Origin of the sequence: Nocardioides sp. (genome assembly GCF_047602075.1) — a bacterium.
Lineage (GTDB): Bacteria > Actinomycetota > Actinomycetes > Propionibacteriales > Nocardioidaceae > Nocardioides.
In genome coordinates this window covers 453,625-567,217 of record NZ_JASGIF010000002.1, presented here as the reverse complement: position 1 = coordinate 567,217, position 113,593 = coordinate 453,625, and the positions used below count along the sequence as shown (strand labels likewise).

Below are 113,593 nucleotides of genomic sequence, written 5' to 3'. Positions count from 1 at the left end.
GGCAGCGACCGGAGAGGGGAGCCGGCGGCTGGCGTCGCTGTCCGGGTTGCTGGTCGCTGGTGGTCACTCCTGTCACCGCTTTCACAAGGTATGTCGGTAGGCCTGCACTTACCTCGGTGAACGACGCACGGTAAGTGCAGGGATCTCTAGTTACCTTGTGAAAGCGGCAACCCGTGTGACTGCTGGGAACCAGGGCGGACTCTGACGGGGGATGGGTGCATCGATTGGGCCGAAACTGCAGTCCCTCGTGGGGCTACTGGTGTGTACGGACGGCATATGTGACCTACGCACCAGTAGCCGTACTCCCGGCGCTGTCGGGTGCACCGATTGGGCCGAAACTGCATCCCGTCCCGTCTGCCGCGGTGCTGTGGTGGCCCGGACCCAACTCCCGCGGTCTTATGGTGGCTGAGGACCCCGTATACGAGGCATCCACCCCCCACAAGACCGCGGCAGACGCAAGAACACCGCGGCAGACGGGCACCCGGGCGATGCTCACCCGGCGGGAGGCTACTCTGCCAAGCATGTCTCGCTGGGAGTGGCTGATTGCGGCGGCGGCGGCCATGGAGGCGCTGCTTGTCGGCTACCTCGCGGTGGATGCATTCACCAGACCGGCAGGACCTCATCTGCATGACACCTGGCCAGCACTCCAGCTGCTGGTCGTCGTGGGCCCCCTCGTCTGGCATCTCGTGAGCGTCATGAACGGCAAGGGCCACGAGGGGTGGTGGCGTCTGGCGCTAGCCAACGTCGTCCTGCTGTGGCTGGCGATGACCGGCGTCCTGCCGGCCGACCCGACGGCAAGCGGCCTCCGGGCCGGGCTGGTCGCAGTTCTCGCGGTCGCGTTCCTGTCCGGCGCAGTCGCGCTGGATGCTCGCCGGTCCCGCGTCCCTCAGGCGACCGGGTAGCGGCCGCTGCCGGCCGATAGTCGGCACCCTGTGACGAGCCTGGCCTGCCCAGACGTTGCCAACGGAGCGCGCCACACGCAAGGGTGGTGCCCCTATCCATAGCAGCACCCACTCAGGAGGATCTGTGACCGACCACCGCTCGCCCGTCACCGCACCGCGCTCGCCGCGATCGCTGGCCTCGCATTGCTCAACCCTTTGCTGATCGGCGGATCGGCAGACGCCAAGCCACCCAAGAAGGTGGATAGCAAGGTGGCCTTCACCGGGGTGGACGCGAGCAACGTCGACCACGTCAAGATCAGCGGCAAGGTGAAGTCCGCCAACAAGGCGTGCAAGAAGGGTCGGACTGTCAAGCTCCGTCAGCTCGACCAGAGTCGCTCCGCGGGCAAGGACAAGACCGACGCCAAGGGCAAGTGGACGGTTGTCTTCGACGGCAACAAGATCAACCCCGGCAAGTTCAAAGCCACGGTGACCCAGAAGACGATCCGCAAGAACGGCAAGCGCATCATCTGCAAGAGCGCCACGGTCACCAAGAGCATCACCGGCTGACCCGCTGCGGCCAACCGGACAGGCAAACAGACCCGCGCGGGCTTCCGGCCACGCGGAGCGGAGGCGTCACGGACCGCGTTTGTCTGTCTGGCGGGCCACTTTCTAAGTACGACGACCGCTCGCCGACTGCTATCGGCGGTGGAGCACGCCGTCGGACGTGGCGCGGACTGGGCCGAACGGTGCGGCCCCCGGGTCGTGGGCGGAGAAGACGGCGACCTCGGGGTGCTCGGCGATGAAGGCGCGTAAGCGGTCCTGGTTGTGGAAGCGCAGCGCCTTGTCAGTCGTGACAACCCGTTGGAACATCCCCACACCGACGGCACACTCACGCTTCTCCTGGTGCACCTCACGCGGATCGAAGTAGGCATCGCCCGCGTTGAGCAGCCAGCCTTCGTCGGTGTCGATGGCGACACCGCAGTGACCCATCGTGTGCCCGGCCAGCGGAACGAAGAGGATCTCTTCCGGTAGCCCGCTCAGGGAGCGCACGGCTTCGAAGCCGAACCACGGGTCACCTTCGGCAGCGTAGGTCTGCCAGTTCGGCCCGTGCGCCCACATGCCCGGCCGATAGCGGCCGCGCGCCTTCGTCCCCTTGCGGGCTCGCGCGGCGGCGAGTTCGGTTGCGTGGACATGGACCTTGGCCCAAGGGAAGTCGGACAGGCCGCCCACGTGGTCGAGATCGAGGTGGGTCTGCACGATGTGCCGGACATCGTGGGGGTCGAGGCCCATCGCCCGGATCTGCTCGATCGCCGCGAGAGACCGATCGACAGCTGGCCTGGCGTAGAGGTGCGCGAAGCTCCAGCCCAGGCGCGAGGAGATGTCGGCATAGTCCGCCGTGCCGAGCCCGGTGTCGACCAAGACCAAGCCGCTATCGGGTGTCTCGACGACGAGCACATGACAAGCCAGGACCGCCCCACCGAGCTTCATCGTGGTGACGTGGGCGCAATTGAGGTGGTGGACGTGCAGGTTGCTCATGACGGCTCCTAATGCAACGTTATGTTGCGATAGAGGCTAGCGCCACTTCTTTCCAAAAGCAACAATCTGTTGCGCTAACATCTCATCCATGCCCCCGCCCGAGTCACCGACCGAGCCCCCCTCTGTGGTCCGCCGTCCCGGTGGCCGCGCCGCCCGCGTCCGCAAGGCGATCCTGTCCGCGACGATCACGGAGCTGACCGCCGGCGGCTACGGCGCGCTCAACGCCGCCCGGATCGCCGAGCGCGCCGGCGTACACCGCTCGACCGTCCACCGCCGCTGGCCCGACCTCGACCAACTGGTCACCGAGGCGCTGATCGATGCCGCGACGGCGGCCATCCCCATGCCGGACAACGGGGACATCACAGCGGACCTGACCGCACTGCTGCACTCCATCGTCGACTACATCGGTGGTCCTCAGACCCGCGTGCAGATCCGTGCGCTAGTCGCCGACGCGGCCCGCTCTCCGGCCATCGCGGAGGTGGTGAGCCACGTCTGGACGACCCGCTTCCGCGTAGGTGAAGAGGTGATCATCCGGGCGGTCGACCGCGGAGAACTGCGCGACGACATCCCTGCCACGACGGTGCTCGCCGTGTTCACCGGACCCATCTACGTGCGGCTGCTGCTGACCGGCGAGCCTCTCGACGCCGAGTTCATCGACGCAGTGGTCGAGCTCGGGCTCGCCGGCGCCCGCCGCCCGTAGTACGACCCGCATCCCCGGGATCAAGACGCCGATCGCACCGAGGTGCGTGAGAGATCCCGCCGGTGAGGGCTAGCGCTTACAAGAACTCCAGCGGGTCGAACTCGCTGATCGGGATGACCCGGACCCGCGGCAGCGACACGTTGAAGGCCTTGACGTCGGCTTCGAGGTCGAAGAACTCCAAACCCTGATCGCCGAGAGCCACCAGGCCTCGGTTGCGGAACTCGGCGAAGCCGACCAAACCCACCCGTCGGTCCAGCTCGCACAGCGCGGTCACCTGGGGCAGGAAGTCGCCGTCGTGGGTGGCGAGCATGACATCGCCGTCCCGGCCGGCGATCGCCGTCAGGGTGCGCTGGATCGCGATGTCGACGACCTTCTCGTGGGTCGCACCCGACAGCGGGATCGGCCGCCATCCCATGGCGAGCAGCGCCTGGACGAACGGCATCGGCAGCTCGGCGTTGGCGGCCAAGAAGAAGAGACCCTGCACCGGCTGACCCCAGCGCTCGCGGGCGAACTCCAACAGCCGATCCCAGCGCGGCCGCTCGTCAGGCTGCGGTCGCCGACCGAGGATCGAGCCGCCCAGGGTCGCGTCGATGTTCTCCCCGTCGACCAGCAGATAGGTCTTGCCGTCGCCATCGTCCATGGACTGACCCTAAACCCGGATCCGGTCAGGGCCTGAGAACGTGTTCTGACTGGCCGGGAGCGATCACGTTCACGCGAGCAGACCAGCCGCCTCGGCGGCCCAATAGGTGAGGATCACGTCGGCACCGGCGCGGTGGATCGCGGTGAGGGTCTCCACGATGGCCGCCTCGCGGTCGATCCAGCCGTGAGCGGCAGCGGCCTCGACCATGGCGTACTCCCCCGAGATGTTGTACGCCGCCACGGGGACGTCGACGGCGTCCCGGACCCGACGGATCACGTCGAGATAGGCCAGCGCTGGCTTGACCATGACGATGTCGGCGCCCTGCTCGACGTCGAGGCGTGCCTCGCGGACTCCCTCCACGGCGTTGGCGGAGTCCTGCTGGTAGGTCCGCCGGTCACCCTCGAGCTGAGAGTCGACCGCCTCCCGGAAGGGACCGTAGAAGGCCGAGGCGTACTTCGCCGAATAGGCCAAGATCCCCACGTCGGAGTGGCCGGCGGCGTCCAGCGCCGTCCGGATCACCGCCACCTGGCCGTCCATCATCCCGCTGGGGCCCACCATGTCGACGCCGGCGTCGGCCTGGGCGAGAGCCATCGCGGCGTACGCCGCCAGCGTCTGGTCGTTGTCGATCCGGCCATCGGGAGTGAGCAGGCCGCAGTGGCCGTGATCGGTGAACTCGTCCAGGCACAGGTCGCTCATCACCGTCAGTGCGTCGCCGACCTCGGCCACGACGTCGTTGATGGCCAGGTTGAGGATGCCCGCCGGGTCGGCCCCTCCCGAGCCGACCGCGTCACGTGTCTCGGGGACCCCGAAGAGCATGATCCCGCCGAGCCCGAGCTCCGCGGCCTCGGCGGCAGCGCGCACCAGCGAGGCCCGAGTGTGCTGGACCACCCCCGGCATCGAGCCGATCGGCTGCGGTTCGCCGATGCCCTCCCGCACGAATGCGGGCAGCACCAGCCGACGCGGCTCGACCGAGGACTCCGCCACCAGCCGACGCAAGCCGGGGGTGCGCCGCAGCCGACGCGGCCTGAGGACGGGGACCTCGATCTCGTCGGTCACTACTTCGAGCTCGCCTTCCGCCGGGCGGACGGCTTGCGCTCCGACGGCTTGGTGACCGGCTGACCCGCTTCGAGCATGGCCAGCCGCCGAGCGGCGCCGAAGTCGGCGAGCGCATCGACCAGCACCTCGACGTCCGGCGTAGCAGCGAGCACGTCCACGCGCAGCCCGTGCTCCTCGGCCGTCTTGGCGGTCGCTGGGCCGATCGCCGCGATGATCGTCGAGGGGTGTGGCTTGCCGGCGATGCCGACCAAGTTGCGCACGGTGGAGGACGAGGTGAAGACGACGGCGTCGAACTTGCCGGTCTTGATCGCCTCCCGGGTCGGCGCCGGAGGAGGCGTCGCCCGCACGGTGCGGTAGGCCGTGACGTCGTCGCACTCCCAGCCCAGGTCGATCAGCCCGGCTACCAGGTTCTCGGTCGCGATGTCGGCGCGCGGGAGGAAGACCCGGTTGATCGGGTCGAGCAGGTCGTCGTACTCCGGCCAGACCTCGAGCAACCCGGCAGCCGACTGCTGACCGGTCGGCACCAGGTCGGCGCGGAGGCCCCAGGCGGCGATCGCGGCGGCGGTCTTCTCGCCGACGGCGGCGATCTTGAGGCCGGAGAAGGCGCGCGCGTCGAGGCCGTACTCCTCGAACTTCTCACGCACCGCCTTGACGGCGTTGATGGAGGTGAACGCGATCCACTCGTAGCGTCCCTCGACCAGGCCGCGGACGGCCTTGTCCATCTGGAGGGGGTTGCGGGGCGGCTCGACCGAAATGGTCGGCACCTCCTCGGGCACCGCGCCGTGGCCGCGCAGCCGCGCAGAGAGCCCACCGGCCTGTTCCTTGGTGCGCGGCACCAGCACGCGCCAGCCGAACAGTGGCTTGGTCTCGAACCAGGACAGCGCCTGCCGGTGCGCGACCACGTCGCCGATCACGGTGACCGCGGGCGGCACGATGCGGGCGGAGCGGCAGTCGGCCGCCACCTGGCCCAGCGTCGACACACAAGTCTGCTGGTCGGTGGTCGTGCCCAGGCAGGTCATCGCGACCGGGGTGTCGGCGGGCCGACCAGCCGTGAGCAGCGCCTCGGCCACCTCGTTGATCGGCCCGACCGCGGACAGCACCACCAGAGTGCGGTCGTCGGCGAATCGGGACCAGTCCACCCGGTCGGCACCGGAGAGCACGGTGACACCGCGGTTGCTCTTGTCGGTCAGCGGGATGCCGGCATAGGCCGGCACACCGAGAGCCGAGGAGACGCCCGGCACGATCTCGACGCCGATGCCAGCCTTGGCGCAGGCCCGAGCCTCCTCGGGCGCGCTGTCGAAGAGGAACGGGTCACCGGTGATCAGCCGGACGACGGCGCCCTGCTTCTTGGCCTCGCGGACGACCACCTTCGACCGACCGGCCTGGGTCAGCGGCTGCCCATCCTCGCCGAACCCACCGTCGACGAAGCGCGGCCCGGTCACCGGCTCCTCGTCCACCTCCTGATCGGGGGCGGGCAGGCCGAGCAGGGTGCGGACCATCGGCTCGTGGTTAGGGGCCTCGGTGATCACCACGTCGGCGCCCCGAATCAGCTCGACCGCCCGGAGCGTCAAGAGACCCGGGTCACCGGGCCCGGTGCCCACGAAGGACACCCAGCCCCGCGCTACCGGCGCGGTGGCCTTGCTCTCGGCGCTGCCGGCGACGGCGCTCACCTTGGTCTTGGATCGAGTCATGCGTGCTGCCTCTTCACTGATGTCTGCGTGAGTTCTGTCTGCACGAGGTCGGCGGCGCCGTCGTCGAGCATCTGCTCGGCGAGGCGGGTCCCGACGCCGATGGCGTCGCCGGTGGGACCGGAAGCTGACATGCAAACGGTGAGCGCGCCGTCCTCGGAGAGGGCCGCGGCGCGGAGCCACAGCTCGGGGCCGTCCTCGCCTTCGACCACCTCCGCGAGCGCCCCGACCGGAGCCGAGCAGCCCGCCTCCAGGGTCGCCAGCACCGCTCGTTCGGCCTCCACGGCGGCCCGGCTCGCTGGGTCGTCGAGGGTGCCGAGGAGGGCCACCAGATCGGCGTCGTCGGCGCTGCACTCGACCGCGAGCGCACCCTGACCGGGGGCGGGCAGCATCTGGAGCGGATCGAGGCTCTCGGTGATCTGATCGACCCGGCCCAGCCTGGCCAGCCCCGCCCGAGCAAGGACGACCGCGTCCAGCTCGCCGTCGGCGACCTTGCGCAGCCGAGTGTCGACGTTGCCCCGCACCGGCACGATCTCCAGGCCGAGGCCGAGCGCAGCGAGCTGGGCGGTCCGCCGCGGCGATCCGGTGCCGATCCGCGCGCCCACGGGCAGCTCACCGAGGGTGAGGCCGTCGCGAGCGACGACGGCATCGCGTGGATCTTCGCGAAGAGGTACGGCGGCCAGGGCGATCCCAGTCTCCGGCCGGGTCGGCAGATCCTTCAACGAGTGGACGGCGAGGTCGACCTCGCCTCGACGCAGCGCCGAGCGCAGCGCGCTGACGAAGACGCCGGTGCCGCCGATCGTCGCCAACGGTTCACTGCTTCGGTCTCCCTCGGTCGTCACGTCGACCAGCTCGACGCGGCGGCCCAGACGGTCACGGATCACGTCGGCCACCAGCTCGGACTGGGTGCGGGCGAGCAGGGAGGCGCGGGTGCCGAGGCGGAGTGGAGTGGTCGTCATGACAACCCCTCTGCTCGCGTCACCGCGTCGACGGCATCCGGATCGAGGGAGAACAGCTCGGCCAGCGCGGTGGCATAGGAGACCTTCTCGCCGTCGGCGGCCAGCTCCTTGACCCGCACCGTGGGTCGGTGCACCAGCTTCTCCGCGACCCGTCGGACCGTGTCGGCAATCTCCGCCCGGGCCGCCGGATCAAGGGTGGGCACGCGAGCGTCCAACCGTTCTAGCTCGGCTTCCACCACGGCGGTGGCCATGCCACGCAAGGCCACCACGGTCGGGGCGACGTTGGCCTGCCGTCGAGCCGACAAGAAGGCCGCCACCTCCTCGGCCACGATCTCGCGAACGCCGTCGAGCTCGCGCCCCTCGCCGGTGTCGTCGAGAGTGGCGGCGAGCTGGGCGAGGCTGACCAGCGTCACGTCGGAGCGCTCGGCGACGGCTGGGTCGATGTCGTGCGGAAGCGCCAGGTCGATCAGGGTGACCGGCCCCGGTGGCACCATCTCCGCGGCGATCAGCAGCTCCTTGGCGCCGGTGCAGGTCAACACCAGGTCGGCCCGCTCCAACTCGGCCTGAAGCTGTCCGAGCGACGCCGCGCGGACGGCGTACTCCTGCGCCAAGCGCTCGGCGCGCTCACCGGTGCGGTTGACCACCACGACGTCTCGCGCCCCGTGCCGCAGCACCGTGGCGACGGCCAGCCCGGCCATCGAGCCGGCGCCGACCACGAGGACGCGCCGATCGGCGAGGTCGATCGACTCGCCGACGGCCTGGGCAAGCGCCGCCTGCACCAGGGACGGTGCGGCGTGGTCTACGTCGGTCTCGGCGTGGGCCCGCTTGCCGACGCGGAGCGCTTGCTGGAAGACGCTGTTCAGGGCGGGCCCGACGGTGCCGAGCTCCTGGCCGCCACGCAGCGCCTCGCGAGTCTGGCCGAGGATCTGGCCCTCGCCGACGGCCATCGAGTCCAACCCCGACGCGACAGCGAACAGATGGGAGACAGCACCGTCGTCGTAGTGGACGTAGAGATGCGGCAGCAGCTGGTGGGTCGGCCGAGCAGCCCGATCGACCAGCAGGCCGGAGAGCTCTTCGACGCTGCCGTGGAACCGGTCGACGTTGGCGTAGATCTCCAGCCGGTTGCAGGTCGCGATCACGGCCGCCTCGGTCACATGCTCACTAGACGCCACGTCGGCGATCAGCTTCTGCACGCCCTCCGGGTCGAGCGCCAGGGTCTCCAGCAATTCGACGGGAGCCGTCTTGTGGGAGACACCCACCACCAGGATGCTCATGACGCGGACTCCTGGATCGGGGCGATCGCAGGTGTCGGGCTCGAGTCACCCTGGGGCGACTTGCGCTGCTCGTGGTAGGCGAGGATCTGCAGCTCGATGGAGAGATCGACCTTCCGCACATCCACCCCCGCTGGCACGGCGAGCACCGTCGGCGCGAAGTTCAAGATGCTGCGAATCCCGGCGTCGACGAGTCGGTCGGCGACCTCCTGCGCGGCCTCGGCCGGTGTCGCGACCACGCCGATCGCGACACCGTGCTCGGCCACGATGGCGTCCAGGTCGCCGAAGGGGCGCACGGCGACGCCGGCGATCCGCTCCTGGTGCCGCGACGGGTCGGCGTCGAGCAGCGCGACCACGCGGAAGCCGCGGCTGCGGAAGCCGGAGTAGTTGGCCAGCGCCTGCCCCAGGTTGCCGATGCCGACGATGACGACCGGCCAGTCCTGGGTGACCCCGATCTGGCGGGCGATCTGGTAGCGCAGGTAGGCGACGTCGTAGCCGACCCCCCGAGTGCCATAGCTGCCGAGGTAGGAGAGGTCCTTGCGCAGCTTCGCGCTGTTGACGCCGGCCGCCGAGGCGAGCTCCTGGCTCGAGCAGGTGACGGTGCCGTCCTCGGCCAGGGCTGTCAGCGCCCGCAGGTAGACCGGCAGCCGCGCGACCGTGGCCTCGGGGATATCCCGGGCGCTGACGGCGGACGAGCGAGCGGTCACGGTGTCTCTTCTCCAGCCGGCGGTCCGGGCTTGGGCTTCAGCCCGGTCGGCACCACGCGGCGCGACCACTGTAGGAGCTTGTGAACGTGAGAACCAAACCGAGACGACACCCCGCCGGGCCGATGTGATCCACGCCACGCACCGACCCAGCCACGGGCTCTTGTTGACGTCCTGTCAACTCTGTCAGGAAAACGTCTCGGCGACTCGGCGTGGGCGGGGTCAGCGCCCGAGGGCGGTGCGCAGGCGGTTCTCGTCGACCCGCCAGAAGTCGTGTTGTCGGCCGTCGACGAACGTCACCGGGATCTCCTCACCGAACCGGGCGAGCAGAGCCGGGTCGGAGTCGACGTCGACTTCGTCGAACTCCTCACCGAGATCGGCGCACACCCGCGTCAGCGCCTCTCGGGCGACGTCGCACAGATGACAGCCCGGTCGGGAGTAGAAGGTGATCCGGGCCATGCGCGCATGGTCCCACAGGCCTACCTCGCGGCCCGACACCCTCAGCCGGATCCGGGCTCGATCCGCGGATGGCACCACGGTGGATCCGTGCGTTGGCTGGTTGCTGGTGGTGGTGAGCGACAGGGCAGCTACCGCTCCCCTGTCGGTCGCAACCCCAGACCACCAGCAACCCGACAGCGACCCCTCTCCACGGATCCGCCCGTAGGCTGAGGCCGTGAGTCCAGCGCGATCCGACCGGACCCGGCGACCGGTCGATCTCCGTCAGCGGTCGACCATGGCCGGAGAGGCGTCGGCTGCCGAGGCGGAGGTCGAGATGGCGCTGGACGCGCCGCCAGATCCGCAAGCGGCGGCCTTCTTCGACGTGGACAACACGGTGATCCAGGGCGCCAGCATCTTCCACTTCGCCCGCGGCCTGCACCGTCGCAAGTTCTTCACCACCCGCGACCTTGCCTCCGCCGCCTGGAAGCAGCTGCTCTTCCGAGTGGTCGGCTCGGAGGACCCCGAGCACGTCGCCGAGGCGCGCGCCTCGGCGCTGGCCTTCATCAAGGGCCACACCGTTGCCGAGGTGGAGGCTCTCGGCGAGGAGATCTTCGACGAGGCGATGGCGGCGCGCGTCTGGCCGGGCACGAAGGCCCTCGCCCAGCTCCACCTGGATCAGGGCCAGCGGGTCTGGCTGGTCACCGCGGCTCCGGTCGAGCTGGCCTCGATCATCGCCCGGCGGCTCGGTCTGACCGGTGCGCTGGGCACGGTCGCCGAACACGAGGACGGCGTATACACGGGTCGCTTGGTCGGCGAGATGCTGCACGGCCCGGCGAAGGCCGAAGCGGTGCTCGCGCTGGCGACTCGGGAGAGTCTGGACCTCAGCCGGTGTACGGCGTACTCCGACTCGATCAACGACCTGCCCATGCTGTCCCTGGTGGGCGAGGCCGTCGCGATCAACCCCGACGCCCGGCTGCGTGCGCACGCGCGCGACGCCGGCTGGCGCATCCGTGACTACCGCACCGGGCGCAAGGCAGCCTGGGCGGGGGTCCGGCTCGGTGCGGCCGCCGGGGCGGTCGCGGGCGCGGCGGCGGTCGGCGCCGCCCTGCGCCGCAAGCGCTGATCTCGCCCTCTCGGCCCGCGCGAGGTCAGCACAAGGTCAGCGAGGGGTCAGCGAGGCGAGAGCCCGAAGACCGAGTCACGCTGGCGGAGCAGGTCGTAGAGGGTCTGCTGGATCGTCTCGCGGACCTGGTCGGTGACGTTGAAGACCACCATCGGGTCGTCGGCCGTGCTGACGCCGAGGTCGTCGGTGCGGATCGGCTCACCGAACTCCATCAGCCACTTCGACGGCAGTGGCACCAGCCCCAGCGGACCGAGCAGTGGAAAGGTCGGGGTGACCGGCAGATAGGGCAGGCCGAAGAGTCGGGCCAGCGGAGCGAGGTTGCCGATCATCGGGTAGATCTCCTCGGCGCCGACCACCGACAGCGGCACGATCGGCACCCCGGTGTTCAAGGCGGCAGACACGAAGCCGCCGCGGCCGAAGCGTTGCAGCCGATAGCGCTCGGAGAACGGCTTGCCGATGCCCTTGAAGCCCTCCGGCCAGACCCCGACCAGCTCGCCGCCGCGCAGCATCCGCTCGGCGTCCTCGTTGCACGCCAGTGTCGCGCCGGTCTTGCGGGCGATGGCGCTGACCATCGGCATCCGGAAGACCAGGTCGGCACCCAGCGGCCTCAAGAAGCGCCCGGTGTGCCGGTGGACGATCTCCATCGTCATCAAGGCATCGACCGGGACCGTGCCGGAGTGGTTCGAGACGACCAGCGCGCCGCCTTCGGTCGGGAGGTTGTCGAGCCCGCGGACCTCGATGCGGAACCACTTCTCTGCGATCGGGCGCAGCGCTGCCAGCACCAGCTGCTCGGTGAGCTCGGCATCGAAGCCGTAGTCGTCAACGGTGTAGTCGCCCTCCAGACGACGGCGCCAGAAGGCCATCAAGTGGGCGAGCTCGCCCTCCCAGTCCTGGCCGAGCACCTCGACCACGGCGGCCTGTAGCGCCGCAGCCCAGTCACCGACCGGGATGCCTGTCACCCCGGACCGCTCCTCGGTGGTGGTCGCCGGTCGGATCGTCTCGACAGGATCTTGAGCCTCGGGCCCGGCTGTCGGCTGCGGACGGTTGCCCGCGAGTCGTCGAGTGGCCGCGGACGGTCGCTGTCGGCCGGTGCCTCGACCGGGTCGGCCGCGCGTGCCGAGCGGGATGATCTCGGCGTCAGCCATGATCTGCCCCGACCGGGGTGGGCCGCTCCGTGTGCGTGAGGGTGTGCGCGAAATCATCGAACGCCGCCGGCGTGCTGAACCGTGGCTGGAAGCCCAGCACCGTGTGCATCCGCGTGGTGTCGATCCCGCGGCCGTAGGTCAAGAACGCCTGTTGTTCCGGCGAGAAGTCAGCGAGGTGGGCGCGGCGCAACACTTGGCCGACACCGGCCACGCCTAGCGGTGGCAGCGGCACCGACGGCCGGCCGAGCCGACGGATCGCCTGGGAGAGGAGCAGCACCCCGTCGCCGGCGACGTTGAACGTGCCCGGGACATCGTGGGTGACCGCGTGCTGGAGGACGGCGAAGAGGTCGTCTTGGTGCAGGAACTGCAGGCGTGGGTCGAAGCCGAGCACACGCGGCAGCACGGGCAGGCGGAGGTACGACGTGATCGGGCTGACCACGGCCGGTCCGATCACATTGGCTCCGCGCAGCATGGTCACCCGGACGTCGGGGCGGCGCCGGGCGAAGCTGCGCACGTAGCCCTCGACCTCGTAGGCGTCCTTGGCATAGCCCGAGCTGGGCAGCCGCTTGGCGTGCATGTCCTCGGTGAACATCGCCGGGTCCCGGCCGCTGGCGCCGTACACGGTGCTGGACGACTTGACCACCAACGTCTGCAGCCCCGGCGCGCTCTGGCAGGCCGCCAGCAGCTGCATGGTGCCGATGACGTTGAGCTCCTTCATCGTCGCTCGCCCACCGGCGCTGCCGGGCGTCGCGATCACGCTCATGTGGACGACGGTGTCGACGTCCTCCTTGGCGATCACCTTCGCGATGACGGGACTGCGGATGTCGGCGCGCACGAACGCGACGTCGCCGATGTCGCCGCGGGGCGGGACGACGTCGACGCCGATCACCCGGTCGACCGCTGGATCAGCGGCAACGTGTCGGGCGAATCGTCGACCGAGGTCGCGAGAGACCCCGGTGACCAGGACGACGGCGCCCACAGCGGATCGTCCTTCTGTGCTTACTTGCCGAGCTTGCGTCGCTGAACGCGCGTCTTCTTCAGCAGTTTGCGATGCTTCTTCTTCGCCATGCGCTTGCGGCGCTTCTTGATGACTGAACCCACAGAGAACCTTTCCGACCTGGACGAGCGCTCGCTGAGCGCGCCCGACGACCCGATCAGCCTAGCCGTCGGCCGGTATCGGCAGACAATCGAGGGCGCTCGCTGGACCTGGCGAGGATCAGCCGGCGCTGTAGAAGCTCTTGCGGAGGTATTCGTGCACATCTTCCTCGACCACCCGGAACGAGCGGCCGACCCGCACGGCGGGCAGCTCCTCGTTGTGCACGAGGCGGTAGACGGTCATCTTGGACACGCGCATCATCGCGGCCACCTCGGCGACGGTCAGGAACTTCACGTCGGAGATGTCCCCGTGTGGACTGTTAACCATGATGAACCGATCCTCCTGGCGGTCACGCCGCCGGCTTCCCCGCCGACGACTAGCGTGCCGCCAGTGGTGAGAATAGGGCCAGATGTGACGAGTGGGGAAGAGAATGCCTAGTGAAGTTATGGAAATGCGGCGTGTCGGCTTGATTTGACCCTTCTAGCGGCCACCTTCGGCCCCTCTGGGTCGTTTCCGGGGCCGCCGGCCGAGGAGTCAGGGCATCGGATCGAGGCCGTGCAGCGGGAAGATCTCCTCGCGAGTGGCGTGGATCGCCCGGTCCAGCCAGGTGTCGGGGTCATATCCCTGCCGCCAGTCCCGCCAGGCGGGGGCGCGGCCGTCGGTGAGATGTCGCGGAGCCTGCTTGCCCAGCCGCTCCAAGACGTGCTCACGCCACGCCTCGGGGACCTCGGTGCCGGGCTCCAACGGGCTGCCTCCCACGATCGCGAGCAGATGGGTCCAGGCCCGCGGGACCACGTCGACGACGGCATAGCCGCCTCCACCCGTGGCCACCCAGCGACCGCCGGTCACCTCGTGAGCGAGCTCATGGAGAGAGAGGTACGCCGCCCGCTGGCCGTCCACGCTCAGCATCAGGTGCGCCAGCGGGTCCTCCATGTGCGAGTCGCAGCCGTGCTGGGTGACCAAGATGTCGGGCGCGAACTCACGCACCAGCGGAGGCACCACCGCGTGGAAGGCGCGCAGCCAACCGGCGTCGGCGGTGCCCGGCGGCAGCGCGACGTTGACCGCCGAGCCGTGCGCGTCCGGGCCGCCCAGGTCATGAGGGAAGCCGGTGCCGGGGAAGAGCAGCTGACCCGTCTCGTGCAGGGAGATGGTCAGCACGCGTGGGTCGTTCCAGAACACCCGCTCGACTCCGTCACCGTGGTGCACGTCGACGTCGACGTAGGCGACCCGCTGTGCGCCGTGGTCGAGCAGCCACTGGATGCCCACCGCGACATCGTTGTAGATGCAGAAGCCGCTCGCCCGATTGGGCATCGCATGGTGCAGGCCCCCGGCGATGCTCACGCTGTGCAATGCTGCGCCGGTCCAGACCTGCCGGAAGGCCTCCACACTCGCTCCGACGACATGCGCCGAAGCGTGGTGCATGTCCTCGAAGACGGGATTGTCGTCGGTGCCCAAACCGTGAGCCTCGTCGACGTATCCCGGTGTCGTCCCCGCCTTGGTGACCGCCTCGATCAGCTCGGGCCGGTGGACCGTGGCGATCAGATCCTCGCTCGCCATCGGCGCCGGCACCAGCTTCAGCTGCCCGTTGAGCACGCCGAGCTGATCGGCCAGCCGCATGGTGAGATCGACCCGGATCGGCGACATCGGATGCTGCGGCCCGAAGTTGTATTCGGTCAGGCTGGTGTCGAAGACCGCCGTCGCCGGACCGTGACACTCCACCATGGGCTGAACATACTCCCGCGTCTCCGGTGCTCGCCCCGGGACGTCATCGGGCGCGGTCGGCCCCGGCGACCGGAGCGCACGACGCCCGCCGGGGTATCCTGGGCGACGTGCTCACTGGCTCTCATCTGACCGGCTGGCGGACCGCCTGAGGCGGCCCACCGATCGAGCACACTTCCCATCCACGGCCGCCTTCGGGCGGCCGTTGTCGTGTCGGCGGGGGATCATCCGTGGACACGAGCAGGGTCGCCTGGGGCGCTGAAGCTCAGGAGCAACCCGTGACCACCCGCAACCTGTCCCTGCTCAAGCCCACCGGACACCTCACGCTCGGCAATCTGCTCGGCGCGCTACGTCCGATGGCAGCGGCCCAACCCTCCGACGACTGCTTCTACGGCATCGCCGACCTGCACGCACTCACCATCCCGCACGATCCGGCCGCCCTGCGTGGTCTGGTGGCGGAGATGGCGGCTCTGCTCATCGCCGCGGGGCTCGACGACAGCACCCTGTTCGTGCAGAGCCGCGTCCCTACCCATGCCCAGTTGAGCTACCTGCTCGAATGCACCGCCTACACCGGTGAGCTCAACCGGATGATCCAGTTCAAGGAGAAGGGTCGGGGGCGCGACTCCACTCGGGCCTCGCTCTACACCTATCCGGCGCTGATGGCCGCGGACATCCTGCTCTACCGCCCCGATCGGGTGCCGGTCGGTGAGGACCAGCGCCAGCACGTCGAGCTCACCCGCGACCTCGCCATCCGCTTCAACAACACCTACGGTCCGGTGTTCACCGTGCCGGAGCTGGTCTTGCCGGCGGCCGGAGCGCGGGTGATGGATCTGGCTCGGCCCACGGAGAAGATGGGCAAGTCGCACCAGGACACCAGCGGGGTGATCTATCTCCTCGACCCGCCCGACGCCGTCCGACGCAAGGTCGCCCGCGCGGTCACCGACTCCGACACCGGCCCCGACGCCGTCCGCTCTGATCGCGACACCAAGCCCGGCGTGACCAACCTGGTGGAGATCCTCGTCGCCTGCGCCGGGGCGGAGGCGGCCGCCGGCCTGACGACGTACGGTGCTCTCAAGGCCGCCGTCACCGATGCCGTGGTGGCTGTGCTCAAGCCCATCCAGCGCCGCTACGCCGACCTCGCCGACGACCCGGCGTACGTCACCGAGACCTTCGCCCGCGGAGCCGAGCGTTGCCTCGACGTCACCGTGCCCGTGCTCTCCGCGGCCCAGGCGGCGATGGGGTTGTGAGGCCGGTTGTGAGGTCGCGACCTCGCCGTGCGTCTGCCGCGGTGTTCGTGCGTCTGCCGCGGTCTTGTAGTGGCAAAGTGCCTCGTATTCGGGGCCCTCAGCCACCATAGGACCGCGGGAGATGGGTCAGCGCCACCACAGCACCGCGGCAGACCAGAGCCGAGCGGCGCTCCCTCGAAGGGCGACCTCTGCGCGTCAGGAGCCCTCGGCAAGCTCGCGGGAGCGGTTGCGGGCGGCCTCCATGGCGGCGAGGAAGGCGGCGCGGACCTTGTGCACCTCGAGCTCTCGCAACGCGGCGGCGGTGGTGCCGGCCGGTGAGGTGACCTGCTCGCGGAGCACGACCGGGTGGCTGCCGGTCTCGCGGAGCATCTTGGCCGAGCCGACAACCGTCTGCACGACCAGCTCGGTGGCGGTCGCGCGGGGCAGGCCGAGGTGCACGCCGGCCTCGATCATCGACTCGACGACGAAGAAGATGTACGCCGGCCCGGAGCCGCTGATCGCCGTCACCGCATCCTGCTGGCGCTCGGGGATCCGGACCACGCGGCCGGTCGAGCCGATCAGGGACTCGGCCTCGGCCAGGTGGGCTTCGTCGCAGTGCGAGCCGGGCGAGATGGCCGCCATCCCCTCGTCGACCAGGGCGGGGGTGTTCGGCATCACCCGCACGACCGCGACGCCCTCCGGCAGTCGGGACTCGATGAAGGCCGTCGTGATGCCGGCGGCGAGCGAGACCACGAGCTGGCCCGGGCGGAGTTCGGGGGCGATCTCCTCGAGCACGGCCGCCATGTCCTGGGGCTTGACCACCAAGGCGACGGTGTCGGCCTTGCGGGCGGCCTCCTTGTTGGAGACGACCGTGACGCCGTACCGCTCGATCAGCTCCTGCCCGCGCTCGGGGCGCTTCTCGCCCACGATCAGGTCGTCGACCCGGCGACCGGCCCGGACCAGACCGGACAGCAGGGTCTCCCCCATCACCCCGGCGCCGATAATGGCTGTCTGACTCATGAGTGGGTCCTCTACTTCTTCGAGACCAGCGACTTGAGGAAGAACGACAGGTTCTGTGGGCGCTCCGCGAGGCGCCGCATCAGGTAGCCGTACCACTCGCGACCATACGGGAGGTAGACCCGCACCGTCTCTCCCCTTTCCGCGAGTCGGCGCTGCTCGTCGGGTCGCACGCCGTAAAGCATCTGGAACTCATACGATCCCGGAGCGCGCCCGTAGCGGCTGGCCAACGAGCTGGCGACCTCGATCAGCCGCGGATCGTGGGTGGCGATCATCGGGTGGCCTTGGCCGCCGAGGAGCACCTTGAGGCACCGCACGTAGGACCGGTCCACCTCCAGCCGGTCGGGGAAGGCCACCCCCGGCGGCTCGGCATAGGCGCCCTTGCAGAGCCGGACCCGCGAGCCTTCGTGGGCGAGTGTCCGGCAGTCGGATTCCGTGCGGTGCAGGTAGGACTGCAGCACCGCGCCGGTCTCCGGGAAGTCCTTGCGGAGCTGGTGCACGATGGTCAGCGTCGAGTCGGTGGTGGTGTGGTCCTCCATGTCGACCGTCACGGTGGTGCCCGCGTTGCGGGCGGCCCGGCAGATGATCCGCGCGTTGTCCAGCGCCACCTGCTCGCCGGTCGCACTCTCGTCGCCTTCCAGCGCCGAGCCCGCCAGCGCCGACCCCTCCAGCGCAGCGCCTTCCAGGGCCTGGCCGATCGCGGAGAAGCTTGACCGAGACCTCGGCTCGGCGGGCGAGTCCGCGCTCGGCGAGCCCGTCGAGCAGGTCGAGGTACGCCGCCACGTTGGCGCTCGCCTGCTCGAGGTCCGCGACGTCTTCACCGAGATGATCGAGGGTCACGTGGAGGCCGTCGGCGACCAACTGCTCGGTGACGGCCAGCGCGGTCTGGGTCGTCTCGCCGGCGACGTAGCTGCGCACGATGCCCGAGGACACCGGCATCGTGCTGACCAGACGCTTGACCTGCTCGCTGCGGGAGAGCAGCAACAACGGCTCGCGGAGCACGAGGGCCCCCTCTCGTCGACCCGGTTCAGACGATCGTCAGGCTACGCGGTGCGCCGCCGCAAGGTCGCGGCGCCCGCGGCAAGGACCGCGACGACGAACACCGCCACGATGCCGAGGTTGCGCCACACCTCGCCCGTGTCGGTGGAGGTGGTCAGCGTGGTCATCGCGTCGACGGCGTACGACAACGGCAGCACGTCACTGATCGCGCCGAGCACGTCGGGCAGCCGGTCGCGCGGCACGAGCAGGCCACAGAGCAGGATCTGCGGGACCACGACAGCCGGCATGAACTGCACCGCCTGGAACTCTGTGCGCGCGAAGGCGGAGACGAAGAGCCCGAGCGCGGTGCCCAAGACGGCGTCGGCGACGGCCACAACGGTGAGCAACCAGACCGGCCCGACGACATCCATGCCGAGCAGACCGACACTGACGGCGACGGCAAGAGCGGACTGGACGGCGGCCGTGAGACCGAAGGCGATCGCATAGCCGAGCAGGAAGTCGAGCTTCCCCATCGGCATCGCCAGCAGTCGCTCCAGGGTGCCGCCCGAACGCTCGCGGAGCGTAGTCACGCTGGTGACGAGGAACATGATGAAGAACGGGAAGATCGCCAGCAGGCCCGGTCCGATCCGGTTGAAGGCGATCACCGGGCTGTCCTTGAACATCCACCACAGCAGCGCCATCAGCAGGGTGGGCAGCAACAGCAGCATGACCAGGGTGCGATGGTCGCGACGCAGCTGGATCAGCACACGCCCGGCCACGGCCAGGGTGATCGACGGACTCATCGCGCATCCCCCTTCCCAGCCGCGTCGCCGGGACTGTCCCCGGCCGAGGAGACGAGGGCCAGGAACGCACTCTCGATGTCGCCGGACCCGGTGCGCTCACGGATCTCCGCAGGCGTGCCGTCGGCGATGATCACGCCGTCGCGCATCAACAGCAGCCGGTCGCACCGGTCCGCCTCGTCCATCACGTGACTGGAGACCAGCACGGCCGTGCCGGCGTCGGCCAACTGGTGGAAGATCGTCCACAGCTCCTGGCGCAGGACCGGGTCCAGGCCGACGGTCGGCTCGTCGAGGACCAGGAGACCCGGCTCGCCGAGCAGCGCCACCGCCAGGCTCACCCGTGAGCGTTCCCCACCACTGAGCCGGTCCACGACCTGGCTCTCGTGGCCGCCCAGCCCGACCGCCTCCACCACGCGCCCGACGGCGCGCTTGTCGAGACCGCGGACTCGGGCGAAGAAGCGGAGGTTCTCGGCGACCGACAGGTCGTCGTACACGCTGGCGGCCTGAGTGTGATAGCCGATCCGACTGCGCAGCGACGGCGCACCGCCGGGCTGACCGAACACCCGGACCGTGCCGGACCGGATGCGCTGCACGCCGACCAGACAGCGCATCAGCGTGGTCTTGCCGCAGCCGGACGGGCCGAGCAGGCCGGTGACGCCGCCGTCGATATCCAGGTCGAGGCCGTGCAGGACCTCGCGTGGGCCGCGTACGACGACCAGGTCGCGCAGCTCCACCGAGTTATTCATCATATGTGGAATTCTACTCGCGCCGACTCGCCCGCAGCAAGCTGCCCGGTCAGAGGGCCGGATCAGGGCGCGGGGACAGCGAGGTGCTCCCGGGCGAACTCCAACGACTCGACCAGGTCGCGCTCCCGCTCTGCGGCGTCGGTGGCCCGGCGGGTGTTGATCTCCACGACGACGTGTCCGTCGAAGGCCCGGGCGGCCAGATGCCGCAAGAAGGCGTCGGCACCCATGGTGCCCCGACCGGGGACGAGGTGCTCGTCCTTGGCCGATCCGGTCCCGTCCGTGAGGTGGATGTGCCGGAGCCGTGGGCCCATCCGCTCGGCCATCGCGATCGGATCGGTCTGGGCGATCGCGGCGTGGGAGAGGTCGATGGTGGTGTTGGCATAGGGCTGCAGCGAGGTGTCCCAGCCGGGGAGGTACATCTCCAGGCCACGCTTGGAGGTCGCCCGCCAGGGATACATGTTCTCCACGGCAAACACCATGCCGGTGGAGTTCTCCAGGGCGGCGATGCCGTCGACGAAGCCGGCGGCGTACTCCCGCTGCCACCGAAACGGCGGATGCACCACGACGACATCGGCGCCCACGGTCGCGGCCATCTCGGCCGAGCGCTCCAGCTTGCCCCAGGGGTCGGTGCCCCAGACCCGCTGAGTGAAGAGCAGGCAGGGCGAGTGCACCGCGCTGACAGGGATGCCGTGATGCTCGGACAGCTGCCGCACCGCCGAGACCTGCTGGCTGAGCGCGTCGATGCCGACCATCACCTCGACGCTGTCGTAGCCGAGCCGCGCCGCCCAGTCGAAGCCGTGCGCCGTCGACTCGGGGTAGGTGGAGGCGGTCGAGAGGCCGACCTTGGACACCGTCACCGTGAGTTCACCTGCCTCCAGGCTCAAACGGGGCGGTCGCCGAGCACGCTGATCTGGTCGAGGCGCTCCAAGATCACGCCCTCGCGCAGCGCCCACGGACAGATCTCCAGCTCCCTGAGGTCGAAGATGTCCATGCACGCCTCGGCGACGAGGGCGCCCGGCACGATCTGGTGGGTCCGACTCGGCGAGACCCCGGGCAGGTCTCGCAGCTCGTCGCCCGGCATCTCGATCAGTCGCGGGATCCAGTCGCTCAGCGTCTTCAGCGGTAGGGTCCGCGCGATCAACGGGCCGGCACCCGAGGGCGCGGCACCGCAGATGCGCGCGAGAGAGCGGAATGTCTTCGACGTGGCCGCGGCGCGGTCGGGCGCTCCCGCCCGGAGCAGGTGGCCGGCGCTCTCGGCGATGTCGGCGCGAATCTGTCGGCGGATGTCGCGCAGCTCGTCCGCGCTCGGCTTCGTGCTGAACCACTGCCGCGCCAATCGGGCAGCGCCCAGGGGCAGCGACCAGGCGACGTCCGGTGCTTCGTCGGAGCCACCCGCGATCTCCAGCGAGCCGCCACCGATATCGAAGACCGAGAGCCGACCCGCCGACCAGCCGAACCAACGGCGCACGGCGAGGAAGGTCAGCCGGGCCTCGTCCTCGCCGGACAGCACCTGGATGTCGACACCGGTCTCCCGGTGCACGGTCTCCAGCACGACGTAGGAGTTGCTGGCGTCGCGGACCGCCGAGGTCGCGAAGCCGAGCATCTCCGAGCAGCCCTTGTCCTCTGCCACCACCAGCGCGGAGGCGACGAAGTCGGTCAGCGCCTTGACGCCCGTGCTCGACACGGCACCATCGGCGTCGAGGTGCTCGGCGAGGCGGAGCGGCTCCTTGTGCGAGAAGGCCGGCAGCGGTGCGGCACCACCGTGGGCATCGACCACGAGCAGGTGTCCGGTGTTGGAGCCGATGTCGAGGACGCCCAGACGCATGGGAACAACCTACTCGTGCGATGTGGTGCACCTGCGGGGTACATCCAGGACCTATGGGGATGTCCACCGTTGTGGGGTCTCTGGCCTGTGCTCCCCGGCCTGGAGTGGCGGGCTACCGTTTCCCCGTGCCCGAGGTTGATCTGGACTTCCCCCGCGCGTGGATCGAGTTCCGCGACCCGGCCGAGGAGGGACCCGCGAAGGAGCAGGTGTTCCGCTGTGACCTCACCTGGCTGACCTCCTCCTACCAGTGCATCTTCGGGCAGGGCTGTCGCGGCATCTACGCCACCTCCCCGGACGTCGGCTGCTGCGCTCTGGGCGCCCACTTCAGCGACAAGGACGACGAGCGCCGCGTGGCGTCGTACGTCGCCCAGCTGACGCCGGAGCTCTGGCAGCTCCGACCGGACCGCGCACGAGTGCGCCGGAAGGACTGGATCGAGACCGACGAGGACGGGTCGGCGAAGACCAAGGCCGTCGATGTCGAGGGACAGAGCGCCTGCATCTTCCACAACCGGCCGGGCTTCGCCGGTGGCGCCGGCTGCGCGCTGCACTCCCTCGCCCTGCAGCAGGGTCGCCATCCCCTCGAGACCAAGCCCGACGTGTGCTGGCAGCTGCCGATCCGACGCAGCTTCCGCACCGTCGAGACGCCGGACGGCGAGACCTACACGGAGGTCTCGATCGGGGAGTACGACCGACGCGGCTGGGGCGCCGGCGGCCACGACCTGGACTGGTACTGCACCGGCAACACTGAGGCCCACACCGCCGTCGAGCCGCTCTACATCAACTCCAAGGCCGAGCTGGTCGAGCTGATGGGCCAGGCGGCGTACGACGAACTCGCACGGCACTGCGACGCCCACCTCCGCTCCCGCTCCCTCCTCGCCCTCCACCCGGCCGATCCCGCTTGAGGCGTTGTGCCGTCTGCCGCGGTCCTATGGTGGGGAAATGCGGCTCTGAGGGCCAGTTTCCCCACCACAGCACCGCGGCAGTGAGCCAACCCATCCGGACGTCGCAACATTCTCGACGTCAAGAAAACCCAACCCCGCCGCAGAGACCGTGAGGGCGTCCAGCGAGAATCTGGTCATGCGCCTGGACCATCTCTCGTACGCCGCCGGCCCTGGCGGACTCGCAGCAACCGCCCAGCGCATCGGGGACCTTCTCGGGCGACCGTTCTCCGATGGAGGCGTGCACCCACGCTTCGGCACCCGCAACATGATCATGCCACTGGCCGGTCACACCTACCTCGAGATCGTCGAGGTGCTCGACCACCCCGCCTCCGACAAGGCGCCCTTCGGCCAGGCCGTGCGGGCCCGGTCGGCGCTCGGCGGCGGCTGGCTGGGCTGGGTCGTCGCTGTCGACGACATCGGGCCGATCGAGCAGCGCCTCGGCCGGCAGGCCGTCGACGGGAACCGGCACCGCCCCGACGGGACGGAGCTGACCTGGAAGCAGATCGGGGTCAACGGCCTGATCGCCGACGCGCAGCTCCCGTTCTTCGTGCAGTGGCTGACGCCCGACTCGTTGCACCCGAGCACCGGAGCCGACGGGGAGTACTCCCTCTACTGCTTGGAGATCGCCGGCGACCCGCAGCGGGTCAGCGAGTGGCTCGGCGAGTCCGTCGAAGCGCCGCTGGAGGACGTCAAGGTCGAGTGGGTGGCCCCGCACGGCACCCCCGGCATCACCGCCGTGCAGGTGCAGACCCCCACGGGGATGGTCCGCATCTGATCCCCGCGGGGACGGTGCGGAGCCCCAACATCTGGGAGCACCCCGCCACCTACGAGCTGGAGAACCGGGCCGTCGACCCTGACGGCCGGATCGAGTCGGCGATGCGTGAGATCGCCGACTGGACCGGGCGAGATGTCCTCGATCTCGGCTGCGGCACCGGCTTCCACCTGCCCGGCTTCGCGGCCGACTGCCGCACGGTCACCGGGGTCGAGCCGCATCCCGACCTGGTCGCCATCGCCAGGCGTCGGGTGCGCCGGCACGCCAATGCTCAGGTGCTGCAGGGCACAGCCCAGCGGGTGCCGCTGCCCAGTCGGTCGGTGGACATCGTGCACATCCGCTGGGCCTACTTCTTCGGGCCGGGCTGCGAGCCGGGCCTGGCCGAGTTGGAGCGAGTGGTACGCCGAGGTGGGACGGCCTTCGTCATCGACAACGATCCGACCCGGTCCACCTTCGGTGCCTGGTTCCGCCGCGGCTACCCGCACCTGGATCCGCCGGAGGTGGTGGAGCGGTTCTGGTCGACCCGGGGCTGGCGGCGAGCCCCACTCGAGGTGAGCTGGCGGTTCACGGATCGCGGCGACTTCGAGGACGTCGTACGCATCGAGTTCCCGCCCGACACCGCCGCCTGGATCCTCGATCACCACGAGGGCGCCGAGGTGGACTACGCCGTCAACCTGTGGAGTCGCACGTTCTGAAGACGTCTCCTGGTGCGTACGACGCATATGCCGTTCGTTCACACCAGTAGCCAGCACCGACCCTCAGCTCGACCCGCGCACGACCAGGCTGGGCTCCAACAGCACGCCGGAGCTGGACGCCCGTGGGATGGCGAGCAGGCCCTGCAGCGCGGCGACCACCTCGACGGCGACCTGCTCCAGAGGCTGCCGCACCGAGGTCAGACCGCCCGGGATCAGCTGGGCGGCCTGCGAGTCGTCGAAGCCCACCACGCTGATGTCGGCGCCGGCGCGGAGTCCTCGCTCGGCGAGCGAGTGCAGCACACCCAGGGCGAGTGTGTCCGAGGCACAGACGAAGGCCGAAGGCGACGCCTGCTCCAGCAGCGCTGCGGCGGCCTCCCGACCGGCGGCTACGGTGTCGTCGACGCGGGCCGCCAGCCCGTCAGTGGGCAGACCGCCGTCGGCGAGGACCCGACACCAGCCCGACCGCCGGTCCTCGCCGATGAAGGAGCCCTTGTGGAAGCCGATCCAGGCGATCCGCGAGTGCCCGCGCTCGACCAGGTGCGCGGTAGCCAGCGCCACCCCGGCCGCGCCGTCCACGTCCACCCAGGGGTGGGTCACCTCGGGCTGACTCCACGGCCGCCCGAAGGCGACGAACGGCGCTCGGCGCGCCGCCAGCCACGCGGTCTCCGGCGAGCCGGCGAAGGTGTCGGTCACCACGAAGCCGTCGACGGCGTTGGAGCGGAGAAGCTCGTCGTAGGACGACGCAGGGTCCTCGGCTGCGGCGAACAGCAGCACGTGGTAGCCGGCCTCCCTGGAGGTATCCACCAGGGAGTGCACGAAGCGATCCATCGTCGCGTTGGCGGTGCCCTCCTGCGCCGGCGCGAAGCAGAGGCCGATCTGGTGGGACAGCCGGGTGCGCAGGTTGCGGGCGGCGCGATTCGGCGAGTAGCCGAGGTCCTCGATCACCGAGAGGACCCGCTGCAGCGTGGCGGAGCGCAACAACTCGGGGTTGTTGACCGCGTTGGAGACCGTCTGCCGGGACACACCTGCCCGCTCGGCCACATCGGCGAGCGTGGGCGCCTGGCCGGCGAGGCCGTGCCGAGCGGCGGGAACCGTCCGGGCCATACCTCCCCCTTGATCGTTCCAATCGTCACGATACAGGCGCCTTCGGGCGCGACTGTCAGCGGGTGACCGGTGGGTGCTCGAGCCGATCTGGTGCGCGGTTGTGGGGCGTAGGTGTCCGGTAGACCGGGCACTCAGCACCCACAGGGGCGCGGGAGACGCAGGATGTCGGAGGGTCCGGCTAACGTCCGGGCCGTGAGCATCAGTCAGGCCGGGTCTGGTCCGGCAGGAGTCCGCATCGGTCGAGCCAAGGCGCGGGCCAGCTATCGCTGCGCCGAGTGCGGTTGGGAGACCGGCAAGTGGGTGGGTCGGTGCAGCTCCTGCCAGGCCTGGGGCTCGGTCGTGGAGGAGTCCACGCCCCAACTTCGAAGCAAGGCCGGACCGGTGACCGCGCCAGCGGTGCCCATTGCGCAGGTGGCGGCGTCGGCGGTGGCCTCGAGGTCGAGTGGCGTCCCCGAGCTGGACCGGGTGCTGGGCGGCGGGCTGGTCGAGGGGGCCGCGATCCTGCTGGCCGGCGAGCCGGGTGTCGGCAAGAGCACGCTGCTGTTGGAGGTTGCCGCGCAGTCGGCCCGCTACCACCATCGCGCGCTCTACGTCACCGGCGAGGAGTCGGCCGCCCAGGTGCGTCTGCGCGCCGACCGCACCGGCGGCGTGCACGAGGACCTGTTCATCGCGGCCGAGACCGATCTGGGCGCGGTGCTGACCCATGTCGAGGAGGTCCGACCGACCCTCTTGGTGATCGACTCCGTGCAGACGATCGCGGCCAGCGGCACCGACGGCGTCCCGGGGGGCGTGACCCAGGTCAAGGAGGTGGCCGCCGCCCTGGTGCGGGTGGCGAAGACCCGCAACATCACGACCGTGATGATCGGCCACGTCACCAAGGACGGCGCCATCGCCGGGCCGCGCGTGCTCGAGCACCTGGTCGACGCTGTCTTGCACTTCGAGGGCGAGCGCACCTCGCGCTTCCGGCTGGTGCGGGCCGTCAAGAACCGCTTCGGTCCGGTCGACGAGGTGGGCTGCTTCGAGCTTCTCGGCTGACGGGATCGCCGCGGTCGCGGACCCGACCGGCCTGTTCGTCGAGACCCACCACCGACAGGTGCCGGGCACCTGCGTCGCGGTGACCATGGAGGGCCGACGGCCACTGCTGGCCGAGGTGCAGGCCCTGGTCACCAAGTCGGCGACCGAGCGCCCACGCCGGGTCACCTCCGGCCTGGACTCCTCCCGGGTGGCCCTGGTCGCCGCGGTTCTCCAGCAGCACTGCCGGCTGCCCCTGCACGGCCGCGACATCTTCGCCTCCACCGTCGGCGGGGCCCGGTTGTCCGAGCCCGCCGCTGATCTGGCCGTGGCCGTGGCGATCGCCTCCGCCTACATCGGTGTCGCGCCACCGGCAGGCATCGTCGCCATCGGCGAGCTCGGCCTAGCCGGCGAGCTCCGTCGGGTGCGCGATCTGCCTCAACGGTTGGCCGAGGCTGCTCGGCTCGGCTTCCGCACCGCGCTGACTCCCGTCAACCCCAGCCGGGCCGACCCGACCCGACTCTCCCGGTCCACGACCGACGGACTGAGCGTGATCGAGGTCGCCGACGTGGTCGAGGCGCTGCGCATGCTCGACGTGCGCCGCACCTCCCAATAGACCAGCTCACACGGGCTGCGCGGGAGTGCCGCCCCGCCGACCCGCCGTACCTCTCGATGCCACCATGTGCAGGAGGAGCGCACGTCGGCGCAGTCACCTAGACTGACCCAGCCGATGCCGCCCGCGGGCTTGGTCGGCGATGTCGACACGGCGGCCCTGGTCGCCGAGAGGGGAACGGGGGCGTGGCCGGGAGCGACCGAAGTGAGGAGAGTCTGCGCTTGCGCGCGACGCTGGCGTCGATCGCGCCGGGCACACCGCTGCGGGACGGGCTGGAACGGATCCTGCGCGGCCGCACCGGCGCGCTGATCGTGCTGGGCTACGACCGCACCGTCGAGCAGATCTCCACCGGCGGCTTCACGCTGGACGTGCCGTTCACCTCCACGGGCCTGCGCGAGCTGGCCAAGATGGACGGCGCGATCATCCTCGACCGGGACATCACCCGCATCCATCGGGCAGCGGTCCATCTGATGCCCGACCACAACATCTGGTCCGACGAGACCGGCACCCGACACCGCACCGCCGATCGCGTCGCTCGGCAGACCGGCTTCCCCGTGATCTCGGTGTCCCAGTCGATGCAGATCATCGCGGCGTACGTCGGCTCCACCCGGCACGTCTTGGAGGGCTCCGGACAGATCCTCTCCCGCGCCAACCAGGCGCTGGCGACCCTCGAGCGCTACAAGCAGCGCCTCGACGAGGTGGCCAGCACGCTGTCGGCGCTGGAGATCGAGGACCTGGTCACCGTCCGAGACGTCGCCGTGGTCGCCCAGCGGCTGGAGATGGTGACCCGGATCGCCGCCGAGATCGAGGACTACGTCCTCGAGCTGGGCACCGACGGCCGCCTGCTGGCGCTCCAGCTCGAAGAGCTCGTCACCGGGGTCGACGCCGAGCGGGAGCTGGTCATCCGCGACTACCTCCCCGGGGGTCGGCGCACCAAGTCCCCCGACAAGGTGCTGGCCAGCCTGGAGGCGCTCAGCTCGATCGAGCTGGTCGACGCTGCGGCGGTCTCCCGAGCGCTGAGCATTGGAACCGGCGAGCACCTCGACGCCGCGGTGGCGCCGCGGGGCTACCGGCTGCTGGCGAAGGTGCCCCGCCTCCCACCCACGGTGGTGGATCGTCTCGTCGAGCACTTCGGCACCCTGCAGAAGCTCCTCTCGGCCGGGATCGACGACCTTCAGGCCGTGGACGGCGTCGGCGAGCTTCGCGCCAGAAGCGTCCGCGAAGGCCTCTCCCGGCTCGCCGAGTCGAGCATCCTCGAACGCTACGTCTGACGCCCGCTAGCTCATCGGGCCCAGCTCAGTCGTCGTTGCCCGACTTGTAGGGCGCGAAGGTGGCGACATCGGGGCTGGGCGTGATCGTCTCGGGGGTGCGCTTGCCCAAGTAGAACTGCTGATCGGCGGGTTCGCCGTCGAAGGCCGCCACAGCCACGTGGTAGTAGCCCGGCAGGGCCCAGTCCTGCTCCCCCGGGCAGCCCGGCGCCGAGCGTCGCGACGACCAGGTGACCGCGGCCCAGGTGGGGGTCTTCTGCCGGAGCACCAGATCCTTGGTCCCCACCGCGCGCGGGCAGTCCAGGCTTGACCAGATGTTGTCCGAGCCCGAGGTGATCTTGAAGGTCATCGAGTCCGCGGAGAGCTGCCAGGTGCAGGCCGGCGAGGTGCGCGTGCCGAGCTTGAGCCTGATCGTGACCGGCCCACCGCCCATGGCGTGCTTGACGACGGGCTGGATCGCGACGTCACTCGCCTCGCATGGCCCGTCGGGCTTGGGCAGCGGAGTCTGGTGCGGTCGGTGGGACCGACCCTGGTGGCGCCGCTGCTTGACGGGAGCGGACGAGTCCGAGGCGGCGGGGCTGGTCTGGGACTCCTCCGCCGCGGCCGGATAGGCCTGGTTGTCCGGGCCTGAGGAGGCGTCGCTGCCTCGGCGCAGCAGGCTGCCGATGCCGACCACCAGCGCAAGAGCGGTGCCGAGGACGAGCAGGCGGCGCACCCAGTAGACGCGAGCCGGCAGTCGTCCCCGGGGACGCGACAGCGAGCTCATGCGCAGCACGCTAGCCAGCCGGGGCGGCCTGATCGTGGTGCCACACCGCAGCTCGCCTCAGGCCCTCTCATCACGACGGCGTGGCGCGGTCTTCTACCCTCGACCGGTGAGCACCGACCATCGTGCGCTGCACGGCGCCGTGCTGAGGTGGTACGACGCCCACGCGCGCGAGCTGCCCTGGCGCAGCGAGAGCGCCACTCCCTGGGCAGTGCTGGTCTCGGAGTTCATGCTCCAGCAGACACCCGTCTCCCGGGTGCTGCCCGTCTACGAGCAATGGCTCGAGCGATGGCCGACACCGGCGGCCTTGGCCGAGGAGCCAGCCGGAGAGGCAGTGCGGGCCTGGGGTCGGCTCGGCTACCCACGTCGGGCCTTGCGTCTGCACGCCGCAGCCGTCGCGATCGTGGAGCGACACGGCGGCGAGGTTCCCTCGGACCATCAGGCCTTGCGGGCGCTCCCGGGCATCGGCGACTACACCGCCGCAGCCGTCGCAACCTTCGCCTTCGGCCAGCGTCACCCGGTGCTGGACACCAACGTCCGGCGAGTGTTCGGTCGCCTGGTCACCGGTGTCGAGCTCCCGCCCACCTCGGTCACTGCTGCCGAGCGCGCCCTCGCCACGGAGCTACTGCCCGACGACGACAGCGCACCGGCGTGGTCGGTGGCCGTGATGGAGCTCGGCGCGCTGGTGTGCACGGCCGGCAAACCCGAGTGCGAGCGCTGCCCGGTCCAGCACGACTGTGCGTGGCAGGCGGCCGGGCGGCCGGCGTACGACGGACCTCCGCGTCGCGCCCAGGCCTGGGCCGGCACCGATCGACAGTGCCGTGGCCGATTGATGGCCGTGGTCCGAGACAGCGACGGCCCGGTGCCGAGCAGCCGACTCGCCGAGGCCTGGCACGAGCCAGCCCAGCAGGCTCGCTGTCTGGCCAGCCTGGTCGACGACGGCCTGCTGGTGCGGGTGTCGACAGATGCCTACGCGCTGCCCTGAGACCGGTGGAACGTCATTCTCTCCGGTCGCCCGAGCGACCGGAACCGATGACGTGCGCCGACCTCACTCCGCCTGGCGGTCCTGGTCGGGGTCGAGGGAGCCGAGCGCGTCGTCGAGGTCCACGCCACCGAGGTCCACGTCTGCGGTCTCGAAGGGCGGCAGGTCGGGCAACTCGGCGACCTTCTGGCCGCTGAAGGTGAAGGTGGCCTCGGCGCCCTCCCCCTCGACGTCGACCAGCACCAGCTGCCCCGGGCCGACCTCGCCGTAGAGCATCTTCTCGGCAAGCACGTCCTCGATCTCGCGCTGCACGGTCCGGCGCAGCGGCCGGGCGCCGAGCACCGGGTCGAAGCCGCGGGAGGCCAACAGGTTCTTGGCCGCCTGGGTCAGCTCAAGCGCCATGTCACGGTCCTTCAAGCGCAACTCGACGGCAGCAATCATGTTGTCCACCATCGAGACGATCTGCGCTTGCGACAGCGGCGGGAAGACGATGATCTCGTCGACACGGTTGAGGAACTCCGGCCGGAAGTGCTGCTTGAGCTCCTCCGACACCTTGTTCTTCATCCGCTCGTAGGATCCCGCCGCATCACCGGCCTGGTTGAAGCCCAGGTTGATGCCCTTGGCGATGTCACGGGTGCCGAGGTTGGTGGTCATGATGATGACGGTGTTCTTGAAGTCGACCACCCGGCCCTGGGAGTCGGTGAGCCGGCCCTCCTCCAGGATCTGCAACAGGCTGTTGAAGATGTCGGGGTGGGCCTTCTCGACCTCGTCGAAGAGCACCACCGAGAATGGCTTGCGGCGCACCTTCTCGGTCAGCTGGCCGCCCTCTTCGTAGCCCACGTAGCCGGGCGGGGAGCCGAACAACCGAGAGACGGTGTGCTTCTCGCTGAACTCGCTCATGTCCAACTGGATCAGGGCGTCCTCGTCACCGAAGAGGAACTCCGCCAGCGACTTGGACAACCAGGTCTTGCCGACACCGGACGGTCCGGCGAAGATGAACGACCCGCCGGGACGCTTGGGGTCCTTCAGGCCCGCACGAGTGCGTCGGATGGCCCGGCTGAGCGCCTTGACGGCCTCTTCCTGGCCGATGACGCGCTTGTGCAGCTCGTCCTCCATCTTGAGCAGCCGGGTGGACTCCTCCTCCGACAGCTTGACGATCGGAATGCCGGTCGCCACGGCGAGCACCTCGGCGATCAACTCCTCGTCCACCTCGGCGACCTCGTCCATGTCACCGGCGCGCCACTGCTTCTCACGGTCGGACTTCTTGGCGATCAGCTGCTTCTCCTCGTCGCGCAACCGCGCCGCGAGCTCGAAGTCCTGGCCGTCGATGGCCGCTTCCTTGCGCTGACGCACCTCGGCGATCTTGTCGTCGTACTCCCGCAGATCGGCGGGCGCCGTCATCCGGCGAATACGCAGCCGCGACCCGGCCTCGTCGATGAGGTCGATCGCCTTGTCGGGCAGGAAGCGGTCGGAGATGTAGCGGTCGGCCAGCGTCGCCGCCGAGACCAACGCCTCGTCGGTGATGGTGACCCGGTGGTGGGCCTCGTAGCGGTCGCGCAGGCCCTTGAGCATCTCGATGGTGTGCGCGATCGACGGCTCGGCCACCTGGATCGGCTGGAAGCGCCGCTCGAGGGCGGCATCCTTCTCGAGGTACTTGCGGTATTCGTCCAGGGTGGTCGCGCCGATCGTCTGCAGCTCGCCGCGGGCCAGCATCGGCTTGAGGATCGAGGCAGCGTCGATGGCGCCCTCGGCCGCACCCGCACCTACGAGGGTGTGGATCTCATCGATGAACAGCACGATGTCGCCGCGCGTGCGGATCTCCTTGAGCACCTTCTTCAAGCGCTCCTCGAAGTCACCGCGGTAGCGCGACCCGGCGACCAGGGCACCCAGGTCGAGGGTGTAGATCTGCTTGTCCTTCAGCGTCTCGGGGACGTTGCCCTTGACGATGTCTTGGGCGAGGCCGGCCACGATGGTGGTCTTGCCGACACCGGGCTCGCCGATCAGGACAGGGTTGTTCTTGGTGCGACGGGACAGGATCTGCATGACCCGCTCGATCTCGGGCTCACGCCCAATCACCGGGTCGAGCTTGCCCTCTCTGGCCGACTGGGTCAGGTTCTGGCCGAACTGGTCGAGCACCAGCGAGGACGACGGGGCCTCACCGCCACTGCCGCCGGTGGCGGCACCGGCCGTGGCCGACTCCTTGCCCTGGAAGCCGGACAGCAGCTGGATGACCTGCTGACGGACCCGGTTGAGGTCGGCGCCGAGCTTCTGCAGCACCTGCGCGGCCACGCCCTCGCCCTCGCGGATCAGGCCAAGCAAAATGTGCTCGGTCCCGATGTAGGAGTGGCCGAGCTGCAGCGCCTCGCGCAGGGAGAGCTCGAGCACCTTCTTCGCGCGCGGCGTGAAGGGGATGTGGCCGCTCGGAGCCTGCTGCCCCTGGCCGATGATCTCCTCGACCTGGGCGCGCACTGCCTCGAGCGAGATGTCGAGGCTCTCCAGCGCCTTGGCCGCGACACCCTCACCCTCGTGGATCAGGCCGAGCAGGATGTGCTCGGTGCCGATGTAGTTGTGCGAGAGCATGCGGGCCTCTTCTTGGGCCAGCACCACCACGCGACGGGCTCGGTCAGTGAACCGCTCGAACATGTAAGCCTCGAATCTCCTCGAACTCCGGTGTCGCCCGCGCGCACCGGGCCGCTCGGGTCAGGCGCACGTAGGCGACAGTGGGTTCAACTCTGCCCCCAGCCTACGTGTTCCCGGCGGGACGGGTTCCGAGATGCGCTCAGAGCGAACACGTTCCCCGCGCCCGCGCAGCGTCGCACCGTGCCGCGCTGTGCGCGGATCGTCGATCCGCGCATTCTGCCGAGGTCGCCCCAGCACGCGGTGGAACAACAAATGCGACGGTACGCCGGGGTGACCATTCGCGGCCGAATCGGTCAACTGAATGGCGACCCAATGCCGTCGGTCGACACCATTAACCAGGGCGGACACTTGTTGTCGCCTGTGGTGAGCGCACAGCGATGTGCCGGTTGCGATGACCGCGGTTTTGCAGCGGATCCAGCAATCTGCCCGCGTCGCCGGGGACAATCGCGCTCGACGGCGATCAGTGGGCCGCGTCGAAGGCCTTTCGGATCTCAGCGGAGACACGGCCGCGGTCAGAGACCTCATAACCGTTGCTGCGTGCCCAGTCACGGATCTCGCGGCTGCTGGGGCCGAGACTCGTCACGGAGGCCCGGCGGCCACGACGGCTGGCGGAGCCTGTCTTGCGAGCGTGACCGACATAGTGCGCCAAGGCCTCACGCAATGCCGCGGCATTCTTGTCGCTGAGGTCGATCTCGTAGTTCGTGCCGTCAAGACCGAACGACACCGTCTCGGCCGCGCTGTCGCCGTCGATGTCGTCGATGAGAACGATGTTGACCTTCTGAGCCATGGATTTCGTTCCTTTGGGTCAATGGGAGAGATGGATACTTTCGAAACCTTAGCAGCCACGACGAATTCGGGTAAACATGGCACCAACAGCCCCCGGCGGCCAGGAGTGGCGGCATTACACAATGTCGGCGACCGCTCGACATCGGCGCCCATACTCCCTACCAGCGCGAGATTGTGGTGGCTATCCCCGGTTCCTCGCAAACACGATCGCGAGGCCCCGCAAGGTGAGATCGAGATCCTGCTCGGTGAAGCACTGGCACTCCTGGGCCACCATCTGCGCCCATTGGCCGGTCGCGACGACGCGGACGGATCCGGGATCGGTGCCCAACTCGCTGATGATCCGATCGACCAAGCCCTCGACTTGGCTCGCGGTGCCGAACACCACCCCCGATTGAAGGGCCGCGACGGTGTTCTTGGCAACCACGGTCTGGGGACGGACGAGCTCGACCTGCCGCAGCTGGGCGCCACGGGCGCCCAGCGCCTCCAGCGAGGAGGCGATCCCGGGCACGATGACCCCACCGATGTAGCGCCTCTCGGCATCCACGACGTCGAAGGTCGTGGCCAGGCCGAAGTCGACCGCGATGGCGGGCACCGTCCCTGCCGCCAACGCGACGGCGTTGCAGATCCGGTCGGTGCCGACCTCCCGCGGGTTGTCGACCTGCACGGGGAGGCCCGTCCGAGCGCCCGGCCCCACCACCACGCGCGGCACCCCTGCGAACTCGCCGACCAAGGTCTCGCGCCACTCGTGGAGGACGGCGGGGACGGCGGCGCTCACCACGACCCCGTCGATCTCCGGCAGGTGACTGCCCAACAGCCCGCGCACCAGCACCGCCCATTCGTCGCTGGTCCGGAGCACGTCGGAGGACACCCGCCACCGATCGGTGACCACCGCGTCGACTGCAGAGTCGTCGAGCAGACCGAGGATGGTGTGGTCGTTGCGGATGTCCACGGCGAGCAGCGTCACGGGTGCACCTCGACCGACGAGACGGCTCGATCGGCTCCGCCGGGCAACGTGTCGCGGCCAACGGCCGGACTGCCCAGCACGATGGACATGTTGTCGATGAGCCTGGTCGTGCCGACGCGGGCCGCGACCAGCACGCGGCCTTCGGTGCCGGCGGGGACCTCCGCAGGCAGCGGTTCCAGGGACGGATCGGTGACGGCGAGATAGTCGACCTCCACGGCCGGCCAGGTGGCCAGCTCCGCCCGGGCGGCGGCCACGGCGGCGGCCGCACCCTCGATCGCTGCGGCCCGAGCGGCAAGCAGCGCCCGGGACAGGCCGACCGCCTGCTGACGCTGCTCCGCGCCGAGATAGCGGTTGCGCGAGCTCATCGCCAGACCGTCCGGCTCGCGCACGGTCTCAGCGCCCACGACGTCGATGTCCATGCACAGGTCGGTGGCCATCCGCCTGATCAGCGTCAACTGCTGGTAGTCCTTCTGACCGAAGACGGCCACCTCCGGCCGGACCAGTCCGAACAGCTTGGCCACCACCACGAGCACCCCTCGGAAGTGTCCCGGCCGAGTCTTGCCTTCCAAGATCTCGGCCAGCGGCCCCGGATCGAGCGTCACCTGGGGCTCGCCGCCGGGATAGACCTCCTCCACGGTGGGGGTGAAGACGATGTCGACGCCTGTCGCGGCGCAGACCTCGAGATCTGCCTGGAGCGTTCTCGGATAGCGGTCGAGATCCTCCTGCGGTCCGAACTGCAGCGGGTTGACGAAGATCGACGCGACTACCGGACCGGTGCCGACCGCCTGTCGCGCAACGTCCATCAGGCTCGCGTGGCCCTCGTGCAGGGCACCCATGGTGGGCACCAGGCCAACCCGGTCGGGCCTGCCACGTCGGTCAGCGAGCAGGGCGGCCAGCTCAGCACGGCTGCTAGCCACCCGCGGCGCCGCGCTCATGTCAGCGGGCTCGTACTCCCGCGGGGGACCAGTGCGTCGTCGAGCACACGGCGGATCGCAGCCGCCCGGATCGGCAACACCCGTCCGTCGGTCACCACCCGGTCCAGCGTCGCGCGCGCCATGGCGACGTACGACGGCAGCGTGGGCGGGGCGTTGGCCGCGATCTCGGCGAGATGGTCACGCACGGTGTTCACGTCGCCTCGGACGATCGGGCCGGTCAACGCGGCATCGCCTTCGTGGAGTGCGTTGTCGAGAGCAGCGGTCAGCAGTGGGCGCAGGGTGTCTGCCGCCGACAGGCCGGAGCTCTCCGCGCCAGCGGCGCTCAGCAACTCCACTGCCTGCGCTACCAGGGTGACCAGGTGGTTGGCACCGTGGGCCAACGACGCGTGATAGAGCGTCCGCTTCTCCTCGGGGATCCACATCGGTCGGCCACCCCAGGCCTGCACGAGCCGCTCGGCCAACTCCCTCTCGGTCGCCTCGGCGGTCACCCCGAAGACGCACCCGTCGAGGCGGGTGAGGTCGACCGAGGTGCCGGTGAAGGTCATAGCGGGATGGATCGCCAATGCTCGCGCACCCGCCTCGGTGACCCGGTCGAGCACGGCGAGGCCGTGCCGACCGCTGGTGTGCACCACGCATTGACCTGGCCTGATCGCTCCGGCATCGGTGAGCACGGTGGCGACGTTGGCCAGCATGTCGTCAGGGACGGTGAGGAGGAGCACGTCGCACGCGCGCGCGACCACGCTGGGCTTGGCGAGCGGAACGCCGGGTAGCAGAGCGGCGGCGCGCGCCCGGGAGGCGTCTGATTCGCCGGCTGCGGCGACCACCCGGAAACCCGGGTGACTCTCGAGCACGGAGGCGAGCACCGCCCCCACACGGCCAGCACCGATCACACCGACGCGCAACGGCTCGGTTTCAGTCGACATCTGTGGACCTCTTTCGTTCCAGTCCCTCCGACCACCCGCTCACGCGGGCCGGGGTGGGTACCAGACGGTTGTCTCGGGTCACTTGAGTAACGCTGAGAGTACGCTCGCGGATTCCTGCTTGGGAACCGGGGCGGAGAGTGACGAACCCAACACCCCGGTCCCAGAACCGGCGGGGCCGACACGACGAGTGATTCCGTGTCGGGCACCTAGAGCAGGCCGGAGCGCCGCCGGTGGCGCGGATCGGCGACCTGGTGCCCGTCTGCTGCGGGTCTACGGGTGCTCGGACCCGTCTGGTGCGCCGTTGTGGGGGGTGAGTGACCGGCAGAACGGACACTCGGCACCCACAAGGGCGCAGGAGAGCCCACAACCCCACAGCAGACGGGGATCGACGGCCAGCGGGACGCGGTCGTCGAGCCCGGCGGGCAGCATGGCCACCAGGGTGCTGGTGCGGCTACCGCACGGCAATCACCGACCTGCTCCCTCAGATCCAGGTTCCACGGAGCCCGAGGCAGTGGTCAGGAGGCAGTGGTCAGGAGGCAGTGGTCAGGCGTGCTTGCGGAGGCCTTCGACGCCCACGGACTCCCAGGCGGCGAGCTCGGCCTTGAGGACGTCACGCTCCTGCTCCAGCTCGGCGACGCGGACGATCGCCTCGGCGGCGCGCTCCTCGGCGTCGTCGAGCTTGGCGGCAGTGCGCAGGGTCTTGGCCTCGGTGGCCTCCACCAGACGCTTCTCTGCCTTCAGTTGGCGGGCGGTCTCGGCCGCGCGGTGCTGGGCGGCGCAGAGGGCGTCCTCGACCTGGGCGAGGGTGGCCTGGTTGCGGGTCAGCTGCTCGGTCATGGACTCGACGAACGCGGTGTTCTCTGCGGCGCGGGCCTCGGTGAGGCTGGCGAAGGCGCGGGCCTCCTGGGCGCGAACCCGGGCGTTCTCACGGCGGGAGTCCATCAGCTCGGCATGGGTCAGAGTGGTGGCGCCGGCGCCGAGCAGCACGGCGACAACCGCGGAGACCGTCACGGCCGTGACGGACCCGACGGTCACGGCGACGGCGATCGAGCCGCACGCGGCAAGGAGGAGGATCACAGCCGCTATGACACGACGGCTGCGCTGACGACGGCGGGCGCTTGGGGAAGATGCCATGGGGGCAGACTAGGAGGTCGCCCGGCCGGGCGCTGGCGTTGCGAGCGGCGTGTCGCGGAGTGCTCGGCAAGGCGGAGGAGGGAGGAGGGACGGAGTCCCGGCGACCGACGACAACGCGGCCCAGTGCCCGTGACGGGCCGCGCAGCAGGCAGCGCCCGCTGGGCGACCTCCTAGGAGGTCGGATCGTCCGATCGCGTGCGACACGCTCGCTCGAGCAGCACCGCACCCACGGTCATCAGCACCGCCGCAACGGCAGCGGCGGCCGATCGGAGCAGCCGATCGGTCGCCAGACCGGCCTCGTCGCCGACCCAGCTGAGCGCGTAGCCGGCGTACCCACCGGCGAAGAATGCGCCGACCAGCGCACAGGCTCGCGCGAGCACGAAACGGTTCACCATCTGATGGCCCGGCGGCCGCTCGCCCACACCGCGCATTGCCCGGGCGGTGGAGCGAGCGGTGAGCAACAAGAACACCCCGACGAAGAGTAGGGCGACCGACGGGAGCCACGAGACGTTCGGCGCGGCGCCGCGCCAGCGCTCGGAGAGCGGGTGCACGAACCAGCCCACGGCCAGACCGACGACCGTCCAGCCGGCCAGCGCTCCTGGTGGCACCGGGCGCAGGCGACCGGGCCGATCGGCGTCGTCCTCCGGTTCGAGTTCTGGCAGTGGAGGCTGATCCCTCACGGGATCTCAAGCACCAGGTCGTCCCGGCGCGCCAGCCCGGCGCTGTCCAGCTCGGCGAGCAGATCCGCGACCGGACCTGCGTCGGGGAGCACCGCATCGGGCTCGACGTCGTGCCAGGGCTGCAGCACGAAGGCACGCTCGGCGGCGCGCGGGTGCGGAAGCCGAAGCGCATCGGTGTCCGAGCGGCGATCACCGACCACGATCAGGTCGACATCGAGCGTGCGCGGCTCGTTGAGCACGCCGGTGCGCTCGCGATCGAAGGCATCCTCGATCGCCAGCGCGCGGTCGAGGAGCCGTTGGGCCGGCATCGTGGTGTCGAGGAGCACGACGGCGTTGAGGAAATGGGGTGCATCCTCGGGGGAGTCGACGGGTTCGGTCTCGTAGACCGGGGACACCGCGGTGAGGAAGACATCGGGGGTGTCCGCCAGCGCGGTCAGCGCGCCTTGGAGGCTGGCCATTCGTTCCCCGAGATTCGACCCCAGCGCGATGACCACGCGCCGGATCGGATGCATTTCCCCAGTGATGGTGTCGGCGTCGACCAGATGCGGGTTGGGGGCCTGGCTCACGGTCGCTCCTCTCGTCGGCGAGTGATCGTCAGGGCCACGTCGTCGAAGGTGGCGTCGATCGGCGCATCGGGTTTGTGCACAGTGACTCGCGCCCATTCAACACGCCCATCCAAGCAGCACACCTTCGCCAGCCGATCGGCCAGGGTCTCGATCAGGTCGACCGGATCGGTCTCGACCGCCCTCTTCACCGCCTGGACCAGCGCGCCGTAGTCCACGGTGTCGACGAGGTCGTCGGACGCCGCCGCGGGGCGGGTGTCCAGGCCCAGCTCGAGGTCGATCACGAAGAGCTGGCCCTCTCGCCGCTCGAACTCGAAGACGCCGTGGTGGCCTTGGCACTCGATCCCGGTGATCCGCAGGGTGTCGGTCATCGGCTCGGCTCCTGCCCCGTCGTGCGTCCCGTCGCGTGCCCCTCGAGCGAATCGGCGGGCAGGTCGTAGCGCAGCCGCTGCCAGACGGCGAGCGCGTCGCTCGTGGCGCGCACGTCGTGAACGCGCAGGCCCCACACACCACGGTCGGCCAGCAGCGCTACCAGCGCGCTGTGGGCATGCTCGCGGTCCGAGGTCGATCGGGGTGTCCCGTCGGGAGAGGCGAGCAGCGAGCCGAGGAACGACTTGCGAGAGGCGCCCACCAGCAGCGGGAAGCCCAACGCCTCCAACTCATCCAGCGCGCGCAGCAGCTGCCAGTTGTGCTCGGCGGTCTTGGCGAACCCCAGGCCCGGGTCGAGCACCAGCCGGTCGTCGGGCACGCCCGCGCTCCGGATCGCTGCCACTCGTTCGGCCAACTCGGCGCATACGGCCGCGACGACGCCACCCTGGTCGTCGTACGACGCCAGCTGCTGCATGCGGTCGCTGTGGGCCCGCCAGTGCATCGCGACGTACGACGTCTCGGTGGCGGCCACGACCTCCAGGATCCGAGGGTCGGCGAGACCACCCGAGACGTCGTTGACGAGCCGCGCCCCGGCGTCGACCGCGGCGCGGGCGACCTCCGCGCGCATCGTGTCGACCGACACGGCCACGCCGGCCTCGGTCAGCCTCTCGACCACGGGCACCACGCGAGCGAGCTCCTCCTCCAGCGGCGGGCGCACCGCACCGGGACGGGTGGACTCGCCACCGACATCGACCCAGTCGACACCCTCAGCGGCCATCAGCAGGCCGTGCTCCACCGCGCTGTCCACGTCGGCCCAACGACCTCCGTCGGAGAACGAGTCGGGAGTGACGTTCAAGATGCCCATCACCTGGGGCCGGCGGCGTGCCACGTCAGCCACCGCGGTGGATCAGGGACATCGCCTCGGCTCGGGTTGCTGGGTTGTGCATGAGCCCACGGACGGCGGACGTGATGGTCCGGGCGCCGGCCTTGCGGACCCCCCGCATCGTCATGCACAGGTGCTCGGCCTCGATGACGACGACGACACCGCGCGCCTCGAGGATCTCCATCAGGGCGTCGGCGATCTGGGTGGTCAGCCGCTCTTGCACCTGGGGGCGTTTGGCGTAGACGTCGACCAAACGGGCCAGCTTCGAGAGCCCGGTGATCTTGCCGGACTCGGCGGGGATGTAGCCGACGTGGGCAACGCCGGTGAAGGGCACCAGGTGATGCTCACACATGGACCAGAGCTCGATGTCGCGGACCAGCACCATCTCGTCGTGCCCGATGTCGAAGGTGGTGGTGAGCACGTCATGCGGGGTCTGGTGCAGGCCGATAGTGAGCTCGGCGTAGGCGCGGGCGACGCGGGCCGGAGTGTCGCGCAGACCCTCCCGGTCAGGGTCCTCTCCGATGGCGATCAACAGCTCGCGGACGGCCGCCTCCGCGCGCGCTGCGTCGAAGGACGGCACCTCGTCCGGCGCTCGGTCGGTGATGCTGATCGGGTCGGTCATGCCGAGGGCGGAGTGACACCCGGATCGCCGTGCACATCACCGCCGGGCCCCGGCGGGGTCACCACCGCTCCGCTGTCGGGAACCGGCGCCGGGACGACACCGTCGGTGCCGTTGACCCCGGAGCCGTTCACGCCGTTGGCGCGGTCGCGGACCTCCTGGGGGATCTCCACCGGTGGGATCGCGGACGGGTTGCGGGCCGGCGAGCCGGTCCACGCGGGCCGCGCGGGGTGCCGGCGCAGCGCGGAGAAGATCTCCGCGGCCTGGTCACGGTCCAGGGTCTCCTTGTCGACCAGCTCGAGCACCAGCCGGTCCAGCACGTCGCGGTTGTCCTCGAGCACGTCGTACGCCTCTTGGTGCGCTGTCGCGAGCAGCTTCTTGGTCTCCTCGTCGACCGCCGCCGCGACCTCCTCGGAGTAGTTGCGGGTGTGCCCCAGGTCGCGACCGAGGAAGGGCTCGGAGTTGCTGTCGCCGAGCTTGATCGCACCGAGCCGCTCGGTCATGCCGTACTGCGTGACCATGGCTCGGGCCAGTGCCGTCGCCTTCTCGATGTCGTTGCCGGCGCCGGTGGTCGGGTCGTGGAAGACCATCTCCTCGGCCGCCCGGCCGCCGAGCATGTAGGCGAGCTTGTCGAGCATCTCGCTGCGAGTCTGGGAGTACTTGTCCTCGTCGGGCAGCACCATCGTGTAGCCGAGGGCCCGCCCGCGCGGCAAGATCGTGATCTTGTGCACCGGGTCGGTGCCAGGCATCGCCGCGGCCACCAAGGCGTGTCCACCCTCGTGATAGGCAGTGATGAGCTTCTCCTTCTCGCTCATCAGGCGGGTGCGCCGCTGTGGTCCGGCAATGACCCGGTCGATCGCCTCGTCCAGGGACTCGTCGGTGATCAGTTTCTCGTTGCTGCGCGCGGTCAGCAGGGCAGCCTCGTTGAGCACGTTGGCCAGGTCGGCGCCGGTGAAGCCGGGCGTGCGTCGGGCGACGTTCAACAGGTCGATATCGGGCGACATCGGCTTGCCGCGGGAGTGCACCTGGAGGATCTGGAACCGGCCGTTCAGGTCGGGTGCGTCCACCTGGATCTGCCGGTCGAAGCGCCCGGGCCGCAACAGCGCCGGGTCGAGCACGTCGGGACGGTTGGTGGCCGCGATCAAGATGACACCGCCACGCACGTCGAAGCCGTCCATCTCGACGAGCAGCTGGTTGAGGGTCTGCTCCCGCTCGTCGTGGCCGCCGCCCATGCCGGCGCCGCGGTGGCGGCCGACGGCGTCGATCTCGTCGATGAACACGATGGCCGGGGCGTTCTCCTTGGCCTGCTCGAACAGGTCGCGGACCCGCGAGGCGCCCACGCCGACGAACATCTCGACGAAGTCGGAGCCGGAGATGGAGTAGAACGGCACGCCCGCCTCGCCTGCCACCGCCCGGGCGAGCAGGGTCTTGCCGGTGCCGGGCGGACCGTAGAGCAGGACGCCCTTGGGGATCTTCGCGCCCACCGCCTGGAACTTCGCGGGCTCCTGCAGGAACTCCTTGATCTCGCCGAGCTCCTCGATGGCCTCCTCACAGCCCGCCACGTCGGTGAACGTGGTCTTCGGCATGTCCTTGGAGATGAGCTTGGCGCGTGACTTCGCGAACTGCATCACGCCTCGACCGCCACCGCCTTGGACCTGGTTCATCAGCCACAAGAAGATGAGCACGATCACCACGAACGGCAGCAGGCTCAACAGCAGCGAGGCGATCAGGCTCTGGGTGGCCTTCTCGGAGTTGGACTTCTCGATGGTGCCCTTGGAGATCTGCTCGTCGACCTGGGCGATGATGCCTTCCTGCTGGCCGCCGATCCAGTACGCCGTGACCTTCTTGCCGTCGTCCAGCGTCGCCTTGATCTGCTGGTCTCCGTCGACGAAGGTGATCTCCTTGACCTCCCCAGAGGTGATGTCCTTCTGGAGCTGGGAGGTGGTGACCTGGTCATAGCTGCTGGGCGTGAGGTACTGCAGGGCAAGGAGCACCCCGATCACGGCCACCACGATCCAGAACCACGGACCCTTGAAAATGCGCTTCACAGGCTTCTCTCGACGACGTTCACTCGGACAGGCTTCAAGGCCTGCGCGGCAAATGAGCCGCTCAGGCCGACGACGCTACAGGTCGAAACTGTGCACATTCTCGCAGAGTCGCCCAACTTCCGCCTGCGGTACGCCGCTCTCCGCCATCCGACGCTCGGCTCGGGAGCACTGGCCCGGGGTACTGGCCTAGGGGTACTGGCAGGGGTACCGCCTCAGGAGTAGACGTGTGGCGCGAGGGTGGCGACGTCCCTCAGGTTGCGGTATCGCTCGTTGAAGTCCAGGCCGTAGCCGACCACGAACTCGTTGGGGATGTCCCACCCGACATAGCGCACCGGCACGTCCATCTGCGCCGCGTCCGGTTTGCGCAGCAGCGTCGCGATCTCGACGCTGGCCGGCTTGCGGCTGGCCAGGTTGGAGATCAGCCAGCTCAAGGTGAGCCCGGTGTCGATGATCTCGTCGACGACCAGCACGTGCCGGTCGGTGATGTCGGTGTCGAGGTCCTTCAAGATGCGGACCACTCCGCTCGACTTGGTGCCGGAGCCGTAGGACGACACCGCCATCCAGTCCATCTCGACGTGCCGCCCCAGAGCGCGGGCGAGGTCGGCCATCACCATCACCGCGCCGCGCAGCACGCCCACCATCAGCAGGTCACGCCCGGCATAGTCGGCAGCGATCTGGTCGGCCATCTGCTGGATCCGCTCCTGGATCTCGGCCTCGGTGTAGAGGGTCTCGACCAGGTCGTCCTGCACGTCCGCGGCGTCCATGATCCCGCAGCCTACTGATCGGCGTCCGCGGCCGCCGGACCGGACCGCTCCACGTGCAGCATGCCGTCGCGCCGCACCGCGCGGAGGTGTCCGGGCAGGTCGATCCAGCGCTGCCCGCGCCAGTCCACGACCAGGGCATCCACGGCGAGGACATGGGTGTGAAAGAGATCGGCTGCCGGGGCACCGGCCCGGAGGGCAAGCAGCCGCAGCACGCGTCGGCGTACGGCGGTCGGCAGCACCGCCAGCTCCGCGATCGGGGCGGGATCGGTCAGGGCGGCCAGGGCGAGGTCGGCTAGGGCGAGGTCGGCCAAGTCGTCGAGGTGGTCCATGTCGACTCGGAGCTGGTCGGCGGTCCGCGCCAGCGCCTCGGTGACCCCGGGACCGAGCTCGTCTTCCAGCATCGGCAGCACCGTGTGCCGCACGCGCGACCGGGTGAACCGCGGATCATCGTTGTGGGGGTCCTGCCAGGCCTCGATGCCCTGAACCGCGCAGGCGGTCTCGGTGTCGGTGCGCGAGACCTCGAGCAGTGGCCGGCGGAACGGTCCGAACCCGCGGCGCATGCCGGCCAGCGCGCGGCCGCCCGAGCCACGGGTCAGGCCCAGCAGCACGGTCTCGGCCTGGTCGTCACGGGTGTGCCCCAACAACACCGCGTCCGCCTCGAAGCGTTGGGCGAGCTCTTCGAGCACGGCATACCGCGCCTGCCGGGCCGCCGCCTCCACGCCGAGACCGCCCGCCTCGACCCGGACCGTCGCCGTGACGGTCTCGTCGACCCCCAGGGCCGCCATCTGGTCCACCACGCGTGCCGCCTGCGCGGTCGACCCTTCCTGGAGCCCGTGGTCCACGGTGACTCCGACGACGCGCCAGGCGCTGTCCGCGCGCTCGGCGACAGTGGCGGCGACCAGGGCGAGCGAGTCGGCTCCGCCCGAGCACGCCACCAGGACCACGGCACCGGGGTCGAGGTCGGCCAGGCTGCGGCGTACCTCTCGGCGGACGGCGGCGACGGTCGGGTGCAGCGCCACGAGCTTCTCCCGGACCCGGCTACGCGAGCACGCGGGCGACCCAGGAGTCGGGGTCGGCGATCTCGGCCTTGGACGGCAGGTTCGCTGGCTCGGCCCAGACGGCGTTGAACTGCTCCATCCCGGCCTTGTCCACGATGGCGCGGACGAACTTCGCGCCGTCGCGATACTGCGCCATCTTCGCCTCCAGGCCCAGCAGCCGGCGCAGGATCTTGTCGAGGGTGCCGACACCCTTGCGGCGTCGGTTGAACTTGGCCCGAATGCTGGCCACCGACGGGATCACGCTCGGGCCGACGCCGTCCATGACCACATCGGCATGCCCCTCGAGCAGCGACATCATCCCGGTCACCCGGTCCAGGATCTCGCGCTGCTCGGGGGTGGCCATCACCTCGGCCAGGTTTCCGCCGGACCGGAGCGCCTCGACCGCCTTGGTGATCGCCTCCTCGGTGAGCCGGGACGGCTCGACGGTGTCGCCGAGCGCCTTGACTTCGGAGAAGAGGTGCTCCCTCATCCAGGGCACCGCGGTGAACTGGACCCGGTGGGTCTCCTCGTGGAGGCAGACCCAGAGCCGGAAGTCGGCGGGATCCGCCGAGAGCTCCCGCTCGACGTGCACGATGTTCGGGGCGACGAGCAGCAGCCGTCCGTCAGGGTCGAAGAACGGATCGAACTGCCCGAGCACCTTGCTGCCCAAGAAGCCCAGCAGGAAGCCGACCTCGGCCCCGGCCACACGGGACCCGATCGTGCGGGTGAGGCCCGACGGCGCGCCCTTGCGCTCGGTCAGCTTGTTCACCAAGGGCTCGATGATCGTGGCGAAGCCCTCGGCGTTGGCCTGGACCCAGCCAGCCCGATCCACGACCAGGATCGGCGCTGTCTTGTCGGCGGCAACCAGACCGGTGAACTCCCGCACCAACCCTGTCGACCGGTCCGCGCCCGCCCGCAACTCCTCGACCGCCGCGCTCGCCTCCGCCGCGCTGATCGTTGGCCCCGGCCCCGCTATCCTCGCGCCCAGGCTGGCCGCCAGGCTCCAGTCGACCATCGCCGCGCTCGTGTCCATGGGCTGACCCTACGGGTCCACCCCCAACACCGAGAGTCGAAGTCCGAGCGATCCCTGCCGCTAGTGCCTTGTCGCGGCCAAAGGGCGGGATAGGGCGGCGTCCAGGCGCGTGCATCGCAAGGCGCCGGAGCGAAGCCATACCGCTGTTGTCTTGCGAGCGACGGCAACGCGGCGAGGTGCGTGCCTGGGGGTCGCGGTAGACCGTGAATTGGTTGCGACAGGGCACTAGTGCGCCACCCGCGTGCACGCGCAGTCGGCGAGTGCGCCGGCGATCCGATCGAGAGCGGCTCGGGCGCCGAGGGTGTTGCGCAGCGCGATCCGGTCGGCCATCGCCACGAACACCAGCGGTCGGCCGGCGCGGTCGGTGACCATGCCGGCCAGTCCGGAGACGCCGGACAGGGTCCCCGTCTTGGCGCGGACGACACCCCGACCCGCCTCGCCACCTGTCTCGAACCGATAGGACAGCGATCCGGTGAAGCCAGCGACCGGCAACCCGGTCAGCACCGGTCTCAGCTCCGGATGGTCGGGGTCGGCGGCCAGGCTCAAGATCGCGGTCAAGACGGCTGGGTCGAGCCTATTGTGTCGGGACAGGCCGCTGCCGTCGTAGATCCGGGCGTCGTCGAGCGGCACCCCGAGCTTGCGCAGAGTCTCCTCGACCCCCCGCACGCCGCCACGGAACGACCCGTCGCCGGCGACCGCCAGGCCGACCTGATGGGCGAGCACCTCGGCGCCCTCGTTGTCGCTGACATCGAGGACGTGCTGGACGATCTGGTCGAGAGGAGCGCTCGACACCGAAGCCAGCGAGGTGGCCCCGGACGGCGCGACCCCGGGTCGGGGCGCTGCCGTCACCCTAATCCCGCGCTTGCGCAGCGCGGCCGCGAAAACCTCCGCCGCGTGACGGCTGGGGTTGTCCACTCGGCCATAACCGGACGCCGGCCTCCCCTCGTCGACCCAGAGCGCGGTCACCGGCGCCACCACGTCGTCGGGGCCATAGTCGGCCTCCCACTTCGGGTTCAGCTCGGGTCCGCTGAACAGGCTGGCGTCGTAGAACAGCCGCACCCGACGCAGGTCGGCCTCGCGCAGGGCGCGAGCGGTCTGCGCCGCCAGCGTGCCCAGGTCGGCGCGCGCCGGATAGACCGAGTCGCCCTCGTCGGCCGGGGTCGGTCGGCGTGCCAGATAGGGGTCACCACCGCCGACCAGCACGATGTCCCTCTTCGCGTCGGCGGCCACCACCGAGGTGGTGAAGGTGTGGTCGGGGCCTAACGCCGACAGCGCAGCGGTGGCGGTGAGCAGCTTGGTGGTCGAGGCCGGGATGACCGAGCCCTCACCGAGGGAGTACGTCGGTCCGCTCGCGTCGAGCGCGGCGACCCGCACCACCACGTGGCGACCGAGGGCCGGATCGGTGGCAGCCTCGGCGACCGCGGACCGGGCCCGGCGCGGCAGGACGGCGACACCGCTGGTGGGGGCCGCGGGTGCCAGCTCGGCCGGCGCGGCCGCCTCCGGTGGCGTCACCCCGATCACTCCTGACTCGGCTGACGGCGTCCCGCTGGCGGAGGGCTGGTCTTCCGAGATGCCCAGATAGTCGTCAAGCATCCCCTCCTGCCAGGCGACGGTGAGGCCAGCGACCAGGGCACCGACGACTCCGAGCACCGCGAGCCACCGCAGCGTGCGCCGCATCCGACCCGCCACGCTCGGCTCCCCTCGACTCCCCGTTCGGGCCGCCTCCGACGGGAGGCCGACGCGCACCACTGTCTCATCTAGTGTCGTCCGCCACCCAGTCACGCGGCCCGTCCGCGGCCCGTCGACAGTGGGAGCGCCCCTTCCTGGCCCAGATGCCAACCGAGCACTGCCACACCGTCCTGTCCCGGTTCTTCCACCAGTGGATCGACACCGCCTATGCGCCCGGAGGCGGTCGCCACCGGCCGCACCTGACCGCCCCGGGCGTCGCTGGCGGCGGTCTCCCGGCGCAGTGCCGATAGGGCGGCACCACCGAGTGGGCGCTGCGACGGAGTCAACGGCGCGACGACCCACTAGGCGACATGCTCCGAGGGGTGCCGGATCAGCGAGCGGTGCATCCGCGCCCGATCCGGCAAGGCCGACGAGCGAAGGCGGGCCGGAGGCCCGTCGAGTCGAGGAGAACGCCGCCGGTCGGGATGCGGGGCGCCGCGAGCCCGGCATCTCCCCTTGGAGTATGTCGTCTAGGATCCGGTGATCAGGTCGGTGGACACGGCAGGGTTGAGGAGGGCACGTGCTCGAGTTCGACGTACTCGTGGAGATCCCGAAGGGGAGCCGCAACAAGTACGAGGTGGACCATGTGTCGGGGCGGATCCGGCTGGACCGGACACTGTTCACCGCGACGCAGTATCCCGCCGACTACGGCTATGTCGAGGACACCCTCGGGCTGGACGGCGACCCCCTCGACGCCTTGGTGTTGTTGTTGGGCGAGCCCACCTTCCCCGGCTGTCTGATCAAGTGCCGGGCGATCGGGATGTTCCGGATGACCGACGAGGCGGGCGGCGACGACAAGGTGCTGTGCGTGCCCATCACGGATCCTCGACTGGAGCACCTGCGCGACATCAACCACCTGCCGAAGTTCGACCGGCTCGAGATCGAGCACTTCTTCTCCGTCTACAAGGACCTCGAGCCGGGCAAGTCCGTCGAGGGTGCCAACTGGGTGGGCCGCGACGAGGCAGAGAAGGAGGTGCTGGCCTCCTTCAAGCGCCAGCGCGACCGCCTCGCTGCCGAGGCCGACGAGCACTGACCCGGCCGCCTCAAGTAGGAACGCGCGGTCGTCGTCTGCGGGCGCCGGGGCGACCATGGTCTCTGACGTCCGCAGCGGAAGCTCGCCCGCGACGACTCAGGGGCGGGCGAAGAAGTTCGGCGCGATCCAGTAGTACATCGACTCCTGGCTGACCGGGCGACCGGTGCGCGGAGCGTGGATGATCTGGCCGTCACCGATGTAGAGCGCCACGTGGTAGATCGAGGACGAGCTGCTCGAGGACCCCCAGAAGACCAGGTCGCCGGGCCGGAGCTGGCTCGACTTGATAGCGGTCGACTGCTGGTACTGCGCCACGGAGTAGTGCGGCAACGACTTCCCGCCCGCACGCCACGACATCATGGTCAGCCCCGAGCAGTCCCAGGCGTCCGGACCGGCCGCGCCCCAACGATAGGGCTCGCCGAGTTGGGCCTTGGCGAAGGCGATGGCAGCCGAGGCACCCGATGCGGGCGGCGGCGGGGTGGACGGCGGTGTCGTCGCCGGCGGATCGCTCGGCGTCGGTGTCGACGGAGGTGAGCTGCTCGACGGGGACGACGGCTCTGCGGGATCGCTCGGGCCGGGATCGCTCGGGCTGGGATCGCTCGGGCCGGGATCGCTCGGGCCGGGATCGCTCGGGCCGGGATCGCTCGGCTCGGGGTCGGTGTCGCCCGAGTTGTCGCCCTGGTTCTCGGCCGTCTGCTGGGCGTTCTCGGCTGCCTGCTGCTCAAGCGCCGACTGGCGCTGCTCGGCCAGGTCGACGCTGATGCCCTGAAGAGTGGCCAACTCGCCGAGCAGGTGCTCCTTGCGGTGACCGATCTGCTGGGCCTGGGCGAGTGCGGTCTGCTCCGCCTGACGAGCCTGGTCGCGGGCCGCCTTGGCCTCGTCGGCCGCGGTGGCTGCGTCCGAGCGCGCCCGGTCGGCCAGGTCGGACGCGACCGTGGCGAGCGTGGAGGCGGCCTCGTAGGCGTCGTACTGGTCGCTCATCGCCGACTCCGCGTTGCTGTAGGTCGCGGCGTCGTGGATGGTTGCGTCGATGCCCTTCTCCCCGAGCAGGGTCGAGAACGTGCGCAGCGACGGCCCCGACTGGTAGCCGGTCGCCAGGCCGTCGGCGATAACCGAGCGGCGCTCGGCGAGATCCGCTTCGGCGACGCGGAGCTGCCGCTCGGCACGGCGTACGGCGGCGCGCGCGGTCTGCAGCCGCCACCGGGCGCCGTTGAACGCCTCGGTGGCCTGCGCGGCGGCGATGCTCGACCGACGCAGGTCGTCGTTGGCCACGGCCAGCTCGGCTTGGACCCTGGCCACTTCGGCGGCCTTGCCGGTCGCCGCGCCTTGAGCAGCGTCAACCTCAGCCTGACTCGGGGCGCTGGGCTCGGTCTCGCCGGCGGCCGATGCCTGGGCCAGCCCGACGGTGAGGCCGAGCAGCACCACCAAGGACACCGCCGCAGCAGCGAGCCGATCACGCCCACGGGGCCACCACCGGCGGGTAGTCGTGGCCGGACCTCGCCATGCCGGTTGCACGGTTGTCGTCTCCTTGCGTGGGGCTGCTTGGTGTCGTTGTGGTGCCTCGGGCGACTTCCCCATCGCCCGAGGCACTTCCGGCACGCTAGTGCTCTCCAGTCACAAAAGAAACAGTTTTCACAGAAAAAGTTGCGTTCTCCGGCGAGTCGCCTTGACAAACCACACCGTTGTAATTCACGAAGCGAGCTAAGCGCGGTGCCGGAAGCGCGCCCAGCGACGGCTCAGGAGGCCGTGGACTCGGTGGCGCCCGAGGAGTCAGGCACCGGGTGGTGGCGCTCGAACCTCTGGTTGCACAAGAGGCCACCGACGTAGAACGCGACCAGCGCGATCGCGATGCCGGCGATGTCGTCGGCGATGTAGTGCCAGCCGAAGTAGACGGTGGCGACAACCGTGACACCGAAGTTGACCCAGCCGACCCACCGCAGCAACCGGTTCTGCACGGTGGCCTGGATCATCAGCGCCACCAGCAGGGTGATCGCGCAGTGCAAGCTGGCGAAGCCCGCGACCGACTGCACCGCGTCGGTCAGCACGTTGCCGGTGACATCCTGACGCCCGTCGATGAGCGCCTCCATCAGCTTCGACGAGGGCGTGGCGGCTAGGTCCCGGTAGAGCCAGGAGTACTCGAAGCCCGGACCCAGGGTGGGCAGCGCGTAGTAGGAGACCGTGCCGAGGGACCAAGCGATGCACTGTGACACCGCGAACCAGTAGCCATGGGCGATGTCTCGTGCCCACACCACCCACGCGGTGAGCGCCAGCGGCACCAGCGGCAGGAACCAGAGATAGATCAACGACAGGAACTGTGCGGAGACTGTGGTGCCGAGGAGATCGTGCAGGATCGTCGCGGGCTCGTGACCGAACATCAGGGTGCGGTCGATCAGGTGCAGGTCGCGGTCGAAGTTCACATCACGCACGAACGGCAGGAACGACTTCAGGTTCCGATAGCTGACATAGGTGACGTAGAAGCAGACGACACCCATCACCACGAGCACGATCCGCTCACGGGTCCAGTGCGCCCGAAGTCGCTCCCGGAGCAGGCCCGGCATCTGCGGGAAGTTCAACTTCGACGTCCACAGGGTCCGCGGCAGCAGATCGGCGAGCAGGGCACCCCCGACCAGCAGCGGGCCACGCATCCACGCGGGGCCGAGGAAGCCGTCCGGGTCGAGCAGTCCCTTGTCCAGGTGGACCGCCGTCGCGATCGCCCACGCAGCCATCACCGAGGCGATGACGACAAGAGAGATCTGGGCCCGGCGGTGCATCCGCTCAGTCTAGTGATCCGGTAGTACGGTCCCGATTGGCTGGTTCCACCAGCTACAAGCCAACCAATCGGGACCGTACTACTTCAACGCGAGCAGAGGCGGACGGAATCGGGCAGGAGGCGTCGGGTCTGGGTTAGTCGATGACGGCGAGGCGGGAGGGATCCACCGTCAGCCGCACCCGGTCACCGAGACCGACCTGGGCGCCGAGGGCCGCGACGGCATCCACCGTGCCGAGCTGATCGGTCTCGACCACCAGACGGAGTTGCTCGGGGGTGGCACGCGCCGCGGTGACCACACCGGCGAGTGGGCCGTCGAGAGCGAGCGCAAGCGCCGAGCGGCGTACGGCGACCGCGGGGGCGGTCGGCAACCCGGCGGCCGACAGCACGGCTGTGGCGGCGGCGTCCACGAGGACCCGCGCATAGCCCAAGAAGAGCGCCGTCGCGGTGTCCGCGGGGTGAGCCCACACCTCGCCGATCGGCCCCTCCTGCACCACGGCGCCGTCACGCATCACGGCCAGCCGGTCGGCGACGGCGAACGCCTCGTCGTGGTCGTGGGTCACCAGCACGGTGGTGGTGCCGGCGGCGCGGAGGATCGCGCGCAGGTCACCGGCCAGCCGCTCGCGGAGGCCGGTGTCGAGGGCCGACAGCGGTTCGTCCAGCAGGAGAAGCCGCGGCTGCACCGCCAGAGCACGGGCGAGCGCCACCCGCTGCCGTTCACCGCCGGAGAGCGTCGCGGGCATCCGATCGGCGAAACCGGCCAGCCCGACCAGCTCGAGCAGCTCGGCGACGCGGGCCGCCCGCTCGCCGGCGCCGACCCGACGCAGACGCAGCGCATACTCCACGTTGCGACCCACGCTGAGGTGGGCGAACAGCTGGCCGTCTTGGAACAGCAGGGCGAAGCCGCGCTTGTGAGTCGGTACGCCGCTCAGGTCCCGGCCGTCGTCGAGGATCCGGCCGGCGACGAGCGGCTCCAAACCGGTGATGGCGCGCAACAGGGTGGACTTGCCGCAGCCGGACGGGCCGAGCACGGCGAGCACGCCGCCGTCCTCGAGTCGCAGGCTGACGTCGGCGACGGCCGGTGCCGCGGCGGCGTACCGCACGGTGACGTGCTCGAGCTCCAGCATGGTCAGAACGCTCCCACCGACGGGACCCGGAGCCGCTCGACGACCAACATCACCAGGGCAGTGGTGACCGCGAGCAGGACGGATGCCGCGAGTGCCATCCCGTAGTTGTCCGGGCCGGGATGGCCGAGGAGGCGATAGATCAGCACCGGCAGGGTGGGTCGGTCGTCGCGGGCCAGGAAGGAGGTGGCGCCGAACTCGCCGAGGGAGACGGCGTAGGCAAACCCGGCAGCGGCGAGGAGCGGCTTCCACAGAGCGGGCAGGTCGACCGTGCGCCACACCCGCCACGGCGATGCACCCAGGGACGCCGCCGCCTGGCGCTGTCGGTCGTCGATGCCCAGCAGCACCGGCGACAGGGTCCGCACCACGAGCGGCAGGGCGACCAGGGCCTGGGCGACCGGCACCAGCAGCGGGTTGGCGAGGAGGTCGATCGGCGGCCGACCCAGCGTGATGAGCAGCCCGAAGCCCAACGTCACCGCCGAGACTCCCAACGGCAGCATGAAGAGTCCGTCGAGTCCCGCGCGCACCCGGCGCTCGGCGGGCGAGGTGGATCGGTGGGTGGCAACCACGGTCACCAAGAGGCCGAGCAGCAGCGCCATCCAGGTGGCGTCGACGGCGATCCGCAGCGAGTTGACCAGCGCCTCGCCGGCAGGAACCAGCACTCCGCCCGGCGCTCGACCCAAGGCGCGGTAGTTCGCCAGCCCCCAGCCGCTGCCCTGACCGTCTGTCTGGCGTAGCGATCCCGCGACCAAGGTGGCGAGCGGCGCCGCGACGAACGTCAGCACTGCGGCAGTCGCGAGAAGAGCCGGCAGGTCCGCGCGCCGCGGCCGCCGTGGCCTCGGTCGGACGGGGATGTTGCTGGGGTCGGAGACTGCGCGCATCCGCTGCACCCACCACATCAGGCCGACCACGACGAGCAGCTGGAGCAGCGACAAGGTGGCCGCCGCCTGCAGATCCAGCAGGTTCGTGGTGAGCAGGTAGATCTCGCTCTCGACGGTGGCGTAGCGCTGACCACCCAGGGTCAGCACGATCCCGAAGGCGGTCGCGCAGAACAGGAACACCACACTGGCCGCCGAGACGATCGCCGGCCGCAACGACGGCAGCGTCACCGTCCACCAGACCTGGACGGGGGTGGCACCGAGCGCGGCTGCCGCTTCACCGGGCCGCGGGTCGAGGGACTCCCAGGCCGCACCGACCGCGCGGACGACGACGGAGAGGTTGAAGAACACCAGCCCGCAGATGATCGCCCAGGCCGTGCCGTCCAGGCCGAGGAATCCCAACGGGCCACCTTCGGAGAAGAGCTGCCGGAAGGCGACGCCGACGACCACGGTCGGGAGCACGAAGGGCACCAGCAGCAGTGCGCGCACCAGCCGACGGCCTGGGAAGGCGAGCCGATGGAGGGCGTACGCCGCGGGCAGGCCGGCCAGCACCACGATCACCGTCGCCAACGTCGACGACCACAAGGTGAACCAGACCACCCGGTGCACCCTGGGCCGGGCCAGCACGTCGAGCACGCCGCCGAGGTCGAGCCGGCCGTCGGGCCACAGCCCGCGAGCGAGCATCCCGCCGACCGGAACCAGGAAGAACACCCCCAGCACCAGCAACGGCACCGCGGCCAGGCCGACCAAGCCCGGAATCGTGGCGACGCGCCTCACCGGGTGGTGACCTCCGTCCAGGTGGTCAGCCAGTCGGAGCGATGCGCGGAGATCTCGGCTGGATCGATCGACCATGGCGAGGTGGGCTGCTTGGCGAACCTCTTCCAGTCGGCGGGGAGCGGGGTGTCGGTGCGCACCGGGAAGACGTACATGCTCGTCGGCAGTGCCGCCTGGACCGCGGGGCTCTGCAGGAACTCCAAGAACGCCCGTGCTCCGGCGGGGTTCGCCGCACCGTCGAGCACACCGGCGTACTCCACCTGCTGGAAGCAGGTGTCCAGCAGGGCGCGCGTGGTGGACCTGCCGTCAGCCACCGTGAAGGCCGGCGAGGAGTCGTAGGACACCACGATCGGTCGTTGGCCATGCTGGCCGCCCTGGGTGAAGTCGACGTAGTAGGCGTCGCTCCAGCCGTCCGTCAGCTTGGCCCCGTTGTCCAGCAACGACGACCAGTAGTCGGGCCAGTCGTCGCCGTACTTCGCGATGGTGGCCAACAAGAACACCATCCCGGTCGAGCTGGTCGCCGCGCCAGGGGTCACCAGCAGATCGCGATAGGCCGGTTTCGTCAGGTCGTCGAGGGTGCGAGGCGGTGTCACGTCGTGGGCCGAGAACCAGTCGGTGTCGATGTTGACGCACACGCTCGCGCTGTCGATGGGCAGCAGCTGGTCGCTGCCCTCGGGCAACGCGTAGGCCTCGGCCCCCGGTGCCGGGGAGACCTCGGCATCCTGGAAGACGTGCGCGTCGAGCGCACGGGTGGCGAAGGTGTTGTCGACTCCGAACGCGACGTCACCGGCGGGGGCACCCGCGGTAAGCACCAGCTTGTTGGTCAGCGTCCCCGCGTCACCGGCCGCCTCGACCTCGAGGGTGTAGCCCGACTCCTCCTCGAAGGAGCGGACCAGCTTCTTCGGGAGCGCCCACGACTCGTGGGTCAGCAGCACCACGGTGCCACCACTCTCGGCACCCTCCGCACCGTCGCCGCCGCTCGATCCGGAGGACGAGCCGATCAGGCTGCAGCCGGTCAACGCTGCTGTCGCGAACATGGCGGCCAGCCAGCGGCCGCCGCGCCGAGCCATGCGTGGGCAGTGCCGGGCCTCGCTCGGGGTGTGCCAACTGGTCGACGGGCGGGCAAACAACCTCACGATGACTCCCTTCGCCGGTGCTAACCGGAGCAGGTTCGAGGGTCTGCGGCTGTTCCGCACTCTCAGCTCGCCATCGGTGTCTCCACGCCCGACGGGCTCCCCTGTCGTGGGAGCAATGATAGGTGACTCGCCGCTGACGTGGGTTGGCGGGAGACCGCGGGTGCGATTGGTTACGTCGACGGCAATCGGGGTGTGAGGCGATAGAGCATGCCGTCGGCGGAGTCCTCGGTGGACAGCTCGTCTCGGGCGACCAGCAGCTCTAGGTGGGCGCGGGTCTCCAAGGTCGCCAGGACAGTGTTGAACAGGTCGAGGTCGGCGAGCCGCAGCTCGTGTCGGGTCCAGGGGAGCAGGTGAGCGACGGCGTACGCCGTGAGCTGCTCGCCGCCGAACACCTCCAAGCACAGCGCCAAGCGCCGGTCGTGGTGGGCGGTCAACTCGTCGACCCGCGCATGCGTCGAGGCGGCCACCGGGCCATGGGCAGGCAGGAGCCGCAGGTCCGGCATCGCACGCACCTTCGCCAGCGAGGCGAGGAAGTCGCCGAGCGGTTGAGGGGCAACGACCGCCTCGAAGCCGATCGAGGGTGTGATCGTCGGCAACACGTGATCACCGGCGAACAGCAGGCCGGCCGCTCGGTCGGCGAAGACGAAGTGCCCCTGGGTGTGGCCGGGCGTGTGCACGGCATCCAGCACCCGGGAGCCGACAGCGAGGGTCTGGTCGCTCTCCAGCCAGGTGTCGGGGTAGCTCCACTGGGCCAGATCTGGCACCGACCCGGCGCTGAACCGCGCCCACGCCTCCGCGATCTCGGGGGCTCCCGCGGCGCGGAGCAGCACGGAGTTGAGGTCGCGTGCCGTCGGCTCGGGACTGTGGATCGCGTCCAGCGACGCCTTGTCGCCGAGGCCGAGGGACACGTGCGCGCCGAACTCGGCCCGCAGCACCGCGGCGAGGGTGTAGTGGTCCCGGTGAACATGGGTGACCAGGAATCGGGTGATGTCGGAGAGCCGGTGGCCCAGCTGAGCCAGCGCGCTCTCCAGAGCGGCCCGACCCTCTTGGATCGCCCAGCCGCCGTCGACCAGGGTCAGTCCCTCCTCGGTCTCCAGCACGTAGACGTTGACGGCACGCAGGCCGTCCATCGGGAGAGGCAGTGGGATCCGGTGGATCCCGTCCGCAGCGGGCCATGCCCCCGGCTCCGACCAGTGCAGACCGGAGTCGGGCGAGACGGACTTTGCGGTAGGGGTGCCGGGCATGGACCGATCATGCCTCAGAACGTGCGGGCTCTCGTCGTAGAGTCTCGACCGTGACCAGCTCGCCGTACGTCGTCGTGGTCGGCGGGGCGAACATGGACCTGAAGGCGCGCAGTGCCGCCCCGGTCGTGGCAGGGACCAGCAACCCGGGCTCGACACGCATGTCGGCAGGCGGGGTCGGGCGCAACGTGGCGGAGAACCTAGCCAGGCTCGGGTCGACCGTCCATCTGGTGGCTGCCGTCGGCGCGGATCCGATCGGTGACACCCTCCTGGGCGACACCGCAGCGACCGGGGTCGGGATCGGACATGTCCGCAGGCTCGAGGTGCCGACCGGAACCTACACCGCCATCCTCGACCACGATGGCGAGCTCGGCGTCGCGGTGGCCGACATGACCGCGACCGATGCCCTGGGGCCGGACGCGGTGCGGGAGTCGAAGGATCTGCTCAGCCGGGCGGCACTGATCGTGCTCGACGCCAACCTGGCGTCGCCCACCCTGACGGCGGCACTCACCGTGGCCGCCGCCAGCCGAGTGCCGGTGGTGCTGGATCCGGTGAGCGTGCCGAAGGCGGCCCGACTCGCCGGCGTCCTCGCCGTCGAACGGCCGATCCATACCGTCACGCCCAACGCCGACGAGCTCGCCGAGTTGACCGGCCTGCCCACCAGCCGCCCCGTCGAGGCGATCTCTGCCGCTCGCAGGCTGATGGAGAGCGGGGTTGCCAGGGTCTGGGTCCGGTTGGGTCCGGCCGGCTCGATGCTGGTCACGGCGGACTCCGACCCCGTGACGCTGTCGCCGTTCCCGGGCGAGGTCGTCGACGTGACGGGGGCGGGCGACGCGATGCTGGCGGCGTATTGTCACGCACTGCTCGCCGACCAACCTCCCGAGCTGGCGGCGACGCACGGCCAGGCAGCGGCGGCGCTCACCGTCGCCGTGCCCGAGACGGTCCGACCGGACCTGACCGCCGACCTGGTCGCACAGACCCTCACCTCGATCCCCGCATCATCCACCTCAGCGTCGTCCACGAAAGGGAGCCGATGACCGCACCACCCTTGAAAGTCGCCCCCGACGTCGCCGACGCCCTCGCCGAGGGTCGGCCCGTCGTGGCGCTGGAGAGCACGATCATCAGCCACGGCATGCCCTATCCGCAGAACGTCCAGATGGCGCGGGAGGTCGAGCAGATCGTCCGCGACCACGGCGCCACCCCGGCCACCATCGCGGTCCTGCACGGTCGGCCGCGGATCGGGCTGTCCACCGACGATCTCGAGCTGCTCGCATCCGACGAGGCGGTGAGCAAGGTCAGCGTCCGCGACCTGGGGTACGTCGTCGCGCGCGGCGCCCACGGCGCAACCACGGTCGCCTCCACCATGCGCCTGGCCAGCCTCGCCGGCGTTCGAGTCTTCGTCACCGGGGGCCTCGGCGGGGTCCATCGCGGGGCACAGCAGTCCTTCGACATCTCCGCCGACCTGGTCGAGCTGGCCACCACCCCGGTGGCGGTGGTCTCGGCGGGGGTGAAGAGCATCTTGGACATCGGCCTCACCCTGGAGACTCTGGAGACCTACGGCGTCCCGGTGTTGGCGGTGGGGTCGGACGAGTTTCCGTCGTTCTACTCCCGCTCGTCCGGTCACCACGCCCCGATGCGAGTCGACAGCGCCGACGAGGTGGCCGCCGTGATGCGCGCGCACTGGTCGCTCGGGCTGACCTCGGGGCTCGTCGTGGCCAACCCGATCCCGGTCGAGGACGAGATCCCCGCCGACGAGATCGGCGCGGTCATCGACCACGCACTGGCCGACCTGGACCGCCTCGGCATCAGCGGCAAGGACGCCACCCCCTATCTCCTGGGTCGGATCGTCGAGCTCACCGACGGCGCCAGCCTGACCGCCAACATCGCCTTGGTGCGTCACAACGCCCGTCTCGGCGCCGCGGTCGCCGCCCGGTTCGCCACGACCTGACCGCTGCCGGCGTGGTGGTGCCTGTCGCGCCCACTACCCTGACGCCTCATGCGGTGGTTGCGGCGAATCCTGGTCGGTCTCCTGCTGTTCGTCGTCATCGCGGCGGTGGCCGGCTACTGGTACGAGCGGCCGCTGCTGCTCACCGGGACCGGCTATGCCGCGCACAATGCCTGCGCGGTCCAGCATGTCGCCGGTCGCGACGATCCCGAGGACGATCTGCCGCCCAACCCGCTCGTCCCGTTCCTGCGTAGCAAAGACGTCGGCGACGGCGGGGTGCAGGCATCGCTGCTCGGCGTGCTCGCGAAGCAGACGGCGTGGTACACCCCCGGCTTCGGCTGCACCCTGGCCAAGGACCGACCCGGCCTCGGCACCGCGACTAAGGTCACCGCCGACGGCAACCGGTTCGCCGAGGTGGCCGAGCCGACGATGGCACCCGACGTCGAGAAGGCGGTGGCAACCGCGTTCGGCGACGACCTCTCCGCTGCCCAGCGCGACCAGCTCGGCACCCGTGCGGTCCTCGTGGCCCAAGACGGCGAGCTGATCGCGGAGCGGTATGCCGACGGCTTCGATGCCGACACCCCGCAGCTGGGCTGGTCGATGACCAAGAGTGCGACGAATCTGCTGTTGGGCCGGCTGGTCCGGCAAGGCACCGTGCAGATGACCGACGACCGCCTTCGGGCCGAGTGGAGCGACGACCGCGCCGACATCACTATCGCCCAGCTCGGCCAGATGACGAGCGGCCTGGCCTGGGACGAGACCTACGACCTGGGCACCCCGATCACCCAGATGCTCTACCGCGAGCCGGACATGGCGGCGTACGTCGCCAGCCGAGACCTCGCGCACCAGCCCGGCACCTATCAGCAGTACTCCAGTGGCAGCACCACTCTCCTCTGCTCGGTCCTCGCCGAACGCAGTGGCTCGCGAGCGGACCTGCCGCGCCGCGAACTGTTCGCGCCGCTCGGGCTCTCCTCCGCCGTACTGGAGCCGGACGCGGCCGGCACACCGGTATGCAGCTCCTACCTGTGGGCCACGCCGCGCGACTGGGCAGCGTTGGGTCAGTTCGCGTTGCAGCGTGGAGTCTGGTACGGCGAGCGGCTTCTCCCGGCCGGATGGATGAAGGCCTCGACCACGGCGGTCGACGTCCACACAGAAGACCCTGGCTATGCCACCGGTTGGTGGTCGAACACCGCCGCCGATGGCAGCCGGGTGGAGAGCTCACTTCCCGCGGATGCCTACTTCGCCGAGGGCCACGACGGCCAGTGGATCGTCGTCGTGCCCTCCGCGAAGCTGGTCGTCGTGCGGCTCGGCTTCAGCCCAGAGATCGACGATGTCGGCGCGGTTCGCCTGGCCGCCGACATCCTGCGACTCGATGCACATTCCTCCTAGCACTCAGCACCCGCGTAGAGCGCGCGGCAACGGGGTGGCATCTGCGTCCACCGCTTCCATCTGCCGCGGTCTTCATGCGTCTGCCGCGGTCTTGTGGTGGCAAAGTGCTCTGTATACCGGGTCCTCAGTCACCACAGCACCGCGGGAGATGGGTCAGGGCCACCACAGCACCGCGGGAGACGGGGCCCCGGCGGGTCGAGGGCTGCCGGCTGGGGCCCAGACCGCAACCCGGGACCGGGCGGCATCCAGTTTGCGCCCATACGGTGCACCCCATCCCAGCGTCCGACCACTACGCCACGCCGGGCTGTCTCGCGAGACTCCGCAAACGCAGCGGACCGCCCTCGGGGCATCGCGCAGCAGGCCACGGGCTTCCCACAAACGTCCTCACCCGCGCGGGCCTTCGCGCATCAGGCCGTCAAGACCCCCGATGGTCTCGGCCAGCTCGGGGTCGAACACTCCGTCGACGAGCACGAAGGCCACACGAGCCGGCTCGGTGCCACGGTTCGCCCAGGCGTGGTCGGTGCCGCGCTGAACGACGACGTCGCCGGCGCGCAGGGTGACCTCGGAGTCGTCGAGGATCAAGGTGATCTCCCCCGAGAGCACAATCCCGTAGTCGACCGAGGCGGTGCGGTGCACCGGCGACTGGAGGCCGCGGTCGTCGAGGTGGCCGGGCAAGAACTCGTTGATCCGGATCTTGGTGCCGAGCGGCGGTGGAGGCACGGCGAGAGTGCGCTGCGTCGGCTCGTCTGGCTCGACCGCCCGCACCACGGCGGGGGCGCCCTCGGTGTTCCAGATCTCGTGGAAGAAGACCCCGTCCTCCGGCAGTGAGCGGCTCACCGGGACTGGCCCGTCGGAGAGCACCACCGACACTCCCGCCGGGGTGTGTCCGGTGACGACCCGGCGCGGGATCGTGCCCTCCCCGCGCTCAGGCATGGCTCACGATCGGTCCGCCGTGCAACTCGACCATCTCGGGCCACGATGTGGAGAAAATCAGGGGGAACGGCGCCTCGAAGTCGGTCAGCTCGACGTAGGAGCAGTAGATGTTGCACACCACCCGTTCGCCCTCGGGCTGTACGAAGGCATGGATACCCGCAGCCAACTCCTCAAGGTATGGCGTACGGTCGTCCCAGCTCATGGGTCCAAGTGAGCACCACACGCTCGCCTGCGGACAAGGGACACCGTCATCACATCCGCCGATCACTGGCATAGCCGATCGGTACTGGCATAGCCGATCGGTACTGGCATAGCCGATCGGTCGTTCCGGCGTGCGACACCGGTGGCGAGGATCTGCCGGTGTCCACGATCGCCTCCCGCTCCGTGCTCCCAGAAGTGCGTTTCGGCTGGCCTCCTCCGCCCAGGCCTGGTCCTTCAGCCGACGGTCGGCCGATCGTCCTCGACCTCGATAGCCACGTCGTAGAGCAGCTGTCGCAGCCAGACCACGGCCGGATCGGCCTCGCGACGCGGATGCCAGTGAGCGGCCTCGGTGATCTGCACGGGGTCGAGCGGTGTCCGCGCGATCTGCAGGTCGAGGGTGGATAGGCATCGGCTCGCCAGCCGGGACGGAACGAAGGCGCACATGTCGGTGCCGGTGACGGCGAACGGCAGCGTCAGCAGACTGGTCACCTGGACGAGCACCGGCCGATCGACCACTCCCTGTGCGGTCATCTCGACCTCGAGTGGACGGGGTCGGCCCGCTGGCGCGAACTCCGCGACCGCGTGCGGTATCTCGCGCAGATCGTCGAGGGTCAGCGCACCGTCTCGAAGCCGGCGGTGGCCGCTGGCGACGATGCAGACGAGATGGTCGGTGAAGACCGGTTGGATCCGACCGGGCAGGTCGAACCCGAGTGGGGCGATGATCAGGTCGCGTCGCATGAGTTGGGTCTCGACCTGGTCGGGACGGACGTCGAGCGGATCCAGCGCGATCGCGCACCCGGGGGCCAGCTCGGCGACCAACCGGGTGATCGGCTCTGCGAGCACGGTCATGGCGTACTCCGACATCGTCACCGTGAAGCGGCGCTTGCTGGTGGTGGCGTCGAAGTCGCGTTGGTTGCCCAGCAGGGCCTCGGCCGCCTCGACCGCCTCCGCCACCACGGGCCGAAGCTGCTCGGCCAACGGCGTGAGCTCGAAGGCTCGGCCCGAGCGCACCAGAAGCTCGTCGTCGAAGTGCTTGCGCAACCGGGTGAGTGCGCCGCTCATCGCCGGCTGGCTCATCGTCATCCGCTCGCCGGCATGGGTGAGGTTGCGCTCCTCGAGCAACGCGTGCAAGGACAGCAACAAGTTGGCGTCGACATCTCTCAGCCGCTCCCTCACCACACGGACTCTAGTGGCAGAGTGACTCGCATCACGCAGCCTGACCCCGGCGAGAGGAGGTGCACGATGGCACTCGGAGGCACCGATCTCAACCTGATGCTCCCGTTGAAGGTGCTGTTGGAGGAGGGCAATGTCACCCGGGCCGGCCAACGGCTCGAGTTGAGCCAGCCCGCGATGAGCGCCGCGCTCGCCAAGTTGCGCCGTCGTTTCGACGACGAATTGTTGGTGCGCACCGGGCGCGAGTACGAACTCACCCCCTTCGCCCGCGATCTGCTGCCCGAGGTGCAGCATGCGGTGCGCCTGATAGGCACCGCACTGCAGCTCGAGAACGACTTCGACCCTGCGACGAGTATCCGCACGTTCCGGCTGACCATGAGCGACTACGCGATCGCAGTGGTCCACGAGCCACTCGTCCGCCTAGTCGAGGCCGAGGCACCCGGCGTACGCCTCAGCATCGGCCACCTCGGACCCGACAGCCGCTCCTCCGACCGGATCCTGGTCGACAACGACGCGTTGATCGCACCGTTGGGTTTCGGCTTTCCCGGCGCCTCACGGCCGCTGTGGAAGGACCGGATGGTGGTTCTCGCCGACCGCTCCAACCCGTGTCTGCGGGACGGGCGGCTCAGCCTCGATGCCCTTGCGGAGGTCCAGCACGCGGTGGCGTCCTTCGGTCCGGGCGTGCTGACGCCGGTAGACCGAGTCTTCGGCGACTACGGCATCGAGCGCCGGATCGCTCTCCAAGTCTTCGGCTTCCTGCCGCTGCCGTTCGTGATCCAGGGGACCGACATGGTCGCCGTCGTCCCCGAAATGCTGGCTCGATTGCACCGCACCGCCGACAGCCACCTGGTCATGATCGAGTTGCCTTTCGGCGAGGTCGTCCTCTCCGAGGGCTACTGGTTCGCCGAGAGCCGGCTCTCGGACCCCGCCCACCGGTGGCTCTTCGACCGCCTCGACGCGGTGGGCACCGAGCTCGCGGGGTCACCCTGACCCGTCAAAGATGTGGTCGCCCGACCAGATCACTCCCAATGGTTGGCGTTGGCCGCACCGTCGGGACCGGCGAGATAGCCGACGAAGACACCGTCCGGGTCTCGCTCGGCACACACCTTCTGCAACCGCTCCCAGGCTTCGTCGGACATGAATCTCACCTGTCGACGGGTGAGGTCGCTGTCGCCCAGATACTGGCCCACTGTGACAGGCTCGAGATCCGCCATCGCACCCTCCAGCCAGGAGACGCAGCGATCGTCGTCATCGGGCGACTCCCAGCAGACGTACGCCGCGAGATAGATCTCCGACTGCACCGAGAACGCCATGTCGGGCAGTCCACGCAGCGGTGCCATGCTGAACCAGATAGTGAACGCCTTCTGGTTCGGCAGAGTCGTGTACGCGCGTCGCATCGCGGGAATCACCTCCTCGGCAGTGCCAGAGAGCCACGCATTGTCGACCACCCAGCGATGCCCCTCGGGGTTGTCTTCGACCTGGCGACCTCGCTCGGCCTCGAAGGTGGTCGGCTCGTTGTCGACGGTCAAGATCGCGCGGTCAAGCACCGGGTTGGTGCGGAACGGTGCCAGCGCGGTCTCCGCTTCGGCCTCGTCACCCACCAACGCCAGGGCGGTGACGAGCAGGATCGGGCCCGGCGCGACCTGCAGGTCGGTCTTGGTGAGCGCGACGATCTCTACGGTGTCCGCCACGGTGGCGTGCAGGTCGTGTAGCCACGTCATCACGGCGTCGAAGTCGTCGAGGTGGAAGCCCTGGACGCTGTGCGCGACGTGGCGCGGCAACGGCAGCGTCTGCAGGTGGAAGCGGGTCACCACACCGGGGAAACCCGGACCGGCGCCACGGGCGGCCCAGTAGAGGTCGGCGTTCTCCTCCGCCGAGCAGTGCAACAGTTCGCCGGCCGCAGTCACGACGTCGAGCGCCATGACGTACTCCGCCGCCCAGCCCCAACCGCGGGCGTTCCAGCCCTGTCCGCCCTGAAGGAGGAAGCCCCCGATCCCGACGGTCGGGCAGTGCCCGCCAACGAAGAACCGACCGCGTTCGGCGAGGTACGGCGCAAGTTCGGCGCCACCCTTCGTCGAGGGCGAAACGACCACGACCGCGGTGGCCTCGTCGTAGGCCAACTCGTGGTAGTCACCGAGATCGACGACCAGTGCGTCGTCGCGTACCGACCACTGTGCCCAGCTGTGGCCACCGGAGCGGACCGCGATCTGCCATCCGCGCGTCCGGGCGAGCCGGACCGCCGCCACGATCTCGTCCTCGGTGGTCGGCCTCACCAGGGCCGTCGGTTGGCGGTCGACCAGCCGGCGATTGAAGATCCGGTCGACTCGAGCGGCCTCGAAGTCCTCGGACTCTCGATCGATCAGCTTCATGCGGGCTCGACCAGGGCGTGCAGGGTCTGGCCCATGATCCGGCCCGGGTCGGCACCGGGAGTGTCCGGGTGGATCTCCCAGTCGGCGAGGGTCAGGCTGTTGTCGAGCACCATCTTCACCCGCGGGAACCGCCGCTCCATGAACGCCGACAGCACCTCCTCCACGGTCGCGCCCGCTGCGCCCGAAGTCAGCATCTCGGCCAGGACGACCGCGTCTTCTGAGCACATCGCGGCGCCCTGGGCGATCAGCGGCGGACAGGCGTGGGCGGCGTCGCCGATGATGATGGTGCGCCCTCGATACCAGGGGGACTCGACGCAGATCGCTTCGATCCACTGATAGTTGACGATCGCGTCGTCGGGCAGGCTGTCGCGTACCTCGCCCCAGATGCCGCCGTAGCCCTGGCCATGCTCCTTGAGCTCCTTGCCGCGAGGACCTTCACCGACCATCGATCGGTCGAGGTTCTCCTCCAGCAGGAACGCATAGCAGAGATCCTCGGAGATCGGGGTGTAGCCGGCCTTGAATTTCGGGCCGCCGTAGTACATCTCCGAGCAGTCCATCTCTGCGGGTCGCTTGGCGACGGTCCGCCAGATGCCCATGCCGACGTGCTGCGGCTCGGTGTCGATGCCGATCATGCGACGCACCTTCGACCGGATGCCGTCGGCGCCGACCAGCAGGTCCACGGTTTCGGTCGACCCGTCCGACAGCGTCACGGTGACCCCCCCTGGTGACTGAGCGCCGTGGTCCTCGAACGCCGTGAGGGTAGTGCCGAGGCGTACGTCGACGCCGGCCGCGGGTAGCCGCTCGGCGAGGATGTCGGCGATGTCACCGCGGACTGCGCCCATCGTGCCGGGCAGGTCGGGCCCGCCCATCGGTGGGGTGGGGATCTCGGCGATCACCTGGCCGTCAGCGCTCTTGAGGCGCAGGTGGTTGAAGGCATAGCCCCGCTCGGCCAGCTCGTCATAGATGCCGACCGAACGGAACGCCTTGAGCGCGTTGCCCTGCAGGGTGATCCCGTGGCCAACGCCACCCAGCGACTCGCGCAGGTCGACCAGGACGACTTCGACGTCCCGCTGCCGCAAGGCCAGCGCAAGGACCCCGCCGGTGATGCCGCCGCCGACGATCAGGACGCGATGGACGACGCGGGACTCGGGCATGAGGCCTCCTTGACGATGTGGCTGCGGTCACAGCAAAGCGCCACCGCGTCAGGTTCGGAACCCTCTGCGTGCTGATGCCAGGCATCGCTGTCACAGGCACCGTTCCGGACGAATGGCAGGCATTCACACGGACGTTTTCCCCCCGGTTAGGCGATGCGACAGACTCGCCCCGAGGTGACGCTAGTCACACGGTCTCGAATGGAGACAGCGGCAGATGCCGTCCGTTCACGAAGGAGCAGATATGAGCCAAGACTTCAGCGCGGACAGTCGTTCTGCGCGACCTGCCTGGCTGCGGAGCGGTCGCCGGAGGGGCAGGATCGCAGCCGTAGGCGCCGTCGTCGCCCTGGTAGGTGCGACCCTGGTCGGCTGCGGCTCGGACTCGGACACCGGCGGCGACGCCGAGGTGACCGACTCCGGGTCGTCCAGCCTCAGCGCCGACGCGCAGGCGGCCCTGGATGCGGCGTACGCCGGCCTAGGCTCCGACCTGTCGAACCTGCCCGCGGTGACACCGAAAGAGGGCGTGAACTTCTACGTCATCTCCTGCGGCCAGTCGGTCTCTAGCTGCTCCGCACCGACGGAGGCGATGATGGACGCCGCGAAGACGGCTGGCTGGTCGGCCCACATGGCCGACGGCAAGCTCAGCCCGGACGGCTTCGCGGCCGCGATCCGCCAAGCGATCGCTGGCGGCGCCGACGTGATCGTGCCGGTCGGGTTCGACTGCCAGGCGGCTCAGGCGGCTTTCCAGGAGGCGAAGAAGGCGGGCATCACCATCGTCGGTGGCGGTGGCCCAGACGACTGCTCCCCGAAGTTGTGGGACTCCGAACGGCTCTGGCTCGACGGCTACACCGGTGAGCAGATGTGGGGCACCTTCGGTCAGTTCGCGGCGGACTGGGCCTTCGGCCAGGTCGGCGGCGAGGTTAAGGCGATCACACTGACCGCCTCGACGAACAGCTGGGGTCCCTGGATCACTACCGGCTTCGACGACCAGCTCAAGAAGCTCGGCAACAGCACGGTGGAGCAGAACATCGACATCTCCGACCCGGAGACGGCCGACGGCTCCTTCATCCAGAAGGTCACCACCGCGCTGCTGGCCCACCCCGACGTCAACGTGCTCCAGGTGCCGGTCGGCGGCTGGCTCACCTCCGGCCTCTACCAGGCGATCGTCTCCTCGGGTCGCCAGGACCTGACCATCGTGGTGGGCGGCCAGTCCGACGAGTCGGTCATGGACCTGATCCGCAAGGGCTCCGACAACGGCCTCACGCTCGGCGCCATCCCGCAGGCCCAGACCTGGGGCGCGTGGGGTTCGATCGACACCGCGATCCGGGTTCTGGCCGGACAGGACCCGGTCGAGATCGGTGAGCAGATCCAGGCAGTCGACGCTGACCACAACCTGCCCGACTCGGGTCCGTACGACGGCTCGGTGGACTGGAAGTCGGCGTTCCTGACCTCGTGGGGCAAGGCCTGATCGTGGTCTCGACGACAGCGCAGGCGGCGGCCGGGGGCACCTCCCCGGCCGCCCGCCGGCCCGCGTCGGAGGAGATGGCGCTGCGCGTCACGGGCCTGAACAAGAGCTTCGGTTCGGTCCAGGTCCTCACTGACGCCTCGCTCACCGTGCGGCGCGGCACCGTGCACGCCCTGCTAGGCGGGAACGGCTCGGGCAAGAGCACGACCATCAAGATCTTGGCCGGGGTCTACCAGGCCGACTCCGGCGACCTTGAGGTTGGCGGCGAGTCCTACGGCCTCGACGGCTACACCCCGGCGACGGCGGAGCGGGCCGGGCTGCGGTTCGTACACCAGGACCTCGGTCTCTTCGACGACCTCAGCATCGAGGAGAACTTCGCGCTCGACGCTGGCTATCCGCGCAACGCCGCCGGCGGCATCGACTGGAAGAGGCTGCGCCAGCGGGTCACCGAGCTGATCGCGGCGTACGAGATCCAAGGCGGACCGCGCACGCCCGTCAACCACCTGCGCGCCGCCGACCGCACCTTGGTCGCGATCGCGCGCGCCCTGCAGGACGACGAGTCGGGCAACCGCGTGGTTGTGCTCGATGAGCCAACCGCCTCCCTGGGCAAGAAGGAGTCCGAGGAGTTGCTCGGCCACGTGCGTCGCCGGGCCGACCTCGGCCAGACCTTCGTCATCGTCAGTCACCGGCTGCAGGAGGTTCTCTCCGTGGCCCAGGACTTCACCATCTTCCGGGACGGCGTAGTGGTCGGCGAACTCGTCGATGCGCGGCCGACCGAGGACGAGATCGTCGCGATCATGGCCGGCCGTGCCGTCGCGGCCCTGCGGCCCACCGGGTCGATCAGCCATGCCACCGCCCAGTCGGTACTGGAGTTCCGCGGCGTCGGGGGCGGCGCGCTGGACAACGTCGACCTGACCGTGCACCGCGGCGAGATCGTCGGGGTGGCGGGGCTGGCCGGATCCGGCCGCTCGACCCTGTTGTCGATGGCGTTCGGCGCCACCCAACCGACCTCGGGCCAGATGTTCCTACACGGGAAGCCGTTCGCGCCGCGCCGCATCGACGAGGCGATGGAGGCGGGCATCGCGCTGGTCCCCGAGGACCGTGGCCATGAGGCCGCCTTCCCCGATCTGACGACCGCCGAGAACCTTGCGATGAGCGTCCTGCAGCGGCTCTGGCGCCGTGGCCTGATCCGCCGGCGCGAGTCCCGGGCGAACGCCGAGCGGCTGATCGCGAAATTCGGAATCAAGGTCGCCGGGCCCGATGCCCTGTTCAGCTCCATGTCGGGCGGCAACCAGCAGAAGGTCGTCCTGGCCCGCTGGCTTCAGCGCAATCCTCAGGTCATCCTCCTCGACGAGCCGACCCAGGGCGTCGACGTGATGTCCCGCGTCGACATCTACACCGTGATCCGCGAGACCGCGGCGGAGATCGGCGCCTGCGTCCTGATCGCCTCCAGCGATCTCAGCGAGTTGCATGCCCTGTGCGACCGAATCGTCGTCCTCGGTGACGGCCGCGTCAGCCAGGAGGTGGCGGCCAGCGAGGTGAGCGTCGACGACCTCACCGGCCTTGTCCTCAAAGCACCCCAGGCGGGGCACGAGCCGGCCGTGACCGTCTCGGTCGCACCCTCACCAGCAGTGAAGAACACGGAAGGCAGCCCGACATGACCGAGACCTCGCATGTGCAGTCGGTGCCCGAACAGCAGAGCACGTCGGGTCAGACCTCGCCGCAGCCGAACCCGCGCCGCGGTGCCCGCGCGATCTCCTTCGGCGCCCGCGACCTGGTCCGCTTCCTAGAGAACTACGCGCTGGTTCTGATCACCATCGCGGTGGCGATCTTCTTCGCGGTGACGCCCCCGGCCAACGTCGCCTTCCCGACGATCAACAACGTCAACGTCGTGCTGGGCAACAACGCCGTCGTACTGCTGCTCGCGCTGGCCGCGCTGTTCCCGCTGGTCTGCGGCTTCTTCGACTTCTCACTCGGTTCGACGGCGGTCTTCGCCTCGGTGTTGTGCGCCGGGCTGCAGACCAAGTCCGGCCTGCCGCTGATCGTGGCGATCATCATCCCGCTGCTGATCTCGGTCGGGATCGGTCTGCTCAACGGGCTGTTCGTGACCAGGTTCAAGATGAGCCCGTTCGTGACCACGTTGGGCATGGCGACGCTGTTCTCGGGCGTCACGATCTGGTACTGCAACGGTCGCACCTTCGTGCTCGACGGCTCCTCGGCACTGATCTCGTTCGGCTCCTCGCGCTGGTTCGACCTACCCGCAGTCTTCTTCGTGGTGCTGATCGTGGCGGCGGTGATTTGGTACTTCTTCCGGCACACACCGTACGGCCGCTCGCTCTACGCGATCGGCTCCAACGCCACCAGCGCGCGCTTGGTCGGTGTGCCGGTGGACCGCAACGTCTGGACCGCCTTCGTGGTCTCGGCGCTGATCTCCGGCCTCGCCGGGGTCCTCCTGCTCGGTCGCCAGGGCAGCGCGACGGCGGTGGACGGCGGCTCCCTGCTCTTCCCGGCACTGGCCGCGGTCTTCCTCGGCGCGACGGCGATCACACCAGGCTTCTTCAACGTGGTCGGCACCGTGATCAGCGCCGTCTTCGTCTCGATCTCGGTCAGCGGACTGACCCTGATGGGGGCCAGCGGGTGGGCCACGAACGTCTTCAACGGCGGCGCGCTGCTGCTCGCGGTCGGGCTCTCGACCTACCTCGGCCGTCGCAGACTCAGCGGCAAGGACTGATACCAGACATCGTGTGGATCCGCGTTCCGCCGGGTCCGTGCCGGACCTAGGGTGACAGCGGCGGACAACCCGCGCGCAGCCGGTTCACATCTCGTCGGGTCGCTGCGGGCGTCCCTTCACCTCAACAGAAACAACACCTAGGAGAGCACTCATGGCCTACGTCGTCAGCGCCGTCTGGACCGCCAACCCGGGTCAGGAAGGTGTCGTTCTCGACGCGATCGAGAAGCTCGGCCCACCGTCGCGCCAGGAGCCGGGGAACCGCTTCTACCAGGCCTACCAGGACCCGGCCGAGCCGCTGATCTTCCGCCTCTTCGAGATCTACGACGACGAAGCCGCCTACGCCGCGCACGGTGCGTCGGAGCACTTCAAGGAGTTTGCTCTGGAGCAGGCGATCCCGATGCTCGCCGACCGCGAGCGGGCGTTCTACGAGACGATCGGCTGAGCTGGTATGCGACTGGCCGCGTTCCGGCGCCGCGACGACCCCGACGGGGCTCGTCGGGTGGGCCTCGTCGTCGGTGACGACTCGAGTGACGGACTCGGCAGGTGGATCCACCCGTTCCCAGACGACACCGATCTGGTCGAGCTGCTGGCGGCCGATCCGGCCGAACGCGAGGCCCTGGCCGACCTCGCCGCCCAGGGCGACGGATTGCGCCTCGCGGCCGTCATTCTGCTGCCGCCGGTCTACCCGGTGGCGATGCGCGACTTCCTCACCTTCGAGGCCCACGTCGACGGGATGGAACGCGGCCACGGCAACCCCGGCCCGCCGGCCGAGTGGTACGACGCGCCGGTCTTCCTCTTCATGGCACCGCATGCCGTGACCGGGCCCTACGACGACATCGCCATGCCACCGGACACCGAGCGGTTCGACTTCGAACTCGAGATCGCCGCGATCGTGTGCCGCGACGTCTGCGACGCGACTCCGGAACAGGCGCTGGCCGCGATCGGTGGCTACTGCGTGATGAACGACTGGTCGGCACGCGACGTCCAAAGCAAGGAGATGACGCTCAAGCTCGGGCCGTCCAAGGGCAAGGACTTCGCCACCACCATCGGCCCGTGGGTGGTCACCCCCGACGAGCTCGACGACTGCCGCGACGAAGACGGCTTCCTCGACCTGAAGATGACCGTCAAGGTCAACGACGAGCCGGTCGGAGCCGACCGATCGGCCCACATGGGCTGGTCTTTCGAGCAGTTGGTCTCGCACGCGTCCCGGGCGTCGTGGGTCAAGGCCGGCGAGGTGCTCGCCTCCGGCACCTGCTCCGGCGGCTCCCTCGCCGAGGCCTGGGGACGCAATGGCTCGCTGACCCCGCCGCCCCTCCAGGTCGGTGACGTCGTCGAGATGACCATCGAGCGGCTCGGCACGATCCGCAACCGGATCGTCGAGACCGGCGACGTGGTCGCCCCCGTCGCCCCGGCCCGTCGGCGCACGGCTGTCGGTGGGCGACTGGGGGCCTCCGCATGAGGAAGGGCGTCCAGTGAGCTTCGTGACAACCCACAATCCCGCGACCGGCGGGGTGCTCGCGTCGTACGACGCACACGACGAGGTCGCCGTCGAGCACGCTCTCGCGGAGACCCACGCGGCCTCGCATGCGTGGGCCGCGACCCCGCTCAGCGAGCGACTCGCCCTGCTCCGCGTTGTCGGCAAGCTGCTCACCGAACGGCGTGAGGAGTATGCCGCGCTGATCACCGCCGAGATGGGCAAGCCGGTCGCCGAGGCACTCGGGGAGATCGACAAGTGCGCCTGGAACTGCGACGTGGTCGCGAACCTCGCCGACGACTGGCTCGCCGACCATCCGATCGAGTCGAGCGCGTCCCGATCCTGGCTGGCCTACGAGCCCATCGGCGTCATCTTCGCCGTGATGCCCTGGAACTTTCCCTTCTGGCAGGTGCTCCGCTTCGCCTGTGCGGCACTGGCCGCCGGCAACGCCGCACTGCTCAAGCACAGCCCTGAGGTCACCGGCTGCGCACTGGCGATCGAAGAACTGTTCGGCGACGCCGGTGCGCCCCCTGGCCTGTTCCGTTCGCTCGTCGTCGCTGCCGAGGACGTCCCAGCAGTCTCCCGTCGAGTCGTCGAGGACGATCGGGTCGCCGCGGTCACACTGACCGGCAGCGAGCGGGCCGGTTCGGCGATTGCCGCGACCGCCGGGGCGGCAATCAAGAAGTCCGTGCTCGAGCTCGGCGGCTCCGACCCGTTCGTGGTGCTGGCCGACGCCGACGTCACCGACGCAGCCGCCACGGCGGTCAGGGCGCGGTTCAACAACACCGGTCAGAGCTGCGTGTGCGCCAAGCGATTCATCGTCCACCAGGACGTGGCCGAGGAGTTCCTCGATCGCTTCGTCGAGGGCGTGGCCCAGCTGCGGGTCGGCGACCCCAGCGATCCGGCGACCACGATCGGCCCGATGGCGCGCCTGGATCTGCGAGACGCGATCCTCCGCCAGGTCGAGGCGTCGATCGCACAAGGTGCCCGACTGGTCGTCGGTGGTCACGCGATCGACGCGCCCGGCTGCTACCTGGAGCCGACCGTACTGGTCGATATCGAACCCGATATGACCGCCTTCGTCGAAGAGACCTTCGGCCCGGTCGCTGCGGTCAGCCGAGCCCGCGACGACGAGCACGCGATCGAGCTGGCCAACGGCACCCCGTTCGGGCTGGGCGCCTCTGTCTGGGGCGAGACCGAGCACGCCATCACCGTGGGTCGCCGGATCCGCTCCGGTGCGCTCTTCGTCAACGCAATGGTGGCTTCCGACCCACGGCTGCCCTTCGGCGGCACCGGCCGCAGCGGCTACGGACGCGAGCTCTCCGCCGAGGGCATCCGCGAGTTCACCAATGCCCGCACGATGGTGGTGGCATAACGATGCACGCCTTCGACCACGTCGGGCTCTCCGTGGCCGACCTCGACGCGATGACCGGGTGGTACGCCACGGTCCTCGGTCTGTCCGTGGAGTTCGAGTTCGAACTGCCGGGCGGGCTCATGCGGGGCGCGATGCTGCACAGTCCCGACGGCTATCGCATCGAGCTGCTGCATCGTCCGGACAGTGTGACCGGCCTCCAAGCCGGCAATCCGCTCGAGGCGGCCGCCACTCGCGGCTTCGGCCACGTCGCCTTCGACGTCCCCGACGTGGACGCGGCCTACCACGCCCTGATCAGCCACGGCGCGTCCGATCGGATGAGCCCTCGACCCTCACCCGAACCAGGGGTCCAGATGGCCTACGTCGCCGACCCCGAGGGCAACCTGATCGAACTGCTCGACCGCGCCGCCGCCAAGGCCGCCGGCCGCTACGGCCACGGGGACGCACACGACCCGGGGAGCACCTCGTGAGCGGGCGTCTTGCCGGGAAGGTCGCGCTGATCACCGGGGTCGGCGGCGGCATGGGCGTCGTCGCGGCCCGTAGGTTCGCGGCCGAAGACGCCAAGGTGGTCGGCTGCGACCTCGACACCGACGGCGCCGCGGCTACCGAGGCGCTGGTGCGGTCGGAGGGCGGAGAGATCACCGTGATGGGCGGGGTCGACCTCGGCGACGCCGACGCGGCCCGTGCGTGGGTCGACGCCGCGGTGGCGACGTACGACGGCATCGACGTGCTCTACAACAACGCCTCTACGCAGCGGTTCGCCCCGATCGAAGAGATGTCGATCGCCGACTGGGATTTCACCATGCGCAACGAGCTCGACCTCGTCTTCTACACCGTGAAGGCGGCGTGGCCGCACCTGAAGAAGCACGGCGGCGGCTCGATCGTCAACGTGGGCTCGATCGCGGCCATGCGTGGGGTGGAGTTCATGGCGCAGAACGCTCACAGCACCGCGAAGGGCGGCGTGATCGCGCTGACCTTGCAGCTGGTCGTGGAGGGCGGACCCTTCGGCATCCGCGCCAACACGATCAGCCCCGGTATGACCGAGACTTCCAACACCGCGACGCTGCTGGCCGATCCTCCGGAGCGGATGCGCACGGTCGTGCTCGACCGGATCCCGCTGGGCCGCCACGGCCAGCCGGAGGACGTCGTCAACGCAGCGGTCTTCCTCGCCTCCGACGAGTCCTCGTGGGTCAGCGGCACCAACATCGTCGTCGACGGCGGCGCGTCCGTCCTCGGCTAGGCACCCAGGCAAGGGAGAAGGAACATGAACGAATCCAGCGAGTACAACGGACACCTCAACGAGCACGGCATCACTCATCTGCGCCACGTCGACCTGGCAGTGCCGGACTACGAAGTCCAGCGCGGCTTCTACCGCGACACCTGGGGGCTGACCGAGCAGGGAACCGATGGCGACATCACCTACTTCGCCGCCGAGGGCTCGCCGGAGCACTACATCGTCCGGCTGCGCAAGTCGGCTGAGAAGCGCCTCGACCTGATCTCCTTCGGCGCGCAGAGCGCCCCAGCGGTCGACCAGCTCGCCCAGAAGCTCGGCAGCCAGGGCGTGCAGCTGATCGGCGAGCCCGACAAGCTGCAGACCGCGGGCGGCGGCTACGGCTTCCGCTTCTTCGATATCGACGGCCGCACGATCGAGATCAGCTCCGATGTCGAGACCCGACGGCACCGCGAGATCGAGGAGGGCGAGTCGATCCCGGTGCGTCTCTCGCACGCGGTGATGAACTCCGACGATCCCAACAAGACTCGCGACTTCTACGCCAATGTCCTCGGCTTCAAGCTCTCCGACACGCTCTGGGGCGAGCACATGGGCGAGATGATGCACTTCCTGCGGTGCAACGACTGGCATCACAGCCTCGCGATCGCCCGCGGTCCGCACACCTCGGTTCACCACGTCTCCTTCGAGCTGCGCGGCCTCGACGAATACCTCTACGGCACCGGCCGCGTGATGCGCGCGGGCATCAAGAAGATCTGGGGTCCGGGGCGCCACCACGCGGGCAACAACACCTTCACCTATTTCCTCGACCCCAGCGGAAACACGATGGAGTACACCACCGAGCTCGAGCGACTCACCACCGACGAGTGGCACCCCTCGGTCTACGACATCGCCGACCCCAACACCCAGGATCTGTGGGGAATCGCGGACCCCATGTCGGAGTTCATCGCGCGTGACTCCTTCAACGACCCCGACCAGGGCGTCTTCGTCCCGCCCCCGGTCTGACATGGTTGGTCTTGCCGGCAAGGTCGTCGTCGTGACAGGTGCGGCACGTGGCCAGGGGGCAGCAGAGGTCCGCGCACTAGCGGGGGCCGGGGCGACGGTGATCGCGACCGACGTCTTGCCCTTCGAGCAGCTCAAGGAGGAGGGGCCGGGACGGGACGGAGCATCGGGCATCGTGGTCGAGCGCTACCTCGACGTCACCGATGCCGAGGGGTGGACCGAACTCGCCTCGTGGCTCGCTGGCGCCTATCCCGCCGTGCACGGCCTGGTCAACAACGCCGGAGTCGCCGCCCGCGAGCGGCTGCCGCACGTGAGCCTCGACGCATGGGACCGCACCTTCGCCATCAACGTCACCGGGCCGATGCTCGGCATCCAGACGCTGGTGCCGCTGATGCCGTCGGGCTCCTCGATCGTCAACATCTGTTCGGTTGCGGCAGTCTCCGGTCACGCCGCTGCGGCCTACACCGCGTCGAAGTGGGCGCTGCGCGGCCTGACCAGGTCGGCCTCCCTCGAGCTCGGGTCGACCCGGGGCATCCGGGTCAACGCGGTCATGCCCGGCCTGGTGGACACGCCGCTGATGGAGTCCGCGCCGGAAGCATTCTTCTCCGCTGCACTGGCCGAGATCCCGCTCGGCCGGGTCGGGCTGCCGGCCGACATAGCACCGACGGTCGTCTTCTTGATCTCCGACGACGGCGCCTATTACAACGGCGCCGAGCTGGTGATCGACGGCGGCCTGTCCGCCCACGTGAGTCACAAGCGGATCGCGGACGCCACCCGGCCCCCGGAGCTCTCGGAATGAGATTCGCGACCCTGCGCCAGGGTGCAGCAGTGGTCGACTCCGAGGGGTGGTGCGACGCGCCACGATCGTCAACGCCGACGAGCTCGCGCCGTACGCCGCCACCGCCGCGCTCCGGCGACGTGGTGACCATGGAGGTCGAGGGGATCGCAACCCTGACCGGATCGGTGGCCTAGACGGTATGACGTGACCCTCTCGCGGCCGGGCGGGATCGGGCACGAGCTTCGCTGGCCTGGATTGCCGATACCTCCCATCACCGGAGGCTGGTTCCTCAACCGAGGTGACGACCGGCACAGTGGCTGTCATGTTCGAGTACTTCACCGGCCCCAAGTACGTCTGGAACCTCGGCGTCTGCGCGACGCTCAACAATGGCGGTGCCATCGACGAGGTGGACCGCGCCTGCCGGCCTGCGCGCGAGGCCGCTGACGTGGACTCGGGCAGCAAGGTCTTCATGCAGTCCTGGAAGGCGATCGCCGACCAGGTCGCCGAGCAGGCCCGTGCGTCCGAGGCGGCCGGTCACCTGCGCACGGCAGGCCAGCAGTGGTACCGCTCGGGCCTGTACGTCTGCCAGGCCGAGCGGATGCTCTCCAACACCGACCCCGGCCGCCGGGCGTTCTACCAGCAGGCCCTGGACGCCTTCGCGAAGGTCTTCGAGGTCGCCGACCCCGCCACGTCGCGGGTCGAGGTGCCGTTCGAGGACACCACGTTGCCGGCGTACTTCTCCAATGCCTCGAAGGACGGCGAGCCGGTGCCGTGCGTGATCATGTGGAACGGCCTGGACTCCACCAAGGAGCACATGTACACCTCGGGCTGGGCGCAGGAGATGCGAGAGCGCGGCATCTCGGTGCTGATGATCGACAACCCTGGCTCCGGTGAGGCGCTCCGATTCCAAGACCTCAAGGCGCGCATCGAGTCCGAGGACTGGGCCCAAGCCCAGGTCGACTATCTCGAGTCCCGCTCCGACGTCGACGGCGACCAGATCGGCCTGGTCGGCTGGTCGCTCGGCGGCTACTACGTGCCACGTGCCGCTGCGTTCGAGAAGCGGATCAAGTTCGTCGCCGTGTGGGGCGCCAACCACAACTGGGGTGAGGTGCAGAGGAAGCGGCTCCAGCGCGAGGGCGAGAACCCGGTGCCGCACTACTGGGAGCACGTGCTCTGGGTGTGGGGCTTCGACGACGTCGAGAAGTTCATCGAGTACGCCGAGGGCATCGACCTGGACGGGATCGTCGAGAAGATCACCGTCCCGTTCCTGATCGCACACGGCGCGAACGACCGTCAGATCTCGGTCGACTACGCCCACCAGTCCTACGACCAGGCGGTCAACAGCCCCAAGCGCGAGTTGCGGATCTTCACCATCGACGAGGGTGCTGCCGAGCACGTCGGTCTCGACCACATGCCCCACATCAACGCCTACATCGCCGACTGGGTCGAAGACACCCTCGCCGAACTCGACACCTGATCCCCATGCCGGTGGAGTTGTTCACGACCGGCACGACCGGGTCGGGTCAGCCTTCGGTCATCGAGGGTCGAGCATGTGATCAGGAGCGGGCTGGTCAGCGAGCCGACCAGTCCGAGCGTGACGACAGACCTCATCGGCAGCGCCTTCCTCGCGAGGCCGTGATTCCTGATCTTCCATCGTGGCTTCGAAGTCCGGTGCGGGCATCGTGGAAACCCCGCAAACGCGGTCATCGGCCGACATGACCGCGGGAAACCCACGATCTCTGGGAATGCGTGTGGGACGTCTCGGCCGTCGCGCAGCAGGCCACCGGCTTCCCCAACACGTTCTGACGGCATCGAATCGGTGGATACTGCTGGAGTGTGGCAGGAAGCCGCCGATGTTCTGGACCTCGGCTTGTTGCTCGCAGTCGGACTAGCCGTGACTAGGGTCTCGGCGACTAGGCCTCGTCGCGGACAGCGGCACGACGCATGAACTCCCACACCAGGCCGTGAGCGATGACGACGAGCAAGATCAGCAGGAGTGCGACCGCTTGGATCGGGGCGAGGCCGAGGGGTGACACCAGCTCCGGCGCAAGGCCGATCAGGGCCACCATTCCATAGAGCACGGCAGCCACCGCCTGGTAGGGCGCGGCGCCCTCCTCCGCGGTGAGCGAGAACAGCCTGATCGCGGACACCGCTCCGACCACCGAGATGACCAGGAAGCTCACCCGCCAGACCGCGGCGCTATCGGAGCCACCAACCTGGGCGAACAGACCCATCAGCGCGGGCAGCAAGAAGGCGAGATACACGCCACCGACGGCCCGCCGTAGAGCGTCGTCTCGCAGCCACTGCGGATGACCCTGGACGACGTTCCACCACAGGCCCACCAAGGTGAAGCAGGTCGCCGAGAAGAGTCCGTAGAACGCGCTGATGTCCATGGGCAGCCCCGATCGCTCCGGACAACCTAGCGTCACGACCGTCTGCCGCGGAGTTGTGACGTCTCCTGCGCCCCTATGGGTGCTCAGTGCCCGGTCTACCAGACACTCACCCCCCACAACCACGCACCAGACGGGTCCGAGCACCCATAGACCCGCGCCAGACGGGCACTAGGCCCCACAACGGCGCGGGAGATGGGCACCGGCTGGGTGAGGGGTTGCCGTTTGGGCCCAAACCGCAACCCCGGACCGAGCGGGATGCAGTTTGCGCCCAATCGATGACCCTCCCCGGCCCGGACCGGCACCTCTGGTCACAGTAGTCACACGAGTCGCTGCTACCGCCAGCCGACCAGCAACCCGGACAACGACCCCGGACCACCGACCCACCTCTCCGCGTCGGAGCCCTGTCGATCGGCACCACAAGCCACCAGCAGCCCCAAAGCCCAAGCGGAGCGCCCACCCCACCGATCGAGACCTGAGCCGCCTACTCGCGGCGGAGCTTGTCGTCGATCCAGATCATGGCCGAGCCCACCAGGCCGGCGACGTCGTGGACCAGGCGGCCGAGGGCGTCCTGGGTGCGTCGGAAGGCGTCGCTGTACGACGACGCCGCCTCCTGCGCCGCGAGAGAGAGGCCCGCGGTGGCATCGTCCTCTCGATGCGGATAGTCCCCACCGAGGATGGTGGTGTACTCCCCGGAGTCGACCCAGGTGCGCAGCTCCCGCGCTCGCACCACTGCGAACGGATGGGAACGGGTCTCGGTCATCATCAGCTTGAGCACCGAGTCCCGCAGGTCCTCGGTCTCGGTGTACTCCGTGCCCTGCTCGAGGAACGAGGTGATGTCGAGGCTCTCCAGGTGACCTCCGCTGGCCAGCTTCATGTGCACCCGCGTCGCCACCGCGGGATCCTGCGCGGCCAACAGGCCGGCTCGATCGGCGGACAGTTCGGATTTGCGCGACCACTCCATCAGTGCGGCCGTGATCACCCGGAGGCCGACGGCACCACCGGGCACGCTGGTCAGCACTCCGCTCAGTGCCAGCAGCCTGATCAGCAAGGTGCGATAGACGGCGTGCCCGCTCAGCGCGTGCCCCAGCTCGTGGCCGACGACGAACCGGAGCTCGTCCTCGTCGAGCAGGTCGACCAAGGCCGAGTTGAGGCAGATGATCGGGCGGGACATGCCGACCGTCATCGAGTTGAGGACCGGGTCGGCGATGACGTACATCTCCGGCAGCGTTGCGGCGTCAAGCGCCGAGCCCACCTCGGCCAGCGTGCGATGGAGCTCAGGGAACTGCCGCTCGCTCACCCGCACCGCCGAGCCCAAGAAGAGCAGCCGCACCTGGCGCTCGTCGAGCAGGGAGTTGAACGCCTTCAACAGCGAGTCGAACCCCTTGAGCTTGCGCAGCGCGACCAACGCACCGCGATCCGCCGGGTGCTCCCAGGCTCGCGAACTGATCCCGGGCAGTGCCACCCGCCCCCGTGCCGGCTTCTTCGTCGCCATGCCGCCATCGTCGCATCGACTGCACCGCGCTGTCCTGGGGATGGCAGCCGCACACGACGAGCAGACGGCGATCCCCGCACTCAGCCTTCGGTCATCGGGATCCGCACGCCCCGCTCCTGGGCAACCTCGGCGGCGCGGTCGTAGCCGGCGTCGACGTGGCGGATGACACCCATGCCCGGGTCGTTGGTGAGGACTCGCTCGATCTTGGCGGCAGCAAGGTCGGTGCCGTCGGCGACGCAGACCTGGCCCGCGTGAATCGACCGACCCATGCCGACGCCGCCGCCGTGGTGGACGGAGACCCAGGTGGCGCCGGAGGCGGTGTTGACCAAGGCATTGAGCAGCGCCCAGTCCGCGATCGCGTCGGAGCCGTCGAGCATCCCCTCGGTCTCGCGGTAGGGCGAGGCGACCGAGCCGCAGTCGAGGTGGTCGCGGCCGATCACGATCGGGGCGGACAGCTCACCGGAGGCCACCATCTCGTTGAAGCGCAGACCGGCGAGGTGGCGCTCGCCGTACCCCAGCCAGCAGATCCGCGCCGGCAGGCCCTGGAACTCCACCCGCTCGCCGGCCATGGTGATCCAGTTGTGAAGTCGCTCGTTGGCTCTGCTCTTCTCTTTGGGGAACAGCTCCAAGATGGCGCGGTCGGTGGCAGCAATGTCGGCGGGGTCGCCCGACAGCGCGGCCCAGCGAAACGGGCCCTTGCCTTCGCAGAAGAGCGGCCGGATGTAGGCCGGCACGAAGCCGAGGAACTCGAACGCCCGGTCGTAGCCGCCCTTGCGGGCCTCGTCGCGGATCGAGTTGCCGTAGTCGAAGACCTCCGCGCCACGGTCTTGGAACTCGACCATCGCCCGCACGTGCCGGGCCATCGACTCCTGGGCGCGCTTGGTGAAGCCGACCGGGTCCTCGGTCCGCTCCTGCTCCCAGTCCTCGAAGCGGGTGCCGACTGGGAGGTAGAACAAGGGATCGTGCGCGGACGTCTGGTCGGTCACGATGTCGATCGGGGCGTCCCGCTCGAGCAGCTCGGGCACCAGCTCTGCGGCGTTGCCGAGCACGCCGATCGAGAGCGGACGGCGAGCATCGCGCGCCTCCACCGCGAGCGACAGGGCGTGGTCGAGCGAGTCGGCCTGCACGTCGAGGTAGCGGGTCTCCAGCCGGCGCTGGATCCGGTGCTGGTCACACTCGATGCAGATCACCACACCGTCGTTCATCGTCACCGCGAGCGGTTGGGCACCGCCCATCCCGCCGAGGCCGGCGGTCAGTGAGATGGTCCCGGCGAGAGTGCCGTCGAACCTCTTGTCGGCCACCGCGGCGAAGGTCTCGAAGGTGCCCTGCAGGATCCCCTGGGTGCCGATGTAGATCCAGGATCCGGCGGTCATCTGGCCATACATGGTCAGACCGAGATCCTCCAGCCGACGGAACTCCTCCCAGTTGGCCCAGTCGCCGACCAGGTTGGAGTTGGCGATCAGCACCCGCGGCGCCCACTCGTGGGTCCGCATCACACCCACCGGCTTGCCGGACTGGACGAGCATCGTCTCGTCGTCCTTCAGCGTGCGCAACGTGCGCAGCAGGGCGTCGTACGCCTCCCACGACCGCGCCGCCTTGCCGGTGCCGCCGTAGACCACCAGGTCCTCGGGGCGCTCGGCGTTGTCGGGGTCGAGGTTGTTCATCAGCATCCGCATCGGTGCCTCGGTCTGCCACGAGCCGCAGGACAGGTCGGTGCCGTGCGGGGCGTGGATCGGCAGGCGCGGGTTGTCGGTCATGAGAGTTCTCCGATCTCAGCGTGTACGGCGTCCAGGACGGCGCCGGAGCGGACGATCGAGACCGCGGTCTCGATCTCGGGGGACAGGTGACGGTCGGGTCCGGGGCCGGCGATGCCGGCCTCGCGGAGGAGGCGTACGACGGCGGCGGTGCCCGGCGCCGGCGTCAGGGGGGCCCGCAGGTCGAGTGCACGAGCAGCAGTGAGGATCTCGATCGCGATGACCCTGGTGAGTCCGTCGACGGAGCGGCGCAGCTTGCGGGCGGCGTTCCACCCCATCGAGACGTGGTCCTCCTGCATGGCCGAGGACGGGATCGAGTCGACCGAGGCCGGGACGGCCAACCGCTTCAGCTCGGAGACGATGGAAGCCTGGGTGTACTGCGCGATCATGTGGCCGCTGTCCACCCCCGGGTCTCCGGCGAGGAAGGGCGGCAGCCCGTGACTGCGTGCCCTGTCCAAGAATCGGTCGGTCCGGCGCTCGGAGATGGACGCCACGTCGGCGGCGGCGATCGCCAAGAAGTCGAGGACGTAGGCGACCGGTGCGCCGTGGAAGTTGCCGTTGGACTCCAACCGACCCTCGGCCGGCAGCACGACAGGATTGTCGATCACACTGGCCAGCTCGTGGCCGGCGACGACGGCGGCATGGGCGGCGGTGTCGCGGGCGGCGCCGTGCACCTGGGGTGAGCAGCGCAGCGAGTAGGCGTCCTGGACTCGGTTGCAGTCCGGGCCGCGGTGCGAAGCGACCACGCCGGAGCCGCGTAGGAGCAGCATCAGGTTGGCGGCCGAGGCCGCCTGCCCCGGGTGCGGCCGAAGCGCCTGCAGCTCGGGGGCGAAGACCCGGTCGGTGCCGAGTTGCGCCTCGACCGACATGGCGGCGGCGATGTCGGCGGTGCGGAGCAGTAGATCGAGGTCGCGGAGCGCCAGCACGAGCATGCCGAGCATGCCGTCGGTGCCGTTGATCAGCGCCAGCCCCTCCTTGGCGGCCAGCTCCACCGGCTCCAGCCCGGCGGCACGCAACGCCTCCGCGGCCGGCTTCAACTCGCCGGAGGCGTCGCGGACCTCACCCTCGCCGATCAGGGCGAGCGCGCAGTGGGAGAGCGGGGCGAGGTCACCGGAGCAGCCGAGCGAGCCATACTCCCGCACCACCGGGGTGATGCCGGCGGTGAGCAGGTCGGCCATCAGCTGCGCGGTCTGACGTCGTACGCCGGTGTGCCCGGTGGCCAGCGTCGACAGCCGGAGCAGCATCAACGCACGGACCACCTCGCGCTCCACCTCGGGTCCGGAGCCGGCCGCGTGCGAGCGGACCAGGGATCGCTGCAGCTGGGCGCGCAACTCGGTCGGGATATGACGGGTGGCGAGCGCGCCGAATCCGGTGGAGACGCCGTAGGTCGGGGTCTCCCCCTCGGCCAGCTTCTCCACGACCCCGCGGGCCTGGTCGATCGCGTCGAGCGCGGCGGCTGTCAGGGTGACACCGGCACCGTCACGGGCGACCGCGACGACGTCGTCGAACGAGACCGGCCCGGGGCCGACCTGCACGGAGTGAGGAGCTGCCATGTCCTCCATTGCACCGCCTCGCTCCGCTCACACGACAGGGCGCAACCGCGGTCTATGTCTCAGATCCGAGACTGATCTGGAGTGCCGTGCCCGCCCTCGAGGCGCCCCAACGCCGACCCTGATGCCCAGAGGGTGGTCGCGCCCTGGCCCCCGGAGTGCGTCTGAGGATGGAATGGGGACTCATTCATCGAGAGCGGGGTCGTTCATATGTCCAAGAAACCGAAGCCACCCGAGGGCGCCGACGATCTGAGCCCGCGCCTAGCCGCCGACGGTTCCGGCGGACATGACCCCGAGAAGTACAAGAGCGACGGGAAGCTCAAGGCCGCCTACTACGACCACGAGATCGAGCGGCTGCAGGAGCAGTTGGTGCTGCTGCAGTACTGGATCCAGTCCCAGGGCCTGAAGGTGCTGGTGATCTTCGAGGGCCGCGGCTCGGCCGGCAAGGGCGGCGTGATCAAGCGGATCACCGAGCGGACCAGCCCGCGGATCACCAAGGTGGTCGCCCTACCGAAGTCGACCGAGCGACAGAAGACGCAGTGGTACTTCCAGCGGTACGTCGAGCATCTGCCCGCCGCGGGCGAGATGGTCATGTTCGACCGCAGTTGGTACAACCGCTCCAACGTCGAGTGGGTGATGGACTTCTGCACCGGGGAGGAGCACCAGGAGTTCCTGAGATCGTGCCCTGAGTTCGAGCGGATGCTGGTGCGCAGCGGGATCACGCTGATCAAGTACTGGTTCTCGGTGTCCTACGAGGAGCAACGGCGTCGCTTCGAGGCGCGCAACGCCGAGCCGCTGAAGCGCTGGAAGCTCTCTGACATGGACCTTGCCGAGCACGAGCTCTACGTGAAGTACTCCATGGCCAAGGACACCACCTTCCAATACACCGACATCAAGCAGGCGCCCTGGTACGTCGTCCCCTCCGACGACAAGAAGGCAGCCCGTCTCAACTGCATCTCACACCTGCTCAGCCAGTTCGACTACCAAGACGTGGCCCCCGACGTCGTCGAGCTGCCGGTCATGCGCGAGATGCCCTACGTCCGCCCGCCGATGCACGAGCAGACGTTCGTGCCGCAGATCTACTGATCTCCTGCTCTGCTGATCCCGGCGCGGGCCCGGGGTCAGGTCAGGGCGTAGACCCGCTCGGCGTTTTCGCGCGCCACCAGGGCGGCGACCCGCTCGGCATCGGCAGCGGACCAGTCGCCGTCGGCGACCCACTCGCCGAGCACTGCGGCGACGCCGCGCCGCCAGAGCCGGGCGCCGAGCAGGTGCAGCTCGGCAGGACCCCACGCGTCGGAGGAGTAGAGCTGCTTGTAGAAGGGCGCCAGCTCGAAGGACTCTGCGATCACCTGACGCGAGGCGGCGCCGGTGTAGTTGATGCCGAGCCCCACGTCGAAGTAGACGTTGTCGAACACCTGGGCGAGATAGCCCGCTTGCCGGTGGAACGGGTAGTTGTGCAGCAGCATGATCGGCACCCCGGTCGGCTCGACCAGCCGTAGCCAGCCCATCAGCAGGGTCGGGTCGGCGCGGTCGAGGTCCAGGTCGGGATCGCCGTATCCCGAGTGCAGTTGGAGTGGCAGCCCGAGGTCGACCCCACACCACTGCAGATGACGCAGGAGGGCGGGGTCACCGATCCGAGGACGGTCACCGACTCCGAGCGCCGCGTCGGCGCCTGCCTGCACCTGGGCGGTCGACGGCCGCTCGGGCGCGGTGTCGAAGCCGGAGCGGTAGGCCATCACGCTCTTGGTGCCCACCGCGTCCCGGGCGGCCACCGTCTCGGCGAGCACTGCTGGGTAGTCGGCGAGGAAGGCGTCGACTCCTCGGGTGGCCAGCAGATCCTCGGCCACGGTCTCCAGCCGGACGATCTCACGGCTCGTCCCGCTGATCTTCGCCATCTCCGCGGGCCCGAGTACGGCGTCGCCGAGATAGCCGGTCTCGACCAGCCACGTGCCCGTGCCCGACGCGGTGAGCAGCCGGCGGGTGACCTCGGACTCGCCCAGCTCACAGCGGCGCGCCCAGTAGGCCTCCCCCGGCGCATGCACGGGCAGGTCCAGCAACGGTGCGCACCACCGGCGGATCGCTATCCCTACCTGGGAGTCGAAGATCGACCCGACCCCGGGAGCCGTCGGCGCCTCGGTCAGCATCGACTCCCAGGTCGCCCGATCCACCGACTGGCGGAGCGCGCCGTGGACGTGGTGGTCGACCAGGCCGAGGTCGTCGATGCTCTCACCGAGAGGACCTGGAGTCGGTGTCGCCATCCTCACCTCACCAGCCCGCGAACTCCGCCACGGCGGCAGGGTCGACCTGGTCGGCCTCGCGGATGGCCTGCTCCAGGATCGTCACCGCACGATCGACCTCCTCGTCGGTGATCACCAGCGGCGGCGTCACCTCCAACACGTTGCCCCCCACGTAGTACACCACCGCGCCGAGCTGCCAGGCCCGATAGACGACGCGGGCAGCCAGGTCGGGCGCGCGGTCACGGGTCTCTCGTGAGCCGACCAGGTCGACGCCGATCACCAGGCCCCGGCCACGGATGTCCCCGACCACATCGAGGTCGGCGGTTGCCTCTCGCAGTCCGGCCCTGAGCCTTTCGCCGGCCACCGCCGCACGCTCGGTCAGCCCTTCGGCGTCGATGGTGCGCAGGACTGCCCTGGCCACCGCGGTGCAGTAGGGGTTGCCTGCCGTGGTCAACAGGGCACTGGCGCCGGGCTCGTCGAGCACGGCGGCCGGACCGACCGCCGCAGAGATGGGCAGGCCGGCCCCCAGCGCCTTGCCGAAGGTCACCACATCGGGCGCGAGGCCGTCATGGTCGAACGCGTGATAGGTGCCCGAGCGGCCCAACCCGACCTTCACCTCGTCGCAGATCAACAGCGTCCCGGCGGCCGCGCACGCCGCCGAGATCTCGGTCAGGAAGCCGTCGGGCGGGACGATCAGCCCACCATCGCTGAGGATGGGCTCGACGATGACACACGCCACGTCCCCGGCGGCCAGGTGGCTGCGCAGGGTCGCCAGCTCGACCTCGTAGGTGTCGGGGGAGCGGTAGGGATCGGGGTACGGCGTGAAGGTGACCGCCGTATCCGTCTCGACGTTGCCCGACTGGACATGCACTCCGGAGGCGCGCATCGCCACACCGACGCCACCGTGATAGCTGTGCTCGAACGCCAGCACTCGCGGTCGGCCGGTGGCATGACGCGCCGCCCGAATGGCGACATCGTTGGCATCAGACCCGCAGTGCCCGAAGTAGACGCGTCGCTCGCCCGACCCCGGCACCCGGTCGAGGAGCTCCTCGGCCAGTGCCACCCCGTCGGGATGGATCGCCGACAGGGCTGCCGCGCCCGGCGGCGCCTGTGCGGCCCGGGCGAGCGCCTCTCGGACCACAACATGGCCATGGCCGAGCGCGCAGGCGGTCCACGTGGCCGAGAGGTCGAGCAGCCGACGCCCACCCGGCTCGATCAGCTCGCATCCCTCTCCGGCTTCCACCACCAGCGGGAAGAAGCGCAGCTTCTCCACTCCGGCGATCACCCGGTCCCGGCTCAGCAGGTCGTTCATCTATGCCCCCAACCCTCGATCGCGGGATCGCTTCACCGTCTGCCTGCCAGCGCTATCCGGCCAGCTCGGAGTGTCCCTCGTCGGCCGCATCGAGCTCGCGGGCCAACGAGGCGCCGATGCGCGTCGTGAGGCCCTGTGCGGTCGTCGCGATGATGCCGCCGACGACTACCCACGCGATGGCGACGTACGCCGGCGCGAAGCCGGAGGCGTCCTTGACGTTGTAGAAGATCACGATGAGGATCAGCACCGCTCCCACCCCGGGGACGATCAGCTCGGCCGGACGGACCGAGATGAGGCCCCTGCGGTCGGCAGCGAAGACGGCGATCTCCACCAACAGGTAGGCGAACAGCAGGCACACGCTGCCGACCACGGCGAAGAAGAAGTAGGAGTCGATCGCGGCGTCGCCGGTGCCCATGTCCGGCCACCCGGTGAGCCACGAGACCAGGTTGACCAGGATGCCCACGGCCGACAGGATCCACACGGCGTTGCGGGGCGCGTGGTGGACGGCGTCCACCTCGGACAGCATCTTCGGTCCGAAGCCGTCCCGCGCCAAGGCCATCATCAGCCGGGCCGCGGCCGCCACCGACGACAGGTTGGAGGCGAACGCGCTCAGCACCGCGGTGACGATCAGCAGCGTGCCGAACCACCCCGCGATGTAGTTGTCTCCCAGGTCGCCCAGCGTGTTACCGGACCCTTGGAAGGCGGCCAGGCCCTCCGCGTCGGTGCCGAAGCCGATGGTCTGGGCGAACATGACGACCACGAACAGCACGCCGGTGATGAGCACCGATCCGAACAGCGCCCGCGGAATGTTGCGGCGGGGGTCGTCGGTCTCCTCACCGAGCGAGGCGCAGCCTTCGAAACCGGCCCAGGACAAGAACGCCGCTACCACTGCGGCGAGGACGGAGTTCACGCTGACGCCCTTCGGGCTGAACACCGAGAGGTCGAAGCCGGTCGAGTCCGCGCCACCGTGGCCGAAGATCACCACGATCAGGATCAACATGCCCGCGATGCCGATCCCCTCGACGGCCAGCAGCAACCGGGAGATCTGCGAGGTGTCCCTGGTGTTCAGATAGGCGTTGACCACCAGGCAGACCAGGGCCGAGATGCCGAAGCCGATCGCACCCGCCGACCAGTGCCCGAGCAGTGCGTTGACGAACGCGCCGAACACGGCGGCGGTGCAGATCAAGAAGAAGGAGTAGGTGCCCAGCAGCGCGAAACCGGCAACGAAACCGGCCCGGGGGCCGATGGTCGCGCCGACCAGGGCGTACGCCGACCCGGCGTGGTTGTAGCGCTGGGTGAGCTTGATGAACCCGTAGGCCACCATGGACACCCCGATGAAGCCGAGCAGGAAGACCAGGGGCACCGACTTCCCGACCGTGCCGACGATCCCTTGCCCGTTGCCTGACATCGCCAGGGTGGGTCCCATCAGGCCCAGAGATAGCGCGAGCGCCTCCCAGAGCTTCAGCTTTCGCTTGGTCATCTGTGTCTCTCCTCGCGCTGGTGGTCGCGTCGGTCGATGGGGGGCTGGCTGGGCTTCGGCCCGGGCCGGGGCTCAGCCGGACCAGGCGAACCGGGTCGCCTGGTGTGCGTCCTGGCCGTCGTAGGCCGAGGCTTCGTGGCGTCGTACGGCAAGCACGGCTGCGTGGAGGTGGTCGCCGAGGACCTCACCGACGACCGGGTCGGCCTCGAAGGCAGCCAGTCGGGCCTCGGAGGTGTGCGGCAACGGGACCACGCGGCCCGCTGTCCGCTCGTCGTCACTGAGCAGGGCCGGGTCGTCGACGACCGCGGGCGGCGGCACCATGGCGTGCTCGATCCCGTGCCGCGCCAATCCGAGCACCAGACCGGTGGCCAGCCAGGTGTTGGCCCCCGCGTCGACGCACTTCACCTCGACGTTGGCGCCATGCGGGTTGCCGTTGTTGGCGATCAGGATGCGGACCGCTGCCTCGCGGTTCTCCACTCCCCAGGCGGCCCACGCTCCGGACCAGTGCCCCGGCTGCATCCGCTCGTCGGAAGCGACCGTGCCGGCCATGATCGCGATGGTGCCCGGCAGGTGCTCGACGATGCCGGCGATCGCGGCCGCCGCCTCGGGATGCATCTGGTCGGTGCCGGGAACGTCTGTGCCCGGTCCACCGCTCAGCAGTGGTACGCCGTCCTTGGTGAACGACACGTGCAGGTGGGCTCCGTTGCCCGCCCCGCCGGCGAAGGGCATCGGGGAGAACGACACGAGCAGACCGTGCTGGTGGGCGACCCGCCCGATGACCGTCCGAGCCAGCAGCACGTTGTCGGCCGAGGTGATCGGGTCTCGGGGTGGCAGCGAGATCTCGAACTGGCCGATGCCGTACTCACTGTGGATCTGTTCGAGTGGGATGCCGACAGCGTCCAGCGCCTCGCAGACCTCTGCTGCGAATCCGGCTGAGCTGGAAGTAGGGCGCCGCGCCGTAGCAGGTCCAGCCGTGCTCGGTGCCGAGCAGGTGACCGGCGGTGTCGGTCAGGGTGAACTCCATCTCGTGACCGACCATCGCCTCGATGCCGAGCTCCGCCAGCCCCGTGACCTGCCGCCGAACCACGTCGCGCCAGCAGTAGGGTGACCGGTCGCCGTCCTGGTCGAGAACATCGGCGACCGCCCACCCGAAGCCGCCCGGCAAGACGACGGCGGTGTCCAGGTCGACCGCCAGCCGGAGGTCACCGACCACACCGAGGGTCGGGGTCATCGCCACCGCGTTGTCGACGCAGAACACCGGCCAGGTCAGTGAGGCACCCATGCCGCTGCGCGCGAAGGACTCGATCCGAGCCGACGGCACCGTCTTCGATCGCAGCACCCCGCCGGTGTCGCTGATCACTCCGGTCAAGGTCCGTAGGCCGGCCTGGCGCAGGGTATCCGCGCGGTCCCGGCGTGCCGCCTCGTCCATCAAGCACTCCTTGACGCAGTTGTTTCAGATACACAGGAGAGAGGGTTCCCACGTAAGAATCGTTACAGTGGCACAATGCCATCGGTTTGTCACGGGTCGATGAACACGAGCACCTCGGTTGGTTACACGCTGGTTGGTGACACGTTGGTTGGTGACACCTCGACAAACGCCATCCGCCGACTTGCCGCGGTCGCTGGGGAGAGAAGCGGCGCTCCCGCGCTGCTAGAGAAGGTGTGGTGATGTGCAGGTTGCTGGGCTACGTGGCCGAACGTCCCGCATCGGTGACCGATCTGCTCGGCACGGCCTATGCCGCTGACTTCGCCGCGCTCACCCGCGTCCACGGCGACGGATGGGGAATGGCGTGGCGCGGGGCCGACGGCCGGATCGCCACCGAACGCGCCCCGCAGTCGGCGGCCAGCGACCCCGACTACCACCGACTAGTCGAAGCCGAGCTCGCCCAGATCGGCCTGGTGCACCTGCGCTGGGCCACCGACGGGCTCGAGGTAGGTCTGGAGAACACCCACCCGTTCAGCGACGGCGAGCTGGCCCTTGCCCACAACGGCAGCATCAGCCCGATCGCACGGATCGACGGCCTGCTCACCCCGGCCTCACGCGAGCACCTGCGCGGCGACACCGACAGCGAGCGGTACTTCCAGTTCCTGCGCCAGAGCGTCGCCGAGGCAACCGACACCGATGCCGGCGTGCGGAGCGGGATCTCGATCCTCGCCGACGCTTTCCCCGCAGCGAGCCTCAACGCGATCCTGCTCGCCCCTGATGCGATGTACGTCGTCCACGTCAACAGCGGGGCCCGTGCACCGATTGACGACCTCCGCATCCTGCTGCGCGACGAGCCACCCCCCGCTGGTCACGCGACCGCATACTTCGAGATGGCCTACCGGGTCACCCCGACCAGCGTGGTGGTGGCCTCCAGCGGACTCGTGGGCAGCGACTGGCAACCGGTTCCGCCCGACAGCGTGATCCGGATCGGTCGATGCGATCGCGAGGTGTCTGCGCTGTGGCAGCGATCGGGGCACGAGGCGCCTGCAGGACGACCGTCGTCGGCCACTCGATGACACGGCCAACCCAGCCCCACCCACCCGAGCGAGCCGGCCTCGCCTCCCGGTTGAGAGCCAACCTGGGTGGGCTATCCGCGGGGGAACGGAAGGTCGCGCGGGCTCTGCTGACCGACTTTCCGGTCGCCGCGCTCGGGTCGGCGGCCGATCTCGCCGCCACGGCAGGGGTGAGCGCGCCCACGGTGGTCCGATGCGCACGACGGCTCGGCTTCTCCGGCTACGCCGACCTGCAGAACGCCGTACTCTCCGAGCTCAGCGAGCGGGCCGCGTCTCCGTCCTCCCAGTTCGACCACCGACCCAGCAGCAACTGGCTGGGCGACGGCCTGGACGCCATCGCCTCCGGGGTCTCCGCGCTCGCCGAGATCCCGTCCGAGGAGTTCGAGACCGCGGCTGGGCTGTTGGCCGACACCCGCTACTCGATCGCGGCGTTCGGCGGCCGCTACTCCGGCCTGGTCGCTCGCTACCTGACCTTGCATCTCCAGCAGGTTCGCCCACGGGTCAGGGCCCACGACCCCCAGCTCGGTGCCGTCAGCGAGTTCCTCGACGCCGGCGGGCGCGACGTGTTCGTGGTCTACGACTTCCGGCGCTATCAGCGCTCGACCATCTCGCAGGCAGAACGGGTCGCGGCGGCCGGGGCGAAACTGATCTGCATCACCGACCCGTGGCTCTCACCCGTCGCTGAGCACGCCACCGTGGTGTTGCCGGTCTCGGTGCGCTCGGCCAGCCCCTTCGACTCCTCCGCCGCGGCCTTGGTCCTCTCCGAGCTGCTCGCCGGCGCGGTGCTCCAGCTCACCGGCGAGCGTGCCCGGGAGCGGATGCGCAGATGGGACGCCGCCCAAGAGGCCGACTTCGGCGACGACGCCGACGGCCAATCTCAGTAGGGCAGCAGCTCAGTAGGGCAGCAGCCAAGCGGAGGCGCGGGTGTAGGTCTTCACCGTGACCAGGTCGGAGGAGGAGACGTGCCACTTCGGTGCCCGGAACCTCACACCGAGGACCTTCCCTCGGGCGTGAGTCTGGGTGCGGACCGTCCTCACGGTGCGAGTCTGACCGTCCTCGGAGTAGACCCAGGCCCTGGTGCGGTCGCCCACGGCACGCCCCCTGAGCAGGACACTTCCCGAGGTGACCCGATCGGCCTCGTCGGTCACCGTCACCGGGCCACGCACCACGAGCCGACGGATCTTCTGCTTGGTCTGGACCCGGATCATCGGAACGCCGTCGTCGTCCGTGACGCTGGCGAGCCGGCGAATGGACTCCGGCGTGCAGGTCCACTCCGACCCGGAGTCCGCGAAGCTCGGCTGCACGCCGTCCGGGCAGGTCCAGTCCGCGGCAACCCCGGAGAAGCCGGCTTCACCCACGCTCAACACGACGGTGTGCCAGTTCCCCTGCCGGTCGGCGAACTGTCCTTGCTCCGCGGCAGTGGCCGAGAACAAGGTCACCGTGCCGGATCGGGTCCAGCCTGCCCGCGCGTGCGTCTGGTCCGAGACGGCCTGGGCGGATACGGGCAGCAGCACAACAGCCGCCAGACCGGCGGCGAGGACTGCGGGAACCGAACGCATGGCCTTCTCCTGACAGTGCCCGAGGGTGGTTGTTGCAACTCCTGGCAGGCTATGTACTCCTCCCCCGTGGCGCAGAGGAACCGGCAAACTCGGGGCCCGTGTGTTGCCGACGAGGCGAGACCAGCGATCCTTGGCGGGCAGGGCCGCTAGACCACTGCTGCCCGGACGACCACGCTCGGGGCGAGGTAGCCCCATCGGGGCCGACCCTCGCTCGCCTGAGAACCGACCCGACGGAGGGTGCCGTGCCCGGAACCGGTAGGTCCGGAACCGGTCGGACCAGAGCTGGTAGACCCGCCGGCGTGCGGCTGCTGGTGCCGGCCAAAGCGCTCGACCGGGCGAAGACCCGACTCGCGCTGCCACCGGATGTCCGCCTCCTGGTCGCCCGCGCGCTGGTGGAGCGGACGCTCGCCACGGCCAGCGAGACGGTCGGCCCGGATCGGGTCACCGTGGTGACCGACGGAGCCGACGTACGGCGCCTGGCCGCTCCCCTCGGCGTCGACGTGCTCGACGAGAACGCGGGCGGGCTGAACTCCGCCCTCGACCTCGGGATCGGGCATCTCCGCCGCTTGGATCCGCCGGCCACCTGCGTGGTGCTGGTGAGCGATCTTCCCCTGATCAGCGTCGCGGATCTCGGCGAGGTGTTGACACACCTCGACGCAGCATCGACGCCCCGGCACGTCGCCGACCTGCACGGCAGTGGCACGACCCTGCTGGCCCTGCCGGCCGGGGCGACATTGCCCCTCGGCTTCGGTCCGGGATCGGCCAGACACTTCGCCGAGGCCGGCTCTCGCCTGCTCGACCCGGTGCCGGCCAGCCTGCGTACCGACCTGGACACCCTGGCTGATCTGGCGAACCTGCCCGCCTCGGCGCGAGACGCCATCCTCTCCGGCGGCCCGGGCGACCGAATGGGATGACGCACCCGATCCAGGACGGCCCTCACCTCTCTACGATGCGCTTCATGGGCAGCCACAATCAGGTGCCGGCAGCGACCCGGGCTCTGCGCGTGCTGCGCTTCCTGGCCAGCCAGCCGGACCCGGTGCCGCTGGATCGCGTGATGCGGGCGTGCGACCTGCCCCGCTCCACCGCCTACCACCTGCTCAACGCGATGATCGACGAGGGCTTCGTGGTGCACCTGCCCGACGAGCATCGCTACGGCCTCGGGGTCGCGGCCTTCGATGTCGGCAGCGGCTATGCCCGACAGGGGCCGCTGCAGCGGATCGCGCGTCGACCGCTCGCCGCGCTGGCCGACGAGACCGGGCACAGCGCCCACCTCGCTGTCTTGCATGGACGAGACGTGCTCTACGTGGTCGAGGAGCGCATCGCCGGCCGTCCGCTGCTGGTCACCGAGGTCGGCGTCCGGCTGCCGGCCCACCTCACCGCGAGCGGTCGCGCCATCCTGGCCGCGTTGCCGGCAGCGCAGGTGCGTGCCCTCTACCCCGACGCTGGCGCGTTCGTGGTCCGACACGACGTCGGTCCCCGCAGCCTCTCGGCCCTGCGCACCCTCCTGTCCGACACCCGGCAGCGCGGCTACGCGAGAGAGGACGGCGAGGTCACCCCCGGCTTCGCCAGCGTCGCCGCTGCGGCGTTGGACCACAACCGGCACCCCGTGGCCGGTGTCGCGGTCACCTTCCCCACGGCAAGCGCGCCGGATCCGGCGGCAGCGGCAGACGCCGTGCGACGCACAGCGGCGCAACTCTCCCGCCGCATCGGAGGCGGATCGACCATCAGCGAGACCTAGAGCTTCGCTCGGGCCTGGAGATCCCGCACCGTTGTTTGCCGTGCAGCCCGCACCTGGGAGATTCCTCACCGGCCCTGGTGCTGAATCCGGGCCCGGCATTCCGTATCGTCTGCCGGGTCGGGGCGGTCCCGACTGCTGCGCCGCACGCACCTCGGAGTGACTCGTGAACGTTGTGCTGATCCTCGGGCTGCTGCTGAACCTGGTCGCGCTGCCGATCGTGGCGCGTCGACTGTGGTTCCTCTTCCGCCTGATCCGCAACGGCCAGCCTGCACCCGATCGCATCGAGGGCGTCACCGGCCGGCTCGGCCGAGCCGTCAAGACCGAGGCGGTCGAGGTCCTCGGCCAGCGTCGGCTGCTGAAGTGGACCGTGCCGGGCCTCGCGCACTTCTTCACCTTCTGGGCGTTCGTGATCCTCGGCAGCGTCTACGTCGAGGCGTACGGCGTGATGCTGGGCCCGGATGACTTCTCCATCCCGATCATCGGGCACTGGTGGATTCTCGGGTTCGCCCAGGACGCCATCGCGCTGGCGGTGCTGGTCAGCATCGTGGTGTTCGCGACCATCCGGATCCGCAACGCACCGGCGAAGCTGGGTCGCAAGTCGCGCTTCAAGGGCTCCCACGAGTTCGGCGCCTACCTGGTGTTGTTCTTCATCTTCAACGTGGTCTGGACGCTCTTCCTCTTCCGGGGCGCAGCCTCTGCGCTGGGCAACTTCGACAACTCGGGTGCCTTCGTCTCCAACGCGGTTGGCCGCATGCTCGACGGCCTCGGTGAGGGAACCCTCCACTTTCTCGAGGGACTCGGACTGCTGCTCCACATCGGCGTAATGCTGGTCTTCTTGATCGAGGTGGTGCACTCCAAGCACCTGCACATCATGACCGCGCCGATCAATGTGCTGTTCAAGCGGCAGCCGATCGCGCTGGGTGCCGCCAAGCCGCTGATATCGGGCGGCAAGCCGGTGACGCTCGACGACATCGACGACCTCGACGAGGACACCACGTTCGGCGTCGGCGCGGCCGAGGACTTCAGTTGGAAGGGCATCTTGGACTTCGCGACCTGCACCGAGTGCGGCCGCTGCCAGTCCCAGTGCCCCGCGTGGAACACCGAGAAGCCGCTCTCGCCGAAGCTGCTCATCATGGCGCTGCGCGACAACGCCTACCACAAGGGCCCCTACCTGCTCGCCGATGAAGCCAAGCGCGAGTCGCTGCCCAGCGCCGTGCTCTCCGAGGCCGAGCGGCCACTCGTCGGCGAGACCGAAGGCGACCCGTGGGCACCCACCGGCGGCGCAGTGGTCGACAACGACGTGCTGTGGTCCTGTGTGACCTGCGGCGCGTGCGTGCAGCAGTGTCCGGTGGACATCGAGCACGTCGACCACATCCTCGACATGCGCCGCTACCAGGTGCTGGTCGAGTCGAACTTCCCCGCCGAGCTCAACGGCCTGTTCAAGGGCATGGAGAACCGCGGCAACCCCTGGAACATGTCCCCGTCGGCCCGGATGGACTGGGCGAAGGGTCTCGACTTCGAGATCCCCGTCGTCGGGGAGGACCTGGAGTCGCTGGAGTCGGTCGACTGGCTGTTCTGGGTCGGCTGCGCGGGCGCCTACGAGGACCGCGCCAAGAAGACCACCCAAGCCGTCGCCGAGCTGCTGCATCTCGCCGGAGTCTCCTTCGGTGTGCTCGGCAACGGTGAGACCTGCACCGGCGACTCCGCGCGGCGCGCCGGCAACGAGTTCGTCTTCCAGGGCCTGGCACAGCAGAACATCGAGACCTTCGGAGAGTTCAAGGTCAAGAAGGCCGTCACCACCTGCGCGCACTGCTTCAACACGCTCAAGAACGAGTACCGCCAGCTCGGCATCGAGCTCGAGGTGGTCCACCACACCCAGCTGCTCAACCGGCTGGTGCGGGAGGGCAAGCTGACCCCGGTCGCCTCCGGCGCCGGTGCCACCAAGCGGTCGATCACCTACCACGACCCGTGCTACCTGGGCCGGCACAACCAGGTCTACTCCCCTCCTCGCGAGCTGCTCTCGATCCTTCCGGGTGCGGAGTTCCGCGAGATGCCGCGCAACTCCGAGCGCTCCTTCTGCTGCGGCGCCGGCGGTGCGCGGATGTGGATGGAGGAGACCATCGGCACCCGGATCAACGAGAACCGCACCAACGAGGCGGTCGCCACCGGCGCCGACCAGATCGCGGTCGGCTGCCCGTTCTGCCGGGTGATGCTCTCCGACGGACTCACCGCTGCCAAGGCCAGCGGGACGGCGCGAGACGAGGTCGAGGTGCTCGACGTCGCGCAGATGCTGCTCGCCTCCGTCAAGGGCGAGGCTTCCGTCGCCGCTGCGGCTTCGGGGAGTACGACGACCGCGGCACCCCCGGCGGCGCCCGCAGCCACTGCCACCGCTGCTCCGGCCCAGCCCGACCTGAGCGAGCCTGCCCCGGCCGCCGGCGGGTCGCTGTTCGACGTAGCGCCACCAGCCGAGGAGAAGCCAGCCGCGTCAGCGTCGGGCGGGTCGCTGTTCGACGTGGCCCCGCCAGCGGAGGAGAAGCCGGCCGCGCCGGCGTCGGGTGGGTCGCTGTTCGACGTCGCACCACCGACCGAGCAAGCTCCCGCGGCACCTGCTGCCGGTGGTTCCCTGTTCGACATCACACCGCCGGTCGAAGAGAAGCCCGCCGAGCCGGCGGCGGCCCCCAGCGGCTCGCTCTTCGACATCGCGCCCCCCGCCCCAGAGCCGGCCCCAGATCCGGCCGCTGCCCCGGCAGCACCGAGTGGCGACTCCCTGTTCGACGTCCCGGCAGCCGAGCCCACGGCGGCTCCGGCATCGGCCATCCCGCCGGGATCCCTCTTCGACGTTCCAGCGCCGACCGCCGCCGATCCGGAGCCGGCCGACGACCCCGAGACGATCCTCGACGTCGACGACGTAGCGACCGCTGCTCCTGCCGAACCGTCCGGACCGACTCCTGCGGCCGCGATCCCACCGGGTTCCCTGTTCGACATTGCGGCACCCGCCGAGGCGGCGGTCGCCGAAGTCGACGAAGCCACCGCCGAGGAGACCACCGAGGTCGACGAGGTCAGCGAGGAGCCTGGTGAGGGCCACCAGCCCCGCGCCGACGCCGACATCAACGACGCCGGGTCACTGTTCGACCTCTGACCTCGGCGGACGGGATGACGTCGTCAACCCAACCGGATGACGCCACTTTACTCTTGATTTGACATCAAATTGGTGTCACAGTGGTGCACGTGGACATCACGCCGTACCTCGACTCACTCCGCCGGGACCTCGTCGCGGCGGGGGAGGCCGGCGACGAGGACGTGCGCCGTGCTGCCGAACGACTGACCCTGGCCCTCGATCCGGCCGCCCGCCTAGCCATGATGGAGGCGATCTCCCAGGCGGCCGCCGAAATCACGACCGAGCTGCCGAGCGGCTGCGTCGAGGTGCGGCTGAACGGCCGCGAGTTGGACTTCGTCGTCGACTCGAGCACGGCCCTGCCACCCACCCCGCCCGCTCCCCCGTCGTCTCCGGCGGCCGGGGCGGAGGAGGTCGACGAGGGAGGCCTGGCCCGGATCACCCTCCGCCTACCGGAGTCGGTCAAGACCAAGGCCGAGGACAACGCCGCCAAGGCCGGCCAGAGCTTGAACACCTGGCTGGTCAACGTGGTCCGGAGCGCGACGAACGACCACGCCGTCAACGTCGACATCGACCTGTCCAGCATTCCCTTCCTCGACAACCTCGATCCCTTCACCGGCAAGCCCGGCAAGCGAGGCAGCCGCCGAATGACCGGCTGGGTCTGACCGCACCACCCCTCTCCGGACCGGCCCAGATCGGCAGGCCGCCATCCGGCTGCCGAACCACGCCGTACGGCGCCGCCGTACGCCTAGGCCGCCGCGCCACTAGACCGCAGCACCAGCCAACGCACCAGAAGACACCACAAGAACACCACCCGCGAAAGCAGGACCGTCATGAGTGACTACACCTTCGAGACTCCCGAACCGATCCAGCTGCTGGTGTCGATCGGGAAAGGCCAGGTCGAGCTGCGCACCACCACGACCGCGCAGACTCGTGTCGAGCTGACCGGACCCGATGCCGACCAGGTGGCGGTCAGCCAGGACGGTCGCTTGATCAGCGTGGTGGCACCGCGGCAGCGAACCGGCTTCTTGGGCCGCGAGCCCGAGGTGTATGTGCTCGTCGTGCTGCCCGACGGCTCCGACGTGCAGACCCGCACCGGGTCCGCCGACACCGTCGCGCAGGGAACCTTCGCCACCTGTCGGCTGCGCAGCGGCTCGGGTGACATCACCTTCGACACCGCCACCGGGCCGCTCGTCGTCGAGTCCGGCTCCGGCGACCTCACCATCGAGCACGCCGTCTCCCACCTGCGCGCCAAGGCCGGCTCGGGGGATGTCCGGATCGGGCGATGTGAGTCCTCGACCGTGGTGTCCACGGGATCAGGCGACGTCGCCGCCGACTATGTCGAGGGCAAGACTGTGGTGAAGACCGGCTCCGCTGACGTGTCGGTGACCGAGTGCTGCGGCGAGGTGTCGTTGACCTCGGGCTCCGGCGACCTCCTGCTCGGCACCGCTCAGGCGGGGCGGGTCGTCGCCACCAGCGCCTCGGGCGATGTCCAGGTCGGCGTGCCCTCCGGCCTGCCGGTCTGGACCGACATCTCCACCGTGTCCGGCGATATCAGCTCCAACCTGGCCAGCACCGGCGAACCCAGCCCCGGCCAGGACCACCTCGAGCTCCGCGCCAAGACCGTCAGCGGCGACATCGCCCTACGGCAGTGCTGACCCACCACTAGACCGACCAGGAGGTCCACCATGCACACCTCGTTCTACGACTCACCCACCGAGATCGAGCGCATCGCTCGCCTGCGCATCAGCGAGCGGACCGCGCCGACCCACTCCATCCCTCGGCCCCGGCGCCGCAGCCAGGTCGCCGACGTGCTCCGCAAGGTCGCCGACCACCTGGACGGCTGACCCACGCCGAGCAAGGCACCCGAGCCGTTCGCCCCGTCGGCGCCGACCCTCCCCGGTCGCCCGGCGGGGCGAACGTCCTCTGCACGCCCTGGGCGACGCTATCGGCGTACGGCGTCCAACTCGGTCTTGGTGAGCACCGGGCGTACCACGAGGCCGACATCGGCAAGCGGATTCTCGCCCTCGGGGGAGCGGTCGATCGCGCAGAGCACCACCTCGACGATGGCGCCCCCGCCGCGCAGAGCCCGGGTGGCATCACGCACGGCGCCACCGGTGGTGATGACGTCCTCGACCAGGGTCACCCGCCGGCCGGCGACCTCGGCGCCCTCGGCGAGCTTGCAGGTGCCGTACTCCTTGGCGGTCTTGCGCACGAACAGCGCCGGCAGCCCCGTGCGGGCGCTGAGCGCGGTCGCGATCGGGACGCCCCCGAGCTCGAGGCCACCTAGCAGCTCGGTGCCAGCGGGCACGAGATCGACCATCTGGTCGGCGACCCGGCCGAGCAGGACCGGGTCGGACTCGAAGAGGTACTTGTCGAAGTACTCCGCCGCTCGCTGACCCGACCTCAGCGTGAACTCCCCGGTCAGTCTGCAGCAGGCATCGATGTCACGGGCGAGGTCGGCATCCGTCGTCATGCCTTCAGATAGTACGGTCCCGGTTGGCTGCCCTGAGCCAGGGAAACCAGCCAATCGGGACCGTACTATCTCGCAGGCGCTAGAACGCGCGCCAGTAGGGGCTTGTTCTTAGTTCACCGAGGCAAGAGTGCCTTCACCGGAGTTCAGGCAGGACTGCTGCTTCTTGGTCAGGTGTGGCATCCGGACCGGCCGCAACTGCTGGCGCGCCGACGCGGACTCCGACACGGACTGGGGGATGATCCCGCACGCCCGGGCTTGGGCGAGCTTCTGCTGGCGGAGCTCCTTGGCGCTGGGCGCCGCGGGAGCGCTGTCCGCCGGTCCAGCGGAGACGATGGTCGTCACGTTGGGGGTCTTCACCCCTGCCGCCTGATCACTCTGCTCGAGCGGCATGCCGGTCGTGGTGTCGATGATGATCGACTCCTGTCCCGCGTCCTGGCTCCCCCAGGTGAGCCGCCAGCCGGAGCGGCCCAGGGCATCGGTGGCGCGACCGTCGAAGGTGACCCCCGGGACCTTCGCGAGCTGTTGCCATAGTTGCTTCCGGATGGCGGGAGAGGCCGGGGTGTAGGTGAGCAAGCCGATGGCGTTCTTGAACACGTAGTAGCCCGAGGGGGCCCGGTCAGCCTTCGTCGATGTCTCGTTGTCGGCCACCATCGTGGCGACCTGGGCGTCTGTCCAGGTCTGGTTGTTGACCTGTTCCCAGGTGAGGGTCCGGCCGTCGATCTCGATGGTTCCCTGGGGAATCTGCCGCACCTCGCCGTTGATGTCCTCGAGCACGCTTGGGCGGCCGTTGCCGGTCCACATCGTGTTCTGGCACGTCGATCCGGCCGGCCGGTCAGCTCCGTCAGCGTTGGCGATGCCGGCGCAGTCCCAGCTCGTGACGACCTTCCAGTAGGGCGAGGCGGTCGGATCGACCGAGGAGCTTGCGATGGCTGCGGCGTCGATGACCTGCGCCACCGTGGTGAAGCTCGGCTCAACTGGCGCCTGTGCGTGCCGGCTCGGGTCCGCGGCGGGAGCGACGGGAAGCTCGGTGCTGTCCCAGGGACACCACGGTGCCAGCCACCACCCCGGCCGCCACAGCGACGCCGGCGGTCAGTCTGCGGTGGCGTCGCCGCAGCCGCACGACCTTCACGGCGCGTGCGGTGGTCGCATCTGCTTCGGCAAGGATCGCGGCACGGGTGGCGACAAGAAGGTCGCTGCCCATGGGATCGACCTCGCTGCTGGCGGTGAGCAGACGATCGAGATCGGAACTGGCCTGTCCGGTGTTCATGATGTCTCCTGAGGGTGAGTCGCGTTGGGCATCGCCGCGAGCGCGGCGGTCGCGCGCGCTCGTGCGCGATGCAGGCGACTTCTCGCCGCCGTTGTCGAGATCCCGAGTGCTGCGGCGGCCTCGGTGATGGTCAGTTGCTCCCAGGAGACCAGCAGCAGGACTTCGCGTTCGATGCCGGTGAGAGTCGAGAGCGCATGACGCAAGTCGCGGGCGAGGATGCCCGCATCGAGTCGGTCGTCGACAGCGTCCCAGTCGACGTGTTCGTCTTCGGCGGCAAGTCCGGGGCGGTCACGCGAGCGGAGGTGGCTGCGGATGACGTTGCGCGCGATGCCATACAGCCACGGCAGCGCCGAGCCGGACTCGTGTGGTCGCACGCGGGCCCGCGCCTCGAGTGCATGCAAGAAGACCTCCGAGAGGAGGTCATCAGCGGCACGCCGGTCGATCCTGCGCACCAGGAAACGGTGCACGGCGGCGGCGTGGCGGTCGAACAGCTCCCCGAACGCCGCAGCGTCGAGGCGCGATCGGCGCAGGATCTCCGCGTCAGACGCTGCACGAGATGGGGTGGTCACATCCTGTTTATGCAGCGTCACCACGATGCGTTGCACCCGAGGCGAAACGGCGCGAGTGTCACCGGCGCCGGGAGACCGAGTCCAGATGGCCGAAGGCGATCATCCGGTTGTCGGTGTGGAACAGCTCGGAGCAGGTCGTCAGGGTGATCAGTCGCTGGCCCGGCGCCTGGTCGGGCTGGACGCCGCCGTCGGGGTTGGTCGGCAGCGGATCGAGCACCCAGGTCGCGGTGAAGGGCACGATCAGTCCGTCGCCGGGTGTGTCCAACACGTAGGTGTACGTCGCTCGCCGCGTCTCGACGATGACCTTGTCCCCCGGTCGCAGCTCCGGCATCTCCCGAAGAGGTTGGCCGTGGGTGATCCGGTGCCCCGCGAGCGCATAGTTGCCGACCCGGCCAGGCCGGGCGGTGTCGCTGAAGTGGCCGAACCCCGAGGCGAGCGCCTCGTCGGACGTGCCCTCGAGCACCGGCACCTCGTAGTCCTTGCCGAACCGCGGGATCCGGATCACTGCGGTGACCACACCTGCGTCGACGTGCGCCGAGTCCTGCCCGTTCGCCCACTGTCGACGTACGGACTCCACCGCCTCGGCCTGGTGCCGTTGGGAGATCCAGTTGGTGCCCCACAGCTGCCAGGCCACCCAGCCGAGCACTACAAGGCCAGCGCCCACCAGGAGCAGCCCGATGGCGGTCAGCAGCCGTTGTCGAGAGGTACGGCGTGGACCGGGCGACGCCTCACCCGACTGCAGCGCCGGCGACGACAGCGAGGAGTCGTCGGAGGAGCCGTCGGGAGTGACCACCACCTCGATCCACCCCCCCATGACCGTTACCGTGGTCCGCATGCGTGCCGAGCGACTTCAGGGCATCGCGCCGACCATCTTCTCAGAGATGTCCGCGCTGGCCGTCCGCACCGGGGCGGTGAACCTCGGCCAGGGCTTCCCGGACACCGACGGGCCGGCCAGTGTGATCACCCGGGCAGTCGCAGCGCTGGAGGGCGGCGCCAACCAATACGCACCCGGCCCAGGTGTCCCCGCGCTGCGCCAGGCGGTGGCGGCCCATCAACGACGCCACTACGGTCTCGAGCTCGACCCGGACACCCAGGTCGTCGTCACCACCGGCTGCACCGAGGCGATCGCGGCAGCGCTCCTCGGCCTGGTCGACCCGGGCGACGAAGTGATCGTGCTCGAGCCCTACTACGACTCCTACGTCGCGATGCTCCAGATGACCGGAGGCATCCGGCGACCCGTCACCTTGCGTGCGCCCGACTTCCGCCTAGATGCCGACGAGCTGCGGGCCTCGGTGAGCGAGAAGACCCGGTTCATGCTGGTGAACACGCCACACAACCCCACCGGGACCGTGCTCGATCGAGCCGAGCTGGACGCGATCGCGGCCGTCGCCCACGCACACGACCTGGTCGTCATCAGCGACGAGGTCTACGAGCACCTGACCTTCGACGGTTCCTCGCATGTTCCGCTGGCGACCCTGCCCGGGATGGCCGAGCGCACCCTGACCCTCTCCAGCGTCGGCAAGTCCTACTCGCTGACCGGCTGGAAGGTCGGCTGGGCCACCGGCCCCGCAGAGCTGGTCGCCGCGGTGCTTGCCGCCAAGCAGTGGCTCACCTTCACCTCCGGCGCGCCCCTGCAGCCAGCCGTGGCTCTGGCCCTCAACGAGGAGCCCGACTTCCCCGAGCGCCTCGCTGCGGATCTCCAGCTCCGTCGGGATCTGCTCTGCGAGGGGCTCAAGGCGGCCGGGCTGGACCCGCGGATCCCCCAGGGGACCTACTTCGCGATGACCGACACCAGCCATTTCGGCTGGCCGGACGGGCGTGCGCTCTGCCTCGCCCTGCCGGAGCGCGCCGGCGTGGTTGCCATCCCCGCCCAGGCCTTCTACGACGACGCGGACGCCGGTCGCCATCTGGTGCGGTGGGCGTTCTGCAAGGACCGAGACGTGATCGAGGAAGGCGTACGCCGCCTGGCCGCGGCCGATCTCTTCTCCTGATCGTCGGCCCGCCGGGCGTCAGAGCCACCCGGCGTCAGGGGTCAGCGCGTCGTCAGTACTGCAGGTAGCCCGGCGCTGCCGGCGTCGATGGTGACTTGCGGGAGAACCACCTGTTGGCGTCACCGACGAACAGCAACACGATCACCGCGATCCCGCCGATCAGCCAGATCGCTGTGACCACGCTGGTGATGCCCACCAAGGACAGCAGCGCCACGACGGCGGACGAGACCACCAGCAGGATGCGCGCCACGTTGGAGCGTCGCATCGTGAGCACGCCCAACAGCACCGTGATCAACGACCAGATGATCAGCACCACCAAGACGACCGTGATCATCGCGATCACGTCGCCGGTGGAGATGTCCAGCTCGCGGAACTCGCTGTTCTTCATCATCTCGTCCTCGACCGCGTCCCGCGAGGCAAGCACCCCGAACAGGCCGAGCAGCATCAGCAGCGCGGTGATCGAGGAGAGCACGATGGCGCTCAGGCAGGCAACCGTGACGCCGCTCGGCCGACGCTCCAAGTCCGTCGCCGCGCCCGGATAGGCGGCGTACGGATTAGCCGGATATGGCACCTGGCCGTAGGGCGAGGGGGCGGCGTACTGCGGTTGGCCGTAGTCCTGCTGGCCGTAGGGGGGTTGGCCATGTTGCTGCTCAGCAGGGGAGGTCTGGCCGTACGGCGGTGGGGCCTGGGGCACGGCCTGTTCACCAGGCGACGGTGGCTGGCCGTAGGGCTGTCCATACGCCGGCGGCGACGGATACCCCTGCTGCGGCTGCCCGTAAGGCTGGCCCTCGGCCGGCGGCTCCGCCGGTGCGGGAGGGTCCGAGCGGGCGGGGTCTGACTCGCCCGAAGGCGGTTGCTCGCTCATGGTGCCATTCCACCACGGAGCTGTCGCACCTGCGCGAACCAGGTCTTCACTTCCGGCCGGTTCAGGGCGAAGGCGGTCGCTGCAGCTGCGGCGAGTGGGACCAGGACGACCACCTGCCCGGCCGCCACCGAGATGAGCATCGCCACGCCGGCGGTCGCGGCGCAGACCAGCAATGCCAGGCGTGCCCACGAACGGCCGGCGAAGGCGAAGCCCGCCAGCACGACAGCGAGCACCGACCAGATCAGCATGATGGTGCCGACGATCACGATCGTGGTGGCCAGGGTGTCCTCGGAGATGCCCTGGTCGACCAGGTCGGAGCTCTGGCGATTCATCTGGTCCAGCAGCAGACGCCGGTCGACCAGCATCATCGCGACCATCGCGAAGCTGAGCACGGTGGTCAGACCGGCAAAGATCCAGGTCACGACGCAGGCAAGCGTCACCGCGGCGGGTCGGGCTGGAGGGAGGACTGGACGGTAGCCGAGACGGTGTCCGCCTTGGTAGGCATGTTGATAGGGGCCCTGGGGTGACAGGGACAGTGGTGCCCCGGGTGGCGGAGCTGCGTCGGCCTCGGGCGTGCCGTAGCCGACGGTCGGTCGTGGACCGGTCGCCAGAGGTGGACCGGCTTGGGGCGGACCGGCTTGAGGTGGACCGGCTTGAGGTGGACCGGGCAGCGGGGGCAGGTCGCCCGGTTTGCCGCGTCGGTCGGCTGGTGACGGCGGCGCCTCTCGTGGCACCGGTCGCCAGGTGCCTGCGAACCACTCCCGAGCAGGCGAGACCCACAGCATCGCCGACGCGGCGGCGACCAGGGAGGAGAAGAAGGCCCCGGTGATCAATCCGGCGACGAACAGCGGCACAGCGAGTGCGGTCAGCCCGATCCGGGCTGCGCGATTGCGCTGCAGCACCTGGTAGCCCAAGATCGCAGCCGCCGCGGCGCAGGCGGACGCCACCAGGGTGGCCGCGTGGACAACACCGCGGACGCCATCCACGCCCAGGCCGAGATCGGAGCCTGGAGGCTGCGCCAAGAACCGCTCGATCGTCTCGCGCATCTCCAGCGAGTGCAGCGCCGCCATCGTCTCGAAGCCACTGAGCACGACCACGACGGAACCGGCCACGATGGTCCAGGCGGCCATCGTGACCTGCGGTGGTCGTCTGCTCGCGTCAGGCACCTCAACATTGGACCACGGATCCGGTCACCCGCGTGCCGAGACCAAGCGATCTCCCGATCGCTCGTGCCGCGTCAGCCCCGCCGCGTCAGCCCTGGTCGGGCGACACCTGTGGCACCGAGGGGGACGGCTCGACCAGGACGACCTCGTCGGCGTACTCATCCAGTGCGGAGAGCGCCGCTCTGGGCAGGCCAGTGTCGGTGATGATCGTCGACGCCTCGGAAAGCTCGGCCATCGAACTCAGCCCGATCACTCCCCACTTGGTGGAGTCGGCCAGCACGATGAGCCGGCGGGCGCTGCGGATCATGGCCCGGTTGGTCTCGGACTCCAATAGGTTGGGAGTGCTGAAACCCGAGTAAAGGTCCATCCCGTGCACACCCATGAACACCGTGTCCAGGTGAAGCGAACGCAGGGCCGAGATCGCGATGGGACCGACCAGGGCATCGGACGGAGTGCGCAGCCCGCCGGTGAGCAGCACGGTCACCGATTCCGACGCCGAGCGATACAGCACGTCGGCGACCCAGACCGAGTTGGTCACCACGGTCAGGTCGGGGATGTCCACGAGATGACGCGCGAAGAGGTGCGTGGTGGTGCCGGCCGAGACCGCGATCGCCGAACCCGGTGCTACCAGGGTGGCCGCGCGGGCGGCGATGGCCTCCTTCTCGGCAAGCCGGCGGGCCGACTTCGCCTCGAAGCCGGGCTCGGAGGTGGACGGCTCGGCGTAGAGAACCGCGCCACCGTGCACTTTGTGGAGCATGCCCTGCCGCTCCAAGGCGGTGAGGTCGCGGCGGATCGTCATGTCGGAGACACCGAACATGACCACCAACTCGCTGACCCGGACGATCCCCTTCCGTTCCAGCTCGGACAGGATCGCCGCTCGCCGCTGCACCGCCAGCATCACACCTCCCGGATGACGGCGACCGCCCCTGCCTCGACCTGGCAACCGCCGGCGCCGCACTCGGTGTCGGTCACCAGTTCGTGCCCCGCGACAGCGACCCTGATCGGTTGCTCGGTGTGGTTGATCACGAACACCCAGCTGCGGCCGTCCGCGGCACGGCGGCGGGTGACCTCGACATCCGGGGGGACCTCGGCGACCGGTCGGACACCAGCCTCGACAAGGACCGCGTCGACCAACCGCTCGGTGCCGACGGCGTCGGTCCGCGTGGCGACGTACCACGCCGCGCCACTGCCCACCGCGCGCCGGGTGACGGCGGGGAGTCCTGCTGACGGCCCGTCGAGATAGCTCACGACGGCCTCGGCGCCAGCGAGGCCGAGATGCTCGGTCCACACGTCTGCCGTCGTGCCGTCGTCGAGGTGCACCGAGTCCCCCGCGAGCAGGGGCCGGAACTCCTCGGTGCGGATTCCGAGCAACTCACGGAACGCACCCGGATATCCACCCAGCCGGACGTGGTCGTTCTCGTCGACGATGCCACTGAAGTAGGTCACCACGACCGTCGCGCCACCCTCGGCCGCCGCGGCCACCGACTCGGCGACGGCGTCGGTGCACAGATAGAGCGTGGGCACCACGATGAGGGAGTACGACGACAGGTCGGTCGACGGGTGGACCACGTCCACGCCCACGCCTCGAGCGGTCAGTGCGGCGTGGAAGGCGCGGGGACGGTCCAGGTAGCGCACATCGACACTGGGATGGGAGTCGAGCTCGCAACCCCATCGGGCGTCCCAGTCCACCAGGATCGCGGCCTGGTTGTCCGAGGTGCTGCCGGCGACCTCGGCGACGGCCCGCAGGGTTGCGCCCATCTCGACGACCTCTCGCCATAGTCGGGAGTCGGTGCCGGCGTGCGGGACCAGCGCGGAGTGGTACTTCTCGGCGCCGGCGCGGGAGGCCCGCCACTGGAAGTACAAGATCCCGTCGGCGCCTCGTGCGACGTGCTGCATGCTTGCGCGAAGCATCTCGCCGGGCCGCTTGGCGAGGTTGCGCGGCTGCCAGTTGACGGCGCTGCTGGACTGCTCCATCACGATCCATGGCCGGCCGCGTGACACGCCCCTGACCAGATCGGCGGAGAACGCCAGCTCGGCTCGCGCCGAAGGCAACTCGGCCAGCATGTAGTGGTCATTGGAGACCACGTCCAACTCGGGCCCCCAGGCGAGGTAGTCCATGTTCCGGGTGTGCTCCATAACCATCAAGTTCGTAGTCACCGGAACACCGGGCGACAGCTCGTGCAGCAGGTCCCGCTCGGCGACGAAGTTGGCGAGCAGCTGGTCGGAGCTGAACCGGTGGAAGTCGAGCTGTTGGGTCGGGTTCGGGAACGTCGGAGCGGTCCGCGGAGGGAGGATCTCGTCGAAGGACGCGTAGTGCTGGGACCAGAAGGCGGTCCCCCAGGCGTGGTTGAGCGTGTCGATGTTGCCGTACTTGTCGGTCAGCCAGCGGCGGAACGCCTCGGCGCTCACGTCGCAGTAGCAGAGCGCGTTGTGACACCCCAGCTCATTGCTGACATGCCACAACGCGAGCGCGTCGTGGTCGGCGTACCGCTCGGCCATCGCGCGGCACAGCCTCAGCGAGTGCTCGGCGAACACCGGTGAGCTCGGACAGTAGGCCTGGCGGCCGCCTTGCCACAGCGTGGTGCCGTCGGCCAGAACCGGGAGGATCTCCGGGTGGCTTCGGGTCAGCCAGGGGGGCGGCGAAGCGGTGGCGGTCGCCAGGTCGACTCGGATCCCGCCCGCGTGCAACCGGTCCATCACGTCATCGAGCCAGCCGAACTCGAAGTGCCCGGGCTCGGGCTCCAACAGGGCCCACGAGAACACCCCGACAGTGACCAGATTGACCCCCGCCTCCTGCATCAGCAAGACGTCCTCGGCGAGCACCTCGGGCGGCCACTGCTCCGGGTTGTAGTCACCGCCGAGCGCAAGAGCTGGGAGAGGAGCAGGCATAGCGAACACTGTTCACCCGCAATCGCTCATAGTCAACCACTAACCAACACTGTTGGATTCCTGTGTGTTGATTTCAGTTCGATATCGGTCCAGATTCGCCTTGACATTGATCGAGTGCGGTTGAAAGATGCGAAACGACCTGTTCGTTTCTGTGGATCCGGAGGACCCATGAACCGCCACCCCGAGGCCCAGTCCGGCCTGATCATCCCCCCGTCCGCACGCGTGACGATGGCCGCCACGCGGCGAAACTTCTTGCGCTCGGCGGCCGCCGGTGGCGCAGTGCTCACCGCCCCCGGCCTGCTCAGCGCCTGTAGCAGCGACTCCGGCGGCGGTAGCGGCGGCGGAGGCGGCAGCACCGGCACCGTGACCTTCGGCGCCAACGAGGCCAAGGACTCCGGGCCGGCCTACCAACGCATGAAGGGTTTCGCCGACGCCTGGGCCAAGAAGTCCGGGGACAAGGTGACCGGCAACTACGTCGACCACAACACCTTCCAGGAGAACATCAACACCTACCTGCAGGGCAGCCCGGACGACGTGTTCACCTGGTTCGCCGGCTACCGCATGCAGCAGTTCGCCGAGGACGGCCTCCTCGGCGACCTCACCGACCTCTGGCCGATCGACGGCATGAGCGACGCCTTCAAGGAGGCCTCGACCTCCAGCGACGACAAGCAGTATCTGGTGCCCTACGACTACTACCCGTGGGCGATGTTCTACAACAAGGAGGTCTTCGACAAGAACAAGATCGAGGAGCCCGCCACCCTCGACGACTTCATCGAGGTCTGCAAGACGCTCCAGGGCAAGGGCATCACGCCGGTTGCCTTTGGCGACAAGGACGGCTGGCCGGCGATGGGCACCTTCGACATCCTCAACATGCGCATCAACGGCTTCGACTTCCACATGAGCCTGATGCACGGCGAGGAGGCATGGGACAGCAGCGAGGTGAAGGCGGTCTTCTCCAAGTGGGCCGAGCTCTTGACCTACCACCAGGCCGACCCACTGGGCCGCACCTGGCAAGAGGCCGCCACCTCGATGGGCAAGGGTGAATGCGCGATGTACCTGCTCGGCACCTTCGTCGGTGACGCCATCCCCGACGACGTCGACAACATCGACTTCTTCACCTTCCCCGAGATCGACTCCTCGATCGGCGCCGACGCTCTGGACGCCCCGATCGACGGCTTCTGTCTCTCCTCCGCAGCCAAGAACCCCGACGAAGGCAAGAAGATGCTCGCCTTCCTCGGCACCGCCGAAGCCCAAGACGCCGCCAACAACGCGGCCGACGCACCGATGATCGCCGCGAACGCGAACGCCAGCACCAAGACCTACTCGGCCTTGCAGTTGAAGTCGGTCGAGGTGGTCAATGCGGCCGCACACATCGCACAGTTCCTGGACCGCGACACCAACACGGACTTCGCCTCGACGGTGATGATCCCCTCCATCCAGACCTTCTTGAAGAAGCCCGACGACATCGACGGCCTCACCAAGAGCATCCAGGAGCAGAAGGTCTCTATCTTTGGGAGTTGACGTCCAACGCCACCACCACGACGTGACGGAGAGGGTCCGATGACGACGCCTGCCACAGCATCACCCCACCAGGGCCGATCGGCCCCTCCGTCACGACGTGGGCGACGGATGCCGCTCAATGATCGGCTCGTCATCGCCGCCATGGTGCTGATCCCCGCGATCCTGGTGCTGTGGTTGGTCTGGCTGCCCGCCGTCGCTTCGGTGATCTTGTCGTTCGGCAACTGGAACGGCATCGGCGGCGTCGACCGGATCCAATGGGTCGGCTGGCAGAACTACCACGACGCGTTCACGATCTATCCGCCGTTCTGGCCGGCGATGCGCCACAACCTGATCTGGCTGGTGTTCCTCTTCGTCGGGCCGACCATCTTGGGCGTGTTCCTGGCCGTGGTCCTCGACAAGGACATGCGCGGGAGCCGCTTCTACCAGACGGCCTTCTACCTGCCGGTCGTGCTCTCCCTCGCGCTGATCGGCTTCATCTGGCAGCTCTTCTATTCGCGTGATCAAGGGCTGCTCAACGACGTCCTCGGCACCCAGATCGACTGGTACGGTGATCCGAAGATCAATCTCTGGGCGGTCCTGGTCGCGACCGGATGGCGGCACACCGGCTACATCATGTTGCTCTACCTCGCCGGCCTCAAGAGCGTCGACTACACCCTGCGTGAGGCCGCCGCAGTGGACGGCGCCAGTGAGACGCGCACCTTCTTCACCGTGATCTTCCCGGTGATGCGACCGATCAATCTGATAGTCCTGGTCATCGTCGTCATCGAGTCGCTGCGCGCCTTCGACCTGGTCTGGGTGGTCAACAAGGGCCGCAACGGGCTGGAGATCATCGCCGCGCTGGTCAGTCAGAACGTCATCGGCGAGGCTAGCCGCTACGGGTTCGGCTCGGCCCTGGCAGTGATCATGATGGTGATCTCCTCGGTGTTCATCGCGATCTACCTGCGGATCGTCTTCAAGGAGGACCGCTCGTGAACGACAACCTGCAGGCACTCCCCGCCCCGGTTGGCGCCGAGGTCTCCGGCATCAGGGCCAAGAGTTCCAAGCGGGTCGAGGGCGGCGTTCTCAACCGACCCCGAGGCACTATCGCGACGGTCATCATGCTGGTGCTGTCGTTGCTCTGGCTGTTCCCGCTGCTCTGGGCGGTCATCAACTCCTTCCGCGACTACAACTACACCCAGCAGCACGGCTATCTCTCGTTCGGCGGTTGGACGCTGCACAACTACCAGCAGGCCTGGGAGCAGGGACAGTTCGGACTGCACTTCAAGAACTCGCTGATCATCACGATCCCGGCGGTGTTCTTGACCCTCTTCTTGGCTTCACTGGTCGCGTTCGTGCTCGCCCGCTACAGCTTCAAGTTCAACCTGGCGCTGCTCGGCTTCTTCTTGGCCGCCAACCTCCTACCGCCACAGGCGCTGCTCATCCCGGTGTTCAAGATGTTCCGCGAGATCCATGTCCCCTACTGGATGAGCGACAGCGGCACCATGCTCAACAACTTCTGGGGCCTGATCCTGGTCAACGTCGCCTTTCAACTGGGCTTCTGCACCTTCGTGCTCAGCAACTACATGAAGACGATCCCGCATGAGATCTACGAGTCGGCAGAGCTCGACGGCGCCAATGTGTGGCGGCAGTACTGGCAGATGACCATGCCCCTGGTCCGTCCGGCGCTGGCCGCACTGGCGACCCTCGAGGTCACCTGGATCTACAACGAGTTCTTCTGGGCGACCGTGCTGCTCTCGCAGGGCGACAAGTTCCCCGTCACCAGCGCACTGAACAACCTGCGCGGCCAGTTCTTCACCGACACCAACCTCGTCGCCGCCGGCTCTGTGCTGGTCGCCCTGCCCGTGTTGATCGTCTTCTTCGTGCTGCAGAAGCAGTTCGTCTCCGGCCTGACCCTCGGTTCCACCAAGGGCTGACCGTCAGCGCAGCTCGGCTCGGCCCCGTCAGCGGCTGCTCGGCCCCGTCAGCCGCGGGGCTGGGGGGTGAGTGTGACGTCTCCTGCACCCAGCCGCAAGGATCTCTCCCAACGACCGAAGCCTGCTACCCGGCGCTCCGGCGCCTACCGGGACGGGACTCACACCCGCCGGCCTGACACAGCTTCCAGGACGCGCCACGGCCGAAGTCCAAGGACGTGTCGGCGAAGGAGATCTTCGTCCGCGACGACAAACGCGGCGTCAACGTCTACGTCGGCCCAGATGGTGACCAGGTGCCCGAGCTGATGCGAGCGCTCTCCCACTCACTGTCGACACCGACGGCCGATGACCCACTGGTGCGCGGGGCCATGGCTCACCTGAATCTCGTCATGATCCATCCGTTCCGCGACGGGAGCGGACGCATGGCCCGGGCTCTCCAGACGATGGTGCTCGCGCAGGACCAGGTGGTCGAGCCGACCTTCTCCAGCATCGAGGAGTGGCTCGGCAACAACACCCAGAACTACTACGACGTTCTCGCCGCCACCGGACGCGGCGCCTGGAACCCCAGCAACGACGCCACGCTGTGGGTGAAGTTCAACCTACGCGCTCACCACATGCACGCGCAGACGATGCGCCGTCGCTTCGACGAGGCCGAGGTCCAGTGGCGCAAGATCGACGAGTTGGTCGGTCAGCACCGGCTCGATGAACGGCTCGGTGCGGCACTCTTCGACGCGTTGATCGGATTGCGCGTGACCAGGCCGTCGTACGTGAAACTCACCGAGCTCGACGAGCGTACCGCGACACGCGACCTAGTCAACGCCGCCAACACCGGCCTGCTGGAAGCACGAGGAGAGCGGCGCGGTCGCCACTATGTGGCTGGCGAACCGCTCCGGCAGATCCAGGCCGAGCTAAGGGCGCAGCGCAAGCCCCTCGAGGATCCGTACCCGACTCTTGTCGGCGAGATCCGGCGAGCACTGCAGTGAGGCTTCGACAAACAAGCCTGATGCCTAGTAGTACCAGAGGCAGACTTCCCCAGGGTCGGCGTTCAACCGCACCGACACCCGCCGACCCGGTGTCGATCGACACCGGGTCGGCGGGTGGGGGGTGGGGACTCCGCCCCGGCGGCAAGAAGCACCGCCAGGAGGGAGCTACGCGCTGCCGGTTACCGTGAATCCACTGAAGGTCTGCAGCGCCGGACTGGACGACCCGGAACTGCCGAAGACGCCGGCGTCCTGACTGTCAGCGGCCGCCGACGCGTCGAGGGTCGCCGTGCCCAGCGTGGTCCAGGTCGAGCCAGCATCGACCGAATAGCTGGCCTCGTAGACGGTGCCCGATCGGACCAGACGCAGCGTGACCGGCAACGTCACCGTGGCGGCGCTAGTCCCCCCGAGGGTGGTGTCGTACTCCGTCGCACCGCTCGAGCTGGAGACCAGACCGACCCGGTAGCTGCCGGACCGACTCAACGTCACATAGAACGCAACACCGACCGGACTCCCGTCACCGTCCATGTCGTTGCGGACCATGATCCCCGCCTTGCCACTGGCGACCGAGCTCACCGTGGCCTCCACCGTCGAACCGTCGCTGACCGCACCGGCCTGATAGATCGCGCCGTACTCGTCGGCACCGGCGGTCGAACCGGTCGGCCCGCTGGTGGTGGGTCCCACGTTGGTGCCGGCCGCCTGGACCGCCAGCACCTCACCGGACTGCGCGAACAGCGCGTCGACCCCGGTCGTGTTCGCGGTGAGGTTGGGCGAGCTGACCGGGGAGACGACGCTCAGACCGACCGAGGTGGAGGCCGCTCTGGCTCCGGAGTGCTGGCGGGTGCGGTAGGCCCCCTTAGCGGTGAGCTCGGCGGCCGAGATCGGATCGGAGACCTCCTTCGGCGCGCGCGCGGTGAACGTCGCCTTGGTGACTCCTCCACTGCGAACCTTGACCGGCTGTGCTCCGCTGAGTCGGGTCACCTTCCAACCGCTGGGCGCGGTGAGAGCCAGCTTGGTGTGGAACACCGCCCCGGGCCCGTCGTTGTCGAACCGGACCGTGACTCGGGTCGTGCCGCCGGGGGCGAGCTGCGAGGTCGAGCTCGAGGTGTCCAGACTCACCGCCGGCGCTACCGACGCCACCCCCTTCTTCGCCGACACCCGGTACACGACCGTCCCGTGGGCGGGCACGCTAGCGCGGATGTTGCCGGTTGTCGCGGTCTTCTTCTTCGACCAGAGGTCGACCAGTCGATACGCGGTCCGGTGCGTCTTCACGCCGACGGCCTTGACGGTCGTCCCGATCCGGGTGGCCTGGTCGCCCTCGTTGAACAGCGCCACGGCGACGTCGCCGTTGGCCAGCGGCTTGGCCAGCACCCACGACGTCCCGACCTGGGAGACGACGTCTGCCTGAACGCCTAGGGAGTCCTGGTCCACCGCGATCACGTCGGTGTTGAGCAGGGTGTCCCAGGTGGCGTCGCTCGCCTCGCGCAGGTCGGTCCCGATCAGCAGCGGCGCGGCCATCATCGACCAGAGGCTGAAGTGGGTGCGGTACTCCTCATCGGTCATCCCGCCGTTGCCGACCTGCAGCATGTCGGGGTCGTTCCAGGCCCCGGGAGAGGCGTGGTCGCCCAACACGACGTTGTCCTTGAAGATGTCGACCATGCTGGCGTAGGTGTCGCTGATGTCGAAGGTGGTGCGCCACAGGTTGCCCATGTCACCACCCCACTCCCACGGGTCGTAGTTGCCCCATTCGCACAGGCTGTAGACCATCGGCCGCCCGGTCTTCTCGATGGCGTCGGCCATCCGCTGGAACCGCTCGATGTAGCCGGCCTGATCGTCGGTGAAGCTCAACGTCTCGCCGTCGACAGTGAC

108 protein-coding genes, 2 pseudogenes and 1 riboswitch (1 of these 111 cut by a window edge) are annotated in these 113,593 nt (G+C 69.3%); of the genes and pseudogenes, 43 read left to right on the top strand and 67 right to left on the bottom strand.

What is annotated here, in order from left to right; genetic code table 11:
- Positions 1-521 precede the first annotated feature (521 nt).
- Together QM714_RS15415 and QM714_RS15410 are read left to right on the top strand one after the other, a co-directional pair.
- Positions 522-902 (top strand): hypothetical protein, encoded by a 381-nt coding sequence (locus QM714_RS15415; protein WP_415103072.1) that lies wholly within the window; start codon positions 522-524, stop codon positions 900-902.
- 237 nt (positions 903-1,139) lie between these two features.
- On the top strand, positions 1,140-1,448 hold the full coding sequence (locus QM714_RS15410; RefSeq protein ID WP_415102119.1) for a hypothetical protein: 309 nt from the start codon (positions 1,140-1,142) through the stop codon (positions 1,446-1,448).
- Positions 1,449-1,577: 129 nt separating this feature from the next.
- Here the strand turns inward: QM714_RS15410 and QM714_RS15405 are convergent, their stop codons facing one another.
- A complete protein-coding gene (locus tag QM714_RS15405) occupies positions 1,578-2,417 on the bottom strand; it encodes an MBL fold metallo-hydrolase (protein WP_415102117.1) in 840 nt (279 codons plus the stop codon).
- 88 nt (positions 2,418-2,505) lie between these two features.
- Between QM714_RS15405 and QM714_RS15400 the strand changes: the two genes are divergently transcribed.
- Positions 2,506-3,117, top strand: coding sequence for a TetR/AcrR family transcriptional regulator (locus tag QM714_RS15400; protein WP_415102115.1), 612 nt, complete (start codon positions 2,506-2,508; stop codon positions 3,115-3,117).
- Between the two features lie 76 nt (positions 3,118-3,193).
- Here QM714_RS15400 and QM714_RS15395 read toward each other — a convergent pair whose 3' ends face one another.
- The 7 genes from QM714_RS15395 to QM714_RS15365 all read right to left on the bottom strand — a co-directional run bounded on the left by QM714_RS15395 (position 3,194) and on the right by QM714_RS15365 (position 9,894).
- The gene (locus QM714_RS15395; protein WP_415102113.1) at positions 3,194-3,757 is read right to left on the bottom strand and encodes an NYN domain-containing protein; all 564 of its coding nucleotides are present in this window, start codon (positions 3,755-3,757) and stop codon (positions 3,194-3,196) included.
- A 69-nt stretch (positions 3,758-3,826) separates the two neighbouring features.
- Complete coding sequence (hemB, locus tag QM714_RS15390; RefSeq protein WP_415102111.1) at positions 3,827-4,813, bottom strand: porphobilinogen synthase; 987 nt, start codon at positions 4,811-4,813, stop codon at positions 3,827-3,829.
- On the bottom strand, positions 4,813-6,504 hold the full coding sequence (locus QM714_RS15385) for a uroporphyrinogen-III synthase (protein WP_415102109.1): 1,692 nt from the start codon (positions 6,502-6,504) through the stop codon (positions 4,813-4,815). Before QM714_RS15385 ends, hemB begins: the two co-directional genes overlap by 1 nt.
- Positions 6,501-7,460 carry a hydroxymethylbilane synthase gene (gene hemC / locus QM714_RS15380; RefSeq protein WP_415102107.1) on the bottom strand — a complete coding sequence of 320 codons (960 nt, stop codon included), beginning with the start codon at positions 7,458-7,460 and terminating at the stop codon, positions 6,501-6,503. Before hemC ends, QM714_RS15385 begins: the two co-directional genes overlap by 4 nt.
- Positions 7,457-8,734, bottom strand: coding sequence for a glutamyl-tRNA reductase (locus QM714_RS15375; RefSeq protein WP_415102105.1), 1,278 nt, complete (start codon positions 8,732-8,734; stop codon positions 7,457-7,459). Before QM714_RS15375 ends, hemC begins: the two co-directional genes overlap by 4 nt.
- Positions 8,731-9,438: a redox-sensing transcriptional repressor Rex gene (locus QM714_RS15370; RefSeq protein WP_415102103.1), complete on the bottom strand. Its 708-nt coding sequence runs from the start codon at positions 9,436-9,438 to the stop codon at positions 8,731-8,733. Before QM714_RS15370 ends, QM714_RS15375 begins: the two co-directional genes overlap by 4 nt.
- 219 nt (positions 9,439-9,657) lie before the next feature.
- Entirely contained in the window at positions 9,658-9,894 is a 237-nt protein-coding gene (locus tag QM714_RS15365) for a glutaredoxin family protein (RefSeq protein ID WP_415102101.1), read from the bottom strand.
- Between the two features lie 214 nt (positions 9,895-10,108).
- Between QM714_RS15365 and QM714_RS15360 the strand changes: the two genes are divergently transcribed.
- Positions 10,109-10,996: an HAD family hydrolase gene (locus QM714_RS15360; RefSeq protein ID WP_415102099.1), complete on the top strand. Its 888-nt coding sequence runs from the start codon at positions 10,109-10,111 to the stop codon at positions 10,994-10,996.
- 47 nt (positions 10,997-11,043) lie between these two features.
- Here the strand turns inward: QM714_RS15360 and QM714_RS15355 are convergent, their stop codons facing one another.
- From QM714_RS15355 to QM714_RS15335, 5 genes are all read right to left on the bottom strand, one after another.
- Positions 11,044-12,141, bottom strand: a complete 1,098-nt coding sequence (locus QM714_RS15355; protein ID WP_415102097.1) for a lysophospholipid acyltransferase family protein — start codon at positions 12,139-12,141, stop codon at positions 11,044-11,046.
- Positions 12,134-13,120: an NAD-dependent epimerase/dehydratase family protein gene (locus QM714_RS15350; RefSeq protein WP_415102095.1), complete on the bottom strand. Its 987-nt coding sequence runs from the start codon at positions 13,118-13,120 to the stop codon at positions 12,134-12,136. The genes QM714_RS15355 and QM714_RS15350 overlap by 8 nt, the downstream gene beginning before the upstream one ends.
- 20 nt (positions 13,121-13,140) lie before the next feature.
- On the bottom strand, positions 13,141-13,242 hold the full coding sequence (locus QM714_RS15345; RefSeq protein ID WP_008356322.1) for a 30S ribosomal protein bS22: 102 nt from the start codon (positions 13,240-13,242) through the stop codon (positions 13,141-13,143).
- 115 nt (positions 13,243-13,357) lie between these two features.
- Entirely contained in the window at positions 13,358-13,564 is a 207-nt protein-coding gene (locus tag QM714_RS15340; protein ID WP_415102090.1) for a helix-turn-helix domain-containing protein, read from the bottom strand.
- 207 nt (positions 13,565-13,771) lie between these two features.
- The gene (locus tag QM714_RS15335) at positions 13,772-14,959 is read right to left on the bottom strand and encodes an acetoin utilization protein AcuC (protein ID WP_415102088.1); all 1,188 of its coding nucleotides are present in this window, start codon (positions 14,957-14,959) and stop codon (positions 13,772-13,774) included.
- 275 nt (positions 14,960-15,234) lie between these two features.
- Here QM714_RS15335 and trpS point away from each other — a divergent pair, with 275 nt between their 5' ends.
- Positions 15,235-16,203, top strand: a complete 969-nt coding sequence (gene trpS / locus QM714_RS15330; protein ID WP_415102086.1) for a tryptophan--tRNA ligase — start codon at positions 15,235-15,237, stop codon at positions 16,201-16,203.
- 195 nt (positions 16,204-16,398) lie between these two features.
- Here trpS and proC read toward each other — a convergent pair whose 3' ends face one another.
- From proC to QM714_RS15300, 6 genes are all read right to left on the bottom strand, one after another.
- A complete protein-coding gene (gene proC, locus QM714_RS15325) occupies positions 16,399-17,202 on the bottom strand; it encodes a pyrroline-5-carboxylate reductase (RefSeq protein ID WP_415102084.1) in 804 nt (267 codons plus the stop codon).
- Positions 17,203-17,213: 11 nt separating this feature from the next.
- A complete protein-coding gene (locus tag QM714_RS15320) occupies positions 17,214-18,020 on the bottom strand; it encodes a proline dehydrogenase family protein (RefSeq protein ID WP_415102082.1) in 807 nt (268 codons plus the stop codon).
- Positions 18,021-18,242: 222 nt separating this feature from the next.
- Positions 18,243-18,980 carry an ABC transporter permease gene (locus QM714_RS15315; protein ID WP_415102080.1) on the bottom strand — a complete coding sequence of 246 codons (738 nt, stop codon included), beginning with the start codon at positions 18,978-18,980 and terminating at the stop codon, positions 18,243-18,245.
- The gene (locus QM714_RS15310; protein WP_415102078.1) at positions 18,977-19,723 is read right to left on the bottom strand and encodes an ABC transporter ATP-binding protein; all 747 of its coding nucleotides are present in this window, start codon (positions 19,721-19,723) and stop codon (positions 18,977-18,979) included. Before QM714_RS15310 ends, QM714_RS15315 begins: the two co-directional genes overlap by 4 nt.
- Before the next feature lie 62 nt (positions 19,724-19,785).
- A complete protein-coding gene (locus QM714_RS15305; protein ID WP_415103040.1) occupies positions 19,786-20,574 on the bottom strand; it encodes a sugar phosphate isomerase/epimerase family protein in 789 nt (262 codons plus the stop codon).
- 29 nt (positions 20,575-20,603) lie between these two features.
- The gene (locus QM714_RS15300) at positions 20,604-21,548 is read right to left on the bottom strand and encodes a Ppx/GppA family phosphatase (protein WP_415102076.1); all 945 of its coding nucleotides are present in this window, start codon (positions 21,546-21,548) and stop codon (positions 20,604-20,606) included.
- 125 nt (positions 21,549-21,673) lie between these two features.
- On the opposite strand from QM714_RS15300, the gene QM714_RS15295 reads away from it, so the two are divergent.
- From QM714_RS15295 to QM714_RS15285, 3 genes are all read left to right on the top strand, one after another.
- On the top strand, positions 21,674-22,450 hold the full coding sequence (locus tag QM714_RS15295; protein ID WP_415102074.1) for a hypothetical protein: 777 nt from the start codon (positions 21,674-21,676) through the stop codon (positions 22,448-22,450).
- 175 nt (positions 22,451-22,625) lie between these two features.
- Complete coding sequence (locus tag QM714_RS15290; protein WP_415102072.1) at positions 22,626-23,264, top strand: VOC family protein; 639 nt, start codon at positions 22,626-22,628, stop codon at positions 23,262-23,264.
- A 14-nt stretch (positions 23,265-23,278) separates the two neighbouring features.
- Positions 23,279-23,956 carry a class I SAM-dependent methyltransferase gene (locus QM714_RS15285; RefSeq protein WP_415102070.1) on the top strand — a complete coding sequence of 226 codons (678 nt, stop codon included), beginning with the start codon at positions 23,279-23,281 and terminating at the stop codon, positions 23,954-23,956.
- 63 nt (positions 23,957-24,019) lie between these two features.
- On the opposite strand, the gene QM714_RS15280 is transcribed toward QM714_RS15285, so the two are convergent.
- Positions 24,020-25,060 carry a LacI family DNA-binding transcriptional regulator gene (locus QM714_RS15280; protein ID WP_415102068.1) on the bottom strand — a complete coding sequence of 347 codons (1,041 nt, stop codon included), beginning with the start codon at positions 25,058-25,060 and terminating at the stop codon, positions 24,020-24,022.
- A 234-nt stretch (positions 25,061-25,294) separates the two neighbouring features.
- Here QM714_RS15280 and radA point away from each other — a divergent pair.
- Positions 25,295-26,687 (top strand): annotated as a pseudogene (gene radA / locus QM714_RS15275) (DNA repair protein RadA).
- A 212-nt stretch (positions 26,688-26,899) separates the two neighbouring features.
- Entirely contained in the window at positions 26,900-27,955 is a 1,056-nt protein-coding gene (disA, locus tag QM714_RS15270; protein WP_415103039.1) for a DNA integrity scanning diadenylate cyclase DisA, read from the top strand.
- Positions 27,956-27,980: 25 nt separating this feature from the next.
- Here the strand turns inward: disA and QM714_RS15265 are convergent, their stop codons facing one another.
- Positions 27,981-28,718 carry a hypothetical protein gene (locus tag QM714_RS15265; RefSeq protein WP_415102066.1) on the bottom strand — a complete coding sequence of 246 codons (738 nt, stop codon included), beginning with the start codon at positions 28,716-28,718 and terminating at the stop codon, positions 27,981-27,983.
- Between the two features lie 106 nt (positions 28,719-28,824).
- On the opposite strand from QM714_RS15265, the gene QM714_RS15260 reads away from it, so the two are divergent.
- Positions 28,825-29,700, top strand: coding sequence for an A/G-specific adenine glycosylase (locus QM714_RS15260; protein ID WP_415102064.1), 876 nt, complete (start codon positions 28,825-28,827; stop codon positions 29,698-29,700).
- Between the two features lie 63 nt (positions 29,701-29,763).
- On the opposite strand, the gene QM714_RS15255 is transcribed toward QM714_RS15260, so the two are convergent.
- The 16 genes from QM714_RS15255 to dacB all read right to left on the bottom strand — a co-directional run bounded on the left by QM714_RS15255 (position 29,764) and on the right by dacB (position 46,764).
- Entirely contained in the window at positions 29,764-32,340 is a 2,577-nt protein-coding gene (locus QM714_RS15255) for an ATP-dependent Clp protease ATP-binding subunit (RefSeq protein ID WP_415102062.1), read from the bottom strand.
- Positions 32,341-32,797: 457 nt separating this feature from the next.
- Positions 32,798-33,124: a histone-like nucleoid-structuring protein Lsr2 gene (locus QM714_RS15250; protein ID WP_415102060.1), complete on the bottom strand. Its 327-nt coding sequence runs from the start codon at positions 33,122-33,124 to the stop codon at positions 32,798-32,800.
- Positions 33,125-33,304: 180 nt separating this feature from the next.
- A complete protein-coding gene (locus QM714_RS15245; protein WP_415102058.1) occupies positions 33,305-34,087 on the bottom strand; it encodes a type III pantothenate kinase in 783 nt (260 codons plus the stop codon).
- Positions 34,084-35,022: a pantoate--beta-alanine ligase gene (gene panC, locus QM714_RS15240; RefSeq protein WP_415102056.1), complete on the bottom strand. Its 939-nt coding sequence runs from the start codon at positions 35,020-35,022 to the stop codon at positions 34,084-34,086. The genes QM714_RS15245 and panC overlap by 4 nt, the downstream gene beginning before the upstream one ends.
- Positions 35,019-35,945 carry a Rossmann-like and DUF2520 domain-containing protein gene (locus tag QM714_RS15235; RefSeq protein ID WP_415102054.1) on the bottom strand — a complete coding sequence of 309 codons (927 nt, stop codon included), beginning with the start codon at positions 35,943-35,945 and terminating at the stop codon, positions 35,019-35,021. Before QM714_RS15235 ends, panC begins: the two co-directional genes overlap by 4 nt.
- A gap of 543 nt (positions 35,946-36,488) precedes the next feature.
- Entirely contained in the window at positions 36,489-37,079 is a 591-nt protein-coding gene (locus QM714_RS15230; RefSeq protein ID WP_415102052.1) for a hypothetical protein, read from the bottom strand.
- A 170-nt stretch (positions 37,080-37,249) separates the two neighbouring features.
- The gene (locus tag QM714_RS15225) at positions 37,250-37,759 is read right to left on the bottom strand and encodes a DUF3180 domain-containing protein (protein WP_415102050.1); all 510 of its coding nucleotides are present in this window, start codon (positions 37,757-37,759) and stop codon (positions 37,250-37,252) included.
- Positions 37,756-38,325 carry a 2-amino-4-hydroxy-6-hydroxymethyldihydropteridine diphosphokinase gene (gene folK, locus QM714_RS15220; protein WP_415102048.1) on the bottom strand — a complete coding sequence of 190 codons (570 nt, stop codon included), beginning with the start codon at positions 38,323-38,325 and terminating at the stop codon, positions 37,756-37,758. Before folK ends, QM714_RS15225 begins: the two co-directional genes overlap by 4 nt.
- Positions 38,322-38,693 (bottom strand): dihydroneopterin aldolase, encoded by a 372-nt coding sequence (gene folB, locus QM714_RS15215; protein ID WP_415102046.1) that lies wholly within the window; start codon positions 38,691-38,693, stop codon positions 38,322-38,324. Before folB ends, folK begins: the two co-directional genes overlap by 4 nt.
- Positions 38,690-39,580 (bottom strand): dihydropteroate synthase, encoded by an 891-nt coding sequence (gene folP / locus QM714_RS15210; RefSeq protein WP_415102044.1) that lies wholly within the window; start codon positions 39,578-39,580, stop codon positions 38,690-38,692. The genes folB and folP overlap by 4 nt, the downstream gene beginning before the upstream one ends.
- Position 39,581: 1 nt before the next feature.
- Positions 39,582-40,196, bottom strand: coding sequence for a GTP cyclohydrolase I FolE (gene folE, locus QM714_RS15205; RefSeq protein ID WP_415102042.1), 615 nt, complete (start codon positions 40,194-40,196; stop codon positions 39,582-39,584).
- Positions 40,193-42,241 (bottom strand): ATP-dependent zinc metalloprotease FtsH, encoded by a 2,049-nt coding sequence (gene ftsH / locus QM714_RS15200; protein WP_415102040.1) that lies wholly within the window; start codon positions 42,239-42,241, stop codon positions 40,193-40,195. The genes folE and ftsH overlap by 4 nt, the downstream gene beginning before the upstream one ends.
- 212 nt (positions 42,242-42,453) lie before the next feature.
- Positions 42,454-43,005 carry a hypoxanthine phosphoribosyltransferase gene (gene hpt, locus QM714_RS15195; protein WP_415102038.1) on the bottom strand — a complete coding sequence of 184 codons (552 nt, stop codon included), beginning with the start codon at positions 43,003-43,005 and terminating at the stop codon, positions 42,454-42,456.
- A gap of 11 nt (positions 43,006-43,016) precedes the next feature.
- Positions 43,017-44,024 carry a tRNA lysidine(34) synthetase TilS gene (gene tilS, locus QM714_RS15190; RefSeq protein WP_415102036.1) on the bottom strand — a complete coding sequence of 336 codons (1,008 nt, stop codon included), beginning with the start codon at positions 44,022-44,024 and terminating at the stop codon, positions 43,017-43,019.
- A gap of 19 nt (positions 44,025-44,043) precedes the next feature.
- Positions 44,044-45,075 (bottom strand): zinc-dependent metalloprotease, encoded by a 1,032-nt coding sequence (locus QM714_RS15185; protein ID WP_415102034.1) that lies wholly within the window; start codon positions 45,073-45,075, stop codon positions 44,044-44,046.
- Positions 45,076-45,300: 225 nt separating this feature from the next.
- On the bottom strand, positions 45,301-46,764 hold the full coding sequence (dacB, locus tag QM714_RS15180) for a D-alanyl-D-alanine carboxypeptidase/D-alanyl-D-alanine-endopeptidase (RefSeq protein ID WP_415102032.1): 1,464 nt from the start codon (positions 46,762-46,764) through the stop codon (positions 45,301-45,303).
- Between the two features lie 559 nt (positions 46,765-47,323).
- On the opposite strand from dacB, the gene QM714_RS15175 reads away from it, so the two are divergent.
- Positions 47,324-47,836, top strand: coding sequence for an inorganic diphosphatase (locus QM714_RS15175; RefSeq protein WP_415102030.1), 513 nt, complete (start codon positions 47,324-47,326; stop codon positions 47,834-47,836).
- 96 nt (positions 47,837-47,932) lie between these two features.
- Here QM714_RS15175 and QM714_RS15170 read toward each other — a convergent pair whose 3' ends face one another.
- The 6 genes from QM714_RS15170 to QM714_RS15145 all read right to left on the bottom strand — a co-directional run bounded on the left by QM714_RS15170 (position 47,933) and on the right by QM714_RS15145 (position 55,756).
- Positions 47,933-49,267: an NlpC/P60 family protein gene (locus QM714_RS15170; RefSeq protein ID WP_415102028.1), complete on the bottom strand. Its 1,335-nt coding sequence runs from the start codon at positions 49,265-49,267 to the stop codon at positions 47,933-47,935.
- A 302-nt stretch (positions 49,268-49,569) separates the two neighbouring features.
- Positions 49,570-50,604 carry a phosphatase PAP2 family protein gene (locus QM714_RS15165; protein WP_415102026.1) on the bottom strand — a complete coding sequence of 345 codons (1,035 nt, stop codon included), beginning with the start codon at positions 50,602-50,604 and terminating at the stop codon, positions 49,570-49,572.
- Between the two features lie 133 nt (positions 50,605-50,737).
- Positions 50,738-51,727 (bottom strand): ABC transporter ATP-binding protein, encoded by a 990-nt coding sequence (locus tag QM714_RS15160; protein ID WP_415102024.1) that lies wholly within the window; start codon positions 51,725-51,727, stop codon positions 50,738-50,740.
- A gap of 2 nt (positions 51,728-51,729) precedes the next feature.
- Entirely contained in the window at positions 51,730-53,379 is a 1,650-nt protein-coding gene (locus QM714_RS15155; protein WP_415102022.1) for an ABC transporter permease, read from the bottom strand.
- Positions 53,376-54,512 (bottom strand): thiamine ABC transporter substrate-binding protein, encoded by a 1,137-nt coding sequence (locus tag QM714_RS15150; protein WP_415102020.1) that lies wholly within the window; start codon positions 54,510-54,512, stop codon positions 53,376-53,378. Before QM714_RS15150 ends, QM714_RS15155 begins: the two co-directional genes overlap by 4 nt.
- A riboswitch (TPP riboswitch) is annotated at positions 54,502-54,625 on the bottom strand. It overlaps the preceding gene by 11 nt.
- A gap of 57 nt (positions 54,626-54,682) precedes the next feature.
- Positions 54,683-55,756 (bottom strand): MBL fold metallo-hydrolase, encoded by a 1,074-nt coding sequence (locus tag QM714_RS15145; protein ID WP_415102018.1) that lies wholly within the window; start codon positions 55,754-55,756, stop codon positions 54,683-54,685.
- Positions 55,757-55,806: 50 nt separating this feature from the next.
- Here QM714_RS15145 and QM714_RS15140 point away from each other — a divergent pair, with 50 nt between their 5' ends.
- From QM714_RS15140 to QM714_RS15130, 3 genes are read left to right on the top strand one after another with little or no spacing between them, the layout of a single operon-like run.
- Positions 55,807-56,790 (top strand): carbohydrate kinase family protein, encoded by a 984-nt coding sequence (locus QM714_RS15140; protein WP_415102016.1) that lies wholly within the window; start codon positions 55,807-55,809, stop codon positions 56,788-56,790.
- Positions 56,787-57,701 carry a pseudouridine-5'-phosphate glycosidase gene (locus tag QM714_RS15135; RefSeq protein ID WP_415102014.1) on the top strand — a complete coding sequence of 305 codons (915 nt, stop codon included), beginning with the start codon at positions 56,787-56,789 and terminating at the stop codon, positions 57,699-57,701. The genes QM714_RS15140 and QM714_RS15135 overlap by 4 nt, the downstream gene beginning before the upstream one ends.
- A gap of 48 nt (positions 57,702-57,749) precedes the next feature.
- The gene (locus QM714_RS15130) at positions 57,750-59,087 is read left to right on the top strand and encodes a serine hydrolase domain-containing protein (protein ID WP_415102012.1); all 1,338 of its coding nucleotides are present in this window, start codon (positions 57,750-57,752) and stop codon (positions 59,085-59,087) included.
- A gap of 384 nt (positions 59,088-59,471) precedes the next feature.
- Here the strand turns inward: QM714_RS15130 and QM714_RS15125 are convergent, their stop codons facing one another.
- The 3 genes from QM714_RS15125 to QM714_RS15115 form a co-directional block, all read right to left on the bottom strand.
- Entirely contained in the window at positions 59,472-60,020 is a 549-nt protein-coding gene (locus QM714_RS15125; RefSeq protein ID WP_415102010.1) for a cupin domain-containing protein, read from the bottom strand.
- Positions 60,013-60,222, bottom strand: coding sequence for a hypothetical protein (locus QM714_RS15120; protein ID WP_415102008.1), 210 nt, complete (start codon positions 60,220-60,222; stop codon positions 60,013-60,015). The genes QM714_RS15125 and QM714_RS15120 overlap by 8 nt, the downstream gene beginning before the upstream one ends.
- A 233-nt stretch (positions 60,223-60,455) precedes the next feature.
- The gene (locus QM714_RS15115) at positions 60,456-61,397 is read right to left on the bottom strand and encodes a LysR family transcriptional regulator (RefSeq protein WP_415102006.1); all 942 of its coding nucleotides are present in this window, start codon (positions 61,395-61,397) and stop codon (positions 60,456-60,458) included.
- Between the two features lie 66 nt (positions 61,398-61,463).
- Between QM714_RS15115 and QM714_RS15110 the strand changes: the two genes are divergently transcribed.
- Positions 61,464-62,384: a LysR family transcriptional regulator gene (locus QM714_RS15110; protein ID WP_415102004.1), complete on the top strand. Its 921-nt coding sequence runs from the start codon at positions 61,464-61,466 to the stop codon at positions 62,382-62,384.
- A gap of 29 nt (positions 62,385-62,413) precedes the next feature.
- On the opposite strand, the gene QM714_RS15105 is transcribed toward QM714_RS15110, so the two are convergent.
- Both QM714_RS15105 and QM714_RS15100 read right to left on the bottom strand, forming a co-directional pair.
- Entirely contained in the window at positions 62,414-63,763 is a 1,350-nt protein-coding gene (locus QM714_RS15105) for an FAD-binding oxidoreductase (RefSeq protein ID WP_415102002.1), read from the bottom strand.
- The gene (locus QM714_RS15100) at positions 63,760-64,917 is read right to left on the bottom strand and encodes an FAD-dependent monooxygenase (RefSeq protein ID WP_415102000.1); all 1,158 of its coding nucleotides are present in this window, start codon (positions 64,915-64,917) and stop codon (positions 63,760-63,762) included. Before QM714_RS15100 ends, QM714_RS15105 begins: the two co-directional genes overlap by 4 nt.
- A 241-nt stretch (positions 64,918-65,158) precedes the next feature.
- Here QM714_RS15100 and QM714_RS15095 point away from each other — a divergent pair, with 241 nt between their 5' ends.
- The 12 genes from QM714_RS15095 to QM714_RS15040 all read left to right on the top strand — a co-directional run bounded on the left by QM714_RS15095 (position 65,159) and on the right by QM714_RS15040 (position 76,441).
- Positions 65,159-66,382, top strand: coding sequence for a sugar ABC transporter substrate-binding protein (locus tag QM714_RS15095; RefSeq protein WP_415101998.1), 1,224 nt, complete (start codon positions 65,159-65,161; stop codon positions 66,380-66,382).
- Between the two features lie 2 nt (positions 66,383-66,384).
- Positions 66,385-68,040, top strand: coding sequence for a sugar ABC transporter ATP-binding protein (locus QM714_RS15090; protein ID WP_415101996.1), 1,656 nt, complete (start codon positions 66,385-66,387; stop codon positions 68,038-68,040).
- On the top strand, positions 68,037-69,110 hold the full coding sequence (locus tag QM714_RS15085) for an ABC transporter permease (protein ID WP_415101994.1): 1,074 nt from the start codon (positions 68,037-68,039) through the stop codon (positions 69,108-69,110). Before QM714_RS15090 ends, QM714_RS15085 begins: the two co-directional genes overlap by 4 nt.
- Before the next feature lie 151 nt (positions 69,111-69,261).
- Positions 69,262-69,552, top strand: a complete 291-nt coding sequence (locus QM714_RS15080; RefSeq protein ID WP_415101992.1) for a putative quinol monooxygenase — start codon at positions 69,262-69,264, stop codon at positions 69,550-69,552.
- 6 nt (positions 69,553-69,558) lie between these two features.
- Entirely contained in the window at positions 69,559-70,569 is a 1,011-nt protein-coding gene (locus QM714_RS15075; RefSeq protein WP_415101990.1) for a fumarylacetoacetate hydrolase family protein, read from the top strand.
- A 22-nt stretch (positions 70,570-70,591) separates the two neighbouring features.
- Entirely contained in the window at positions 70,592-71,959 is a 1,368-nt protein-coding gene (locus QM714_RS15070; RefSeq protein WP_415101988.1) for an aldehyde dehydrogenase family protein, read from the top strand.
- A gap of 2 nt (positions 71,960-71,961) precedes the next feature.
- Positions 71,962-72,426: a VOC family protein gene (locus tag QM714_RS15065; RefSeq protein WP_415101986.1), complete on the top strand. Its 465-nt coding sequence runs from the start codon at positions 71,962-71,964 to the stop codon at positions 72,424-72,426.
- Entirely contained in the window at positions 72,423-73,196 is a 774-nt protein-coding gene (locus QM714_RS15060) for an SDR family NAD(P)-dependent oxidoreductase (protein WP_415101984.1), read from the top strand. Before QM714_RS15065 ends, QM714_RS15060 begins: the two co-directional genes overlap by 4 nt.
- Before the next feature lie 24 nt (positions 73,197-73,220).
- Positions 73,221-74,189: a VOC family protein gene (locus QM714_RS15055; RefSeq protein WP_415101982.1), complete on the top strand. Its 969-nt coding sequence runs from the start codon at positions 73,221-73,223 to the stop codon at positions 74,187-74,189.
- A 31-nt stretch (positions 74,190-74,220) separates the two neighbouring features.
- Positions 74,221-74,985: an SDR family NAD(P)-dependent oxidoreductase gene (locus tag QM714_RS15050; protein ID WP_415101980.1), complete on the top strand. Its 765-nt coding sequence runs from the start codon at positions 74,221-74,223 to the stop codon at positions 74,983-74,985.
- Between the two features lie 46 nt (positions 74,986-75,031).
- Positions 75,032-75,172, top strand: a complete 141-nt coding sequence (locus QM714_RS15045) for a hypothetical protein (protein ID WP_415101978.1) — start codon at positions 75,032-75,034, stop codon at positions 75,170-75,172.
- Between the two features lie 114 nt (positions 75,173-75,286).
- Positions 75,287-76,441 (top strand): alpha/beta hydrolase family protein, encoded by a 1,155-nt coding sequence (locus QM714_RS15040; RefSeq protein ID WP_415101976.1) that lies wholly within the window; start codon positions 75,287-75,289, stop codon positions 76,439-76,441.
- A gap of 436 nt (positions 76,442-76,877) precedes the next feature.
- On the opposite strand, the gene QM714_RS15035 is transcribed toward QM714_RS15040, so the two are convergent.
- The 4 genes from QM714_RS15035 to hutH all read right to left on the bottom strand — a co-directional run bounded on the left by QM714_RS15035 (position 76,878) and on the right by hutH (position 82,156).
- The gene (locus QM714_RS15035; protein ID WP_415101974.1) at positions 76,878-77,357 is read right to left on the bottom strand and encodes a hypothetical protein; all 480 of its coding nucleotides are present in this window, start codon (positions 77,355-77,357) and stop codon (positions 76,878-76,880) included.
- Positions 77,358-77,838: 481 nt separating this feature from the next.
- Positions 77,839-78,849 (bottom strand): M48 family metallopeptidase, encoded by a 1,011-nt coding sequence (locus QM714_RS15030; RefSeq protein ID WP_415101972.1) that lies wholly within the window; start codon positions 78,847-78,849, stop codon positions 77,839-77,841.
- A gap of 80 nt (positions 78,850-78,929) precedes the next feature.
- Complete coding sequence (gene hutU, locus QM714_RS15025; protein WP_415101970.1) at positions 78,930-80,606, bottom strand: urocanate hydratase; 1,677 nt, start codon at positions 80,604-80,606, stop codon at positions 78,930-78,932.
- Entirely contained in the window at positions 80,603-82,156 is a 1,554-nt protein-coding gene (gene hutH, locus QM714_RS15020; RefSeq protein WP_415101968.1) for a histidine ammonia-lyase, read from the bottom strand. The genes hutU and hutH overlap by 4 nt, the downstream gene beginning before the upstream one ends.
- Positions 82,157-82,363: 207 nt before the next feature.
- On the opposite strand from hutH, the gene ppk2 reads away from it, so the two are divergent.
- The gene (gene ppk2 / locus QM714_RS15015) at positions 82,364-83,239 is read left to right on the top strand and encodes a polyphosphate kinase 2 (protein ID WP_415101966.1); all 876 of its coding nucleotides are present in this window, start codon (positions 82,364-82,366) and stop codon (positions 83,237-83,239) included.
- A gap of 35 nt (positions 83,240-83,274) precedes the next feature.
- On the opposite strand, the gene QM714_RS15010 is transcribed toward ppk2, so the two are convergent.
- The 5 genes and pseudogenes from QM714_RS15010 to QM714_RS14990 form a co-directional block, all read right to left on the bottom strand.
- On the bottom strand, positions 83,275-84,411 hold the full coding sequence (locus QM714_RS15010) for an amidohydrolase family protein (protein WP_415101964.1): 1,137 nt from the start codon (positions 84,409-84,411) through the stop codon (positions 83,275-83,277).
- A 7-nt stretch (positions 84,412-84,418) separates the two neighbouring features.
- Complete coding sequence (locus tag QM714_RS15005) at positions 84,419-85,702, bottom strand: aspartate aminotransferase family protein (RefSeq protein ID WP_415101962.1); 1,284 nt, start codon at positions 85,700-85,702, stop codon at positions 84,419-84,421.
- Positions 85,703-85,754: 52 nt separating this feature from the next.
- Positions 85,755-87,182, bottom strand: a complete 1,428-nt coding sequence (locus tag QM714_RS15000) for an APC family permease (protein ID WP_415101960.1) — start codon at positions 87,180-87,182, stop codon at positions 85,755-85,757.
- Positions 87,183-87,254: 72 nt separating this feature from the next.
- Positions 87,255-88,097 (bottom strand): annotated as a pseudogene (locus QM714_RS14995) (hypothetical protein); the annotation flags it as partial.
- The gene (locus tag QM714_RS14990; protein ID WP_415101958.1) at positions 88,045-88,611 is read right to left on the bottom strand and encodes a hypothetical protein; all 567 of its coding nucleotides are present in this window, start codon (positions 88,609-88,611) and stop codon (positions 88,045-88,047) included. The gene QM714_RS14990 and the pseudogene QM714_RS14995, both read right to left, overlap by 53 nt.
- 239 nt (positions 88,612-88,850) lie before the next feature.
- Between QM714_RS14990 and QM714_RS14985 the strand changes: the two genes are divergently transcribed.
- Both QM714_RS14985 and QM714_RS14980 read left to right on the top strand, forming a co-directional pair.
- Entirely contained in the window at positions 88,851-89,684 is an 834-nt protein-coding gene (locus QM714_RS14985; RefSeq protein WP_415101956.1) for a class II glutamine amidotransferase, read from the top strand.
- Positions 89,681-90,565 carry a MurR/RpiR family transcriptional regulator gene (locus tag QM714_RS14980; RefSeq protein ID WP_415101954.1) on the top strand — a complete coding sequence of 295 codons (885 nt, stop codon included), beginning with the start codon at positions 89,681-89,683 and terminating at the stop codon, positions 90,563-90,565. The genes QM714_RS14985 and QM714_RS14980 overlap by 4 nt, the downstream gene beginning before the upstream one ends.
- A gap of 9 nt (positions 90,566-90,574) precedes the next feature.
- Here the strand turns inward: QM714_RS14980 and QM714_RS14975 are convergent, their stop codons facing one another.
- Positions 90,575-91,240, bottom strand: coding sequence for a hypothetical protein (locus tag QM714_RS14975; RefSeq protein ID WP_415101952.1), 666 nt, complete (start codon positions 91,238-91,240; stop codon positions 90,575-90,577).
- Positions 91,241-91,539: 299 nt separating this feature from the next.
- Here QM714_RS14975 and QM714_RS14970 point away from each other — a divergent pair, with 299 nt between their 5' ends.
- From QM714_RS14970 to QM714_RS14945, 6 genes are all read left to right on the top strand, one after another.
- Positions 91,540-92,154, top strand: coding sequence for an NTP transferase domain-containing protein (locus QM714_RS14970; protein ID WP_415101950.1), 615 nt, complete (start codon positions 91,540-91,542; stop codon positions 92,152-92,154).
- A gap of 44 nt (positions 92,155-92,198) precedes the next feature.
- Positions 92,199-92,978, top strand: coding sequence for an IclR family transcriptional regulator (locus QM714_RS14965; RefSeq protein ID WP_415101947.1), 780 nt, complete (start codon positions 92,199-92,201; stop codon positions 92,976-92,978).
- Between the two features lie 163 nt (positions 92,979-93,141).
- Positions 93,142-96,117: a heterodisulfide reductase-related iron-sulfur binding cluster gene (locus QM714_RS14960; RefSeq protein WP_415101945.1), complete on the top strand. Its 2,976-nt coding sequence runs from the start codon at positions 93,142-93,144 to the stop codon at positions 96,115-96,117.
- 89 nt (positions 96,118-96,206) lie between these two features.
- Entirely contained in the window at positions 96,207-96,758 is a 552-nt protein-coding gene (locus QM714_RS14955; protein WP_415101943.1) for a pilus assembly protein HicB, read from the top strand.
- Positions 96,759-96,926: 168 nt separating this feature from the next.
- Positions 96,927-97,751, top strand: a complete 825-nt coding sequence (locus tag QM714_RS14950; RefSeq protein ID WP_415101941.1) for a DUF4097 family beta strand repeat-containing protein — start codon at positions 96,927-96,929, stop codon at positions 97,749-97,751.
- 30 nt (positions 97,752-97,781) lie between these two features.
- Positions 97,782-97,940, top strand: a complete 159-nt coding sequence (locus QM714_RS14945; RefSeq protein WP_415101939.1) for a hypothetical protein — start codon at positions 97,782-97,784, stop codon at positions 97,938-97,940.
- A 98-nt stretch (positions 97,941-98,038) separates the two neighbouring features.
- Here QM714_RS14945 and pyrE read toward each other — a convergent pair whose 3' ends face one another.
- Both pyrE and QM714_RS14935 read right to left on the bottom strand, forming a co-directional pair.
- Positions 98,039-98,569 (bottom strand): orotate phosphoribosyltransferase, encoded by a 531-nt coding sequence (gene pyrE, locus QM714_RS14940; protein ID WP_415101937.1) that lies wholly within the window; start codon positions 98,567-98,569, stop codon positions 98,039-98,041.
- 108 nt (positions 98,570-98,677) lie between these two features.
- On the bottom strand, positions 98,678-99,523 hold the full coding sequence (locus tag QM714_RS14935) for a hypothetical protein (protein WP_415101935.1): 846 nt from the start codon (positions 99,521-99,523) through the stop codon (positions 98,678-98,680).
- On the opposite strand from QM714_RS14935, the gene QM714_RS14930 reads away from it, so the two are divergent.
- Positions 99,495-99,848, top strand: coding sequence for a hypothetical protein (locus QM714_RS14930; RefSeq protein ID WP_415101933.1), 354 nt, complete (start codon positions 99,495-99,497; stop codon positions 99,846-99,848). The two genes, QM714_RS14935 and QM714_RS14930, sit on opposite strands and share 29 nt — an antisense overlap.
- Here the strand turns inward: QM714_RS14930 and QM714_RS14925 are convergent.
- Positions 99,833-100,405 carry an RNA polymerase sigma factor gene (locus QM714_RS14925; RefSeq protein WP_415101931.1) on the bottom strand — a complete coding sequence of 191 codons (573 nt, stop codon included), beginning with the start codon at positions 100,403-100,405 and terminating at the stop codon, positions 99,833-99,835. The genes QM714_RS14930 and QM714_RS14925 overlap by 16 nt on opposite strands.
- Before the next feature lie 58 nt (positions 100,406-100,463).
- Positions 100,464-101,219, bottom strand: a complete 756-nt coding sequence (locus tag QM714_RS14920) for a class E sortase (RefSeq protein WP_415101929.1) — start codon at positions 101,217-101,219, stop codon at positions 100,464-100,466.
- Positions 101,220-101,238: 19 nt separating this feature from the next.
- On the opposite strand from QM714_RS14920, the gene QM714_RS14915 reads away from it, so the two are divergent.
- Positions 101,239-102,396, top strand: coding sequence for a pyridoxal phosphate-dependent aminotransferase (locus QM714_RS14915; protein WP_415103038.1), 1,158 nt, complete (start codon positions 101,239-101,241; stop codon positions 102,394-102,396).
- Between the two features lie 52 nt (positions 102,397-102,448).
- Here QM714_RS14915 and QM714_RS14910 read toward each other — a convergent pair whose 3' ends face one another.
- From QM714_RS14910 to QM714_RS14895, 4 genes are all read right to left on the bottom strand, one after another.
- Positions 102,449-103,261: a hypothetical protein gene (locus QM714_RS14910; RefSeq protein WP_415101927.1), complete on the bottom strand. Its 813-nt coding sequence runs from the start codon at positions 103,259-103,261 to the stop codon at positions 102,449-102,451.
- Positions 103,258-104,427: a hypothetical protein gene (locus tag QM714_RS14905; RefSeq protein WP_415101925.1), complete on the bottom strand. Its 1,170-nt coding sequence runs from the start codon at positions 104,425-104,427 to the stop codon at positions 103,258-103,260. Before QM714_RS14905 ends, QM714_RS14910 begins: the two co-directional genes overlap by 4 nt.
- 85 nt (positions 104,428-104,512) lie before the next feature.
- Complete coding sequence (locus tag QM714_RS14900) at positions 104,513-105,322, bottom strand: DeoR/GlpR family DNA-binding transcription regulator (RefSeq protein ID WP_415101923.1); 810 nt, start codon at positions 105,320-105,322, stop codon at positions 104,513-104,515.
- Positions 105,322-107,313 carry a beta-galactosidase gene (locus QM714_RS14895; protein ID WP_415101921.1) on the bottom strand — a complete coding sequence of 664 codons (1,992 nt, stop codon included), beginning with the start codon at positions 107,311-107,313 and terminating at the stop codon, positions 105,322-105,324. The genes QM714_RS14900 and QM714_RS14895 overlap by 1 nt, the downstream gene beginning before the upstream one ends.
- Positions 107,314-107,481: 168 nt before the next feature.
- Between QM714_RS14895 and QM714_RS14890 the strand changes: the two genes are divergently transcribed.
- The 4 genes from QM714_RS14890 (at position 107,482) to QM714_RS14875 (ending at position 111,727) form a co-directional block, all read left to right on the top strand.
- Positions 107,482-108,834 (top strand): ABC transporter substrate-binding protein, encoded by a 1,353-nt coding sequence (locus tag QM714_RS14890; protein ID WP_415101919.1) that lies wholly within the window; start codon positions 107,482-107,484, stop codon positions 108,832-108,834.
- 108 nt (positions 108,835-108,942) lie between these two features.
- Entirely contained in the window at positions 108,943-109,806 is an 864-nt protein-coding gene (locus tag QM714_RS14885) for a carbohydrate ABC transporter permease (protein ID WP_415101917.1), read from the top strand.
- Complete coding sequence (locus QM714_RS14880; protein WP_415101915.1) at positions 109,803-110,747, top strand: carbohydrate ABC transporter permease; 945 nt, start codon at positions 109,803-109,805, stop codon at positions 110,745-110,747. The genes QM714_RS14885 and QM714_RS14880 overlap by 4 nt, the downstream gene beginning before the upstream one ends.
- Before the next feature lie 215 nt (positions 110,748-110,962).
- Positions 110,963-111,727 carry a Fic family protein gene (locus QM714_RS14875; protein ID WP_415101913.1) on the top strand — a complete coding sequence of 255 codons (765 nt, stop codon included), beginning with the start codon at positions 110,963-110,965 and terminating at the stop codon, positions 111,725-111,727.
- A 165-nt stretch (positions 111,728-111,892) separates the two neighbouring features.
- On the opposite strand, the gene QM714_RS14870 is transcribed toward QM714_RS14875, so the two are convergent.
- Positions 111,893-113,593, bottom strand: partial view of an NEW3 domain-containing protein gene (locus QM714_RS14870; RefSeq protein WP_415101911.1) — the 3' portion only. 531 nt of this gene lie beyond the right edge of the window; only the last 1,701 of its 2,232 coding nucleotides appear in the window; its start codon lies off the right edge, out of view; its stop codon occupies positions 111,893-111,895.

What these genes read in the sequence shown, in the direction of transcription:
- QM714_RS15415 (WP_415103072.1), top strand. Translation starts at nt 522, where the DNA reads ATGTCTCGCTGGGAGTGGCTGATTGCGGCGGCGGCGGCCATGGAGGCG.
- QM714_RS15405 (WP_415102117.1), bottom strand. Translation starts at nt 2,417, where the DNA reads ATGAGCAACCTGCACGTCCACCACCTCAATTGCGCCCACGTCACCACG.
- QM714_RS15400 (WP_415102115.1), top strand. Translation starts at nt 2,506, where the DNA reads ATGCCCCCGCCCGAGTCACCGACCGAGCCCCCCTCTGTGGTCCGCCGT.
- QM714_RS15395 (WP_415102113.1), bottom strand. Translation starts at nt 3,757, where the DNA reads ATGGACGATGGCGACGGCAAGACCTATCTGCTGGTCGACGGGGAGAAC.
- QM714_RS15385 (WP_415102109.1), bottom strand. Translation starts at nt 6,504, where the DNA reads ATGACTCGATCCAAGACCAAGGTGAGCGCCGTCGCCGGCAGCGCCGAG.
- hemC (WP_415102107.1), bottom strand. Translation starts at nt 7,460, where the DNA reads ATGACGACCACTCCACTCCGCCTCGGCACCCGCGCCTCCCTGCTCGCC.
- QM714_RS15375 (WP_415102105.1), bottom strand. Translation starts at nt 8,734, where the DNA reads ATGAGCATCCTGGTGGTGGGTGTCTCCCACAAGACGGCTCCCGTCGAA.
- QM714_RS15365 (WP_415102101.1), bottom strand. Translation starts at nt 9,894, where the DNA reads ATGGCCCGGATCACCTTCTACTCCCGACCGGGCTGTCATCTGTGCGAC.
- QM714_RS15355 (WP_415102097.1), bottom strand. Translation starts at nt 12,141, where the DNA reads ATGGCTGACGCCGAGATCATCCCGCTCGGCACGCGCGGCCGACCCGGT.
- QM714_RS15340 (WP_415102090.1), bottom strand. Translation starts at nt 13,564, where the DNA reads ATGGTTAACAGTCCACACGGGGACATCTCCGACGTGAAGTTCCTGACC.
- QM714_RS15335 (WP_415102088.1), bottom strand. Translation starts at nt 14,959, where the DNA reads ATGGTGGAGTGTCACGGTCCGGCGACGGCGGTCTTCGACACCAGCCTG.
- proC (WP_415102084.1), bottom strand. Translation starts at nt 17,202, where the DNA reads ATGAGTCAGACAGCCATTATCGGCGCCGGGGTGATGGGGGAGACCCTG.
- QM714_RS15315 (WP_415102080.1), bottom strand. Translation starts at nt 18,980, where the DNA reads ATGAGTCCGTCGATCACCCTGGCCGTGGCCGGGCGTGTGCTGATCCAG.
- QM714_RS15310 (WP_415102078.1), bottom strand. Translation starts at nt 19,723, where the DNA reads ATGAATAACTCGGTGGAGCTGCGCGACCTGGTCGTCGTACGCGGCCCA.
- QM714_RS15300 (WP_415102076.1), bottom strand. Translation starts at nt 21,548, where the DNA reads ATGCGTCTGGGCGTCCTCGACATCGGCTCCAACACCGGACACCTGCTC.
- QM714_RS15290 (WP_415102072.1), top strand. Translation starts at nt 22,626, where the DNA reads ATGCGCCTGGACCATCTCTCGTACGCCGCCGGCCCTGGCGGACTCGCA.
- QM714_RS15280 (WP_415102068.1), bottom strand. Translation starts at nt 25,060, where the DNA reads ATGGCCCGGACGGTTCCCGCCGCTCGGCACGGCCTCGCCGGCCAGGCG.
- QM714_RS15265 (WP_415102066.1), bottom strand. Translation starts at nt 28,718, where the DNA reads ATGAGCTCGCTGTCGCGTCCCCGGGGACGACTGCCGGCTCGCGTCTAC.
- QM714_RS15255 (WP_415102062.1), bottom strand. Translation starts at nt 32,340, where the DNA reads ATGTTCGAGCGGTTCACTGACCGAGCCCGTCGCGTGGTGGTGCTGGCC.
- QM714_RS15250 (WP_415102060.1), bottom strand. Translation starts at nt 33,124, where the DNA reads ATGGCTCAGAAGGTCAACATCGTTCTCATCGACGACATCGACGGCGAC.
- panC (WP_415102056.1), bottom strand. Translation starts at nt 35,022, where the DNA reads ATGAGCGCGGCGCCGCGGGTGGCTAGCAGCCGTGCTGAGCTGGCCGCC.
- QM714_RS15235 (WP_415102054.1), bottom strand. Translation starts at nt 35,945, where the DNA reads ATGTCGACTGAAACCGAGCCGTTGCGCGTCGGTGTGATCGGTGCTGGC.
- QM714_RS15230 (WP_415102052.1), bottom strand. Translation starts at nt 37,079, where the DNA reads ATGGCATCTTCCCCAAGCGCCCGCCGTCGTCAGCGCAGCCGTCGTGTC.
- folB (WP_415102046.1), bottom strand. Translation starts at nt 38,693, where the DNA reads ATGACCGACACCCTGCGGATCACCGGGATCGAGTGCCAAGGCCACCAC.
- folE (WP_415102042.1), bottom strand. Translation starts at nt 40,196, where the DNA reads ATGACCGACCCGATCAGCATCACCGACCGAGCGCCGGACGAGGTGCCG.
- hpt (WP_415102038.1), bottom strand. Translation starts at nt 43,005, where the DNA reads ATGGACGCCGCGGACGTGCAGGACGACCTGGTCGAGACCCTCTACACC.
- QM714_RS15185 (WP_415102034.1), bottom strand. Translation starts at nt 45,075, where the DNA reads ATGGACACGAGCGCGGCGATGGTCGACTGGAGCCTGGCGGCCAGCCTG.
- QM714_RS15165 (WP_415102026.1), bottom strand. Translation starts at nt 50,604, where the DNA reads ATGCACCGCCGGGCCCAGATCTCTCTTGTCGTCATCGCCTCGGTGATG.
- QM714_RS15160 (WP_415102024.1), bottom strand. Translation starts at nt 51,727, where the DNA reads ATGCTGGAGCTCGAGCACGTCACCGTGCGGTACGCCGCCGCGGCACCG.
- QM714_RS15145 (WP_415102018.1), bottom strand. Translation starts at nt 55,756, where the DNA reads ATGCCCGGCACCCCTACCGCAAAGTCCGTCTCGCCCGACTCCGGTCTG.
- QM714_RS15135 (WP_415102014.1), top strand. Translation starts at nt 56,787, where the DNA reads ATGACCGCACCACCCTTGAAAGTCGCCCCCGACGTCGCCGACGCCCTC.
- QM714_RS15130 (WP_415102012.1), top strand. Translation starts at nt 57,750, where the DNA reads ATGCGGTGGTTGCGGCGAATCCTGGTCGGTCTCCTGCTGTTCGTCGTC.
- QM714_RS15125 (WP_415102010.1), bottom strand. Translation starts at nt 60,020, where the DNA reads ATGCCTGAGCGCGGGGAGGGCACGATCCCGCGCCGGGTCGTCACCGGA.
- QM714_RS15120 (WP_415102008.1), bottom strand. Translation starts at nt 60,222, where the DNA reads ATGAGCTGGGACGACCGTACGCCATACCTTGAGGAGTTGGCTGCGGGT.
- QM714_RS15110 (WP_415102004.1), top strand. Translation starts at nt 61,464, where the DNA reads ATGGCACTCGGAGGCACCGATCTCAACCTGATGCTCCCGTTGAAGGTG.
- QM714_RS15105 (WP_415102002.1), bottom strand. Translation starts at nt 63,763, where the DNA reads ATGAAGCTGATCGATCGAGAGTCCGAGGACTTCGAGGCCGCTCGAGTC.
- QM714_RS15100 (WP_415102000.1), bottom strand. Translation starts at nt 64,917, where the DNA reads ATGCCCGAGTCCCGCGTCGTCCATCGCGTCCTGATCGTCGGCGGCGGC.
- QM714_RS15095 (WP_415101998.1), top strand. Translation starts at nt 65,159, where the DNA reads ATGAGCCAAGACTTCAGCGCGGACAGTCGTTCTGCGCGACCTGCCTGG.
- QM714_RS15085 (WP_415101994.1), top strand. Translation starts at nt 68,037, where the DNA reads ATGACCGAGACCTCGCATGTGCAGTCGGTGCCCGAACAGCAGAGCACG.
- QM714_RS15080 (WP_415101992.1), top strand. Translation starts at nt 69,262, where the DNA reads ATGGCCTACGTCGTCAGCGCCGTCTGGACCGCCAACCCGGGTCAGGAA.
- QM714_RS15075 (WP_415101990.1), top strand. Translation starts at nt 69,559, where the DNA reads ATGCGACTGGCCGCGTTCCGGCGCCGCGACGACCCCGACGGGGCTCGT.
- QM714_RS15065 (WP_415101986.1), top strand. Translation starts at nt 71,962, where the DNA reads ATGCACGCCTTCGACCACGTCGGGCTCTCCGTGGCCGACCTCGACGCG.
- QM714_RS15055 (WP_415101982.1), top strand. Translation starts at nt 73,221, where the DNA reads ATGAACGAATCCAGCGAGTACAACGGACACCTCAACGAGCACGGCATC.
- QM714_RS15040 (WP_415101976.1), top strand. Translation starts at nt 75,287, where the DNA reads ATGTTCGAGTACTTCACCGGCCCCAAGTACGTCTGGAACCTCGGCGTC.
- QM714_RS15035 (WP_415101974.1), bottom strand. Translation starts at nt 77,357, where the DNA reads ATGGACATCAGCGCGTTCTACGGACTCTTCTCGGCGACCTGCTTCACC.
- QM714_RS15030 (WP_415101972.1), bottom strand. Translation starts at nt 78,849, where the DNA reads ATGGCGACGAAGAAGCCGGCACGGGGGCGGGTGGCACTGCCCGGGATC.
- hutU (WP_415101970.1), bottom strand. Translation starts at nt 80,606, where the DNA reads ATGACCGACAACCCGCGCCTGCCGATCCACGCCCCGCACGGCACCGAC.
- hutH (WP_415101968.1), bottom strand. Translation starts at nt 82,156, where the DNA reads ATGGCAGCTCCTCACTCCGTGCAGGTCGGCCCCGGGCCGGTCTCGTTC.
- ppk2 (WP_415101966.1), top strand. Translation starts at nt 82,364, where the DNA reads ATGTCCAAGAAACCGAAGCCACCCGAGGGCGCCGACGATCTGAGCCCG.
- QM714_RS15010 (WP_415101964.1), bottom strand. Translation starts at nt 84,411, where the DNA reads ATGGCGACACCGACTCCAGGTCCTCTCGGTGAGAGCATCGACGACCTC.
- QM714_RS15005 (WP_415101962.1), bottom strand. Translation starts at nt 85,702, where the DNA reads ATGAACGACCTGCTGAGCCGGGACCGGGTGATCGCCGGAGTGGAGAAG.
- QM714_RS15000 (WP_415101960.1), bottom strand. Translation starts at nt 87,182, where the DNA reads ATGACCAAGCGAAAGCTGAAGCTCTGGGAGGCGCTCGCGCTATCTCTG.
- QM714_RS14990 (WP_415101958.1), bottom strand. Translation starts at nt 88,611, where the DNA reads ATGGACGAGGCGGCACGCCGGGACCGCGCGGATACCCTGCGCCAGGCC.
- QM714_RS14985 (WP_415101956.1), top strand. Translation starts at nt 88,851, where the DNA reads ATGTGCAGGTTGCTGGGCTACGTGGCCGAACGTCCCGCATCGGTGACC.
- QM714_RS14980 (WP_415101954.1), top strand. Translation starts at nt 89,681, where the DNA reads ATGACACGGCCAACCCAGCCCCACCCACCCGAGCGAGCCGGCCTCGCC.
- QM714_RS14975 (WP_415101952.1), bottom strand. Translation starts at nt 91,240, where the DNA reads ATGCGTTCGGTTCCCGCAGTCCTCGCCGCCGGTCTGGCGGCTGTTGTG.
- QM714_RS14965 (WP_415101947.1), top strand. Translation starts at nt 92,199, where the DNA reads ATGGGCAGCCACAATCAGGTGCCGGCAGCGACCCGGGCTCTGCGCGTG.
- QM714_RS14950 (WP_415101941.1), top strand. Translation starts at nt 96,927, where the DNA reads ATGAGTGACTACACCTTCGAGACTCCCGAACCGATCCAGCTGCTGGTG.
- QM714_RS14945 (WP_415101939.1), top strand. Translation starts at nt 97,782, where the DNA reads ATGCACACCTCGTTCTACGACTCACCCACCGAGATCGAGCGCATCGCT.
- pyrE (WP_415101937.1), bottom strand. Translation starts at nt 98,569, where the DNA reads ATGACGACGGATGCCGACCTCGCCCGTGACATCGATGCCTGCTGCAGA.
- QM714_RS14930 (WP_415101933.1), top strand. Translation starts at nt 99,495, where the DNA reads ATGGCTGCGGCGTCGATGACCTGCGCCACCGTGGTGAAGCTCGGCTCA.
- QM714_RS14920 (WP_415101929.1), bottom strand. Translation starts at nt 101,219, where the DNA reads ATGGGGGGGTGGATCGAGGTGGTGGTCACTCCCGACGGCTCCTCCGAC.
- QM714_RS14915 (WP_415103038.1), top strand. Translation starts at nt 101,239, where the DNA reads ATGCGTGCCGAGCGACTTCAGGGCATCGCGCCGACCATCTTCTCAGAG.
- QM714_RS14910 (WP_415101927.1), bottom strand. Translation starts at nt 103,261, where the DNA reads ATGAGCGAGCAACCGCCTTCGGGCGAGTCAGACCCCGCCCGCTCGGAC.
- QM714_RS14900 (WP_415101923.1), bottom strand. Translation starts at nt 105,322, where the DNA reads ATGCTGGCGGTGCAGCGGCGAGCGGCGATCCTGTCCGAGCTGGAACGG.
- QM714_RS14895 (WP_415101921.1), bottom strand. Translation starts at nt 107,313, where the DNA reads ATGCCTGCTCCTCTCCCAGCTCTTGCGCTCGGCGGTGACTACAACCCG.
- QM714_RS14890 (WP_415101919.1), top strand. Translation starts at nt 107,482, where the DNA reads ATGAACCGCCACCCCGAGGCCCAGTCCGGCCTGATCATCCCCCCGTCC.
- QM714_RS14885 (WP_415101917.1), top strand. Translation starts at nt 108,943, where the DNA reads ATGCCGCTCAATGATCGGCTCGTCATCGCCGCCATGGTGCTGATCCCC.